The sequence below is a fragment of the Streptomyces sp. NPDC093801 genome (assembly GCF_040701585.1).
Lineage (GTDB): Bacteria > Actinomycetota > Actinomycetes > Streptomycetales > Streptomycetaceae > Streptomyces.
On the sequence record NZ_JBFBDP010000028.1, the window covers coordinates 1 to 112,519 of the forward strand.

The window sequence follows — 112,519 nt, forward strand, 5'->3', positions numbered from 1 at the left end:
ACGACACGAACCCGGGAAGACCGTGAAACGAGCCGAAACCCTCACCGAACACATCCGCCTGAAACAGCAGCGAGGATAAAGATCAAGCTGAGGACGGGCCCGGCTGCCGCTTCCGGGCCGAGCGGCGGTTTTCGGCCAGGGCGGGGGAGGTCAGAATCATTGAGTCCGTAAAATATTGCCTAACGGCAAATGATCACCCTAGGCTTGTCCGACGCAACCACGCGTCCGTCGGGCGTCCGCCGTCCGAGACGAGAAGGGACAGACCCGGCGCCATGGTGAGCACGTCCGGGCTCGGGGCCCCGCGCCCTGCCGCCCCCCCACACCAGCAGCCGGTGATCCGGCCGCGGCAGACGTCCCCGGCAGGGCCGGACGACTCGCTGGCCCTGTGGAACGGAGTACCGCCGCAGGTCCTCCTCATCGAGGACGACGAGGGCGACGCCGTGCTCGTCGAGGAGCTCGTGGAGGACAGTGGAACCGAGGTCCGTCTCGCCCGGGCCCGCTCCCTCGCCGACGCCCTCCACCTGCTGGAGACCGAGGCCCCCGAGTGCGTCCTGCTGGACCTGCACCTGCCCGACGCCCAGGGCCTCGACGGGTTGAAGAAGGTCCTCGCCGTGTCCGCCGAGACCGCGGTCGTCGTCCTGACGGGCCTGTCGGAGGAGCGGGCGGGACTGACGGCCGTCGCGGCCGGAGCCCAGGACTACCTGGTCAAGGGCCGCCTCGAAGCCGACGTCTTCATGCGGGCCATCCGCTACGCGATCCAGCGCAAGCGCACCGAGCTGGCCGCCGCGGCCCTCCAGGCGGGCAGGCTGCGCGCGGAGGAGAACGCCCGCCTCGAACGCGGCCTGCTCCCCACACCGCTGCTGCTCGACGACGCGGCCGACACCGTCACCGTCTGCGCCCGCTACCACCCCGGACGTGCCCAGACCCTGCTCGGCGGGGACTTCTACGACGTCGTCCAGACCCCCGACGGAGCCACGCACGCCGTGGTCGGCGACGTGTCGGGGCACGGCCCCAGCGAGGCGGCACTCGGCGTCTGCCTGCGCGTGGCCTGGCGGTCCTTCGTCATGGCCGGAGCCCGCGGCGCCGAACTGCTCGCCCTCCTGGAGCGGATCCTGGTGGCCGAACGATCGGGCCCGGAGATCTTCGCCACCCTCGTCTCCCTCACCCGCCCGGCCGGCACCCGCGCCGTATCCGTCCAGCGCGCCGGGCACCCCGGCCTCCTGGTCCGCTCCGCGGGCGCCGTGGAACTGCGCACCGTACCGGGAGGGCCCGCGCTCGGCATCCTGCCCGGCTGGGGCGTCGGCTGGCCCGTCAGCGAGGTCGCGGTGGAGGAGGGCGGCGCCCTGATGCTCTTCACGGACGGCCTCATCGAGGGGCGCACCGGCCCCGGCTCCGACCGCCTCGACGAGGCGGGTCTCCTGGAGATCGCCCGCAAGCACGCCGACCTGCCCGCGGAAGCGTTCGTCGACACCCTCATCCAGACGGCGCAGGGCCTCGCCGCGGACTGGGGCGGCCTGGCCGACGACGTCGCCGTCCTCCACCTCGAATGGAACCCGTCCTCGTGACCTCCCCCGCACAGCCCGCCGCACCGCCCCCCGGACGGGTCCCGGACCGTCAGGGGCCGAGCCTCCAGGCCTGGCTGACCACCGTGCTGGTCGTGCTCGCCCTGATGGTCGTCGGCACGGGGGCGGTCGGCGCCGCCCTCCTGTCCCGCACCACCACGGCCGGGAACCGGCTCGTCGACGAGATCCTGCCCGCCCAGCGGGACGCCCTGCGGCTGGAGACCGCGCTGCTGGACCAGGAGACCGGGGTCCGCGGCTACCTGCTGGCGGACGAGCCCGCGCTCCTGGAACCGTACGAACGCGGACTGGCCAACGAGACCGAGGCCGCCCGCCACCTGACGACGGTCCTCCACGGCGACGAGGGCGTGCGCCGGGACCTGGCGGCCGTTCAGGAGGCCGCCCGGACCTGGCGGGACGGGTTCGCGGCCCCCGCCATCGCCTCCGTGGAGAACGGCACCGCCCCGCCCTCCGCCCAGGCCGGCAAGGACCGCTTCGACGAGGTGCGCCGCCGGATCGCCGCGCAGCAGACACGCCTGGACCGCCTCCAGGACGACGCCCGCACCACCTTCGGCGAAGCCCGTTCGCAGCGCGACCGCGTCCTGCTGGCCATCGTGGTGGCCTTCCTGCTCGCCGGCTCGGCCGTCGCCGTACTGCTCCACGTGGGCGTGCTGCGGCCGCTCGCCCGGGTGCGGACCACCTCCCAGCGCGTCGCGGACGGCGCCTTCGAGGAGGAGATCCCGCTGTGCGGCCCCTCCGACCTGAAGGCGCTGGCCCGGGCGGTGGAGGCCATGCGGCACCGGACCGTGGCCGAACTGAACACCTCGCGGCGCAACGCCGAGCGGCTCGACCGCACGGCCGCCGAACTCGACGCGCAGGCGGTAGAGCTGCGCCGATCCAACGCCGAGCTGGAGCAGTTCGCGTACGTTGCCTCGCACGACCTCCAGGAACCGCTGCGCAAGGTGGCCTCCTTCTGCCAGCTGCTGGAGAAGCGGTACGGGGACCAGCTCGACGAGCGCGGCGTCCAGTACATCGCCTTCGCCGTCGACGGGGCCAAGCGGATGCAGGTCCTCATCAACGACCTGCTGACCTTCTCCCGGGTGGGCCGCGTCCAGGACACGCGCGAGACGGTCCCGATGGACGCCCCCCTGGACCGGGCACTGCGCAACCTGGCCGCCGCCGTGGAGGAGAGCGGGGCGGAGATCACCCGGCCCGAGCGGCTCCCGGACGTGGTGGGCGACCCGACGCTGCTGACGATGCTGTGGCAGAACCTGGTGGGCAACGCCGTCAAGTTCCGCTCGCCCGACCGGCCTCCGCGCGTGGAGGTGGCCGTGACCGACGATCCGGCCGCGGAGCCGGGCTTCCACACCTTCACCGTCACCGACAACGGCATCGGAGTGCCCGCCGAGTTCGCCGAGAAGGTCTTCGTCATCTTCCAGCGCCTGCACGGCCGGGAGACCTACGGCGGCACCGGCATCGGGCTCGCGCTCTGCAAGAAGATCGTCGAGCACGCGGGCGGACGCATCCGGATCGACACCGGCCACCGGGAGGGCACCCGGATCGTCTTCACCCTGCCCGTCGCCGCGGCCGCCGCCCCCGGCACCACCGAGACCCCGGCGGCCACCGCCGCATCCGGGTCGCCCGCCCCCGTATCCACCGAAGGAACGTCCTGATGAGCACGCCCACCGACCGGCCCCAGGCCACCCCCGCCGAAGTCCTGCTGGTCGAGGACGACGCGGGCGACGAGCTCATGACCCGGGAGGCATTCGAGGACAACAAGATCGGAAACGTGCTGCACGTCGTGCGGGACGGTCTGGAGGCCCTGGACTTCCTGTACCGCCGCGGCGAGCACGCCGACGCCCCGCGTCCCGACCTGATCCTGCTCGACCTCAACCTGCCCAAGTACGACGGACGGCAGGTCCTCGAACGGATCAAGACGGATCCGGAGCTGAAGCACATCCCCGTGGTCGTGCTCACCACCTCGGCGGCCGAGGAGGACATCCTGCGCAGCTACAAGCTGCACGCCAACGCCTACGTGACGAAGCCGGTGGACCTCGACCAGTTCATCCGGGCGATCCAGCAGATCGACGACTTCTTCGTCACCGTGGTCAAGCTGCCCCGCACGAGGTGAGGCCGGTGAGGGGCCGGAAGGGTTCGGGAATGCCAACGGAAATGTCGGGAGAGCGGACGTGAGCAGCAGGGACACGCACCACGACGGGGCACGCAGCCGCGTCGGGACCCGTAGCGACGGGGACGTGCGCATCGTCGTGATGGCGGGGGAGTTCGACATGGACAACGTGGCCGACCTGCGGACCGCGATGGATCCCGCGGCCCCCGGCGTCACCCGGTTCGTCCTGGACGTCGCCGAGGTGACCTTCGTCGACTCGACCGCGCTCAGCATCATGCTGCAGGCCGCCCTGGACCGCCCGGTGGTCCTGGCGGGCACCGTGCCGCGCCGGCTGGCCCGGCTCCTGGAGATCACCGGCGCCGAACTGGCCTTCGCCACCGCGCCCAGCGTGGCCGAGGGAACGGTCGTGACCGTGCCGCCCCGGCGGGGCTGAGCCGGGACCTCGGCCCCGACCGGTTCCGGTCGCGCGAGGAGCCGCAGGACACGCATGGACGGCCCGCCATGGGTTACAAGCCGTCAATGAGACCCGGACACAGCGCTCCTCCAGCACCTTGCCGCCTGCCCGTCCTGTTGCTGCTGCCCGTACAGGCCGTCCTGATGGTCGGCCTGGGGCTGGTGGTCACCGGCCCGCTGGCGGACCGGTGGCCGGTGGCGGCGGAAGACGGCGTCGACCGCGTCCTGGCCGCGCACCGGGGCGGGCCCGCGCTCCACCTGTCGCAGTGGCTGTCCCAGCTGGCCGGCACGCCGAGCATCACGGCCCTGACCGCCCTCGCCGCCGCCGCGGTGCTGGCGGTCTCGCGCGGGCGGTGGCTGCGGGAGGCCCTGTTCCTGGCCGGCGCCGTCGCCGCGCAGTCGGCGGTCTTCCTCCTGGTCACCCTCATCGTGGAGCGGCCGCGTCCCCAGGTGCTCCACCTGGACGCCGCGCCGCCGACGTCCAGCTTCCCCTCCGGCCACGTCGGCGCGGCGACGGCCCTGTTCGGAGGACTCGCCGTACTCGTGGCGCTCCGCCTGCGCCCCGGCCGGAGGTGGGTGCGGGCCGCCCTGGTCACCGTCCTGCTCGTGATCCCGGTGCTCGTGGCGTGCTCCCGGGTCTACCGGGGCATGCACCACCCTTCGGACGTCGTGGGCGGTCTGCTCAACGGCGCCTGCGCCCTGCTCGTCCTGGCACACGCGCTGCTGCCGCCCGCGCGGTCCCGTCCCCTCGCACCGACCGCGCGCGGCGCCGTCGCCGCGGACCGGGTGCCCGCCGGCCCGCCGGACGGCCCCGGTCCCCGCGGAGCCGAAGCAGGCCGACGGGCCGTGGTGGTGCGCCACCCGCACGGCTGCGCGCCCGAGTTGGCCGAGCGCGTTCGGGAGGTCCTGCGCCGGCACGGCTACGCCGACCAGGTGTGGACCCGGACGTCCGCCGAGCACCCGGCCGGCGCGCTCGCCGGGCGGATCGACGAGGACGACACCGCCCTGGTCGTCGCCTGCGGCGGAGACGGCACCGTCCGCGCCTGCGCCGACGTGCTGGCCCACACCGGGATCCCGCTCGCGGTGGTTCCCTGCGGCACCGGAAACCTGCTCGCGCACAACCTGCGGCTGCCCGCCGACCCGTGCGCGGCGCTGGAGGCGGCCCTCTCCGGCGAGACCACCCGCATCGACGTGGGCCGGGTCCGCGGCGCCGGGCCCCGCCCCGTGCGGTTCACGGTCATGGCGGGCGCCGGGTTCGACGCCGCCATGGTCGCCGACGCGTCCGAGCGCGTGAAGCGGCGCCTGGGCTGGGCGGCGTACGCGCTGTCCGCCGTCCGCCACCTCGCAGACCCCCGCATGCGCCTGTCCATCCGGCTCGACCTGGGCCCCGTACAGGAGCGCCGCGCCCGCATGGTCGTGATCGGTAACGTCGGCAGCCTCCAGGGCGGACTCCCGCTGCTGCCCGACGCCCGGCCCGACAACGGCCGGCTCCAGGTCGTGCTGCTCGACCCGCGCGGCGTCCGCGGCTGGCTCGCGGCGGCGGGACACCTCGGGGCGCGCATGCTGCCCGGACGGCCCGCGCCCGGCCGCGACGGCACCGTGGCCGGCGGCGCGCTGGAGTACTTCAGCGCCGAACGCGTCGACCTCCGCTTCGCCCGGCCCCAGCCCCGCGAGGTCGACGGCGACGTCATCGGCACCGGCACCCGGCTGAGCGCGGAGGTGGAACCCGGCGCACTGCGGATCTGGATCCCCCCGCGCACCCCGCACGCCCCGGGGGAGCGGGGACGTACGGCCGCGGCCGGTGAAGCGGAGAGGGCAGGACGGGCCGCGCACACCGTCGGCGGCTGACCGGGCCGCCGGGTACACGACTTCGACAGGGGGTGACGGACATGGGAACCGCGACACGCGTACCGCAGCGCCGGGAGGTGGCGTCACGGCGGGCCGAACGCACAGAGGAGGGTGAGGAGCTGTCCGCCGAGGAGGCGGTGGCCGCCCTGCGGCGCCACGGCGGCTGCAGCCTCGTACGGGACTCCTTCATCCGCTTCCGGTACGCCGACGGCTTCAGCCACTCGAGGGCGCTGGCCCTCCAGACGGTGCTGGCCATCGTCCCGCTGGCCATCGCCTTCGTCGGGCTGTCCGGTGCACTCCACACGGAGGACGCCGGCCGGATCGCGGAACTGACGATCCGGCAGCTGGCGAGCGGGCCGAGCCGGGAGGTGGTGGACGACGCCCTGGCACAGAGCCGGCACGGGTCCGGTGACGGCAGCCGGGCCGCGCTCTGGCTCGGCCTGCTGTTCTCCGTCGTGAACGTGACCACCGCCCTGTGCCAGGTGGAGCGGGGCGCCAACCGCATCTACGGAACGCAGCGCGACCGGCCGTTCCTGCCCAAGTACACCCGCGGGCTGGTCATGTCCGTGCTGGCCGGCCTGCCCCTCGGGCTCAGCTTCTCCATCACCGTCCTCGGCGCCCCTCTGAGCCGTGCCGTGGCCGAGGTGTACCACCTCGCACCGGGCACCGCCCGGGCCTGGGACCTGCTGCGCTGGCCCGTCGGCGTGCTGCTGGCCCTCCTCGCCACCAGTGCGGTCTTCCGCCTCTCACCGCGCCGCACCCAGCCCGGATACACCTGGCTGGCCTTCGGCGCGACGGTCTACCTGACGCTGTGGCTGCTGGCGACGTGGGGGCTGAGCCTCTACGTGGGTGCGGGCGGCTCTTTCACCACCGTGTACGGGCCCCTCAGCGCGTTCGTGTCCCTGCTGCTGTGGTCCTACCTGACCTCGATGGCCCTGTTCCTGGGCCTGGCCTTCGCCGCGCAGCTGGAAGCCGTACGGGCCGGGGTGGGCGAACCGGCCACTCCTGACCCCGGAGTCTGAGACCCGGCGGACGACCCCTGGAAGGAGATCCCCGACCATGCCCCGACCCTCCGCGCCGTGGCGTGTGCTCACCGGGCGCGCCATGGGCCGCTCCGGGCCCGACGCCCGTTTCGGCGCACGGTTGTTGACGACCGTGGCCGTCACCGCCCTGGTGTCCGTGCCGTTCGCGCTGGCCCTCGTCTTGGTCGAGTCGCAGTGGGAGCCGCTGCTCCGGTTGGACCGGGGCACGGCCGAGCGGCTGCACACCGCGGCGCTGGAGCATCCCGCGTGGGTGCGGCTGCTCGACTTCCTGACCCACGTGGTGTGGGATCCGGTGACGATGCGGCTGCTCGTGGCGGCCCTGGTGGTGTGGCTCCTCGTGCGGCGCGCCGTACGGCTGGCGCTGTGGGCGGCCGTCACCGCCACGGCCGGCGGCCTGCTCGGCCTGCTCGTGAAGGACGTCGTCGCCCGGGCCCGGCCGCACCTGCCCGACCCGGTCTCCCGGGCGCCCGGATTCTCCTTCCCCTCCGGGCACGCCATGACCGCCACCACCTCCTGCGCGGTGCTGCTGCTGGCCTTGCTGCCCCTCGTGCCCCGTCGGTGGCGTCCGCTGGCATGGACGGCGGCCCTGGTCCCGGTGGTGGGCGTCGGATACACGCGGGTGGCGCTCGGCGTGCACTGGGTGAGCGACGTGGTGGGCGGCTGGCTGCTGGGCCTGGTCGTGGTGACGGCGACGACCCTGGCGTTCGAGGCCTGGCGGGCGGATGTCGGACGTCCCCCCACCACGCCCGCGCAGGGGCTGGAGCCGGAGATCCGGGCCGAGCACCCCGAGCCGCCGGTGGGTGCGCCGGAGCGCTCCTGAACCCCGCCCCTGCCGTCCGCTCCCGCCTCGACGAGCGAACCCTCCCGATCTCGCCTAGTTTGTCCAGCGACCGACCATTTTTCGGAAAGGAAGTGTTTCCTCATGGCGGAAAAGGCCAAGGGAAAGATGGAGCAGGCCAAGGGCAAGGCCAAGGAGGTCGCGGGCAAGGCGACCGGCAGCGAGCGGATGCAGGCCGAGGGCAAGATGGACCAGCTCAAGGGCAAGGCCCGCGAAACCGCGGGCAAGGCGGAGGAACAGGCCCGCGGGATCAAGGACTCCCTGCGCGACCGCGACCGCCGCCAGGAACCCTGACCCGGTCGCGAACGGACGACGACAGGTCTGCGACAGGTGCCCGGCACGCGCTGCCGGGCACCTGTCGGCCGTAGGAGCACGGCGGCCGGGAACCGCTCCTCGTGCCGTCGAGGACCGTGTCGGTCCTCAAGGGATGGTGTGAGCGCCCACGCGGCGGGTAGCCGCCAGGTCCGACCCGGCCGTGTGCCGGCAGAAGAAGCGGAGAGCCGATGTTCGAGGCGAGTGACATCCGGGAGTGGCGCGGCCACGAGGTGCTCGACTCCGACGGCCACAGGATCGGCACGATGGAGTCGGTGTACGTCGACACGGCCACCGACCAGCCGGCCTTCGCCACCATCACCGTCGGCCTCCCGACCCGCCGCCGCCTGGTGTTCGTACCCCTGGCCGGAGCAACGGTCGGGCCCGGCTACCTGAAGGTCGCGTACCCCCGGAAGGCGGTCAAGTCCTCCCCCTCGATGGGCACCGACGACGTCCTGGCGGCCGAGGACGAACCACCGCTCTTCGCCCACTACGAGCTGACCCACCAGCCGGGACCGGGCGGCGAGCGGCGCCTCGCCCGCCGCTGACCACTCCCACGGGAGGAACCGATGGCACTGTTCCTGCTCCTGCTCCTCGTCGCCGTCGTACTCGGTTTCATCGGAGCACTCGCCGAAGGCCTGTTCTACCTCCTCCTCATCGGCGTGGCCGTGTTGATCATCGACATCGTCATCCTCGCCCTCCGGCTCCGCCGCAGCCGCAGCCGCCTGGTCCGCTAGGACTCGAAGCCCGGGGGACCAGCTCGCCCACCGGCTCGTCGCCGACCCGTCCGGGGCGGCTTCCCACGGCGCTCGTTCGACGCCTCACCTTCCTTTTCCTTCGCTCGCCAAGGGGTGGGGGTGCTCCTGGACGCGCCTACCCCGTGACCCGCCGGTCACCCGCCGGCGCGCAGAGCAGTGACCAGCGGGTCGGAAGGGGGATGTCGTACAGGCCGGAGCGGACGCTCCCCGGGCGGACGTGTCGAACGGCGCGTGGGGGGCAGGCGAAGCGGCGGGGCAGGGATGTCCTGGCCGTCGGCGGCTGCCGGCGGCGATCCGGAGCTGGAAGGAGTGTGTGCCATGTCGCAGGTCAAGGAGTCCATCGAGGTTGCCGTGCCGGTGACGACCGCCTACAACCAGTGGACGCAGTTCGAGTCGTTCCCGCAGTTCATGGACGGTGTGGAGCGGATCGAACAGCGGAGCGACACGCTCACGCACTGGGTGACCAAGGTCGCCGGTGTGCAGCGGGAGTTCGACGCGGAGATCATCGAGCAGATCCCGGACATGAAGGTCGCCTGGGTGACGGTGGGCGGACAGACGGAGCAGTCCGGACTGGTGACCTTCCGGCCCATCGATCCGGCGCACACGGAGGTCACACTGAGGATGGACTTCGACCCCGAGGGGATGGCGGAGAACATCGGCGACAAGCTCGGCTTCGTCGACCGGCAGGTCAAGGGCGACCTGAAGCGGTTCAAGCACTTCATCGAGGACCGCGGCACCCCGACCGGCGCCTGGCGCGGGGCCGTCTGACCGGGTCGGCAGGCGCCACGCCGCCGCCGGAACGCTTCGGCCGGGGCCCGGCGGGCCGTTTCGGCCCCCGGGCCCCGGTCAGGTCCGCACCCTGCCAGGAACGGGAGGACGCGGGCCGGGGTGGCGCGGGCGCGCCCAGGCCGCGCTCACGCCGCCGCGTTCCGGTGTACCCCCGCGCCCGGCGGCCACGGCCGCTTCCTCATCGACCACCCCACCCGAAGCCGGGGAGCCGTGCCCACCCGTCAGGGCGAAGCGGTCCGGGCCCCGGCCGAGGGGAGTCGGCCGGGGCCCGGCTGGTACGGCGGAGCGCGTACGGTGCGCTCTAGTGGCGGAAGGCGTCCTTGACGTCTTCCTTCGCGTGCCGTGCGTCGCCCTTGACCTGTTCGGCGCGGCCTTCGGCGGTCATCCGCTCGTTGTCCAGGGCGCGTCCGAGCGCCTCCTTCGCCTTGCCCTTGGCCTGTTCGGCGCGGGCCCTGCCCTTTTCCGTACCCGACATCGGGGACCTCCTCGTGACGTACCGGCTTGGTCGTGACCACTCATGTGCTCCCTTTCGCCGGTGGCAAACCTCCCGCCCCCGGACCGGTCCGCCACCGGGTCGGGGCCGCGGCTGTGGTGTCAGTGGCCCGGGCTATCCTTCCGGGCACCGCACACCGATCGTGAGGACCAGCACAAGTGACCGGCCCGTCCGCCTTCCCGCTCCCCTTCCAGACCTCCCGCCGCCCGGCGTTCGCCACGCCCCGGACGCTGCGGGAAATGCAGATGATGCAGTGCAGCTCGCACCTGCGCGCCAAGCCCGCCTGGTTCGACAAGATGAACGACGCCGGCCTGGTGGCCAAGTGGACGCGGGAAGCGGTGGAACAGGGCCTGACCGAAGCACAGGTGCGGTACGTCCTCGCCGAGCTGGAGCACTACGCGGCGCTGCGGGACGCGCGCACCGGGATCGAGGTGTCCGCGGTCGACGGGGTGTGGCAGTCGGACACGCTCGTCGACGAACAGCTCAGGACGCGGCTGCGCGAGGCGGTCCGGGTCCTGGAAGAGGTCCCCGAAGCGGAGCGCGACTGGCATCCCGGATCCGGCGGCCAGGTGCTGGATCTCGTACACCCCTCCCTGTTCTGCCTGGTGAGGGAGGCGAGCGGAGGACCGGAGCGGGCCTGGCAGAACCCGGCGAACCACTTCGCGAAGTACGAGTTCTCCGAGAGGTTCCAGTGGCTGCCCACGGACGTCGACGTCAGTGACGACGGCGCCGTCGCCTTCCGCTCCTACGTCAACAACGTCCACCCCGAGACGCACCGCGCCCTGGCCTCCGTCCTGCCCGAGGTGTTCGCGCGCCTGCGCCCGCTGTTCGAGAACGTCCTGACCGACCTGATGCACCCGCGGCCCCTGCGGATCGAGGCCGATCCCTACGGCTGGTACGAGTCGGAACCGGAGTACCCGCGCCCGGCGTCCTACAGCGACAACGCCGCCTACCTGGATGCCCGCGAAGCCTGGGACGAGGCCTATGAGGCCTGGCTGGAGAACCGCCACCCGATCGTGCCGGACGCCCCGGCCTTCACCGCGCCCGCCCTGCCCGACGCATCCGCCCGCGTCGACCTGCGCGGCCGCCGGCTCCAGGTCATCGTCAAGCTCGCCACCGTCCACCTCACGCCGGACAAGCCCGAGTATCCCGGCGGCTCCTGGCACGTCGAGGGCATGCTCAACGAACGGATCGTCTCGACCGGCATCCACTACTGGGACAGCGAGAACATCACCGAGAGCCGGCTGGGATTCCGGGCCGCGCTCGACGACCCGCACTACGAGCAGAACGACGACGCCGGCCTGCGCGAGGTCTACGGCCTGGAGGACGAGGACGCGCTGAACCAGATGCTGGGGCAGGTACCGACCCCTGCGGGCCGCTGTCTGGCGTTCCCCAACGCCCTGCAGCACCGCGTGGACGCGTTCCGCCTCGCGGACCCCTCCCGGCCGGGCCACCGCAAGATCCTCGCGTTCTTCCTGGTGGACCCGACCGAGCGGATCGTCTCGACCTCCGACATCCCGCCGCAGCAGCCCTGGTCCGACACCTCGACCATGACACTCGAGCAGGCCGAGGCGTACCGCGAAGAGCTCATGCGGGAAAGGAAGTTCTTCGTCGACGAACACAACGAGCAGCTGTACGAAAGGGAGTTCTCCCTCTGCGAGCACTGATCCCTGGCCGACTCGCCCTCCACCGGCCGGCTCCCTCACACAGGTCGGCCGCGCCCCAACCGGCCCCGGGCCCCGGCGCCTTCATTCCTCCGGCGCCGCGGGGTCCGCTTCGTTGGCGACGGCCGAGGCGGACAGGAGGGTGGCCGCGGCCAGGGTGCCCCACAAGGCGGCCGGGCCGTGGGGCGCGAGGGCGGTGATCACGGCCGGGGAGACGGCGAGACCGAAGCCGGAGGAGAGCTCGAAGCGGGCCAGGGTGCGTCCCAGGACCCGGGACGGGGCGAGAGCCGTCACCAGGGCGGTGGCGCTGCCGGCGTAGACGATCTCGCCGAGGGTGCAGACGACGGAGACGGCCGCGATGCCCGCGGCGGCCCAGCCCTGCCGGTGCCCGCCCCCCTCACCGAGCAGCGTCACCACGAGGAAGCCGAGGTACGAGACGGCGAGGACGACGCCGGCGATGACCAGCGCGGTACGCCGGGCGTAGCGGGCCATCAGGACGGTGACCGGGACCTGCAGCGTGACCACCAGCACCGTGTTGGCGACGAAGACCGCAGCGGACCACACCGGTGAGGCGTGCAGCTGCGTCAGCAGGACCAGCGGGAGCGCGATCTCGGGAACGTTGAGGCAGAAGACGTACACGACGTTGGCGGCCAGGAGGGCGCGCATGCGCGGTGGCGCGCCCTCGCGTCCCGCAACTCCGGGGGACCGGTCCACCACCGGATCCGGCCTCTCCGCGCGCACGCGCACCGACCACGCCAGGACGGCGGCCGCCAGGTACGCCGCTCCCGTGACCCCCGCCAGCGCCTGCAGGGCCGAGGTCCCGCCCGCCAGGCAGACCATGGCGAGCAGCGCCCCCGCCCCCAGACCGGCGTTGCGCAGGGCGCGTCCCGCCGCGAGGGCGGTGTCGCGCTCCCGTCCGTGGGCGAGCGTGGCGACGAGGGCCGCATGGGCGGCCGGCCAGGACTGGTTGCCGATGCCGAGGAGGAGGGCCGCGGCGGCGAACGGCCAGACGCGGCCCGGCGGGGTCGCCACCAGCACGGCCACGCCCAGTACGCGCACCAGCATGGCCGCGGCGACGACGGTGCTGCGTGCGCCCCGGTCCAGCCACCTGCCGACCGCGGGCACGCACAGCAGGCCCATGACGATGCCGGCCGTCATGGCGAGACCGGTGGCCGACGCCGACAGACCGAGCACCGTCACTCCGTAGAGGAGGAGGAACGGTCTCAGCAGGCCTGTACCGAGGGCGTCGACGGCCAGGGCGACGGCATAGCGGGGGCCGCCGGAGGCGCGCAGGAGGGCGCGGGGTCCGGCCTCGGGGCTGGGGGCAGGGGCTGTGCTCGTGACGGTCATGGGGTGAACAGTGGGTTCGCCGGCCCGGTCGGGCACATCGGTTGACGGAGATCGTCAACAGTCGTCGGTGCTCTCCGGCGGGGCGTGGATGATGTCCGGATGACGTTGAGGATCGACATCGCCGGCATGCCGTCCGAGGGGCTGCGGTTCGCCGCGTCCCCGCTGGCCGAACTGACCGCGATGCTGCACGTGCTCGCCGAACCGGAGCACCATCCGGAGTTCGGCGCGTGGGCCGCCGACGTGTGGGCCGGGCTGCGGCCGGGGCTGGCCGACCGGCTGCGGGAGGCCGAGTTCCTCTGGCGCACGTCCCAGGCCGACTTCATGTTCCCGGCCCGGCCCCGGCCGACCCTCGGGGAGGAACTGGACGACGTGGACCGGATCGACGACGAACGGTACGTCTCCGCCGCGCTGGTCACCACCTGCGGCAACCGCATCCACCTCACCTGCCCGTCGCCCCTCAGCAATGCCGCCGCCCGCGATCTGGCCCTCGACCTGGCCCAGGCCCGGGGCCCGCGCCAGGAAGCCTTCGCCGAGCGGCTGCTCGCGGACCCGGCGGCGGTACGGGCGCGCGTCCGCGAGACCCTGGAAGCCTGCGCCGAGGCCTTCTTCGACTCGGCCTGGGCCGACGCCGCCGTGCGGCTCGCCACCGACCTGCGGCTGAAGAACGACCTGCTGAAGCGGCAGGGGCCCGGGGCGGCCCTCGCCTCGGTCTCCGGCGCGGTCACCCTGGCGCCGGACGGCGACGGCATCCTCGTGGACAAGCTCCTGGACAAGGTGACGCACGCCCAGGGCACCGGCGTCACCTTCATCCCCAGCGTCTTCGGCCGCCCCCACCTCGCGGTGGTCCACGCCCCCGGATGGCAGCCGGTGGTCCAGTACCCGGTGACCGAGCCGGGCCCGTCGCAGCCCGTCTCCCTGGACACGGTCGCCCTCCGGCTGGAGGCCCTCTCCCACCCGGCGCGCCTGCGGCTGCTCCGCACCCTGGCCCGCGGCGCGCACACGAACGGCGAACTGGCCCACGCCTGGGACATGACACCGCCGGAGGTCTCCCGCCACCTGGCCCTCCTGCGGCGCGCGGGCCTGCTCGTGGGCCGGCGCGAGGGACGGTACGTCCGCTACAGCCTCAACCTCTCGGACCTGACGGCGCTGGGCACCGACCTGCTGGCGGCGGTGCTTCGGTAGGGCAACCCTCACCCTCCGCCCTCTCGCCGCGACCACGCCGCCGACCGGATGCGCCGGCGGAGGCGGCAGCGAGAAGGACGCCGGACCGTCCGAGGAGGTCGCGTCCCCGGGCGTCGCCCGGCGAGCGGAACGTGGCAGGCTGGGCCGGTGAACGACGCCCTCACCGCCGCCCGGCGGCGCGCGGCCGGCCATCAGCGCCGGTTCGACGCCCGCTTCGCGGCCTACTTCGATTCCCTGACCGACCCCGCGGGCAGCAGCCTGGAGATACCGCGCCGGGGCACCTTCCCCGCCCGCGCCCTCCAGCTGGTGCGCGAGCTGTCGCTGCGCGGAGGCAAGCGGCTGCGCGTGGTCCTGCTCCACGAAGCCGCGGCCCTGGTCACCGACGAGGACGTGCCCGGACTGGACGAGGCCGCCATCAGCATCGAGCTGCTGCAGACCCACGGCCTGATCCACGACGACATCATCGACGACGCACCCACACGGCGCGGCGGCCCCTCCACCTACTACGCGTACCGCCAGGACTTCCCGGACCGGCCCGACACCGCACTCGCCCTCGCCGTCCTCGCCGGCGACCTGGCCGCCTTCCTCGCCGGCCGCGTCCTGCTCACCGGCGCACTGCCTCCCGACCGCGCCCTGGCCATGGCCGCCGTCCACGCCGACACCGCGGCCGCCACCGTGGCAGGGCAACTCCTGGACCTCGAACGCGACTTCCACCCCGCGCCCGACACCGAGCTCCTGCACGAGGTCACCGAGTACAAGTCCACCCGCTACTCCGTCCTCGCCCCACTGCGTCTGGGCCTGCTCGCCGCCGGCGCCGACCCCGCCCCGTACGACGGCGAACTGCGCCGCTACGCCACCGCCCTGGGCATCGCCAACCAGATCCACGACGACTGGCTCGACCTGTTCGGCGACCCGGAGCGCCTCGGCAAACCGGTCGGCTCCGACATCCGCTCCGGCCGTCGCAGCTACGCCGTCCGCGCCCTCCTGGCCGTCTGCGACGCGGGCGAACGCGAGCTGCTGGACCAAGCCCTGGGAGACCCGGGCTGTGACGACGACATCCTCGACCGCCTCCGAGGCATCGCCCGGGCGCACGGCATCGACCGGCAGCTGCGGACCGAAGCCGACCGGCACGCACGCGAGGCCGCGGCCCAGGCCGCGACGTGGCGGGAGCGCTGGCGGCCCGACGCCGTGGCGTTCTTCGAGCACATGCCGGCCTGGAGCGTCACCCGCGACCGGTAGCCGGACGAGGCCCACCGGGTGCGCCGCCCCTCCCGCTCCTCCCGCTCTACGTCCGGCGGGCGAAGCGGTCGAGGGCGCCGCGCACGTGGGTGGTGGTCGTATCGCCGCCCAGGTGGCCGGCGTCGTCGACGATCACCAACTCGGCGCCGGGCCAGGCGCGGGCGAGTTCCCACGCGGTGTCGAGCGGGCCCGCCAGGTCCAGCCGGCCGTGCACGAGGACACCCGGGATGCCGGCCAGCCGTGGGGCGTCGCGGATCAGCGCTCCCTCCTCCAGCCAGGCGCCGTGGGAGAAGTAGTGGGCGCAGATGCGGACCAGGGCCAGCCGTGCGGCCGGCGGGCGGTCGCCGTAGGGCCGGGAGGCGCCGTCCGTCTCCCCGGACAGGACGGCGTCCTCCCAGGCGCACCAGTCGGCGGTGGCCTTGTTCCGGACGGCGGGGTCCGGGTGTTCCGTGAGCCGCGCGTACGCGGCGACGACGTCCCCGTCGCGCGCAGTGCCGGGGGCGCCCGCCAGGAAGCGATCCCACTGCTCGGGGTAGAAGCGGCCCGCGCCCCGGTAGAGCCAGTCGATCTCCGAGCGCCGGGTGGTGGTCACCGACGAGATGACGATCTCCGACACCCGCCGCGGGTACGCCTCGGCGTACGCCAGGATCAGCGTGGAGCCCCAGGAGCCGCCGTGCAGCAGCCAGCGGTCGATGCCCAGGTGCTCGCGCAGCCGCTCCATGTCGGAGATCAGGTGCCGGGTGGTGTTGTGCCGCATGTCGGTCGCGGGGTCGCTCGCGTGCGGGGTGCTGCGGCCGCAGCCGCGCTGGTCGAACAGGACGAGCCGGTACCGCTCCGGGTCGAAGTACCGGCGCACGCCGGTACCACACCCGGAACCGGGGCCGCCGTGCACCACGAGGGCGGGCTTGCCGTCCGGGTTGCCGCAGACCTCCCAGTACAGGAGGTTGCCGTCGCCGACGTCGAGCACGCCCGTCTCGTACGGCTCGATCGCGGGGTACAGCTCGCTCATTCCCAGCTCCTTCGCGCGAAAAGCCCTGCCGGTGTGGTCGGTTCCCCGGGCAGGCTGCCCGCGGAAGGGAGCGCGGACTCAACCCTTGGGGGTGCGGATGACGACGGTGCCGCACACCTTGTCGGCGAAGGTCTGATTCTTCTCGTCCCACAGCGGCCACAGCCAGCCAATGTGGCAGGGGAGGCTGTCGAGGATGTGGGCCAGCTTGCGGACGAAGGACCTCCCGAAGCCGAGGGTGCTGCCGTCGGCCTCGCGGAGCAGGCTGATGCCGACCACCTTCTTGCCGGTGCTCTGGCCGGTCGAGCCCTCCTTGAAGAGCTGGAAGAAGCCCATGGCGATCGCGTACAGGACGCCGACGGCGAAGAAGACGCCGGGCTCGGCCGTCTCCGGATCGGCTGCGGTGGCCAGGTCGACGAAGCCCAGGGCGTACATCGGGCCGATGATGATCAGCGTGTCGAGCAGGTCCGCGCCCACGCGAAGGCCCCAGTGCGCCAGCTCGGGCGCTCCGATCGGCATCCCGTGAGCGGGATGGGAGCCGTACGGGGCGCCCTGCGGGGGCTGTTGGGGGTAGCCGTACTGCGGGGGCACGCCCTGCGGCGCCTGCTGCGGGTATCCGGACGGGTCCTGCGGGGGCTGCTGTGCGTAAGGGTTGTTCGGGTCACCGAAGCTCATGGGGAGGTCTCTCCGAGGTCGCGAACGGGGACGTCGCGGACCGAGCGGAGGAACAGCACCACGCGCCCGGTTCGCCCCCCCGGGCTTTCGTGATGTGGATGCGTCATGGTGGTCGCCGATTCGACCATTTGTCCAATCATGAGCGGCGAGGCATCACGGTCCAGTGGCCGGATCCGGTGCCCCGCGATCGTCCACGACGCGAGCGAGCAGGTCCTGGTCGTGAACACCGCGAAGCGCCGGCCGGCGGCGACGCCCCTCGACGTCCCGTCCCCGCACGCCTTCTCCACCACCCGCGGCACGCCCCTCCGAGCCGCCCTCACCGTCACCGCCGGCGCCTCCTACGTCCACGAGGCCCCGGCGACAATGACCTGGAATCCCCGGACGAGATCCGCCCCCACCTGCGCACCTGGGCCGACTCCGAACGCCGGATCCTCCCCTGGTCCGCCGGAAGCCGTCGCGACGACCGCCTGCGGGAGGCCGCCCGGGCCCACCTCCGGCTCGGCGGGGAGGTCTGGGGCAGGGCGGCCTCACGTCCCGGGCCCCGAGGCGCGGCTAACGCAGCCGGGCCGTGGCGATGTGGATCCTGAAGGAGCAGGGGACGGTGCCCTCCGGCGTCGTCAGATCGCGCACATCGGCGAAGAAGGCGTCCCGCAGGCCTTCCACGGCCGCCGCATCGAGCGGCCCGAGATCGTAGAGGCCGGAGACCGACGCCCACACCCGTTCCACCGTCCCGCTCAGGTCGATGGCGACCGTCTCCCATTCCACCGGGGCGAAGCCCGCCGGAGCGAGAACCTCATCGAGCCCCTCGCGGCTGCGCGTCCTCCTGTCGCCCAGAGCCGGGATCCGCTGCGCGGCGGGCGCCCGCGCGATCGTGTCCCGCAAGAGCCCGAGGAACCGTTCGTAGGCCTCGCCGCCGACGGCCCCGCCGCCCAGCACGCACGCCAGGACCCCTCCCGGAGCCAGGACCCGGGCGATCTCCGCGGCGACGTGATCGATCTCGCCCATCAGCATGAGCGCCATGTGGGAAACGCAGGCGTCGAAACTGCCGTCGGCGAAGGGGAGCGCCTGGGCCCGCCCCTCCTCCAGCCCGGCCCCCGCGAGCGCCGGTCGACGGCGTGCCAGTTCCAGGGATTCCGGAGAGAGGTCCAGGCCCGCGAGCCGTGTCTTCTCTTCGCGCCGGGCCAGGAACTCGAGCAGCAGACCGTCGCCGCAGCCGAGGTCCAGGACGCGTTCGCATCCGGCCACCCGATCGCACAACAGCTCGTAGCTGGACCGGCCGTCGGGAGCGCGTCCGCGGGCGAACGCCTCTGCGGTAGCCGCCGGACGCTCGGCGTGGAAGGCCTGCAGGAACGCTTCTTGTGTGGCCGTGGCCGTGGTCGTCGTTGTCACCGGACCAACCTACGGCGCACCCGGCCCACGACGGTCCAAAGGGCCACGGAAACCGGGGACATGAACGACGCCACCGTGATCAGGACGGAGTCCGGCACGAGGCCGGCGCATGCCCCGACCGTCACCCGGGCTCGGCGAAGCGGGCCGGCCGCCCGCCGCTGCGGAGCACCCATACCCTGGGACCGGGCCGGCCGCTCGGCGGCCGAGGGGAGGGGACCCATGATCACCGACGTCCAGCGCGGGGGCACCGAGGAGCCGTCGACGCGCCGCTCCGGTTTCCGGCGCGCCGCCCGTCTGGCCACCTTCGGGACGGTGGCGACGCGTCTGTCGCTGCTGAGCGACCGGCGGCTCGGTGACCTGGTGGCGTCCGCCCGTCCGACCGGATCCGGCATCGGAGGCAGGTCCGTGGAGCTGGACGTCGACGGGACACGGGTCTTCGCCAAGAGGGTGCCGCTGACGGACCTCGAGGTCCTGCCGGAGAACGTCCGCTCCACGGCGAACCTCTTCGGCCTGCCGACGTTCTACCAGTACGGTGTGGGCTCGGCCGGCTTCGGTGCCTGGCGGGAGCTCGCGGTCCACACCATGGCCGGCAACTGGGTCCTGACGGGGGAGTACGAGGGCTTCCCCCTCATGTACCACTGGCGCGTCCTGCCCGATTCGCCGCCCGAGGACTTCATGGACGAGTTCGGGGGAGTGGAAGGAGCGGTCGCCCACTGGGACGGATCCCGGGCCGTTCGCGAGCGGTTGGAGGCCATCGGCCGGGCCTCCCACAGCCTGGTGCTCTTCCTCGAGCACGTGCCGTACACGCTCGGAGCGTGGCTGCACGAGCAGCGGAAGAACGCTGCGCCGACCGGCCCGGGCTCCCCGTACCTCTGGGCGGAGGACGCCTTGGCGCGCGGAGCGGCGTTCATGAGCTCCCGCGGGCTCGTGCACTTCGACGCCCACTTCCGCAACGTCCTGACCGACGGCCGGCTGATCTGCTTCGCCGACTTCGGACTGGCCCTGAGCACGGGCTTCGAGCTCTCGACGGCCGAGCGGCGGTTCCTCTCGGACCACCTCGCCTACGACCGCCACTACACCGCGAGCCACCTGCTCCGCCACCACCTCGTCGACCGCTTCCGCGGCGATACGGAGGCGGACGTCTTCCTGGAGGAGTGGATCGCGGGGCGAAGGCCCGACGGGGTCCCGCCGCAGCTCGCGGCGATCATCGAACGGCACGCCCGGACCGCCGTGGTCCTGGACGGTTTCCACCGCCGGCTGCTCAGGGAGAGCAAGCGGACGCCCTTTCCGGCGTCCGAGCTCGACCGCGCCGCGGCCGCCGGATGACCACGCGCCCGGCCGAGGACCGGGGCGGTGGCGTCATGTTTCGTTCACCGCGTCCGGGCGTCCGTTCCCGGCCGCCCGCTCGCAGTGGGCGGTGATGGTGACGGTCCCGACCACTTCGGTGACCGCCGAGTGCACCTGTGGAGCCCAGGCGGTCAGCGCGGCGGAGGACACCGCCGCCGCCAGGCCGGCGGCCCGGGGACGGTCCCGGCCGTACACGGCTGCGTACTGCTCGTCGGACATCACCGTGAGACCGCCGTCAGGTGGCGGGGCCGCGGCGAGGAGGGCCGGCAGCAGGGTTGCTGCCATAGCGATGGCAGCCGCGGGGCGGGACCGAACACGCAAACGGATCTCCTGGGGCGAGCCGATGGGGCGCATGGCGCCGGCGTCAAGAATGGCGCCGCGGCGCGGATGAGGCGTGGTCGGAACGGTGAAGTTCACCTGAGTCGCGCAACAGGACTCCGTGGGGTCGCCAGCGGCCGTGTTCCGTCCGCAGCAGGAACCGGCTCCGAGCTCCCGGGCACCCTCCGGGGCCCTCCCGAGCGCAACAGGGGGCGGCGCGGCGGGGCAGCGGTGTCGCCCGGCCGGTACTACCGTGCGGGGAGTGACGGGAACCCAGGCCGACCACACCTGGTCGGAATCGATGCCGGCGGCGTACGAGCAGTACCTCGTGCCGGTGGTCTTCCGGCCCTTCGCCGAGGACCTGGCCGCGCGGGCGGCGGCCCTCCACCCCCGGCGCGTCCTCGAGCTGGCGGCCGGGACGGGGGTGCTGACGTCGATGCTCCTCGCGACGACACCCCCGCCGGCCGAGGTGACGGCCACCGACCTCAACGATGCGATGGTCGCCCTCGGGTCGGCGCGTGCCCCGGGGGCGCTCTGGCGGCAGGCGGACGCACAGCGGCTGCCCTTCCCGGACGGGGCCTTCGACCTGGTCGTCTGTCAGTTCGGCGTCATGTTCTTTCCCGACCGGGTCGCGGCCTTCGGCGAGGTCCGGCGGGTCCTGGCCCCGGGTGGCCGGTTCCTGTTCAACACCTGGGGTCCGATCGGGGAGCACGCCTTCGAAGCCGCCCTGCAGGCAGGCCTGGAGCGGGCCTTCCCGACCGATCCGCCGCTGTTCTTCCCGACGGTTCCGCACGGCTACGCCGACTCGGCCGCTGCGGTGGCGGACCTGACGGCCGCGGGGTTCGTCGTCGAGGAGCAGCGGGAACTCACGCTGCAGGGCCGGGCCGAGTCCATCGCCGACCTCGTCACCGGGTATCTCACGGGTACGCCGGTGCGTGCGGCCGTGGAGGGGCGCGGTGGTGGGCCTGCCGTCCGGGAGACCGTCCTCGCCGAGATGACGGCCCGCCTCGGCCCGGGGCCGGTCACCGCGCCGATGGCGGCCCACGTCTTCCGCGCCACGTTCTGACCCCGCGCCGCGGCCGAGGTGTTGCGGGTCACGGCGTGGTTGACGTCGACGCTCATCGCCGCCGAGGAAGTGGTCGAGGCCGGCGGCCGGGGTGGACGATCTTGCGCAACGGACTCTGCGCCGAGCTCTTCGGAGCGTTGCCGACGTGGACGCCCGATGGGCTGGAGTCGGCTTTACTGATCGTTTCAGAATGAATGGCTTTGACGACTGACGGCGTATCCGGGCAGTGTCTGCAGGATGTCTGTCGATCTTGTTCCTGACGACCTCTGGAAACGGGTGGCTACGCTGCTGCCGACGCGGCCTGCACGGCGTCATCGCCATCCTGGACGACTGCCAGTGCCTGACCGGGTCGCGCTGGGCGCCATCCTGTACGTCTTGTGCACGGGCGTGGCCTGGCGCGGCGTGCCTATCCAGATTGTGGGTTGCTCCGGCGTGACCGCCTGGCGCCGTCTGCGGGACTGGACAGAGGCCGGCCTCTGGCCCCGCCTGCACGCAGCACTTCTCGCGGAGCTGCGGGCTACTGGTCTGCTCGAACTCGCCTGCAGCATCATCTGCCTCCGGCGGCTCCGGCAGGCAGTCACAGCCCAGCAGTAAGCTCCCGATGCATGACGTACCTCCCATACGACAGGCCCGCGACACGTTGCCGTGAGCCCCTCCCTGAGCCCAGCACTGGGGAGAGGGACGACAACATGCTGATCGAGAGGCTGCGGGCTCGTGCGTGGGACCCGGGCCGGCGCTTCGACGCAGCGGACGTTCCTGTTGCGTGGATAACCGAGCGTTACGGCAGCGAGCGGTTGGACCAGGACCGAGACGACATCGTGTCGTATGGCAGCAACGGAACAGTCCAGCTCAAGGCGGGGGCCGAGGAGGTAGCCGTCTACTACGCCGATGCTTCCCGTGGGCCGCTGTTCCCACCGATCGCTCTGGCCGAGGTGGAGAAGGCGGAACGACGAATCGGACGCCCTCTCCCCGAACTGCTGCGGCGCGTTTACACCGAGGTCGCCAACGGTGGCTTTGGCCCTGACAGTGGACTCGCCTCCCTGACCGAGGGCAACCGTCCACTGGGGCACCTCTACGACTGGCCGTGTGCGGTCAGCGTCTACGAACGGAACCGGACTCAGGGTGTGCCGGCATCGTGGCTCCACCTCGCGTACGGCGGCTGCACGATGGAGTGGCACCTCTCTTTGACTGCGGTCGACAACCCGGTGCTCCTTTACGACGCTGACGGTTGGGAGCCCACATGGGGCGAAGACCCGCATGACGGCCTGCGGCATGCGTCGTCATCGTTGCGACGTTGGCTCTGGAGCTGGGCTGATGGCGGCGACGTATGGGACGAGGTCCTCAACCGCCGCTCCGCCTATGAGTGACGTCTTGCCGTAAGCCCATCTGATTCTGAAACGATCGGTGCGGCGAGGGCGCCCTCTCCGCGGTGGCTCGGGCGGACCCGGCCGCAGCCGCACCCGCAGCCGTCGTCGCCGCCCACCCGAGCGTGCACGTCGACCGCACGTACGACCCCGTCGGCGCACCGATCACCGCCGCCGGCGTCGCCGAACGCCTCGGCGTGCCCCACCGGACGATCGGGCTCGGCGAGTACCGCGCCCGGCTCCTCCCGGACGACGCGCCGCTGCCGTTCCAGCCGTCGATGCTCGCCTCGATCGCCACCGGCATCCGCCACGGGTTCCTCGGCAACTCCAGCCCCGGCCTCGTGGGACTGCTCGACCGGCTGCCCACCGGCGCGTCGGCCGTTGCGGCGGACACCGCGGCCGCGACGCGTCCCGGCGCACGCTGACACGGACGGATCGTCGCAACGCGCCGCTGTCCCTCCTGTGTCCACGATCCGCAGCGGATCTACCCATCCCCCCGGCAGAAGTACGCCGGGCCGTACTTCTGCCGGGTGAAGTGCCTGGTCGGCCCCGTCCCGGCGCGGTTGGCTGGTGCCGACCCGGCCGGAGCCGACCAGTCCCGGCCGGGCCGGTCCGTCGCTCACCGCCACGCCCCCTCGTGCGCGGCTGCGCGACGGACCGGGGAGAACCCACAGGCTCCAGATCGCCGGCGTACCGCACCCGGGGACGCCGGCGGTCGCCTTCCACCGGGGAAAACCACCGTGAGAACCAGCCGGCGGACACCGGCGAGCAGGGCTACGCGCGCTACGACCAGTGGTCCTGGGTGACCTCGTACAACGCGTTCGCCGACGACCAGCGCCTGGTGATCTTCCAGGACGGCCGGGACGACGTGGCCGTCGGGTCCGGAACCCTGATGAACACCTGGTCGCACGCGGCGGAGAACAAGTACGGCTACGGCACGGGCAACGCCCCGTCGCCCTGCGCGGTCCGGGACCCCAGCCGGCCGCTGACGACATCCACCGCGAAGGCCGGCAAGGTCACCAGGCCTCCTGCCCGTCGCACTGACGGCCGGCAACGGCGCGACGGGTGAGAACACGATCAACGGACCCGGTCCGGCGCCGCACGCAGCGGTGCCGGACCGGGTCCTCGCGTTCCCGCGACAGGTGCTCGACGGTGCGCGCCCGCCGCGCCGCGGTGGCGAGGGAGGAGGGGACCGCGGCGGACCGGGTACCGGGATCCCCTCGCCGCCGGCGGCGTTTCGCCTGCAAAAGTAGAGTCGTGCATACTTTTGCAGGCGAGGTACGGCGTTCCGGCTGGGCCGACTGACCAGGGGAAATCCAGACATGGACACCGGCACACCGGCCACCGGCGGCTTCGCCGCGCTCCTGCACGGTCTGCGGACGAGGGCCGGGCTGAGCCAGGAGGAGCTGGCGCACGCGGCGGGCGTGAGCGTGCGGGCACTGTCGTACATGGAGCGCGGACGCTCCCGGGGACCGCAGCGCCGCACCGTGCAGGCCTTGGCCGCGGCCCTGGGTCTGGACGCGGCCGCTGCCCGGGAGCTGGAGCACACCGCGAGCCTGGGGCGTCCCCGCCGGGCCCCCGCGACGGACGCTCCGGCCCCTGCCGCCGTACCGGACGCCGCGGCGCGGACCGGCGCGCCCGATCTGCTGCCGCGCGCGCCGCGCGGCTTCCACGGACGGGCGGCCGAGCTCGCCGCTCTGTCCCGGGCCGCCGGGGGCGAGGCGCCCGTCTGCCTGGTCATCGGGCCCGCCGGGGTCGGGAAGACGGCCCTCGTGCTGCACTGGGCCCACCACGGCCGTGCCGGATTTCCCGACGGGCGGCTCTACGCCGACCTGCGTGGCTTCGGCGACACGGGCGAGCCCGCCCCCATGGAGGTGCTGCGCGAGTTCCTCCTGGCGCTCGGTGTGCCGCACGACCGGATACCGGAGTCGGTGACCGGAGCCGCCGCGCTGTTCCGGTCGCTCGCCGCCGAGCGCCGGATCCTCGTGGTACTCGACAACGCACGGGACTCCGAGCAGGTCAGGCCGCTCCTGCCGGGCGGGCGCCACTGCGTCACCGTCGTCACCAGCCGGCACCGGCTGCCGGGGCTCATCGTCACCGACACCGCCACGCCCGTCGCCGTCGACGTGCTCGGGCCGGAGGACGGCACGATGCTCCTCGCCGGGGTACTGGGGACGGAACGCGTACGCGCGGAGCCGGCGGCCGCGCGGCGGCTCGCCGAGCTGTGCGACGGGCTGCCCCTGGCCCTGCGCGTGGCGGCCGCCCGCCTGGCGCAGCGGCCCTCCTGGTCGCTGGCCGCGATGGCCGCCGAGCTGTCCGACGAGACCCGCCGGCTGAGCCTGCTGGACGTGGAGGACACCGGCGTGCGGGCGGCGTTGCGGCTGACGCTGCACCAGCTCCCGCGGGAGGTCTCCGGTCTGTTCGCCCATCTCGGCCGCCACCCCGGCACGCACGTCGACCGGTACGCGGCGGCGTCCCTCGCGGATACGGACCCGGCGGCCGCCGAGACCTCCCTGGAGCGGCTGGCCGTCGCGCACCTCGTCACGGAGTCGGCGCCCGGCCGGTGGACGATGCACGATCTCGTGCGCCTCTACGCACGCAGCCTGGCCGCCGGGCCCGATGCTCTGCGGCGCGTGCTCGACCACTACATCGCCACGGCCCTCGCGGCCGTGGCGGTGGCCGAGCCCGGCAACGAGGACTGCTTCCCGCTGCCGGCGGATCACCGGCCGCCCGCCGCCGTGCGGGAGTTCGCCGACCGGTCCGCCGCCGTGGCCTGGTACGCCGCCGAGAGGGACGACCTCACGCAGGCGGTGGCCGCGGCGCACGCCGCCGGACTGCACGACCGGACCTGGCGGATCGTCATGACGCTGTGGCCGCTGATGGTGTGGCGGGTACGGGACGGCTGGGTCCCCCTGCTGGAGACCGGCCTCGAAGCGGCCCGCGCCGACGCCGACGCGTACGGCGAGTCGCGGGTGCTGAACGTGCTCGGCTGGGTCCTGACCGAGGAGGGACGCATCCCGGAAGCGCTCGCCCACCTGCGGGCCGCCTCCGCACTCGCCTCCCGGGCCGGTGACGCGGTGGCCGAGGCGAACGCCCTGGTCGTCCTGGCCCTGGCGCAGGCCGCGCTCGGCGGCCTGGACGAGGCCGCGGAAGGCTGCGGGCGGGCGGTCGAACTGGCGCGCAAGGCCGGCGACCGGACCATCGAGCGGCTGGCCATGCAGCACCTCGCCCGGCATTGGGCCGACGCGGGGAAATGGCGTCAGGCCCTCGACACGGCGACGGATGCCCTGGCCTTCGAGGACCGGACGGGCACGGCCGACGTGCCCCGGATCCTGCTCCTCATGGTGCGGGGAGAGGCGCTGCTGGGGCTCGGAGAGGAGGCCGAGGGCATCGCGCAACTCGACCGGGCGGCCCGGGAAGCGGAGTCCTCCGGCAACGAGGACGGCGCGGTACGGGCGCTCGGCGCACTGCTGCGGGTGTCGCCGGACGCGGGGCTGCGGGCACGCTACGACGCGGCGGTCGCACGACTCACGCAGCGGACGTGAACCCGCCGCGCACATGGCCGGCCCGGCGTGTGCCACGCGTCCCGGGCCCCGGTCCCCGGGCCCCGGTCCCCGGGACGGCGACGGGCCGTCGCGGGGACCGGGGCCGAGCCGTCCGGCCTACAGCGGGCGTCTGCTGCCGGACAGGGAGAGCGAGAGGACCCAGGGCTGGTCGGAGAGCGTCTCGACGTCCTGACGCGACAGGGTGCCCGTCAGGACCGTGCGCCCGGTGCCGGCGGCGTTCACGCCCGCCCGGCGCAGCTGCTCCAGCTGCCCCTCCGACGGCGGCTCCGTGAGGCGGACGAGGACCAGCAGGTCCCGGGCCGCGGGGTCGACGTCCCCGGCGCCGAGGGCCCGCCCGAGGGCGGCGTCGAGCTTGCGGTAGTCCACGTCCACGTCCGTCCTCAGAGTCCGGTGGCGTCCAGGAGTCCATGACCCCACCGGTGGTCCACGGCGCCCTGGGGGCTGCCGGGAATGGCCGCGTTGGCGTTGAGCAGGGATTTGAACGCGGCCGGGTCGCAGTGCGGATCGCGCTGGAGCACGAGCGCGGCGATCCCCGCGATGAACGGCGAGGCCATGCTGGTCCCCGCCATGGCCACCTCGCGCTGACTGATGACGAGCGCCCGCGGCTGGTCGACGGCCTCCCGGGACAGCGAGGAGACGATCATGGCGCCGGGGGCGGTGATGTCCGGCTTCTGGGAGCCGTCCCGGAGGGGGCCCTCGCTGCTGAAACCGGCGATCTTCCCCAGTTCCAGCGACGGCGCCTGCTCGGCGACGCCGTCGATGTCCTTCCAGTCCGTACGCGTGGTGAAGGCGGCCACCGTGATCGCCGACGCCGCGGCCCCGGGCGAGCCGATCTTCATCGCGTCGTCGACCCCGGGACCGCTGAACTGCGGCTGGGGCCGAGCTTCGGAGTCCCCGAGGATCCACACGTCGACCCGGCCGTCGCCGTTCACCGCGTCGCCCCGCACCAGCAGGCGCCACTTCCCCGGAGCAGCGTGGGGGGTGTGCGGGCCGGCGGACTTCGGATCCACCTGTACGAAGAAGTTGACGTCCCCGTTGTCCGGACCGGGGCCCGGAGTGGTGATCTGGACCGTGCCCTCCGGCAGGTCGAACTCCACCGTCTCCTCCCCGGGCCCGCGTACGGGCTGGAAGGGGGTCGAGGCGCCCGACGGCGTGCCGATCGCGACCTCGAACCGTTCCGTGCCGGCGTACCACCCGTTGAGCCAGAACGTGTCGGGCCCACCCCGCAGGACGCCCGGGTGGCAGGGGACGGAGGCGGTGGCGTCCTCGGTGACCGTGAGCTGCGCGTGGATGTCGTCCTCGCCCTCGTTGCCCGCGGCGCAGCAGACGATCCTGCCCGGTCCGGACTCCTCCGCGATCGCCTGGGACATGGCGTCGGTGCCGTCGTGCGCGTCGTGGTGCCCGCCGAGACTGAGGTTCACCACCGCCGGCAGGCCCAGATCGCGTGCCACCCGGAAGACGTACTGGATGCCGTCGGTGATGTGGGCGTCCCGGAAGTCGGTCTTGACCATCACCAGACGGGCCCCGGGAGCCACTCCGTCCTTGCCGGCGGCGATGCCCGCGACGTGGGTCCCGTGCCCTTCCGTGTCCCGGGACGGGGTGGCCGCTCCGATGCCGGTGAACTCGACGCCGTAGCCGCCCTCCGGGACTCCCTCGCCGCCCTGGACCGTCTGGTCCCAGATGCGGTCGATCCGGCCGGTGAAGGCCGGATGCCTCGGGTCGATACCGGTGTCGACGATGCCGACGACGACTCCCTTGCCGGTGAGTTCGGTACGCGTGCGGAAGTCGGGCACGTGCACCTTGGCCTGCGCCCGGTCGAGGAGCGGACGCAGCTGCGTGGCGGGGACGATGCGCCGGACGCCCGGGTGTGCGGCGAGGTCCGCCAGGGAGTCCATCGGGACGATGGCGGTACGGATCCGCTTGCCGCCCGCGTTGAGCTCGACGCCCTCCCCGAGGTCGCCGTCCAGGGGTACGTCCGGATCGCACACGAGCGACACCACCACCCGCAGCGGTTTGGCCCGCTCCCGGAGCGAGACGAGCCCGAGCATCCGGCCCGTCGCCGCCAGCGGGGAGCGTCTGCGGCCCTCCTGCTGGTATTTCGTGTAGGTGGCTGCCAGTTGGGGTGCGAGCTTGCTGTAGTCCATGGCCGCTTCTCCCTCGGAGTCGCCAGGAACCGGACGTACCGGCTTCCTTTCCACACTCGGCCCGGGACGGCCGTGGCGGACGGCCGACAGGCCTGCCGCGGGGGGGACGTCACTCCATCGATGGGCGAAAAAACCATTCCCTGGACGGCCGCCCGGCCCATTCCGTCTCCTCCGGCTCCGGCCGGGCCCCGCACCGGCTCGGCCCGTGCATCCGGCACCATGATCCGATGGCCTCCGCACCCCCGCACCCCGACCGCGAGCTCCCCGGCCCCGCCGCACCGGACCGCGCTCCCGCCCGTCCGGACCGCACCCGCGCCGCGGCGGTGGCGGCCGCCGTGCTGACCGTCGGCGCGGGGCTGGGGCTCAGGGCGGTGACGGCGGGGGACGTGGCCAAGTACGGCGGCGACGCGCTGTACACCGTCCTGCTCCTGGCGCTCGTCGTCGTGGTCGCCCCGCGGCTGTCGCCCGCGCGAGCCGCGGCGATCGCGCTCGTCGTCAGCTGGGCGGTCGAGTTCCTCCAGCTCGGTCCGGTGCCCGCGGAGCTCTCCCGGCGCAGTACCCTCGCCCGTCTCGTGCTCGGCTCCACCTTCAACGCCCCCGACCTGGCCTGGTACGCGGTCGGCGCCGCCGCGGGCTGGCTGGTCCACTCGGCGCTGCGACGGGCCCGGCGCGGCGATCCGGAGCCCGCGCGCGCCGGGTGGCGCAGGCGGTGACTTCTTCCTCTCCTATGATCTGATCAACTCCCGGTGTTCCGCCCCCTGGTGGGTGCGGGCCGGGAGCTTTCACAAGGAGAGGCAACGGGGATTTGGCATTCATAGGCAAGCGCCGGAAGGCAGCGATGGCGGCCTGCGCCGTGGCGGCGGCCGTGGGCGGAGGGCTCCTCGCCCCCACCGCGTTCGGTACCGAGGACTCCGGAGGCGGAGCGGAAGCCGCCGAGACGGTCACGATCCCGCCCGTCGAGGACGCGCCGGACGCCCACGCGCCGGACTCCGCCACCTACACCAGCGACAACACGGCCTTCAAGGGCGGGGTGCTGACGCTCGGCGACCCGGCGGGGCCCGCACCGCGCCCGGGCATCACCACGACCGCCGGGGCCGGCACCGCCAACCCGCCCTCGGGCGAAGGGTGGAAGCTGAGCGGCGCCACCCAGTGGCTGACCACCGGCTACACGATCAGGTTCTACGACCAGAAGTCCGCGGACTGGCTGGCCCCGTACGCGAAGGCCACCGCCGCCGACCTCCAGCGGATCACCACGCTGCCGGTCACCGTCGACACCAGCCCCGTGGGCTGGGACCACGTCCGCGCCAAGGGCGAGGTGATCGTCGGGGTGCTGCACCGCCCGTGCGTACCGCCCGCCGACGAGGGCAGCATGGGAAGCACCGGCTGGAAGGTGGTCCGCGACGGCTCCGGGACCGCCAACCTCAGCTGCGGCTTCACCAATTCCTCCGTACCGCAGACCGTGACCAGCGGACACGCCTACATCGACGACTCGTTCTTCACGCCGCAGGGCAAGCCCACGGCGGCGATGGGGGAGACGTACATGAGGAACCACGTCAGCCACGAGATAGGCCACACGCTCGGCCTCACCCACGCCAACCGCAGCCTGACCAAGGGCGACTGCGTCAAGGGGACCGACTCCGGGGAGTTCCCGGTCATGTGCTCGCCCACGTACGCCTACCAGGACAAGCGGGCGGGTACCTACGTCCAGCAGTTCGACGTGCAGGGGCTGCGGCTCCTCGCCGCCGGGGCGGGTGCCGCGCTGCCCCCGCAGGGCAGGGTGACGGGCCTGGGCGGCAAGTGCCTGGACGTCAAGGGCGGCAAGGCGGCCAACGGCACGCAGATCCAGCTGTACACCTGCAACGGCTCGGTCGCCCAGTCGTGGATCCTCGGCAAGGACGGCACGTTCCGCGCGCTGGGCAAGTGCCTGGACGACTCGCGCAATCTGGCCGCCAACGGCAACAAGATCCAGCTCTACGACTGCAACGGCTCGCCCGCGCAGCGCTGGACGGTCAACGCCAAGGGCCAGATCGTGCACGTGGCCTCCGGCAGGGTACTGGACGTGACCGGCGGCAAGACCGTCAACGGCACCGCGGTACAGCTGTACGCGGCGGGCGGCGACAAGCGCCAGGTCTGGGTCGCACCCAAGTAGGCGGAATCCGGGCTCCGGGCGGCGCGGGGAGCCGAAGCGAGGGATGCTGGGGGCGTGCGGTGGCCACGCTCGGTGCTGCTCGGGCTCAGGACCCGGGCAGGGGAGGAACTGCTGCTCCGGGTCGCCGGCCCGGCGGCGCGGCAGCGGCGTGCCCGTATCCACGGCGCTCCCGGGCCGCGCTGGTTCGAACCCGGCCGTCCGATCCGGACCGTGCATGCGGATGCCTCGATGTACGTCGGCGGGCTCGCCGCCCTGCTGCTGCAGTCGCTGCACCCGGTCGCCATGGCCGCCGTCTGGGCGCACTCCGGGTTCCGCGGCGACCCTTGGGGCCGGCTCCAGCGCACCAGCACCTTCCTGGCCGTCACGACCTTCGGCACGGCCCAGGACGCGGAGCGGGCCGTGCTCCGGCTACGGGGAGTGCACGAGCGGATAGCGGGGGTGACCGCCGAGGGCGTGGCCTACCGGGCCTGCGACCCGCACCTGCTCGCCTGGGTCCACAGCGCCGAGACGGAGTGCTTCCTGCGGGCCCACCAGCGCTACGGCCGCCGGCCCCTGGACGGTCCGGGACAGGACGGGTACGTGGCCGACATGGCGTACGTCGCGCGCCGGCTGGGGGCGGAAGGGCCGCCGGAATCCCGCGAGGAGCTGACCGCCCGTCTCGGCGCGTACCGCGGGGAGCTCCGCCCCACCGCCGAGTCACGGGCGACCACCGGCTACCTGCTGTCACATCCTCCACTGCCGGGCGCCGTACGTGTCCCGTACGCCCTGCTGGCAGCGGCGGCGGCAGGTCTGCTGCCCCGATGGGCCAGGTCCCGGCTCGGGCTCCCTCTCAGCGTCCGGCTGCTGTTGCCCGTGGCGGGGCCCGGCGGCCGCGTGGTCACCGCCGCCATCCGGTGGGTGACGCCGCCGCTGCCCTCCCGTGCGACGTAGCCCTTGCTCCTCGGGCCTCAGGGGGCCGTCGCACGGCCGACGGCAGCGGCGACGTCGTCGGCGAGCCGGTCGACCTCCTTGCGCAGGAACGGAGCCGCGAGCCGGGCGACGCCCTTGAAGCGGAAGGCCGCACTGTAGGTCAGCCGTGTCGAGTCCGCGGACGCCGGTGCGAACCGGAGGTCGTCCGTGACGAGGACCGTGGCGTTCTCTCCGCTGAACACGAGACGGTCGGCCTCGTGGGTGTCGAGCCGGTAGACCAGTGCGCTCGTGCGTCCCCGGAAGCGCGAGACGTTGCGCCATCGCGAGCCCGGACTCACGGGTCCCCGGTCCAGCCGGACGCATGAGACCGTCGCGGGGTCCCAGTCCTCAGCGTGCGCGAAGTCGGCGAAGTACCTCACGGCGTCCTGCATCGGGCGGGGAATGAGCATCGTGCGGACCACGTGGATCATTGTCGGCCTCCTCGGCGGACGGCTGCCTCCCTGTACGTGTCTTCCGGATTCCCCCGCGCCCCGGATGCACCACTCGGCGATGCGGACCGCCCACCCGCTGTGGCGCAAGCCGGCTCTCAGGCCGGCTTGCGCCACACGGAGACGTGCTTCGTGGAGTCCTGGGTGAACGGAGACCCGTCCCAGTCCGCGACGCGGCGTTCCGGCTCGAGCCCGGCGATCCGTGCCATCAGATCGAGCTCCGCCGGCCAGGCGTACCGGTGCCGGGAGTTTTCGCGGCGGTAGCGGCCGTCGTCGCCGTCGCGGGTGAAGTGGTGCGAGACGAGCATCTGCTCGACCAGGTCGAAGGTGTCGAAGCCGAGGTGCTGCCCGGAGACGTCGAACGGCACCGCGACCTGGCCGGGCGGCAGGAGCCGCAGCGGCGGCACACCCAGTTCGATGACGAACCGGCCGCCGGGCTCCAGATGACGTGCGGCGTTGCGGAAGCACGCGACCTGCTCGTCCTGCGTGAGCAGGTTCGTGATCGTGTTGTAGACGAGGTAGACGAGGGTGAACCCGCCGGGGACGACGGTGGTGGCCATGTCCCCGATGGCGACCGGGAGGGCGTCCTCCGCGATCTTGCGCCGCAGCACCGCTGCCATGTGCTCGGACAGTTCGATGCCCACCACCGGCACGCCGCGCTCCCGGAGCGGGACTCCCACCCGTCCTGTCCCGATGGCGAACTCCAGGGCCCGGCCGTCTCCGGCGAGCTCGGCGAGGAAGTCGAGGGCGGGTCCGAGAACGGCGGCCGAGGAGGCTTCGGCTTCCTCGGCGTCGTAGCGGTCGGCGGTCGCGCGGGTCCACGGTTCACTGCTCGTCACGGGTGGCCACTCTGCCGGGTGCCGAGGGGAGCCGTCGACGCATTTTCGCGCCGGTACGACCGGCCGCGGCCTGCCCGGGGCGGTCTTCGACGGCGGGGGGCCTGACCTGCATCCTCGCGGCAGGTTCAGCTCCAGTCGATGTCCGCCAGGCTCTCCAGCGGCTGCCGTTCCTCCAGGGACTCGGGCACCACGAAGGTGTCCGCATCGGTCATCACGGTGGGGAAGCGGATGTGGGCCTGCTTCTGGATCTCGGCGACCTTGACCTGGAACACGCGGAACTCGTCCAGCTCGAGGGATTCGGGCAGGACCAGGTTCTGCGCCAGCAGGAACGCCTTGGCCTTGAACGTGCCCTGTTCGGAGAAGACGATGACCTTCCAGAACGCGCGGGGGATCCGCACCCCGCGGAACTCCCGGTCGTCGTCCTGGAAGACGGGCCCGCCGAAGACGCTCACCTTGAGGTCCTCGACGTCGACGTCCGCGAACACCGCGTCCTCCAGCCTCCCCCAGAGGCCGTTGCGCCTGCTCTGGTTGAAGTCGTCCATCTGCGGAGTGATGTTGGTGTAGAAGAACGAGTCGTGGTTGGCCTTCTGTGCCTCGGGCAGCGGGCCCCAGCAGAGGTCGGCGCGGCGGGCGATGTGGCCGCGGTCGAGCCGGTTGCCGGCGCCCTTGTACAGCGCGTTGTCGACCTGGTCCCCGGCCGGTACGCGCGGGTCCTTGACGAAGTCGATCCCCTTGCGGTTGAGGGCCTTGAGGGCGCCGCCGTCGATGTTCCAGGCCACCCAGATCGCGAAGCGCCGCGGCTTGCTCAGCGCCAGCGAGAAGTGGGTGTACGGGATCACCTCGGAGCCGTCGATCCGTACGGCGGTGTCCTTGATCGAGGGGTTGAGCGACGGGACGGGCACCGGCACGGAGAGGAACCCGGGGGCGTACCCGGCGGCCAGGGATTCCAGGGAGGCCACGGCCGGCGGGTCCAGGGTGACCTTCAGCTGCTCGAAGACGGCGCGCGGGAAACAGGCCAGCGCCCGGTCCACGGGGTCGGATGCGTCCTCCCCGCCGAAGTGCAGGCCGGCCAGTACGTCCGAGGGCCTGCCGGCCCGCGTCTTGAACATCCAGGCCGAGCCGGAGTCGCCGTGCGTGCTGATCTCCCCGCCGGGTGCGGGGTGGCGGGGGTCCGGGCCGATCTCGAAGCACTCGATCTCCTTGGTCCCGACCGGCGGTCCGTAGGGCACCCGGACTTTGGCGAAGGGGCGGGTGACGATGCCGTGCGTGACGCCGGTGGTGCGGCCGGACTTGACGACCTTGTCGTCGATGTGGGGCTCGCCGAGCTGCTTCGGTGTGACGCCGAGGCCGAGGATGTCCGTGTCGACGCCGCGTTCGGTGATGGTCGACACGGCGCAGTCTCCGGCCGTGCCGAGGTGGGCGCGCCGCAGGACGCCGAGGCGGTTGGCGGCGAGCCGGCTGTCGTCGTCCGTTCCCGGTTGGACGATCTCGTCGCCGTTCCTGCCGCTGTGTCCGCTCAGCACGTGCCAGTTGCTGAGCATGCAGGTGGCGCCGTCGTTCTTGTCGAAGACGATGCAGCCGAGGGTGCCGGCGTGCAGGTGGACGCTGCCGACGCTCACTCCGGGGCGGACCGGGTCGACACGCGTCTGCCGCTCCGGGGTCTGTGCCTCGGGGACGACGAGGAAGTGCGGCTGGTAGCTGCGTTCGATCACGTCGGTGCGCAGGGTCCGGCCGCCGCCGAGGTCGATGACCGGGGGGATCTGCGTGGTGTTCAGCGGGGCCAGGCCCTCCGGGGTGACCTTGGTGTCGACGGTGAACTGGAGGGTGAGTTCCCTGGTCCGCCGCCCCTTCGTCTCCCGGTATCCGATGCCGATCGAGGAGATGTTGGGGTCCTTGAGGTATCCGGACCCGTGGGTCCGGATGTACTGCTTGGCCGAGGCGATGAGCTGTTCCTGCCCGTCCGCCGTGGCGGCGGCCCCTGAGGTGGCGGACGTACGCTTCTTGGCGGTCATCGGGGTCTCCTTCCGAAAGGAGTCGGGTTCCCCGAGTTGGTTGAAACGGAAGCGAACTGACGCGCTGCGAGCACGCGTGGGCCCTCGCCGTGCGCGTGTACGTCCAGCCTACGGCGGGCCCGCGGCGAGAGCGCGCCGAGTGGCGGGGGCGCATGGCCACGGGGCGCCCGGTGCCGGAGGTGCGCGGGCGCCCGGGGCGGTCCGGGCCCCCGACGCCGAGGGCCGGGCAGCGGCCCGCGGTCGGGCACGGCGGTCAGGTCAGGCGGAAGACCGGGCCCCGCGGGGTGAAGGGCAGACCTGCACCCTGGGGGATGAGGTAGGCGTGCTCGCGGCGGATGCGCAGGCTGTCGCACCAGCCGTCGGTGATCACCAGGAGCGGCGCCGCGGGCGGGAAGTCCTCGGCGCGCTGGAGCAGGTCGATGCCCGGCTGGAGCACCGTGCCGCCCCGGCCGCGGACCCGGACCCGGCCCGCGATCTCGGACGGCGGGACGTAGCCCGCGTCGTACGGCGCCGCGTCGCAGAAGACGACCCGCGCCGCCGGCACGTCGCGCGCCTCGGCGTACGAGGCGATCGCGCCCAGCGCCTTTCCGAGCAGCGCGGCGTTCATCGACCCGGAGGTGTCGAGCACCACGCCGAAGGTGCAGCGGGCGGTCTCCTCGGGCGGGAAGTACCGCCCCGCGCGCGGGATGTCCGGGGTCGAGGCCTGGCGGCGCGCCGGGCGGGCGTAGGACCGTACGGCCTGCGGCCCGGGGACGTACTCGTCGAACCAGCGGGCGAGCCGGGCGTCCCAGGGCACCGGCGGGTGGGCCAGGGCCCGGATCGCCTGGACGAGTCCGGCGGGCAGCAGGCCGCGCCCGTCGCGCAGGTGCAGGTCGAAGCCCTGGACGAGGCCGCGCCGGTAGAACTCGTCGAGATCCGCGAACGGACGCCCCGTGCCGTGCGCGAGGGGCTCGCCCAGGACGTCCCCGGCGCCCTTGCCGCGCAGGGTGGCCAGGCGCCGCATCCGGCGCGGGTCGCCGGCGATCCGGTCGTACACCTCCTCGACGGAGAGCCCGCGCAGCGCCGGGTCGTGCAACAGGCCTTCGGGCATGCTGCCGATCCGCATCTCCACCAGCCAGTCGTTGACGACGTAGTCCGCGGCGACGTTGTGCAGGTACGGGTCGCGGCCGCCGCGGCGCTCACCGTGGCGCAGGGCGGCGTGCAGCATCTCGTGGGCCAGGATGAACCGCCATTCGTCGTCCTCGAAGGTGCGCAGCGGGTTGATGTAGATCTCGCCGGCGGTGGCGCTGACGGCGGCGACGGCGATGTCCTGGGCGCGGGCCAGTTCGGCGTCGGCGACGACGGTCAGGCCGGCGGCGAGCCCGCCGAGCAGCGGGTACGAGGAGACGAACCAGTTCAGGGCCCGGTCCCAGGGGCGCTGGGCGACGCGTTCGCCGGTGGTCCGGTCGCGGCGGCCGCCGGCCACGTCCATGGCGGCCGAGACGCTGCGGGTCAGGGCGGCGGCGAAGCCGGTCTGCCAGTCGGGCACGGTGGTGTTCCAGGCCCGCCAGGTGGTCAGCACCTGGTCGGGGCCGCGTCCGGCGGTGCCGCAGTGTTCGTAGGCGGGCGGGATGCCGTCGCGGCGCCAGCGGGCGGCGAGCTCGTCCTCGTCGCCGCCGGGGTATGCGGCGGGCAGGTGGTCGGGGGCGCGGCCGACGGGGAAGGTCAGCAGGAAGCGGTTGACGACCGCGCAGCGGGCGGCGAGGTCGAAGGGGTCCGGCTGGGTGCGGTTCTCGTCCGCGGCGGCCGGGACGTGCCCGAAACCGAGGTGGAGCAGGGCGTGGGCGAGGGCCCACGCCCACTCGCGGGGTTCGGCCCGTCGGGTGGGGTGGACGTGGACGACGCCGTTGGAGGTGACGGCGGCCAGGCCCCCGTCCGGGGACTCCGGGCAGGCGGCCTCACGGCAGATCGTGCCGTCGAGGGCGCCGAGGGCCGGGTTCCGCTTGACCAGGGCCAGGCCCTCGGCGAAGGCCTGGGCGGCGGGGTCGGGCTTGGCGGCGGCCTTCGCCCGGGCCTTGCGGCTGCGGCTCACCGGCGGGCCTCGACCAGGCGGGGCATGTCGCGGGCGGCCTCGATCAGGAACCATCCCGGCAGTACGGGCAGGCCGTTGGCGTCGTCGGCGATGACCGTCTGGGCGACCTCGACGGAGATCTCGGCGAGCTGGACGAGGAGCGACTTGAAGCGGTGGATGTGCTGGCGCAGGGCCGGCGAGACGTGCTCCTTCTGCGCCGGGAGCTCTTTGAGCAGGCGGCCCCGGAAGGCCTCCGCGAGGTAGTAGAGCAGGTCGCGGTCCTGGAGCCGGGTGGGCCAGGAGGCGTCGCCCTTCAGGATGGCGTCGATGCCGAAGGTGTGACGGACGATCTTGGCGTAGCCGCAGAAGGAGACGGCGTGGGCGGGCGTGAGGGTGCCGTGGGCGACCACCTTGAGGGTCTGCTCGTCCAGCTCCGCGCCGAAGGAGTGCAGGGCGTCGGAGAGCATGTGCCAGGAGCGCGGGGTGGAGAAGGGCTCCTCGGTCTTGGGCGGCTGTGACCAGAGGTGGTCGGGGCGGTCGGTGAGGTAGTCCGTGACCCACGGGTGGATGCCGTGCTCTCCGGCCCACACCAGCCAGTCCTGCGCCGACGCCTGGAGGTGGACGTGGGTGAGGCGGTTGACCAGGGCGGAGGCGATGGGGCGGGCCAGCGCGTTGTCCGTGGCGCGGTTGCCGGCGCCGATGACGACGGAGCCGGCGGGCAGTTCGTAGGAGCCGATCCGGCGGTCGAGGATCAGCGAGTAGAAGGCCTTCTGGACGTCCGGGCTAGCGGCGTTGAGCTCGTCGAGGAAGAGGCAGTACGGCTCGTCGCGGGCGATGGCCTCGGGCGGGCAGAAGACCGAGCGGCCGTCACGGATCCGGGGTACGCCGATCAGGTCCTCCGGGGCGAGCTGCGTGCCGAGGAGGCTGACGCATTCCAGGCCCAGGGAATCGGCGAACTTCCTGACGAGCGAGGACTTCCCGATGCCGGGCGCCCCCCAGAGGAAAACGGGCCGCACGGTGGCGAGGCCGAGCAGCAGTTCGGGGATCTGGGCGGGGGTGACGGTGACGGCGGCCTGCACGGGCGGTGACGTCCTTCGGGGTGGGGCGGTGTGTGGTGCGGCCAGTGTGGTCACACCGGACACAGCCCGGCATCCGGTTTTCCCGCCCGCGCGCGCGACCAACACCCCGCTCCTTACGAGAAGTCGCTGTCCCGGATGGTGTTCCGGGAAGCTCCGGAACGGGAGGACGCTGCGATTCCCCGACGTACGACGACGCCGCGGGCGGAGTCGGACTCGCCGGTGATCGCCTTCAGGGGAGGAGCGGTGCGCCTTCGGCCGTACCGCGATCCCGCTGCGGTTCCGCGGCCTCGAGCAGGCACTGGCGGTCGTCCGCGCTGAGCAGCCCGTCCGGAAGGGTCTCGTCGTCCAGCAGCGCGCGCAGCTCGGGAGCGTGTGCGGCGAAGGCGGCCCGGCACTGTTCGCGTTCCGGGTGGTCGCGGTCGTTTCCGAACAGCCCGGCCCGGCCTTCGCCGTCCGCTTCGACGGGTCGGGACAGCTCGGCCACGACGGCCAGCAGGACGACCACGTCGGGGCGCACCGCGAGGTCGGGGAGGGCCGCCAGGCGGATCAGGAAGGGCAAGGCGGTCGGCATCGCCGCGCTCGGGTGGAAGATGTCCTTCATCAAGAGGTTATCCAGTACGCGCAGGGCCTCGGGGCCGGCGGCCCGGTCGAGGAGCGCGCGGAGGAGGACCGGGATCCCGGCGGGGCAACCGGGAGCCTGCGACCAGTCGGCATCGGCGCAGCCCGCCAGGGCGGGGTGGTCGTGTTCGGCCCGCCCTGCCTGCGGGTGTTCGCGGACGAACCGGGCGACGGCAGCCTCTTTGGCCGCCGCATCCATGACGCACATCCCTCTGCCCCCAGCTCCTGCCCGCACGGAATCGCCCCGGTGGGCGTCTGCCGGACGGGACTCTGCCCGGAGCGGCCCTCGCACGCAAGTGCCGATCCGCTGTGCGAGCCACTCGCGCCGCATCTGCTCCCGACGCATTCGAAAACGGCGGATCCGGTGGCGACGCCGAAAGCGAAATGTTCACCGACTTTATGGATGCCCTCCCTCTGGGTTTCTTCTGCGGCGCACTCCCGGAATCCTTCGACGGATTCGAGAGGGGCTGCCGTCAGGCGGGCCGGACGGTGATGGTGCACAGGCGTTTGGTGGCCCGGGTCAGGGCCACGTACAAGTCCCTTTCCCCACCGGGGCGGGCCGTGACGATCTCCTCGGGGTTCATGACGACGACCCCGTCGAATTCCAGGCCGCGGGCTTCGGACGCCGGCACGACGCGTGCGTGGTGGGCGATTCCCCGGGCCGTCAGCTCGCTCACCCTGGTGTCCGCGCAGATCACCCCCAGAAGCTCGCCCGGGTGCGCGGTGCTCTGGGCGCGCAGCTCCTGGACGACGGCGGCGGCCGACCCGTCCGCAGGCGCGGTCACGGTGCGAGGGCTCTCACCGCTCCGCAGCGACCTCGTGGGCTTCTGGTCCGGAGCGATCCGCGCGAGCAGGTCCCGTACGCTCTCCAGGATCTCCTGCGTGGTGCGGTAGCTGACGGTCAGGTGGTGCAGTCTGAACCGCGGTCCGACGTGGGGCCCCAACGCCTCCTTCCAGTCGCGTGCCGTCGCGACCGGGCCCGCCTGGGCGAAGTCGCCCACCAGCGTCATCGCCCTGCCCGGGCAGCGGCGGACGATCATCCGCCACTGCATGGAGGTCAGTTCCTGCGCCTCGTCGACGACGACGTGCCCGAAGGTCCGCTCGGGGGGACCGTCGACCAGGCTCGCCGCCTCGTCCAGCAACGCCACGTCCGCATCGGTCCACGGGGCGTCCGGACCGCGCAGGAGAAGGGACCGCTCCCGTACGGTCAGGCCGGGCAGGCGTTCGGCGAGCGCGTCGGCGTCCGTCAGGAGCGCCTTCACGAGGTCACCGGGTACCAGCCGCGGCCACAGCGCCTCGACCGCCCGGTCGACGCCGGCGTCGTCGAGGAGATCGGCTCGGATGGCGTCCAGGTCCAGCTCGTGGGCCGGACCCGGGTCGGCCGCACCTTCGGCCCGGCGCCGGGCGGCTCCCGTGAACCGGTCGAGGTCGATGCCCGTCATCCTCTCGGCGTCGGCGTCGATCTGCTCCAGGAGGTCGCCCATGTCCCGCCGCATCGCGTCGGTGACGGCGTCCACCAAGAGCTCCTTGAACGCCCGGCGGGCGGGGTTGTGCCCCGCTGCGGCCGTCACGGCCGCGTCGCGTGCCGCGGCGACCTCCCCGGCGGACAGGTGGACGACCTCCTGTCCGACCCGCACGGTGAAGTCACCGGCGGGGGCCTGGCGGACGCGCAGCAGGCCGGCCAGGGCCTCGGCGAGCGCGGAGCTGCCCTTGAGGCGCGCCGTATCGAACGGGTCCACCGCCTCGGCGGCCACTCCGGCCAGTTCCCGGCAGGTCGCCAGAACGACGTCGTTCTCCCCGAGTGAGGGAAGGACCTGGGAGATGTAGTCGAGGAACCGGGCGTTCGGGCCCACCACCAGGACCCCCTCCTGTGCGGCGCGCGGGAACGCGTACAGGACGTAGGCCGCCCGGTGCAGGGCGACCACCGTCTTGCCGGTGCCGGGCCCGCCCTGCACCACGGTCACCCCGCGGTGGGCGGAGCGGACGATCTCGTCCTGCTCGGCCTGCAGGGTGGCGACGGCCGCGTGCATCCTGCCCGTACGCCGCGCCGACAGGGCCTCGGTCAACGGGCCGTCCCCCACGACGTCCTCGTCGGTCGGGGCCGTCCCGTCCAGCAGTTCGTCGCTCACCGAGACGACCGTGCGCTCCTCCAGTCGCAGGTGCCGGCGCCGCCGCAGGCCCATCGGGTGGACCGGTGTCGCCTCGTAGAAGGGCCGCGCCGCGTTCGCGCGCCAGTCCACGAGCAGAGGCAGGTCGTCCTCATCCGTGTGGAGTCCGATCCGCCCGATGCGCAGGGCCGTTCCATCGGTCCGGTCGATGCGCCCGAACACCAGCCCCTTTTCGGCACCCTCCAGCCGGCCGATTTCCTTGGCCAGACGCTCGGCGGCGATTTCCCTCTCGTATGCCTCACCGGCGCTTTCCGCCGGGGACCCGAGCACAATCGCCCGATCTGCTCGTGCCTCGGAAATCCGCTCGGTGAGTAACGCGTACACGGAGGACACGTAATCCCGCTCCGATGCGACTGCGCGCACAGCGGGACCATTCGTTTTCGACAACAGGGGCTCCTTCGATCCGGCCCACACCATACGGTCGAAGATCCCTGAAAGTAAGTCTTGACTTACTTGGTGGAAGATGGCCCTGTGACTGGATTCATGACGGCTGACCGGTGCGGCCGTCGCGAATTCCGCTGTTCCGTATATCGCTCGTCGTGCTCACCGCGCCCGCCCGGACGCCGCTGCGCGGCGCAGCCCCTGCGCCGGGTCCACCCCGGCTCCCCGCCCGGCGCACCCGCAGGTGCGCCCCCGCCAGGAGCACCAGCACCCCGACCGTGAGCGCGGTGTTCACGGCGTACTTCACGGGGAGCGAGACCTCCCCCAGGGGATCGACCGCGAACGAGAGGGCCGCGTTGACCACCAGCGCCGCGCCGGCGACCGCCAGCACATGATGGCCGCCCCACCCCGCACCACGCGAGCACCACAGCAGCAGGACCCCACCGAGCGCCAGAGCCGCGATGTCCACCGCGGTCCCGGTCCAGGTCGACGGCGCCAACTGGTGCACGGCCAGCAGCACCACCGCGGCGCCCCCGGCCACCCACGGGGACACGGCCCGCCGGGAAGTGACCCGCCCGGACACGAGCCGGCGCGGCAGGAGGGAGGCCGCAGCGGCGAGCGCGAGCACGGCCACCGCCGTCACCCCGAGCTGGACGGGACTCGCCAGGAACGTCCGGGTGTGCTCGTGGGTGAACACGACCACCGCCAGGACGTACAGGACCACCACCACCGCCGTCCCCGCACGGCCGAGCCACGGCCGGCCGGCAAGCCGCGGAACGCACGCCTCCACCACGGCGATCGGCGCGGCGAAGCTCCAGATCACATGCCCCGCGACGAACCCCAGCAGCTGCTTGACGCTCACCCCGGGAACGGGGAGGAACGTCGGCATCCGCTCCTGGTCCCAGGACGGCTCGGCCACGAAGTCGGGGTTGAAGAGGCTCTGGTCGACCAGCCCCGCCTCGACCAGGCCGAACGCCGCGCCCAGCAGCAGGATCGTCGGCCACCCGCGCCCCGTCCGGCGGGCGGTCTCGCGGATGAGCACGGCGACGGTGCCGTAGAGCGGGGCCAGGACGAGCAGGCCGGACAGCAACTCCAGCGGGCGACCGATGATCTGGTCGTACCCGATCAGGTACTCGGCGCAGACCGGAGCGAGGACGAGGAGTCCCAGGACCGGTAACAGCCTCCGGGGCATGGCCGGCTCGGGCGCGGGTGCGGCAGCGCTGTCCACGAAGAGTTCCCTTCACTTGCCGGGCGGGGGGCGAGGGGACCAACATAAACCGAGTGCTCGGTCTATTAATCATCCGTGAGGATGAGACGGGAGCGGACGGGGCGCCGACCCGCCCGTCCCGCACCGCACCGCACACCCCGAGGGAAGGACGACAACCGTGAGGACCGTCGATCCGGTCAAGCACCAGGCCCAGCGACAGCGCATCGTGAACGCCGCGGCCGCCCTCTTCGCGGCCAAGGGCTTCGAGCGCACGACGACCGCCGACATCTGCAAGGCGGTCGCGATGAGCGCCGGGAACCTCTTCCACTACTTCCCGAACAAGCGGGCGATCTTCCTCGCCGTCTTCGACGGAGACCGGGAGGAGAAGGCCGAACGCCTCGCCCGGGCACGGTCGGCCGAGGACCCGTGGGAAGCGCTGCTGGAGACGGTCGACCTGCTCGCCGAGGCCGCCGTGCAGCCGCTCGTCCCGCAGCTGGTCATGGAGGCCATGGTCCAGGCGTACCGCGACGCGGAGCTCGAGGCGCTGCTGAGCCGAGACAACGCCGCCGAACACGCGGCGGTGAGCGCCCTCCTGACGCGGGCCGCAGCCACCGGGCGGATCGACCCGGGACTGGATCCGGACGACACGGCCACCTGGGTCCTCGCGCTCATCGCCTCGCTCTACACCAGCGCCGCCACGGACCCCTCCTTCCACCCGGCCGAGCAACTCCCCACCCTCCACCTCATCCTGCACCGCTTCCTCCGGGCCCGGGCCGACCGGCCGGCCGACTGACCGGGCCGACTGACCGGGCAGGCCCTGAGCACGGGCCGGGGCCGGGCTCCACCCCCCCCGGCTGACGCGGAGGGCCCCGTGCATCGGGGGAGCGCCAGGCCATCCCTTCCGCTGATGCCGTCCGCGGCGGTGTTTCGCCGGGCCGGGGGCCCGCCGGGTTCCTATCCTCGGAGGAGGGCGGAGCCATCGCCGCCGTACGGACGAGGGAGGCAGACGGCATGACCGATGCGGCGGACGCGGGCGAGGCCGACCGTGCACTGAAGGCGAAGCACCGGACGATGTGGGCGCTGGGCGACTACCCGGCGGTCGCCACACAGGTCGTGGCGGCGCTCGGACCGGCGCTGGTCGAGGCCTGCGGGGTCAAGGACGGGGACCGGGTACTGGACGTCGCCGCCGGGTCGGGGAACGCCTCGATCCCGGCCGCGCTGGCCGGCGGTGACGTGGTGGCCTCCGATCTCACCCCCGAGCTGCTCGCCCTGGGGCAGAAGGAGGCCGAGGCGCGCGGCGCCGTGCTGAGCTGGCAGGAGGCGGACGCCGAGGCACTGCCGTACGAGGACGGCTCCTTCGGCACGGTGATGTCCTGCGTCGGGGTCATGTTCGCCCCGCACCACCAGGCGGCCGCCGACGAACTGGTACGGGTCTGCCGGCCCGGCGGCACGATCGGGCTGCTGAACTGGACCCCCGAGGGGTTCATCGGGCAGATGTTCGCCACCATGAAGCCCTACGCGCCGCCGCCTCCCCCGGGGGCCCAGCCGCCGCCCCTGTGGGGGCGGGAGGAGCACGTACGGGCCCTGCTCGGCGACCGCGTCACCGACGTCGAGGCACGCCGGCGGACGATCCGCGTGGACGCGTTCCGCGAGCCGGAGGACTTCCGCGAGTTCTTCAAGGCCGCCTACGGGCCGACGATCGCGGTCTACCGGAACCTCGCCGACGACCCCGAGCGGACCGCCGCCCTGGACGGGGCCCTTGCCGCCCTGGCGGCCGGCGCACTGAAGGACGGGGTCATGGAGTGGGAGTACCTGCTCGTCACCGCCCGCCGCAGCGGAACGGAGACCGGCTGACGCCGCCGGCGGGGCCGGACCGGCGATCCGGCGATCCCTGACCGAGTTCGACAGTTCGTTGTGGGACGTCAGGGCGGTCGACGAGCGGGTACTGAGCGAACTCCGCCACCACTACCCGGATGCCAAGGACCTCTGAGCGCGGGGGCGGCCGCCGCCGACCGGCTCGCCGACACCCTGGCGGAACCCCGCCGCCGAGGCAGGCCCTCACCGCCTCCGCGGGCCACGGCATCACGGCACCCGCGACGCCGGTGGCGGCCAAGGCGCCCGCATGGACAGGGGAGGCAGCTTGCCGAGCCGGACCAGCTGATGCCTGACGGCCATCACCACGACGGAGGCGGACAGGATCACGAAGCCGCCGAACCGGAGGATCGCGTCGTACGCCGCCGCGGCGGGCACCTCGGGTGTCATGGCCGTGATCGCGGAGGCCGCAGCGGCCAGTGCGATGGCGCCCAGGGTGACGAGGAAGGTCAGCAGCACCCCCGACGCTTCCCCCGCTCTGGCCGCCGGTACGACCTGCTGGGTGGCGACGCTGGAGAACGTCCAGCCCAGCCCGAGGCCCAGGCCGCACCAGGCGAACACGGGAACGTAGAGCCACCAGGCGGTGACCAGGGTCAGACCGATCATGCCGGTGCCGGCGACCGCCCCCGCGAGCGCCATGACGGCAGTGGCCCGCATCCGGGGCGCGAGCCCGGCCCCCAGCGGGCCGGAGAGCGCCACCACCACAGCCGGAGCGAGGAACACGACACCCGCCATCAGGGGCGAGAGACCTCTGACACCTTGCAGGTAGAGCGTCGCGACGAAGACGGTCACGGCATACCCCATGTTGGCGACCGAGCCCATTGCGGTCACCAGCACGTAGGGAATGTTGCGGAAGAGCTTCGGATCGACGAGCGGATGGCGGATCCGGTTCTCCCGCCGCACGAACAGGAAGCCGGCCAGGACCGCGACGCCGAAGAGGGTGAGCGTCCGGGTGTGGTCCCAGCCCCAGGCGCTGCCCCGCTCGACGGCCAGGGTGAGGGCCGCGAGCGCGCACACCACGGTGAGGCAGCCGATCAGGTCGAGCTGCCGGGGCGCGGTGGGGTCACGGGAGTCCGGTACGAAGAACACGGCGATGACCAGTGAGAGGGCGCTCAGCGGTGCGAGCAGCCAGAAGATCCACCGCCAGCCGGGCCCCTGGGTGAACCCGCCGCCGACGAACGGTCCCCACGCGGTCCCGATGTTCGCCACGCCGAACACCGCGCCCAGTGCACGGGCGCGGTGTTCTTCCGTGAAGGTGTTGCTGATGACGGAAACCGACACGGGGAAGACGAAGCCGGCTCCCACGCCCTGGACGACGCGGGCGGCGACGAGCACCACGAGCCCGGGTGCGAGCGCGCAGCCGACGGAACCGATCACGAAGAGCGCGAGCCCGCCCAGAAGGGCCTTTCTGCGCCCGAAGACGTCGCCCACCCTGCCGCCGATGATGAAGAAGCAGCCGATGGCGAGCATGTAGGCGGACAGGGTCCACTGGGCAGCGGAGTCCGACACGTCGACATCACGGGCGATGCCGGGAAGGGCGAGGTTCAGTGCGAAGAAGTCGACCTGCACGCAGAACAGGGCCACGGCGACGGCGACGAACGCCCCCCTCCGGGCGGCCGTCCCAGGCTCTGTTCCCATGCTCGTCCTCTCCGCTCACGAGCACCCGCCTCGAAGAGCGCACCCAGACCCATGGTCGTGCGCCGGAGGTCTCCCCGCAGCGCGACCGGGGCCGTCGACCGGTCGCACGGCTGAGAACCGGGCCCGCTCGTGATCGTCGGCTTCACCAGAGACCGGTTCCCGCCCCGCCCTTGAACGGGCCCTGAATCTCGTCCGTGATCCAGCCGCCGTAGAAGTCACCGGGCTGGGCCCGTACGCGCCGGCCGTCGACCGTACACAGATCGACTCGGCCCGGATAGAACGCCAGGTGTTGGGCGATCCTCCAGTAGCCGGTCGCGGGATCCTCATAGCTCCAGGCCGCATCGGTGACGGTGTCCCCGCCCATGACGAGCGTCCAGTAGGTGGCCGAGCCCTTCCACTCGCAGAAGGTCTCCGTCCGTGACCGGGACAGCAGGTCGGTGCGCACGTCGTCGCGCGGCACGTAGAAGACGGGGGGATGGCTCGTTTCCAGGACGCGCCGGCAAGCCCGGGAGTCGGCGAGCGTCACTCCCCGGTGTCGGATCACCACATGCCGGTCGTCCGGCTCCACGCTCGGTGGACGGGGGTACTCCCAGACCGACTCCGGCGGCCGCAGCCCGTGCGTGTCGCTCATCGCGTACACCTCCCTCGGCACTTCCCTGTTCGCGGCGCAGACGGATGCACCGGCCCGGGGCGGCCGGATCTCCACCCTCTTCTCCACCCCCGGGTCCAGGCGCGGCGGGCGGCATCACAGCAGGCTGGAGGGCATGACAGCAACCGAGTGGATCACCGACATCGCCCTCGTCCTGATCGTCTTCCGGCAGCTGCGGGAGGGCCGTCTCGACCACAGGACCTTCCTGCTTCCGCTGGCGATCGTGGCCTTCGTGGGGTACTCGTACCTGGACTCCGTCCCCACCGCCGGGAACGACCTCGTCCTGATCGGGGCCCTGACGGCAGTGGGCGCCGCGCTCGGCATCGCCGGGGGGATCCACACCCGCATCCGCGCTCTCGACGGAGACCTCCTGATCAAGGCCGGCGCCGTGTCGGCGGTCCTCTGGATCGCCGGCATGGGGGCCCGCATGGGGTTCCAGACCTGGGTGGAGCACGGCGGCGGCGCCGACGACGTCGCCCGGTTCAGCCTCGCGCACCACATCACCAGCCAGCAGGCGTGGGTCACGGCCTTCGTCCTGATGGCACTCACCGAGGTCGTCACCCGGGTGGCCACGATCTACGTACGCAGTCGGGCGGTCCGGACGGCCCGTCCCCTGCCCGCGCCCGCCCCGACGGTCTGACCGTGCCGTATCTTCGGCCTGTGCCCGCAGACCCGAGCGCCCCGCACCCCGGCGACGACACCGGCCGGGGTGCGGGCGCGCGCCCCGTACCGGGGCACGACCCGCGCGTGCAGTGGGTGGTCTCCGTCGCGGTCGTCGTCGTGGGGCTCCTGACGATCCGGCCCATGGGAGCGAGCGGCCGGGGCCTGGCCGTCGCCGCCCTGTTCGCGGTCAACTCCGCCGCGCTGCTGGCCCGTCGGCTGCCCGAGCACCGGGTCCCGCCGCGCCTCGCCCTGGTCTGGCTCTCGCTCGGGGTCGTCGCGGCGGCCGCCCTGATCGGCCTGAGCAGCAGCGGGACGGGGTACCTCTTCGCCTTCTTCCTCGCCGGCCACATCGGATACCGGCTGGACACCAGGCCCGCCCTCGTCCTGGCCGCGGTCTGCAGCCTGCTCTGCGGCGCCGTGCTGTACCTGCGCCTCGGACCGGGGCACGAGGCGCTGCCGTGGGTCCTCGGCCTCACCACCGGCGTCCCGGTCGTGATCGGCATCGTCAACCGCAGCCAGCGGCAGGCCGTCCGGGCGGCGATCGACGCGGCGGAGTCGGCCGAACGAGCCGCCCGCGCCGAGGCGCGCACCGCCGTGCTGAGTGAACGGGGCCGGATCGCCCGGGACGTCCACGACGTCCTGGCGCACTCCCTCGCCGGGATCAACATGCAGCTGGAGCTGGCGGACGCGCTGATCGACACGGGGGACCTGGAGAAGGTCCGGGAGGCCCACGCCAAGGCCCACGGCCTCGTCAAGGAGAGCCTGAAGCAGGCGCAGTGGACCGTGCACGCCCTGCGCGAGGACGTACTGCCGCTGCGGGAGACCCTCGCCTCGATGCTCGCGTCCTCGGGCCACCGGGACGTCCTCACCGTCACCGGGACCGTGCGCGAGCTGCCCGCCCGGGTGGTGCAGAACCTGCTGAGGATCGCCCAGGAGGCGCTGACCAACGCGGCCCGGCACGCTCCCGGGGGAGCCGTCGCCGTGGAGCTGGGGTTCGCCCCGGCATCGACCGTACTCAGGATCCGCAACCGCCCCGCCACCCGCCCCGCGGTCCCGGGCGCGGGCAGCGGGATGGGACTGATCGGCATGCGCGAACGCGTCGCCCTGCTGGGGGGAACGCTCACGGCGGGCCCGGTCACCGAAGGCCCGCACCAGGGCGACTGGCAAGTGGAGGCAGTGATCCCGCAATGACCGGACCCGACGCACAGCAGCAGCCGTTGAAGGTGGTCGTCGCGGACGACCAGGCCGCCGTCCGCGAGCCCCTCGCCGCGGTCCTCGCCCTGGCCGAGGGCATCGAGGTCGTCGCGGCCGCGGCGAACGGCACCGAGGTGCTGGCGGCCGTCGCCGCCGGCCCGGTGGACGTGGTCCTGATGGACCTGAGGATGCCCGTCATGGACGGCATCGAGACGACCCGCCGGCTGGCCGGGGAGCACCCCGAGGTCGCGGTGGTCGTCCTGACCACCTTCGCCGACGACGACTCGATCCTCGGAGCGTTGGGAGCGGGAGCCCGCGGCTACCTGACCAAGAACGCCGGACGCCGGGACATCACCCGCGCGATCCGGGCCGCGGCCGCCGGCCAGTCCGTACTCGACCGCGAGGTCCAGGACCGCCTCCTCGCCACCGCCAGGGCCAAGGAGCCCTCGCCCGGGCGGCCCCTGCCCGAAGACCTCACCCCCCGCGAACGCGAGGTCCTCGCGCTGATCGGCCAGGGCCTGCCCAACCGGGGCATCGCCGAGCGGCTCTTCATCAGCGAGGCCACCGTCAAGACGCACATCAACAACCTGTTCGCCAAGGCCGGGATCCGCGACCGGGCGGACGCCGTCCGCCGCGCCATCGCCTCGGGCCTGGCCTGACCCGTCACTGGGGAGTGGAGTCGCCGATGTCCGTCCGCCGCGTCGTACCCAATGTCCGCTCGGAGGCGGTCCAGGAGAGCCGGGAGTTCTACGGCCTGCTCGGCTTCGAGGAGGTCATGAACCACGGCTGGATCATGACGCTCGCCTCCCCGTCCAGTCCGACGGCGCAGATCAGCTTCATGGCCGCGGACAGGACCGCACCCGTCACTCCCGACATGAGCGTCGAAGTGGACGACGTGGACGCGGCCTACGCGGCCGTGCGGGAGAGCGGCGCGGAGATCGTCCACCCCCTGCAGGACGAGGAATGGGGGGTGCGGCGGTTCTTCGTCCGCGACCCCAACGGCCGGGTGGTCAACGTACTGGGCCACCGCTGAAGGCCGCGAGCAGCGCGTCCCGAGGGGGAGCCGCCCCGCCGCCCGGGAAGGCGGCACCTGCCGGAACAGGCCCCACCTCCACCTGATTCCGGTCATGTGCGGCCGCGGGTGCCGGAGGCGTCTTGCGGCCTCCGGCGCCGCGTGAGGGAATGCCGCGACGTTGTCGCCTCCAGGACGAGGAGTGGTGAACGTGTCTTCCCGATCACGCGTGGCGCGGCACGGAACGGGCGAACTGATCCGGCGGGGCGCGGTGGCGGCGGCCGCCGCCGTCCTCGCCCTGACGGGGCAGGTGATCGGTGCGGCCGGTTCCGCACGGGCCGCCGCACCGGTCTGCGACGGGACCAAGGTCGACACCCTGGAGTTCGCGACCGGGTACACCTACCTCTACTACAACGCCGCCACCGGCCAGAACTGCGCCTACACCGTGCCCAAGAGCGGCATCGGCACCCCGCAGCTCATCGCCGTGGGGCTGTTCCGGGCCAGCGACAACAAGGGCGACTGGGACAGCAGGCCGGACTACAAGTACTACGCCGGCCCGGTCCGCCTCGACGCCCGCGGCACCTGCGTCCAGTTCAACGGACAGGTCGCCTCCACGTCCGCCACCTCGGGCTGGGGCCACTGCGGCACCCTGACGGCCCCTGCCCACGGAACGCGGCGCGGCGGCGAAGGCGGGTCCTAGCGGCGCTTCGCGCACAGGGCCGCGTCCACCGCCCCCTGGAGGTGACGCAGGCTCTCGCCCTCCGCCGCCCACGTCGTGGTGTACACGGTCACGGTCCCGCGGCCTGCCGTGGCGCGGCCTCCGCCGACCGAGTTGCCGGGCAGATCGCCGCCGTGGCCCCAGTACGCGCCGCCGCAGCTGAGCGGGATCGAGGCGATGCCGTAGCCGTAGCGGCTGCCGGCCGGGTAGACGTCGCGCCCGCCGATCTCGGTCGTGTCCCGGGTCATCTGGCGCAGCGCCCAGTCGGGCAGGAGGCGGCCGCCGAACAGCCCGTCCCAGAACGCGTTGAGGTTCTCGGGCGTGGAGACGAGGCCGCCGGATGCGCCGAACTCGTAACCGGGGAGATCGGTCACGTCAACCCGGCCGGCCTCCGGCGCGGCCGGGTTGACGCCGTAGTTGCGGGCGTGGGGCCCGCGCAGCGACAGTTCGCCGGGGGCGGGCCAGTAGGTGTCGTCCAGGTGCAGCGGGCGCAGGACCGTTCGTTCGATGTACGTCCGGAAGCCGACTCCCGACGCCTTGTCGATCACCATGCCGAGTGCCAGGTAGTTGGTGTTGGAGTATCCCCAGTCGGTACCGGCGTCGAAGACCGGCTTCTCCTTGAGCGCGAGGGCCAGATACTCCTCCGGTGTGCCGGCCCGGGTCCAGTCGACCAGCGTGGTGTACTCGGGCAGCCCGCTGGTCTGCTTGAGCAACTGCCGGACGGTGATGGGGCGTTCGGCGAGCTGCGGCACGTAGCGGCCGGCGCGGTCGTCGAGTCGGACCCGGCCGTCCACCACCAGGCGCATCACGGCTGCCGCGGTGAACGCCTTGGTATCGCTGGCCAGCCGGATCCGCCCCCTCGCATCGACCATGGGCCGCCCCGACGCGCTGTCCGCGACACCGGAGGTGCGGGTGGTCCTGCCGTCGTACGCCAGGGCGCCCGGAACACCGTCGCTGTTGACGAGCAGGTCGAGCTGCCGCTGCACCGGGTCTGCCGACCGGGCCGACGCCGCGGGCACGGCCGCTCCGACGATCGCTGAGGCGAGCAGGACTGCGGCGGCGACGCGCTTGCGGTACATGAGTCTTCCCCCTGGTCACCGGCCCTGACGGGCCGGTCGGTTGCTTGACACCGACTCTTCCAGGACACCGCTGCGAGATCATTGCCCCTGGCCCCCGAACGGGAGGGCGGCCACCCCCCTTGACACATCACGGCTCGGAGGCCGAATGCGTCGACAGCTTCGGGGCCGGACGCCGACGGGCCACGGGGAGGGCGCGCGCCGGCGCTTCGCCCTCCCCGCCCGCGACTCAGCCGATCAGCGCCGCCTCCGCACGGGCCGGCCGGACGACGACGCGCCCCTGGCTCCACTCCCGGGACGCCCGGTCCTCCCGGTCGGCCGAAGGCGTCTCCGCCTCCCTCAGGAGCGCTGTGAGCGAGGTACGGGCACGGGCCACCCGGGAGCGGACCGTGCCGATCGGGCAGCCGATGGCGGTGGCCGCCTCGTCGTAGGGCAGGCCCAGAAGCTGGGTCAGGACGAAGGCATCGCGACGCTCGGCGGGGATGGCCCTCAGGAGTTCCGCGAGGGCGATGCCGTCCTCGAATCCGGGGACGCCGCAGGACTGGGCCCGTTCGGCGGCGGCCTGCCAGTCCTGGTGGTCCGACAGCCGGGGACGGGCGGCGGCGTGGCGGATGCTGTCGACCACGGTGCGGCGGGCGATGGACAACAGCCAGGTGCGTGCGGAGGAGCGCCCCTCGAAACGCCGGAGGGCGGGGAGGGCGCGCAGGAAGACCTCCTGGGTGAGGTCGTCGGCCGCCTGGGCGTCGGCGCTGAGGAAGGCGACGTACCGCCAGACGTCGCGCTGGAGGGCGCGCACGAAGCGGTCGGTGTGGTCGGGGTCGCCGTCGCGTGCGGCGAGCGCGAGCCGCGTGACGGCTTCGTCGCTGCCGGGGGTGTGCCGGGCCGTTTTCGGCGCGGCGGAATCCTGGCGGGTGCTCAGGGCAGGGGTCATCGCCACAAGGTCCTTACGCGTGTGGTGTCCGGCGCCGCGGTCGGCGGGCCGGTGAGGTGTACGGCCTGCCGGAGGGCATGGCCGATGCCCGAGGCGCGACCGGGGATCACCTGCGCGCGCTCGGGGAGCCGGCTGTCAGATGACAGCGGTTCCCGGTGGCGGACCCCGTGAGGTGATGACGTCGATCAGGAACAGCTGCCGCAGCGGGCTGTGGTCCCGCCTGCGGCGAGCGCGCGGTGGCGGCCGGTGCGGTACCGGCGACGGGGCGAGGAGCAGCCGCAGCGGCGTCCAGAGCCATGCCGTGAAGGTGCGCAGCAGCCGGAAGGCGGCCTGCTCGCCGTAGGCGAGCCAGAGTCCCGCGACGACGGCGGCCAGCAGGTGCGCCGCCAGCATTCCGGACGCAGACGTCGACATGCCGGCCATGGCGTGCGCATCCGGCACGGCTGCACCCGGTATCCCGGGCGCACCCTGCATGGCGTCCGGCATGCCGTGGAGGGCGTGGTGGGCGTGGGCGCCCGCGTCCGCCAACGAGGCTGTCCCGGGCGGCGGTTGGTGCACCATGCCGCCGAGGCCGGCGTCGTCGACGAGGCGTGCGGCCTCGGAGGGGGACATCCGCGTATCCCCGCAGGTCAGGTACTGCGCCCACTGCTCGGCGAAGGACCGGCCCGCCGGAAGCGGTCGCGTGAGGGACTGGACCAGGGAGAACCCGGCGTGCAGCGCGGCCTGGACGGCGACCGCGACCGTGGTGACGGCGCGGAGCCCGCGCTCGGTGCCGGCCAGGGACCAGGCGAGGGCGGATGCGCCGGCGAACGCGCCGGCCAAGGCCCACCCGGGCAGGGGAGTTCCCGACATGAGCACGTGACCGGTGGCCGCGAGCACCACGCACAGGGCTGCGAACATCGCAGCCCGTACGGCTCGGGAACAGTGGCCTGGTGTCATGGCGGGCTCATCCTCGCACCCTCGTCGTGCGCCGTGCACCGGGGTGCGCACGAGGTGAGTGGGGCCCGTCCGGTTCTTGCTCCGGACCCGGGACGTGTGGTGCAGGCCACTGGGAGACGCGGGAACCGGCAGGGGGGCGCGACCGACTGACTGCGCATCCGGGAGTTGTGGCGACCTCAGAAGGAGACGGTTGTGCCAGCGGAGGAAGCAGCGACTGCCGTGCCCGAAGGGACGGAATCCCGGGCAGACGGCCGGATTGTGGACCGGTTCGGGCCCCGGCGCTCGCTGGTGGCGCTGCTCCTGGTCTCCTCGGTGGCGCTCGCGCTGATCGGGGCGGCTCCCGGCGCCGGACTGCTGCTGGGCGCGGTCGCGTTGGGCGGGGCGCCGCAGGCGCCGGCGAACCCGGCGGCCGACAGGGCGATCCTCGCGGCGGTGCCGCCCGCCCGCAGGGGTGCGGTCACCGGCATGAAGCAGTCCGGTGTCCAGCTGGGGGCGTTCGCGGCCGGGCTGCCGCTCGCGGCCCTGGCCTCGGGGCTGGGGTGGAGGGGCGCGGTGTGGGCGGCGGCCGGTGCGGCTCTCGCCACCGGGCTGCGGGCGGCGCGAACCCTGCCCGTCGACCCGCCGGTCTCCGTCGGCGGGCCGCGCACCTCACTCGTCCCGCGGGGCACGGTCGCCTGGCTCGCGGTGTTCTCGCTGTTCCCGGGCTGCGGCATCGCCTCGGTGAACACCTGTCTCGCGCTGTTCGGCCCGCGGGAACTGGGGCTGGGGCCGACTGCGGCCGCTGCCTTGGTCGCGGTGTTGGGCGCGACGGGCAATCGCGGGCCGGGTCGGATGGTCGAGGGGCAGCGCGTCCCGGCCGGGCCGAGTGGCTTCCCGGGTGGCTCGCCTGCGGAGCGCTCGGCGCGGCCGTGCTCCTCGCGGCGGCGGTGGCCGTGGGGCCCTTGGTGTGGGCCGGGGCCGTCGCCGTGGGGGTGTTCGCCGTCTCCGGCAATGCCGTGACGAGGGTGCTGGTGATGCAGCGGGCCGCACCGGGACGGGCCGGGCATCGGCGCCCACCTCCTGCCGGGTGCGTGCTCGCGGCCTCCGGGCTGGCTTCCGGCCATGGGTACTCCAGGTACTGGGTCCTTGTGCGGCTGAGCTCCCGGCGTCCGCGGCCGGGGCGGCCGTCCTCCGGGGAACTGCCGGAGGCGTAGTCGTAACCGGCGCCCGGGGAGTTCCCGCACGAACCATCGGACGGCTTCTTGCACATATATTGCAGGTGCAGATGGGTGGCAAGAGAAATGAGGAGCTGTGGGCGGACCGGTGGTGCTGGGGATCGAGTCGTCGTGCGACGAGACCGGCGCGGGCATCGTGCAGGACGGGAAGCTGCTCGCGCACGTGGTGGCGTCGAGCATGGACGAGCACGCCCGGTTCGGCGGGGTGGTGCCGGAGATCGCCGCCCGTGCCCACCTGCATGCCTTCAACCCCGTGGTCCGGCAGGCCCTCGACCAGGCCGGACTGCGGCTCGGCCGGATCGACGCCGTCGCGGTCACCACGGGCCCCGGCCTCTCCGGGGCCCTCCAGGTCGGCCTGGCCGGCGCGAAGACCCTGGCCTACGCGGCCGGGGTGCCGCTGTACGGTGTCCACCACCTCGCCGGGCACGTCGCCGCCGACACCCTGGAGCACGGGCCGCTGCCCGAGCCGTGCGTGGTGCTGATCGTCTCCGGCGGGCACACCTCGCTCCTGCTCGTCCGCGACCTGGTGCGCGAGCCGATCCTGCACCTGGGCGACACCCTCGACGACGCGGCCGGCGAGTGCTTCGACAAGGCCGCCCGGATCCTCGGCCTGCCGTACCCGGGCGGGCCCGCCGTCGACAGGGCCGCCCGGGACGGGAACCCCGAGGCCGTGGCCTTCCCGCGCCCGCTCACCCGGCCCGGCGACGACCCGTACGCCTTCTCCTTCTCCGGCCTCAAGACCGCCGCTGCCCGCTGGGTCGAGCAGCACCGCCTGCGCGGCGAGCAGGTGCCGGTGGCCGACGGGGCGGCCGCCCTCCAGGAAGCCGTGGCCGACGTCCTGACCCGCAAGGCCATGGCGGCCTGCACCGCGTACGACGTGAAGACCCTGGTCGTGGTCGGCGGCGTGGCCGCCAACTCCCGCGTCCGGGCCCTCGCGGAGGAGCGGTGCGCTTCCGCGGGCATCGAGCTGCGCGTGCCGCCGATGACCCTGTGCACCGACAACGGTGCGATGATCGCGGCCGTGGGCGACCTCCTGGTCCGTTCCGGCGCCGAACCGGCCCCGCTGGACGTGTCGGTCGACCCGTCCGCCCCCCTGCACTACGCGTCCCTGACCCCGCGGGCCCGACCCGCCGTCCGGGCGGCCTGAAGGGCCCTGGTGCGGCCCCCGGGCCGGCCGGCCGGCCGCTCGCGCGGTCGGCTGACGCGGTCGGCCCGGGGCATCGGGTCACTGCGCCGGCAGGCGCGGCGTGCGCGGGGGCTCGGTGCGGCGGCTGCCGGTCTTCTCGAAGGCGGCGGCGAGGGTCAGCAGGGCGTTGTCGTCGTAGGCGCGGCCCGCGAAGGTGAGGCCGACGGGCATGCCGGTGTCCGCCATGGTGCCCATGGGCACGGTCACGGTCGGGATGCCGAGGTGGCGCGGGACGAGGTTGCCGTTGGCGACCCAGACGCCGTTGCGCCAGCCGAGGTCGGCGGAGGCCGTGTCGACGTCCATGTCGGCGGGGCCGACGTCGGCGACCGCGGGGAAGACCACCGCGTCCAGGCCCAGCCCGTCCATCCACAGCTCCAGGTCGACCCGGCGGGTCTCCTCGAGTCCGCGCAGGCCCTGTTCGAGGTGCGGCATGTCGGCGAGCGAGGCGTACGGGCGCTCGCGCACGAAGCGGGGGTAGTCGCCGATCGTGTCGTCGAAGCCGTCGTAGCGGTCGGGCAGCTCGCCCTCCTGCTTGGGCCAGATGGCGGCGCCGTCGACCTCGGCCAGGGTGGAGAGCGCGGGGTCGCCGTTGGCGCGCAGGAAGTCGTCCCAGGCCCAGGCGGACAGGTCCTCGATCTCGAAGGTGAGGTAGGCGCGGCTGACCAGTCCGCGGGTGAGCAGCGAGGGCGCTCCGGGACGGTCGGACTCGTAGTTGGTCACCACGGGGAAGTCGACCTCGACGACCTCGGCGCCGGCGGCCTCCAGGTCGCGGCGCGCGGCCTCCCACAGGGCGATCACCGAGGGGCGCGTGTCGATGCGCTGTCCGGTCTGGCCGCCGATGCCCCCGTCGGGGTTGGTTCCGGCGTCGGGGTCCGCGTTGACGTACATCCGGGGCACACCGACCCGCTTGCCGGCGAGCGCCGCGGACGCGGCCGGCGCGTCGGCGGGCGCGAGGGCCGGGTAGGAGACGGGGCGCACCTGGGAGGGGGAGGGAAGCGGCACCCAGGGCTGGGCGCGCCACAGGTCGCCGCGCGTCTGCGGGTCGTCGGCGACGATCACGTCGAGCAGCTCGAACAGGTCGGCCATGGTGCGCGTGTGCGGGACCACGACGTCCATGGTCGGGACGAGCGGCCAGTTCCCGCGGACCGAGATCACGCCGCGGCTGGGGGTGTAGGCGCAGAGCGCGTTGTTCGAGGCGGGGGCGCGGCCCGAGGACCAGGTCTCCTCACCGAGCCCGAACGCGCCGAAGGAGGCCGCCGTCGCCGTGCCCGAGCCGTTGGAGGAGCCCGAGCCGTAGGCGCTGGTCAGCCAGTCCGCGCTGTACGGGCTCTCCGCCCGGCCGTACACGCCGCGCTGCATGCCGCCGTTCGCCATCGGGGGCATGTTGGTCAGGCCGATGAGGACGGCCCCGCCCGCGCGCAGCCGCTCGATCGCGAAGGCGTCGCACTGGGCGACCAGTCGCTCGAACGCCGGGGAGCCGGACGCGGCCGTGAGCCCCTTCGCGAGGTAGCTGTCCTTCGCGGTGTAGGGGATGCCGTCCAGCGGGCCGAGCGCCTCGCCGCGCGCACGGCGGGCGTCGGAGGCCTCCGCCTCCGCGCGGGCGTCCGGGTTCATCACGACCATCGCGTTGAGGGCGGTGGCCGTGCCGGGCCGGTCGTACGCGTCGATCCGGGCGAGGTAGGCGTCGAGCAGCCCGACCGCGGTGGTCTCGCCCTTCTCCAGCGCCGTGCGCAGGTCGGCGATACGGGTCTCCACGACATCGAATCCGCGCGTCATGAGGGTGTCTCCTGGGTGGTGGGTAGGACAGGGGGCCACCGGCCGGCGGGGCGGCCGCCGCACACGGCCGCCCCGCTCTCCTCATCCTGACTAGATTTTCAGTCTAGACCAAAAATCTAGATGTGGAGTACCTAGACTTGTGACCTGGATTCCCGGAACCGAAAGTGAGCTCATGCCGACGTCAGAGACCGGGCCCGGGCTGCCCGCCCCGATCGACAGGAAGCGCCAGCCCAGCGGGGACGAGGCGCGGGGACGGGCGATGAGGGCGGCCATCGGCCTCATCGCCGAGAAGGGGACGGCGGGCCTGCGGATGTCGGACATCGCCGCGCGGGCGGGCATGAGCACCGGGCACATCCTCTACCACTTCGGGAAGAAGGACCGGCTCCTGCTGGAGGTCCTCGTGTGGAGCCAGACGGACCTCTGGGCCCGGTTCCAGCAGGCCGCCGACCGGGCGGCCTCGCCCGCCGAGAAGCTGGACCTGTTCGTCCGCTTCTACCTGCCCCGCCACCAGGGCGACGAGCGCTACGCGCTGTGGACGCAGGTACTGGCCCAGCGCCACGACGAAACGGGACGGCGCATCCTCACCGAGCTGCTCGACGGCTGGGACGAGCGCCTGGACGCCATCCTCCGTGAGGGACGGGACCTGGGACACTTCGCCGACGTCGACCTCCCGGAGTTCACCGTCCGGGCCGTGGCCATGCTGAGCGGCCTCGCCGAGGACGTGATGTTCGGACGCTCCCGCTGGCAGCAAGCCTCCGCGCACGCGTTCGCCCTGTCCGCCCTCGAACGCGAACTGCGCCCCGCCCCTCCGGGCCCGTGCCCGAAGGCCGGGTAGCGGCGGAAGCCGCCACCAGCCGATGTCCCGGCAGCCGGGGAGGTCCTCACACCTCGCGCAGATACGCGTCCACGCTGTTGCCGGAACTCGACCATATGAAGTCCAGCCTCTGGCCGTTGCCGCATGCGAGGGCGGTGGACTTGTCGAGGCCGCTGTAGGGGAAGTGCGCGTACACCTGCGCACACTGGCCGTCTTCGGAACCGTTGGTGTCCTTCACCCAGCCGTTGATCGACACCTTGTTGCCCGAGCTGCAGGTGACGGTCCAATGTGCCTCGGCGCCGTTGAGGTGCACGTCCTTCCTGGCGCCGCATCCGCCCAGGGGCCCGAAGCCCGCTGACCCGGTCTGGGCGTGAGCACTGGCGGCCGGGGCCGCGAGGCCCGCGCACGCGAGGACCAGGGTGGCCGTACCGACGGCGAATCCACGCTTCATCTTCTTCTCCTCTGAAGGATGACCGAATGGGCGGGGGAGGGGGCGACGCCAGAGCGGCGCCCCGCACAACAGCACGCGCACGGGGCGTCACGAGCGGCCCACCTTGCCGGCGGGCCAAGCCTCCGCCCGGACGACCGCCATGGCCAAGCCCAATCCCGGACATCTCCCGGCTGGGCCGGCGCCGGAGTCGGTGGGGGCGACGGGTGCGGGGCGCCGACTCCCACGGCTCCGGTGGCGTCGCCCCGCCGAGTCGCAGCCGACGGGTAGGGAGCCGTGAGGCCTGAGGCCCCGTGTCAGAACGGCGGATCGCCGGTGCCGCCGCCTGCCCCGTCGTCCGCCCACCGGTAGTCGAAATCGTCCAGGCGCGCCTGCAGTTCACGGGACGCGACGTCGTTCGCGTTCTCCAGGTCACTGGCGTCGTGACCCCAGGCGTCGAGCGCATGCAGGGCGCGGTCGCGGTGGTAGCGGTGGGTGCTGGTGGTCAGCAGGCTACGGGCGTGTTCGACCAGCTCGGCCCGGTGTGGGGTGAGCCCGGGGTCCTCTGTGAGGGGGATGGCTGCGACGAGGGCCTCGTCGCGCACTTTCGCATGGTCATGGCCGAGGAACGGCTGAACCGCGGAGTAGACAGCCGGGCGCAGGCTCCGAAAGGCGCGCGTGTCCGGGCATGCCTGGAGAAAACCTTCGCCGAAAAGGTATTCGGCGTCGTAGGCGGTGGCGCCGAGCCTGTTCAGCAGCGACGCGCGGGTGGGATGGCGTGACGGCACGCCCGCGTCGTGGTCGAGGTCGCCCGTTTCGGTGGCCGGATGGTTGAGGATGGCTGCGAAGTACAGAGCCACCGGCACGGTGGCTTCGTAGATGGTGTTCTGGTGGTCCACCTCATTGCTCACCTCGTTGACGGCGGCCGCCCTGACGGCCGGGTCGGGGTCGAGGAGACGCGCCGGGGCGGCCGGCAGGGATTCGCCCGTCCCGTAGGGGGTGGCGAGCGATCTCCAGTCCGTACCTTCGAGGAGCTCCTGATGGTGGGGCAGCCCGTCGGGGTGAGGGCACTTCCTCCAGCTGACGCGGTCGGTCACAGGCCGAGGCTATGGCGTCGCCACGGGCGGTCGGCGGGCCGGCTGCAGGTGTGGTGCGATCCTGGCCGTGGGCCTCGGACGATCGTGGCCCCGGTCGACCGCGACGCGGCCGCCTCCGGCGCCGCTGCGGCCGGTGACAGCGAGCCGCCCCGGGACGTGTCGAAAGGCCGACCGCACGCGGAGTGCATCAGCGAAAGGGGGAATCGTGACGCCTGACCTCGCCGCGGAGGACCTGGCCCGCCTCTATCCCGAACTCGGCCGGAGCGAAACACTCCAGAGCATCCTGCAGACAGCCGTCCACCAAGCTGGACATGGGCTGGACGTGCTCCCGGAGCGCGCTCCGGGCTGGTGGCGCTGCGGAGCCCGAGTGGATGGTGACAGCCGGACGACCAACGTCCTCCTCGGTACCGCAGAGCGCGCGTTCATCGTGAACTTCCGGGAACGCGGCGTCATGATGGCCAGAGGCACGACGACCAGCCTGGACGCCGTCGTGTCGGCGATCGGCGCTTGGCAGTCCGGCACCACCTTGGCACGCCTGAAGTCTGCATGCCCGTTCGTCGGCCACGGTCCGCTCGCCGAGGCCCACGAGCGCGGTGACGCCGTCGAGGCCCAGTGGACGAGGTACCGGCACACCGCAGCACGGCACGTCGACCACGAACTCATCGAGGCTGCATACGCCCGGCCACGGCTGCGGGCTCTGTTTCCCTTCCACAGCCACCTCACGCTGAACTTCAGCCGCTGCACCGGATTCCCCTACACCCACGACATCCCGGTGATCACCCCCGCGAACGGGAGCTACCGGGTGACCTGGTGGCACACCCGGTCCCCCGACGGACCGGCGGACATCGGAGAAGTCGGCACCCCTGACGACGCCGTCGCCTTGGTCGTCGGCCTTCTGCCCGACAACTGCGGGCCGGCGGTTGCGGGCACCGCCGAAGACCTTGACGACTCGCCCTCCACCCGATGATCCGGCTGACGTGGCCTTCGACGACGCCGGCGTCGAGCGGGGCGGGGCCGGGGCCGGTCCACGTTCCCCTCCTGCTCCGTGCGTTCGACGGCAACGGCTCTGCACCGCAGCGGAGTCGCGGCGCGCAGTTCCGGCGCGGGCTCCCTACGCGGTCGGTGGTGTGGTGCGCAGGCCTTCGAGCAGCGTGGTGAGGTAGCGGTGCGCGGTGTCGACCCGTGCGGCGGGGGTGGCGTCGCCGTGGACGTGTACGGCGTGGGCGATGCCGCACATGAGCGGGACCAGGTCGGCCGGGGTCAGCTCGGGGCGGACCGCCCCGGCGGCGCGGGCGCGGTCGAGGAGCGCGGTGCCGGTGGACCACAAGGACCGAGTGAGTTCCGCGGTCCGGGGCAGTGCGTTCGCGGGTGCGGCGGTGACGGGTGCCAGGGAGGCGTCGGTGACCTGGGCTTCGACGGTGCGGGTCAGGAACTCCTCCAGGGCGCGCCAACCGTCCGCGTCGGCCAGTGCCCGCTCGCCGTGGGCGATCAGGGCTTCCAGGCCGGGGGTCGCCACGGTCTCCAGGAGTGCTTCGGGGGTGGCGAAGTGCCGGTAGACGGTGCCGACGCCCAGTCCGGAGCGGCGGGCGACGTCGTTGAGCTGCAGCGGCGTCCCCTCGTCGACCAGGGCGCGGGCGACGGCGACGATCCGCTCCCAGTTGCGGGCCGCGTCCTTGCGCAGTGGCGTCGTCATGGGCACATGGTATCCGGATGACTCATCCGGATGGTCCGACTCCGTGGGCGGGGCCTGCGCGGCGGGTCGGGGTGCCTTCCGTCACGTCTGTCGGCTGCGGCACGGCGCCGGGCGGCGCGAAGGCCGAGGGGGTGCGGTCGAAGGTGAAGCGGCTGGTGGAGCGGGGCCGGCCGGCCGAGGAGCGTCCCGGGGTGTTCACGCCGAGGCGGGCTGCCGGGTCTCGTAGTCCCGGGCAAGGCGCCGCGAGGGCAGCAGCCGACTCGGCGTCCTCTCCACCACCCGCCTGCGCGGAAGCACCACGCATCCGCTCATGCCGTTGGTGCGCAGTTGGACGTCGGGGTCGTTCAGACGAGGTGGATCGTGAAGCGCCTCACGACCTTGGGGGTCGTGGCGATCGTGTCGGAGTGGACCGAGCCGCGAGCCTTCTCGTACTCCCCGGTGCCGCCCGTGACCGCGTTGTCGAAGGGACCCTGGTCGAGGTAGTTGAAGTACATTCCCTGCACGGTGAGCTGACCGCCCGGGAGGGTGTAGGTCACGACGCACTGCTCCGCTTCATCGGCGCCGCCCCGGGTGGTGGTGCAGGTGCCGTGGGACTCGCCGACCTTGTGGTGCGCCTTGTCGAAGAGGTCCGAGCGGACGACGACTTGATCGCCCTGCGAGACGCTGCCGGGGGTGACGGGGAAGCGGGTCAGCTGCTGCACCTCGGCCTGGACTGTGATGATCCGGGCTTTGCCGCTGGCCTGGGCGGAACCGGTGTCCGTCGCGGCGGCCGCGACGGGGGTGCAGGCGAGCAGGGTGACCAGCGAGGCCGTGCCGAGGCAGGCCGCTCTGATGGGGCGCATCATGCGACTCCTGAGGTCGATGTTCGGGAAGGACCGGATGGCGAACTTCCATCCGATTCCGCTCGATTTCCTTCATAACCTCGACTCCGCCGCCGCACGGAGCACCCGGGCGCGAACCACCGGCACATCCAGCCGGTCGGACCAAAGTCAGGCGCAGGAGGCCCTGCCTTCATGCGCGTGCCACCGGAAGACCACCCGACCGGGAACCCTCGTTCGACCACGAAGCGCACCCCTCGGTACGACAACGGCTACCTGAGGGGTGCGTACCGTTCGCTCAGCAGGCGTACGGCTTCGGCCGTGCGGCGGTCGGACGCGTGGCGGAACGGGGGCACCGGAAGGGCCCGGGAACCGATGACGACGCCGGTCCGGCCGGTCAGCGCCTCGTCGGTGGCGGCGGCGATCGACGGCCTGGCCGCCACGGACGCCGGACCCGAGGTGGAACGTGCGAACTTTCGGCGCACCAGCGGCCACAGCAGTCGCAGGGCGGGCGAGACGATCTTCGGGTCGGTCAGGGTGCCGGCGGTCATGTCGGTCGCGGCGCCCCCCGGGTCAGCGGCGAATACCGAGACACCCGTGCCGCCGAGCCGTGCGGCCAGGTCCAGCGTGTAGACGAGGTTGGCGAGTTTGGCGCGCCCGTACCAGTGGAAGCCGTAGTAGCCGCCGGGCGGCTCGACGGCGTCGAACGCCCGCCTGGCGACCCCTACCGCACCCGAGGTCACGTTCACGATCCTGCTCGGCGCACCGGCGGTCAGTGTGGGCAGCAGGAGTTCGGTCAGCAGGTACGGGGAGAGGTGGTTGACGACGAACGACGCCTCGACGCCGCCCAGGTCGCGCCGCTCCGGGAACATCGCCCCGACGTTGTTGACCAGGACGCCGAGCGGTTCGCCCGAGGCGGCGTGGTCGGAGGCGATCCGGCCCGCGAGGGCGCGGACGGCGTCGAGCGAGGCCAGGTCGGCGGACAGGAAGCGGGCGGGGTGGGACGGGCCCGTCGCGGCGATCCGCTCGACCGCCCGGGCGCCCCGGCCGGCATCGCGTCCGACCACCGTGACCGCGAACCCGGCGGCGGCCAGCCCCAGGGCCGTCTCCAGGCCGATTCCGGCGGTTCCGGCCGTGACCACGGCTGCCCTCTTCATGAGACGTCCACCCCCGATGATGATGCGGATTATCTATCCGCTTCGTTCGGCGACGGTATCACGTGTCCGGATGACCTATCCGCTTCGCCTGGTGCCGCACGGGGATCGTGAGGGGTGGTGGGTGCACAGGGAGCGCGCGGATCGCAGGACGGCCGCGAACCGGGCTTCCGTGCCGGTCGGCGTGCGCCGGGCGATCTCGGTGGGGTGGTGTCCCCGGCAGCCGGCGAACCAGGCCGCCCGCTCGGGTGACTCCTGCCAGGCGCGGCGGGCCTCCGCGTCGCGGAACCGGTGGACGAGGAACCAGGGGGCATCCCCGCCGGAGGGGCGGGCGGAAGAGCCCGTATCGCGGGTGGCCGGTGAAGGCCGCGGCGCTCTCCGGGATGCCCTTCGCCCACGCCTCGAAGTCGGCCTCGTGGCCGGGGTCGCCCCGGCGGGCTGTCGGCAGGGTCGCCTCGCCGGTGTGGGCGGGGACGGTGGAGTGCTCAGGGCTGACCGCGGTCACGCGTACTCCTCATGATCACGCCGCGCCCCGCGCAACCGTACGGGCTCTCCCGCCAGGGAGTCAGCGCCCCAGTCGGGCGTCGAGCCAGGTGAGGACCTCGGGGGTGACGGGGTCGGTGATGTCCGCGAACTCCTGGTGCCTGGTGAGGAACTTGGCCACGTACGGGCAGACGGGCACGATCCGCATCCCGCAGGCGCGGACGTCGGTCAGGGCCTGCGCGACGAGGATCGCGGCGAGTCCCTGGCCGGAGTGGGCGTCGTCGATCTCGGTGTGGAAGAAGACCCGCTGGTCCTCGCGGTCGCGGTAGGCGGTGAGGCCGGCGTGTTCGCCGTCGACGAGGATCTCGTAGCGGTGGCGGGCGTCGACGCGGCGGACGACGGGGGTGGCGGCGGTCTGGTCGCTCATGGCGGGGCGGCCTTTCGGTGCGGTGTTCAGCGGTGGGAGGGGTTCTTGCGGGGGGTGATCACGGCGTTGGGCAGGGCGGGGGCCGGGAGCCGGCCGCCGGGGTGGCCGTCGACGCTGCCGAAGCGGTCGGAGGCCCGTTCCCACTCCTCCCGCGCCTCGGCGATGTCCTGGTGGCTGCGGCCGATGAAGTTCCACCACATCACGATCTCCTCCTCGAAGGGCGGGCCGCCCAGCAGGACCGTGCGGGCCGGGCGGTCGGAGTCGTTGACGAGGGTGAGGGCGGAACGCCCGGGCGCGGCGTAGCCGAGTTCCGCGGGGCGCAGGGGGGTGCCCTCGAAGCGGACGGCGCCGGTGTCGACGAGCAGCCCGTGTTCGAAGTCCGGGTCGACGTCCAGGGTGAGGGAGGCGCCGGCGTCGATCAGGACCTCGGAGCCGAGGAGCGGGGTGAAGGTGCGGACGGGGGAGGTGTCGCCGGCGAGGGTGCCGAGGAAGACCCGCAGTTCCGCGCCGTCGACGCGGACCGGAACGGGTGCGTGGTGCTGGAACGCGCGGGGCGCGTGGCGGTGTTCGCCGGGGAGGGCCACCCAGAGCTGGACGCCGTGGAGCACGGTGGTGGCGGGGGTGGAGACCTCGGTGTGGCTGATGCCGTGGCCCCCGGTCATGAGGTTGATCTCGCCGGGTCGCACGAAGGCGTGGGTGCCCAGGCTGTCGCGGTGCTCGATCTCCCCGCTGAACAGCCAGCTGACGGTCTGGAGTCCGGTGTGCGGGTGGGGTGCCACGTCCATGCCGCCGGAGTCGGCGACCCGGTCGGGGCCGTAGTGGTCGGCGAAGCACCAGGCCCCGATGAGCGTCCGGGCCCGCTGTGGCAGGGTGCGTCGTACGGTCATCGCCCGTGGGCCGCCCAGCGGGACGTCGCGGGCGGTGAGGACCTCGACCCCGACCCCGACCCCGGCCTCCGTGTGATCCATCTCCCGGCCCCTCTCGCAGCAAAATAGTTTCGTTTTCAACAACTATCGATGATCATAGTCGCGAAGACGACCCGGGACAACAGGCGAAGGAGCCCACCATGACCGAGACGGCGCAGACCACGGAAGCCCACCGGACCAGCGGCCGGATCTACCTCGACAAGCAGAACCCCGCCGCGTACCAGGCGCTGGTCAAGACCGCTGACACCGTCCGCGCGACGGCCGCCGAGGCCGGCCTCGACCGGATCCTGGTCGAGCTGGTCAACCTGCGGGTCTCCCAGCTCAACGGCTGCGCCTTCTGCCTCGACGTCCACACCCGCGCCGCCCTGCGCGCCGGGGAGACCACCCGGCGCCTGGGCGTGCTCGCGGCCTGGCGGGACACCGACCTCTTCTCGGCCCCCGAGCGCGCGGCCCTCGCTCTCGCCGAGGCCACCACGCACCCCGCCGACGCCCTCGCCCAGGAGCGGGCGTACGCACGGGCGCGCGAGGTGCTGGACGACGACCGGATCTCGGCCGTGATCTGGGTGGCGATCACGATCAACGCCTTCAACCGGGTCTCGATCCTCAGCAAGCACCCGGTACGGGACACGCCCGCCCGCTGACCCCGCTACGGGCTCTCCCCGAGCCCGCGGTGAGGGGCGTCAGCGCCACGCCCGGGACGAGCGAAAGCCCGACGGCGAGGCGGGCGGCTCCGCGGAGGGCGCCGAGGAGCCCGGTCGGCACGGACGGCATCCGTCGGCCGAGCGCGTCGACGACCCGGGTCGCCCGTGGGGACCTTCGCATTCCGGACGACGAGACCCGCCGCGTTCTCGGTGGTGCGGGGGACCGGCCCCTCGTCCGGCATCGTGCACACCTTCCGGAAACCTCCTGCGTGGTGGACGGACGGCCTTCGGGCCGTTCCGCCGTCACACTAGGCCGACGGACGGGCACCGGATTTCCCGACGGTGCACCGGCACCGTTCCGAGAGCGCATGCGTCCGTCCGGAGCAGCACCGTGCGCTCCGGGGCGGGTGGCGGTGCACGCGCAGGCAACTCCGCACGGCCGCCGGGGCCTATGGTCGGGCCGACGTCCCGTCAGCGCACCCGAGAGGGAGATCCCCGTGTCCGAGACCACCCAGCCCGACCTCCCCGTCCTGGAACCGGCGGCCGCCGCCTTCGCCGAGGCCACCGCCAAGCCCCCTACCTCTTCCAGCTCCCGCCCGCCGAAGGCCGCAAGGCCGTCGACGAAGTCCAGGACGGGCCCGTCGACAAGCCTGCCGTGGACGAGGAGTGGGTGACCGTCGAAGGAGGGCCGACCGGGTCCGTGTGCGCCCGCATCGTACGGCCCGAGGGCGCGACCGGACCGCTCCCCGTCATCGTCTACATCCACGGCGCGGGCTGGGTCTTCGGCAACGCCCACACCCACGACCGCCTCGTGCGCGAACTCGCCGTCGGGGCCGGGGCGGCCGTCGTCTTCCCCGAGTACGACCGCTCGCCCGAGCACCGCTACCCCGTCGCCCTGGAGCAGTGCTGGACGGTCGCCCGCTGGGCCGTCGAGGAGGGAGCCGCGCACGACCTCGACGCCTCCCGCATCGCGGTCGCGGGCGACTCGGTGGGCGGGAACATGAGCGCCGCCCTGACCCTGCTCGCCAAGGAGCGCGGCGGGCTGCCGCTCGTCCAGCAGGTGCTCTTCTACCCCGTCACCGACGCGCACTTCGACACCGGCTCCTACCACCGGTTCGCCGAGGGCTACTTCCTGCGCCGCGACGCCATGCAGTGGTTCTGGGACCAGTACACGACCGACGAGGCCGAACGCGCCGAGATCACCGCCTCACCGCTGCGCGCCACCACCGAACAGCTCACCGGCCTGCCGCCCGCCCTGGTGATCACCGCCGAGGCCGACGTCCTGCGCGACGAGGGCGAGGCCTACGCGAACAAGCTGCGCCGGGCCGGCGTGCCCGTCACCGCCGTCCGCTTCCAGGGCGCCATCCACGACTTCGTCATGCTCAACGCCCTGCGCGGGACCCAGGCCGCCCGAGCCGCGATCACCCTGGCGGCCGACTCGCTGCGCACCGCGCTGCACGGGCGCTGAGCGGCGGTCCCACCGACACCGGCACGAACGTCGGGACCGCGGCGGTCGGCGCGACGCCGGCGCGGGCGAAGGGCGCCGGTGCGGCGGCGCGGCGGTCCCTGTCCCGGCGGGCGGACGGAGCCGCGCGAGCCGATTCGTCCGCCCGCGGAGGATGCGGCCGGTCAGGGGGTGACGACGGCGAAGTCGGGGTCCGGGCCGTCGAGGGCGTCCAGGAGCCGGGTCAGCTTGGCGGGATCGCCGCTGACACGGGCGTGCCGGGCGATGTCGGCCCCCGGAACCGCTCCGAGGAGCACCGCCCGCAGGTCGGCCTCGCTGAGCGCGATCTCCAGGTCCGGCCGGCCGGCGGCCGTACTCGCGCCGGAGGTGTGGCTGAGTACGCCGTTGCGCAGGCGCTGGGTGATCCGCCGGCCGTCGTCGAGGCTCCAGCGGATGGTGATGGTCTCGTCCCAGCAGGCAGGCGCGTCGACGCGGATGGCCAGGGAGTCGAAGAGCTGGTCGAGGGTGAGTGCCGCGATCAGGTCCGGGGAGGCGCTGGAGGCCGGCGTGCCGACGCTGCCGTGGCGCAGTTCGTGGGCTCCCATCAGGAAGAAGTTCCTCCAGGTGCCGTTCTCGCTGCCGTAGCCGAGCTGCTCCAGGGCGTCCGCCTGCAGGGTACGGGCCTCGGCGTTGCCGGGGTCCGCGAAGACCAGGTGGTTGACCACCTGGGCCACCCACCGGTAGTCGCCCTCGGCGAAGGAGGACCGCGCCTGCTCCAGGACCCTCTGCGGGCCGCCCATGAACGCGACGTAGCGCCGGGCGGCCTCGGCCGGGGGATGCTCCCACAGGTGGGCGGGGTTTCCGTCGAACCAGCCCAGGTACCGCTGGTAGACGGCCTTGGTGTTGTGGCTCAGTGAGCCGTAGTAGCCGTGGGTGTGCCAGGTGCGTTCCAGCGCAGGGGGCATCCGGATGCGTTCGGCGATCTCCAGCGGGGTGAGGCCCTGGTTGAGCAGACGCAGGGTCTGGTCGTGGATGTAGGCGTAGAGGTCGTGCTGCTCGGCCAGGTACCGGCCGATGCGCTCACGACCCCAGGTGGGCCAGTGGTGGGAGGCGAACGAGACCTCCGTGCCCTCCAGGAACAGGTCGGCGGCCTCGGCCAGGTAGCGCGCCCAGATCCGCGGGTCCCGGACCTGGGCCCCGCGCAGGGTCAGCAGGTTGTGCAGGTTGTGGGTGGCGTTCTCGGCCAGGCACAGTGCGGACCGGTCGGGGAAGTGGACGTTCAGCTCCGCCGGGGCCTCGGTGCCCGGGGTCAGCTGGAAGACCATGCGGATGCCGTCCACGGTCTCCGTCCGCCCCGTCTCCGTCACCGTCAGGGTGGGTGGGACCAGGCCCACGGAACCGGTCGAGGTCGTCTGGCCGAGGCCGGCGCCGACTTGCCCCCGGGGCCCCTTGGGCAGTGCGGCGCCGTACATGTAGGCCGCGCGGCGGCTCATGGCCGTTCCGGCGTGGACGTTCTCGCTCGCCGCGTGGTGCATGAAGCCCTCGGGGGCGATCACCGGCACACCCGCGGCGACGGCGGTGTCGCTGAGGACGCCGCGTACTCCGCCGAAGTGGTCGGCGTGGCTGTGGGTGTAGAGCACCCCGGTCACCGGCCGGTCGCCCCGGTGGGCGCGGTAGAGGGCGAGGGCCGCGGCCGCGGTCTCGGCGGAGATGAGGGGGTCGATCACCAGCACCCCGCGCTCGCCCTCGACGACCGTCATGTTGGACAGGTCGAGGCCGCGGATCTGGTAGATGCCGTCGGTGACCTCGAACAGGCCGTGCCTGGACACCAGCCGGGACTGCCGCCACAGGCTCGGGTTGACCGTGTCCGGGCAGTCCGCGTCGAGGAAGGCGTAGGCGCCCGCGTCCCACACCACGGTTCCGCCGGCGTCGCGGACACATCCGTCCTCCATGGCGCCGACGAAACCCCGGGCGGCGTCCTCGAAGTCCTGCCGGTCGTCGAACGGGAACCGCTCCGCGATCGCCGCGTTGATCCGGGCGATGGCAGGCTCCGCACCCCGCTGCTGATCGTCGTGCATCGGTCCGCGCGTTCCTTCCGCCGTCCCCGCCCCGTGCCGTGGCCGTACCCGACCACTCTCCCCAGCCGCGTCCGCGTCCACCATCCGGACAGCCCGATCGGATGACGGCACCCGGCGGCCGGGGCCGATGCCGGCACACCGGCGACGGACCCCGGGGCGGGCACGAACGCGAGGCTCCCGGTGGTGATCGCCATCGGTTCACCACGGGGACGGCACCGGCCCCGGGTGGTCGCTGCCCGGGCGTGGCTGATGGCCTCGGATCAGCCGGCCCGGCCGACGCCGTCCCAGAACGGGCAGTGATGTGCGGAGTCCGCGTCGACGGGGCGGATCCCGCCCGGTCCGGCGGCCAGTGACTGCACCGGCTGGTCGCGGGGCCCCGCGGAGCGCAGCGCGGGCCAGGGCGGGGCGCCGGGGACGTCCGGGCTTCCGGTGCGCGCGAAGGCCGTCCAGTAGTCCACCATCCGGTCGGACAGGACGCGCTCGGCCTCGTCCAGGGGCCGCTCCGTCGCCACGGAGGAGAACAGGAACGGCAGCTCGAAGCCGTGCGCCGCACCGTAGGGGAAGCCCGGGTCCTGCGGCAGGCCGGCGGGTACGGGCGGCTGCGGCGCGCCGAACTCGTAGCCGTGGAGGGGCAGGCCCGGCGCGTGGGCGGCGATGGTCCGGCCGGCCGCCAGCGTGGTGCACGTCAGCGACCGGTCCGTGAGCAGCGCGGCCCAGGCCAGCGCGGGCGTCGGGTGGCCCGCCGCGGGGTACTGCGCCTCGACGGCCGCGGCCGTGCTCCCGAAGGCGTCCGTCAGACGGGCGCGGTACTCGTCCTCGGTGCGGATCGGGAAGGCGGCCAGGGACAGGCCGACGAACAGGCGCATCTCGTCCCGGTTGGTTCCCTGGAGCAGCGGAACCCGGTGGAAGCGCCCCGCCTCCAGCGCCTCCTGCGGCGCCATGGGCAGCAGCGCGTTCCCGTACGCGGGCCGGTTGAAGGACTGCATCAGCTCGGCGGTGGCGAGGCGGTCCGTGCCCTGTCCGCGCAGACAGGCCACCACCTCCTCGTCACGCTCCGCCGTGCAGCCCAGCCGGCGGGCCGCCTGCACACCGGCCGACTGGACGTCGCGCTGCGCGGCGAAGGGCTCGTACGCCGGTGAACCGGGCCCGAGGGCGCCGCGGGGGAAGGACATGGAGCAGGAACCGCTCTGGAGCACGGCCCGCTGGAAGAGCCCCGCCGCGGTCGGCGAGGTGAGGTGCGCACAGATGCCGAGGGCCCCTGCGGACTCGCCGACCAGCGTGACCCGGTCCGGGGCGCCGCCGAAGCGCTCGGCGTTGGCGCGCACCCAGCGCAGGGCGGCCTGCTGGTCCGCCAGGCCGAACGGCGGGGCCGCGCCCAGGCCGGGGTGTCCGAAGTAGCCGAAGACGCCCAGCCGGTAGTTGACGGTGACGACGACGGCTCCGCCCCGGACCGCGAGCCGCTGGGCGTCGTAGTCACTGCCGGAACCGCCCAGGAAGGCACCGCCGTGCAGCCACACCAGCACGGGCCGTCCGGCCGCGGGCCGCGCGGGCGTCGGCATCGTGACGTTGAGGTAGAGGCAGTCCTCCGACCCGGACACCGCGCCCGCGGCCGTACCCGGTGCCGGCATCTGCACGCAGCGCGGGGCCGTCGTCGTCGCGTCGCGTACGCCCTGCCACGCGGCGGCGGGTGCGGGGGGCCGCCAGCGCAGCCGGCCGACGGGCGGAGCGGCGTAGGGCACGCCGTCGAAGGTGGCGTACGAGCCGTGGGCCGCGCCGCGCACCGGCCCGTGATCGGTCCGGACGACGGGACCGCTCCGGTCCGCCGCCGCAAGGGCGGCGGCCGGGGCGGCCGTCGTGGTGACGGGGCTCGCGAGGGCGCAGAGCAGGGCGGCGAGTGCCGTGAGCAGTCCGCCTCCGCGGCGTCGGCTCCCTGGTGGCGTTGTCGCAGTGGTCGCAGACATGGGTATCCGCCGTTCGTGGTCGCAGGAGGAGCGGCATGTGCCGCAGGGGCCCGGTCCGGCGGCCAACGGGCGGACGGCCGGGCTCGGTTGCGGCTTACGCTAGGACCTCCCGCGCGCTGGAGGTTCAAGGGGCTGTGACGCAGACCACGTGGAGCATCGGTGAACTCGCCGAGGGTACGGGCGTCCCCGTGAAGACCCTCCGCTACTACTCCGACAGCGGTCTGCTGCCCGTCGCCGGCCGGAGCACGGGCGGACACCGCCGCTACGGACCCGAGGCGTGGGAGCGGATCCGGCTCATACGCAGGCTGCGGGCGCTGGACACGCCGATCGCGACCGTCACACGGGTCGTGACGGGAGAGTGCTCCCTGCACGAGCTGGTGGAGACCGAGCTGGAGGCGGTGCAGGAACGACTCGTCGGGCTGCGCTGGCGGCAGGCCACGCTCAAGGCCCTGGACGACTGCCCGAGCGCGGAGCGGCTGCACCGCCTGGAGATCCTCTCCCGGGTGCAGCGGCTCCCGCAGGCGCACCGCGCCCTCACCGACCACTGGTTCCGCGAACTGTCCGGGACCATGCCCCGGCACCGCCTGGAGAGCATGGTCCACATGCTCTCCCCGGAGCCGCCGCACGACCCCGGACCGGACACCGCGCTGGCCTACGCCGAACTCCACCTGCTCGTCTCCACGCCCGGCTTCACCCGCTGGACGCAGGACCACGAGGAGGAGATGCGCAGCGCCCCGGCGCTCTACGCCGAGCTGGACGAAGCCGCCGCCCTGACGGCCGCCGCGGTGTTCCAGGGGCGGCCGCCCCACGCCGGGGCGGCGGTCGACGCGTTCGTGTCCGCGCACGCACGGGCCCGACGTGAGCTCGACACGCCCGCCTTCCGCGTCTTCCTGCACGGCCTGGCGTCGCGCTCCTCGGGGTTCGATCCCCGCCTGGAACGCTACTGGTCCCTCGTCGACACGGTCACCGGCGGCCGGGGGCTGAACATGACGGTGGCGCACCAGTGGCTGACCGAAGGGCTGTCGAAGTCGCTGGCCGACTCGGCCCGGTAGTGCTGCGTCACCCCGGTCCCCGGGTCGAACACCACGGCGGCGATGCCGACGGCCGGCGGGATCGGCGGACCACGCCGGCTCCGGCGTGGTGGAGCAGGGGTCACCGGTCGCGGACGGAATTCACGGCTTCGACCAGCGCCGCGCGTGCGGCGGTCAGGTCGCGGCCGGTTGCCGTCTGCGCCTCGTCCGCCACGTGGTCGAGGGCATCGAACAGCTCCTCGCGTTCCACGGTCTCGATGAAACATGAGCGGCTGTCCAGCATGTTGAACGCGGCCCCGAAGGCGTGCCCGATCACCTGCGAGGCGGTCCAGGCATCGACTGCCTCGGAGTACACGGCGACGACGTCGCCGACGGCGACCGGCCTGGGTGGTTGGTCCCGTCTCATGCCCGGATGCCAGCCGGCCCGGATCTGCCCGCCTCCTCGGGGTGGAGCGCGCAGGATGGGACCCGCACCCAGTGATCGCCCAAGCCGTCGAAGAACGCCGGTCCGGCAGACGGGCGCCGTGCCTGCGCGCCTGCGGCCGACCCGGCGTCGGTCAGGGGGTGGTGACGCCGGACGCCCTGGGCTCCCGAGCCTTGATCAGCAGGCCGGCGGCCAGTGCCGCCAGCAGCAGGGAGCCGCACGCCCACCAGAGGGTGTCGCTGTAGCCGTGCATCAGCTGCTCGGACCGGGTCTCCTCCGACGAAGCGGCCAGCCGGGCGCTGATGTGGGCCACGAGCAGTGCCGCACCGAGCGCCTCGCCCACCTGCTGGGCCATCACGACGACCGCCGCGGCCGCGCCGGAGCGCTGCGGGGCGACGCCCGAGGTGGCGGTGGCGAAGAGCGGCCCGAAGGCCAGACCGCCGCCGAATCCGGCGAGGAGCATGCCGGGCACCACACGGGGCCCGTACGCGCTGCCGGAGTCGACGCCGGCCAGGACCAGCATCCCGGCGGCGGCGGTGACCAGGCCCGACACGATCAGCACGCGGGGCGCGACGCGGTCCTGGAGGCGGGCCGAGACCTGCGTGGCGGCGACGACGGCTGCGGCGGCCAGCGGCAGGATCATCACCCCGGTCGTGCCCGGGGCGGTGCCGAGGACGTACTGCATGTAGACGCCGAGCGTGGGGAGCAGCACCAGGAACCCGGCGCCGGTCAGGACCATCGCAAGGGCGCAGCCGAGGCGGTCGTGCCGCCCGCCGGGGTGCCCGGCCGGCGGGGCGCCCGCCGTCGTGGTCCGCCGCCACAGGAAGGCCGCGAGCAGGAGGACGCCCACCGCGACGAGACCCGGAGCCAGGGGAGTGGTCCAGCCGGACCGCCCCGCCTCGTCCGTGCCGTAGACCAGGGCGGCGAGTCCGGCGGAGCCGAGCAGCACGCCGAGCCGGTCGGGGCGGGCGCCGTCGCCGGGGGCACGGCCCGGCAGCAGGGTGGCCGCGCCGGTCAGCGCGAGCGCCGCGAGGGGGACGGAGGCGTACTGCGACATGCGCCAGGACGCCAGCTCCGCGAGCCAGCCGCCGGTGAGCAGGCCGACCGCCCCGCCGCCGGCCGCGACCGCCCCGTAGATCCCGAAGGCCCGGGCGCGTTCCCTCGGGTCGGTGAAACCGGTCGACACCAGGGACAGTGCGGAGGGCGTCAGCAGGGCGGCGAACGCGCCCTGGAGGGCTCGCGCCGCGATGAGCAGGCCGGGGTCGCCGGCCGACCCGCAGAGCGCGGAGGCCAGCGCGAAGCCGGCCAGGCCGGTGATCAGGGCCCGCTTGGCGCCCACGAGGTCGCAGAGGTACCCGCCGGGGAGCAGCAGCACGGCGAAGGCGACCGTGTAGGCGGTGACCGGGGTCGATCCGCCGTCGGCGAGGCCGAGATCGGCCTGGACGGTCGGCAGGGCGAAGCCGAATCCCATCACGTCGAGCAGGACCAGCAGCTGCGCCAGGGCGATCACCCCCAGGCCCCACCAGCGCCGGGGGTGCGGGGCCGACGGGTCGGGGAGGGCGGCCGGGGGCGGCCCGAAGCCCTGCGCGGGCGCGGACCGCTCGCCGGCCACGGGCGTGGCCGGGGCGGTCGGCGCGTACGGGGGCGGCGGAGCGGCTGCCGGCTGGTGCTGGCGCGGCACGGACGGGATGCGGGGGTCCGGCCGCGCGGAGGGTTCCGCGGCGGGTGTCTCGGGGGCCCAGTCCAGCAACCTGGCGGCCCGGCGGCCGAGTTGTGCCAGCACCGTGCCCGGCAGCCACTCCCCGGCGTGTTCGACCGCCGTGCGGTCGGCGACCTCCCGGGGGGTCGGCCGGGCGGCCGGGTCCTTCTCCAGGCAGGCCCGTACGAGGCCGGTCAGCGGCTCCGGAACGCCGGTGAGGTCGGGTTCCTCCTCGGCGACCCGGAAGAGGTGGGCGTTCAGTCCGGAGTCGGCGGCGCCGAACAGGAGCCGACCGGTGGAGGCGTACACGAGGACGGCACCGAGGCAGAAGACATCGCTGGCGGGAGTGAGTTCGCGGCCGCGGACCTGCTCCGGGGACATGAAGCCGGGGGATCCGATGAGCATGCCGGTGCGGGTGTGCAGGCTGTCCGCGGTGAGGGTGTCCATCGCCCGAGCGATCCCGAAGTCGATGACGCGGGGGCCGTCGATGGTGATGAGCACGTTGGACGGCTTCAGGTCACGGTGGATCAGGCCCGCCTCGTGCACGGCCCGCAGGGCGACGGCGAGCCGGTTGGCGAGGGTGTGCACCGAGTACCCGGGCAGCGGCCCGAAGTCCTCGGCGACGACGGTGCGCAGGTCCGGCCCGGGGATGTACTGCGTCGCCACCCACGGCACGGCGGCCTCGGGGTCGGCGTCGAGCACCGCTGCCGTCCAGTCCCCGCCCACCCGCCGGGCGGCGGCCACCTCGCGGGCGAAGCGCCTGCGGAACTCGGGGTGCCCGGCGTGCTCGGCCTGCACGACCTTCACCGCGACGGTGCGCCCGCCCTCGGAGCGGCCCAGATAGACCAGGCCCATGCCGCCCTCACCCAGCCGGGCGATCAGACGGTACGGGCCGATGTGGGTCGGGTCTGCTGCGATCAACTGGTCCACGGGCACGAAGTATGCCAACAGTCCGGGTGGACGACTCCTAGTTGATGATTTCGGCGCGCTCGTCGAGACGGATCGCGGCCAGCCGCTCTCGCCACGTCCGGAGGGCCTCGGGGGTCTGCCGCGCCCAGTCGGTGACCTCGCCGACGATCAGCAGCGGATCCCTGCTGCGATAGGAGCGGGTGGGATTGCCGGGGAACTTCCTGTCGGTGACGTTGGGATCGTTCTCGAAGGTCCCGGTCGGTTCGACGACGTACACGCGCGGTGCCCCTTCACCGGAGGCGAGTTCGGCGGCGAGTCCCGCGCCGTCGCGCAATGCGGTGAAGTAGATGTGGTTCATCACCACGTCGGGCCGGTAGTTGGAACGGAATCCCGCCGTGAGGTGATCTCCGACCTGCAACTCGGCCTTCGTGCCGTGGAAGAACGGTCCGTCGTCCAACACCTCGTCCATCATCGCAGGCTAGCAAACCCGGCTGCCGTGACCCCGGGCCGTCCCGCCCGCGCCGCACCACCCCCGGCCGGCCCGCACTGTCTTGCGACGCAAGACAGTCAACCTCTATCTTGTGCCGCATGACAGTCGATCCGCTCCCGGGCGACCCGCGGCGCAGCCAGCTCCTGCGCGGTGTGCTCGACCTCTGCCTCCTGGCGCTGATCGCCGAACGGCCCCGCTACGGCTTCGAGTTCGGGCAGGGACTGGCCGAGAGCGGACTGGAGCCGGTCAGCGACGGCAGCATCTACCCGCTGCTCGCGCGCATGGAGCGGGCCGGGCTGGTCACGAGCTTCCGCGCGCCGTCCCCGGCCGGGGGCGCCCCGCGTAAGTACTACCGCCTGACCGAAGCCGGCCGCGCCGAGCTGACCGCCGGTCGCACGGGCTGGCAGGCCTTCGCCGGACAGGTCGGCCGGATCCTCACCGCCACCGAACCCACGGAGAACGACGCACCATGACCACTGAAGAGGTACTGGCGGCCTGCCGCAGCAACTGGGCCTACCGGGGCGTGGACGAGGCCTCGATGCACGACATGCTCGACGAGCTCGCCGCACACCTGGAGGACGCCGCACACGCCGGACGCACCCCCCAGGACGTCGTCGGCGACGACGTCAAAGCCTTCGCCGCCGCCTGGGCGCAGGCCCGGACCCCGCTTCCCCGCCGGGCGCTGCGCATGGTGGCGATGGCCTCGTTCGCCACCGGAGCCCTCGTCCTGCTCACCCTCCTCCTGCACCGCACCACCGAAATGGCCGTGACCGCCGACCGCATCACCTACTTCGCCGCCATAGCGACGGCCACGGTCGTGTGGGAGCTGCGCCGGGGCAGCCTGGGCATGCGTCGCAGCTGGGCCGTCGCACTCCTGGTCGGCCTGCCCGTCCTCCTCCTCACCCGGCACTTCGCAGGCGACGACCCCCTGCTCACCGTGCCGCTCTGGGCCGGCGCGGCACTCCTCGCCCCCGGCGTCCCGTTCGTCCTCGCGGATGCCCGGGCCAAGAGGGCGGCCCGGTAACGGCTCCACGGCAACCCGGCCACCGGCCGCCCCGTACACCATCCCGGCGCAGCCGTTGCCTTACGGGGCAGTGCCCGAGGCGCCCGCACCCGGTCCTCGGGGCGGCCAGTCGGGGGCGGGGTCGTGAGGGAGCAGGGGGCGGAGGGCGCCGAGAACCGCGCCGATGCAGACGTCGCGCAGCTGGACGCGGGTGCACGTCTCGTGGGCGAGCCAGTCGACGCAGAGGACCTGGACGAAGACCAGCCAGCTCTTCAGGACCCCGGACACGGCCTCGCGCGTGTTCTCGTCCGCGAGGGGCAGGACGGCCAGCAGCCGCGCACGGAGTGCGTCCAGCTCGTTCGTCATGATCGTCTGGATCACCGGGTCGCCCGCGAGGACCCGGTTCGCCGCGAGGACGGCGTTGCGGTTCGCCACGAAGTAGTCGAGGTGGACGTCCATGCCCTGGATCAGCTGTTCCACCAGGGAGTCGGCGGGGTCGAGCCGTGTCTCGACGAGCAGCTGGTCCGCCGCCTGCTGGTAGACGGCCGCGAAGAGGGCCTGCTTGCTGGGGAAGTGGCGGTAGAGCAAGGCCCTGGAGACACCGGCCTCTTCGGCGACCTCCTCCATGAGCACGTCGGCGTAGGGGTGGGCGGCGAAGAGCCGTGCGCCGACGGTGAGGAGGTGGGCGCGGCGGTCGGCGGGGGTGAGTCGCTGGCGGGGAGGCACGGACGCAGCTTAGTTGACACGGGTCTACCAGTGCCCCGATGCTAGTAGACGTCTGTCAACTAAGCTCCGCCGAGGCGGCTTGGAGGGACCATGGCCAGGGTTCTGCGCACACTCACGGAGCTGATGGGTTGGAGCTGTGTGCTGATCGGCCTGTCCCATGTGGCACTCGGCAACGCGGCGATCCCCGGCGCCGGTTCCGCCGGCGCGACGGTCGACAGCTGGGGCCGGTTCATGGGCGCCGCCTTCGCCGGCTACGGGCTGGCCTGGCTCTGGGCCGCACGGCAGCGCCCGGTGCCGGCCCGGGCGGTGCGATGGCTGGCCGGCGTCTTCCTGCTGGGCGGCCTGGGCCGGCTGCTCTCGCTCGCCGTGCACGGCTGGCCGCACTGGTTCCAGATCGCGCTGGCCGTGATCGAGCTCGGCCTGCCACCCGTCTTCTTCTGGCTCGCCGACGCCGAGGAGCGCGCCCTGCGCAGCGACGCGGAGGCCGTGTCCCCGGGGCGGTGAACGCGTGCGCACCCGCCCGGGCCGTCGGCCCGGGCGCTCTCGAACCGAGTCGTAGGAGCACTGACCGGCGAGACCAGGGCCCGCGCTGCGCTGTGCAGCACAGCGCGGGCCCTGGTCGACACTTGCGTCCTCCTCGGCGGCGCGGCCGGCGCGCGCAGGGGGCCTACGGCGCCTCGGGGGCCACGCCGGGGCGTTCGCGCCAGAAAACCCCGGACGCGGCACGGCGCAGCAGCATCAGCACCACTCCCGCGCCGGCCAGGAAGAGCGCGATGACCAGCGGCGCGCCCAACCCGAACCAGGCCGTCGAACTGGAGGCGTTGCCCGGATCGGCCATGTCGGCGACCGATTCGACCAGCAGCCAGATCAGCAGGGCCGAACCGAGCAGCGGGCCCGCGCCGAGCAGCAGGAAGGGGCCCGGGCCCCGCATCAGCCGGCGGCGGTACCAGACGGCGCAGGCGATTCCGGTGAGGGCGTAGTAGAAGGCGATGAGCAGCGACAGGGCGGTCAGGGAGTCCGCGAGGGCGTTCTCGCTGATCCGGTGGAGGACGACGTACCAGACGACCGCCGTGCCGGTGACCCACCAGGTGCTGGTGGTCGGTGTGCCACGGCGGGCGTCTATGTGGGCGAATGCGTCGGGCAGCGCCCTGCGGCGGGCCATGGACAGCGCGGTGCGGGAGGCCGGGATGATGGTCGTCTGGGTCGAGGCGAGCGCGGAGGTGGCGACGGCGAGGAGCAGGATCCAGTCCCAGCCGCCGAGCACCTCACGGGCCAGCGCTGCGAAGACGGCCTCCTCCGTGTCGGCCCGTCCGGCGAGGTACGCGGTACCGGCGTAGGCGACGACCGCGAAGGCCACGGCCAGGTAGGTCGCCAGCAGCACCACCGTCGACCAGATGCCGGCCCGGCCGGGGGCGTTGGCGGAGTCCTTGGTCTCCTCGGTCAGGTTGACGGCGGATTCCCAGCCCCAGTACGCGAAGACGCCGAGCAGCAGGCCGCCGGTGAGCGCGGAGCCGCCGGCCCCGAAGGGGTTGAGCCAGCCGGCGGCCGGGCGGACGGCGTCCAGGGATCCCGTACCGGCGTACACGCGGTACACGGCGACGCCCGCGAACACGACGAGGCAGAGGACCTGGAGCAGCACGAGCACGTTCTGGAAGCGGGCCGACACCTCGGTACCGCGTACGCAGAGCCAGGACATGAGGAGGATCAGCAGGACGGTGAGGACCTCGCGGACCAGGGCGTTCGCGGCCAGGCCGTCGGCCCCGACGGCGAGCAGGCCGAAGCCGACGGCGACGTCCGCGAGCGAGCCGACGACGAGCACTCCGGTCATGGCGATGGCCCAGCCGCCCAGCCATCCGGTGGTGGGGCCCAGGGCGCGGGTGACCCAGGAGAAGGTCGTACCGCAGTCGGGATCGGCCCGGTTGAGGAAGTGGAAGGCGGAGGCGATCAGCAGCATGGGAACGAAGGACGCGAGCATCACTCCGGGGGCGTGTACGCCGACCAGGGCGACGACGGGTCCGATGACGGCGGCCAGCGAGTAGGCGGGCGAGGTGGCGTTGAGGCCGATGGCGAGGGCGTCGAGGAAGCCGATCGCGTCCGGCTTGAGGCCGCCGGCCGGGATCTGTGCCGTCGGTGTGCCGCTCCCGCGCGGGCCCGCCGTGCCGGTCGGCGCTGCTACGACGGTCGTGCCGCCCGGTACTACGGGCGCGGCGGTGGCCGTGGCGGTTCGGGGAGTGGTTTCCGGCGGGGTGTCTGCGGCCATCGTCCCTCGCTGTACGGAGTGCGGTGTGCGGGCCGCGCCGTGGTGGGCGCGGTGTGAACAGGGCGTGAACTGCGAAGAGGAAACCCGCGCGGACGGGGAAGGGTCAATGGTGTTGGCATAAGCGACCCGCGCAGGTTCCCGGCGGTCGGCCCGGTCGGCCCGGTCGGCCCGGTCGGCCCGGTCAGCCGGCCCGCAGGCCCTGGAGCCGTGACTCCGCACTGGCGAGCAGCATGTCCAGGGCGACCGGGTAGGCGCTGTGGTTCATGCGGGCGGCGAGCAGCCGCCTGGTCGCGTTGATGTGCGGGTACTCGTCGGCCGGCAGCCGGGCGTAGGTGGACTCCCACTGCCCCTCGTCGGAGGTCCGGGAGGGCTCGGACAGGGCGAGGGCGCCGGCGTCGAGGGCTGCGAAGGCCAGGCTCTGGTCGATGAAGGCGTGGTAGATCAGGACCGCCTCGGGGTCGGGGAAGCCCGCGGTGCGCAGGATGCCGAGGACGGCCTCGTCGGCGGCGATCTCGCGGGGCCGGCCGGTCACGCGGCCGGCGGTCAGTACGGCGGCCTGCGGGTGCGACAGGTAGGCACCGTGGATGCGCAGCCCGAGTTCGCGCAGGTCGTGGCGCCACTGGCCGGTGACCGCCCAGCCGTCTAGGGCCCGGCCGATGAGCTCCTCGCCGATGGCGAGGGTGAGGCCGTCCATGCCGTCGAAGTACCGGTAGAGGGTGCTGGGATCCGCGCCGAGGGCCGCGCCGAGCCGGCGGGCGGACAGGCCGGCGCTGCCGTGCTCGCGCAGCATGCGCAGGGCGGTCTCGACGATCAGCCGCTCGGACAGGACGACACCCTGCCGGGTGGGGCGCCGCCGCCGGCGGGCTTCCTCGGGGACCACGGGCTTCGCCATCGGGAACCTTCCTCCTTATGCCAACACCATTGACCTTATCTTGCGGCCCCGGCTTTCATCCCTCCCATGAGGCGCGGATCTCCGCCGGCCTCACCGAGAGAGGGTTTCGTCATGCGTGTTCTGCTAGTGGGCGCCGGCGGCGTCGGTACCGCGATCACCCGGATCGCGGCCCGCCGGGACTTCTTCGACCGCTTCGTGGTCGCCGACTACGACCTGGCCCGCGCCGAGGCCGCCGTGGCCGCGCTCGGCGAGGCCGGCGGCCGCTTCCACGCGCGCCGCGTCGACGCCTCGGACCAGGCGGCGGTGGCCGCGCTCCTCACCGAGGAGCGGTGCGACGTACTGCTGAACGCCACGGACCCGCGGTTCGTGATGCCGCTGTTCGAGGCGGCGCTGGCTGCGGACAGCCACTACGTGGACATGGCGATGTCCCTGTCCCGGCCGCACTCCGGCGAGCCCTACGCGCACTGCGGGGTCAAGCTCGGCGACGAGCAGTTCGCCCGGGCCGACGCCTGGGAGAAGTCGGGGCGGCTGGCCCTGGTCGGCATGGGCGTGGAGCCCGGCCTGTCGGACGTCTTCGCCCGGTACGCGGCCGACGAGCTCTTCGACGAGATCGAGGAGATCGGCATCCGCGACGGGGCGAACCTGACGGTCGAGGGCCACGAGTTCGCCCCGTCCTTCAACATCTGGACGACGATCGAGGAGTGCCTGAACCCTCCGGTGGTCTACGAGCGGGACCGCGGATGGTTCACCACCGAGCCGTTCAGCGAGCCGGAGGTGTTCGACTTCCCGGAGGGCATCGGCCCGGTCGAGTGCGTCAACGTCGAGCACGAGGAGGTGCTGCTGGTCCCGCGCTGGGTGGACGCCGGGAGGGTCACCTTCAAGTACGGCCTCGGCGAGGACTTCATCGGCAAGCTGAAGACCCTGCACGCGCTGGGCCTGGACTCGACCGAACCGGTCACGGTCCGCGCCGCGGACGGCACCCCGGTACGGGTCTCGCCGCGCGACGTGGTGGCGGCGTGCCTGCCCGACCCGGCCACGCTGGGCGAGCGGATGTCGGGCAAGACCTGCGCGGGAACCTGGGTGAAGGGCGTCAAGGACGGCCGGCCGCGCGAGGCGTACCTGTACCACGTGGTGGACAACCAGTGGTCGATGCGCGAGTACGGTTCACAGGCCGTGGTGTGGCAGACCGCGGTCAACCCGGTCGTGGCGCTCGAACTCATGGCCGGCGGGGTCTGGGCGGAGTCGGGCGTACTCGGCCCGGAGGCCCTCCCGCCCCGCCCGTTCCTGGACCTGCTGACCGCCTACGGCTCCCCGTGGGGCATCCGGGAACAGGGCTGACCGAAGCCTGCCACCGCCGCCCGAGCCGGCCCGTGTGAACGCCGGCACCGGTGGCCGAGCCGACCCCGCGTCCGCGGGAGCGTGGGGACGCGGCCTCATCGGGCTCGGCGCTCCCAGCGCCATGGCCGGGGTGGTGCTTGATCCGGCCGCCGGCATTGGCTGAATCCATGGCCTGGCGCAGACCGCCGTGCCTCAGGAGGATTCTCTCCGGCCACACGGGCCGCTCTGGAGAACGGGGAACCGATGAGAACACTCCGAAGAGGTTTACGGGACGGGTGGGCCGGGGCGTGTGCGCGCGGCGCGGTCTCGCTGGCGCTGATGTGCACCGGGGTCGCGATGGCCCCCACTGCGGTGGCGCAGACCGCGTCGGCCGCGTGCTCGACGGACACCGGGGCCAAGGGCCTGGCGAGTTCACCGGTGGCGGGCACCTTGGTGTCCGTGGGGCGTGCGGATGGCCGGATCGCGCAGTTCCAGCTCTTCTACGACGCCACCGCGACCGGAGGCCTGCCCTTCGTCTGGCACCGTGAGCAGAACGGACCCGGCGGCGCGTACGGGGGCTGGCAGCGGGTGAGCGCGGCGACCGTGGGCCCGAAGAGCTACGCCATGACGGCGATCGAGAACTCGGCAGGCAAAATGGAGCTGCTGTTCTCCACCTACGGTTCCTTCTGCCACACGGTGGAGGACGCCAGTGGTGCGGGCGGCTGGAGCGCACCGGACGGCTTCGGCCTCGCGCCGACGCCGTACCACGGCGGAGTCGTGCTGTTCAAGGAGCGGGACGGCAGCATCGACGCCTTCGCCTCCGGGGCGTACGGCGCGGGCTCGATGGAACTGCGCCATCAGCAGAACGCGGCCGCCGGCTGGGGCCCGACCCAGTCCATGGGCCAGGTGCCGGACGCCGGCGTGGGCCTGAGCCAGCCCGGCACCGTGGAACAACTGCCCGACGGCAGGCTGCACGTGGCGGCACGCGAGTGGAACAGGGACCGCACGTGGGAGATCTGGCAATCGGCGCCGGGCGGCGGCTGGGGGCCCTGGCAGCTGGCGGCCCCAGCCGCCACACCCACCGCCGAGGCCTCCGCGCTGGGCAGCGCCACCGCCGGCCCACGGCCGAAGGCGGACACATCATCGGCCTCCACGACGGCGGCATAGCCGAGTCCACGACGGCAGGCCGCCCGGTCAAGGCCCCGCCCGGGCAAAGCGGCGCGGGACCTTGACCGCCTTCCGGTCCTGGCCCGACGGCCGAGGCATCGTCGCGCGTCGGGAGCGCATTCCGTAACGGGCGTGCTGCCCGGCGCTGCTGCGCGCGAGGCAGGCGAATTCTCGCGCGACTGCCTCGCGGGGCCGCAGGCCTGGCCGGTCCCGGACGGATGAGGAAGCAGCTGTCCGCCGGGGTACTTGGTCTGGAGCAGCTCCAGACGGTGCTCTGTGCCAGACGCCAGACGCCAGACGCCAGACGCCAGAGGCCAGACGGCAGCGGGCCAGGCCGGGCCCTGGCTGCGGCCTGCTGCGGTGGACACTGGCTGCGGTCCGCCGGACGATGGAAGGACCCGTACGGGTGCGTGCGCCCCGGCCTGTCGCCGCGCCGTCTCTCCGATGGGAGCCCCCCCCATGTACCGACTCAAACCACACGCCCTGCTCCGCGCCGTCCTCGCATCCTCCGTCGTCCTCGGTGGCGTCCTGGCCATGCCGGCTTCGGCAGCCCCGGCCGCCAGCTGCACGGTCACCCCCGACCCGGCGGGGCACTTCGTCGTCATCACCGGCGAGGGGTTCACCGCTCCGCGCAACCTCAACGACGGCCAGAGCACCGAGCCGCTGAACATCGACGCCAACGGCAACTTCCGGGTTCAGCGCTTCCAGAAGAACGTCGACTACACCGTCCTCGCGGTGAATGAGGACCAGAACTTCGCATTTGTGAACTGCAAGGTCGTGCAGCCCAAATCTCCTCCCTCCACATCCACCCCTCAGGGGATGCGGCAGGACTACCGCAGGGGTTACCTGGACGGCGTCGTGTCCGCGCGACAGGCGGCCCAGCAGGGCTGCCAGGGCAAGCCCTCGCCCGACAAGAGCCAGACCCGCTCCGACTCCTACTGGAACGGCTGGACGGCGGGCGCCACCAGGGCCTACGACCGGATCTGCGGAACCTCCTGAGGCTCTTCCACCGGATGACGTGCGGCAGGGAAACGGGCGGATGCGTCGGTGACCGGTCCCGCCAACTCGCGGATGGCGACACCCACCGCCGCCTCCTCCTCGACCACCTACGCGTGACCGTCTACTGCCGCGGTGCGGCTCCTCGGCCGGCCTGTCCCCGGCCACCGTCACCCGGCTGACCACCCAGTGGCAGGCCGACCCCCAGGCGTTCAGCGAGCGCGACCCGTCGGCCACGGACCACGTCTACGTCTACGTGCAGACAACCAACCCCAGCGAGTCGACCTTCGCGACGGTGCGGCTGCGGACGAGGGTCACCAAGGGCGCCGGATCCCGGGCCGTCGCCCTGGCGATGGTGTCAAGCTCGTCGAGTCCGCCCAGGCCCGCCGGCGAGCCGTGAACGCACCCCACCTCGTCGCCCTCGTCCGGGCAGGCGCCGGCTTCGAACGAGGCCACCTCGTTGAACGGCCGCAGCCGACCGCGGCATGAATGGGTTGGTGTACCTGCCTCGAAGTTCGAGATCATCCGGTCATGTTGAATGGCACGGCAGGACAGGACCTTCCGGTCGGCTTCGGGTTCCGGCCGTATCGCGGCGACGAAGACCACAGCGCCATGGCCGCGGTGCGGCAGGGGTGTGTTGAACGGGACCGGGTCGATGTCCGTTCGGTAGTGGAAGGACTCCCGACAGCGGCCGAGATCGCCGAAGCTTCTGCCAAGTTGGAGGAGCCGTCCAAGAACCAGGTCCTGGTGGTGCTCGACGGGAGCGCCGTCGGCTACTCGACGATCCGGTGGTGGCAAGAGCGGGACGATACGTGGCTCTACCTGCACCGCGGCTACCTCTTGCCCGAGCACCGCCGCCAGGGCATCGGCTCAGCCATGCTGAGCTGGGCCGAAGAGCGGATCCGCCGACTCATCGAACAGCATGGAACGGCGCGGACAGCAGTGATCGGAGCGAACGCCATGGCCTCCGAGCAGGACGCCACGGCGCTTCTGCTCGCCGCCGGCTACCGACGTGTCTTCAGCCTGGTCGAGCTGGAGCTGGACGATCTGCAGCAGTTGCCCGAGCGGGGCAGCGAACTGCCGGCCGGGATGCGGACAGGGCCGATCGGGGCAAGCCACTACCGTGCAGCCTGGAGGACGGTCGTCGATTCGTATGCGGACACCGGTTTCACTCAGGAACGGACCTTCCAGGACTTCGTCGACACCGCCGACCCGGCATGCTGGAGGGCTGCCTGGAACGGGCAGGACGTGGTGGGCGTCGCCCTCTGCTCCATCCGCCGCCACGACCACACCGTGGGCGAGGTCGAAGAGCTGAGCATCCGGACGGACCAGCGACGCCTCGGAATCGGCCGGGCCCTGCTGCTGGACGGGCTGCGGAGCCTTCGCGAGCAGGGTGCAACGACCGCCCGGCTCTTCACGGGCACGGCAAACCCGCACCGGTCCTACGACCTTTACGAGAGCGTGGGGTTCCGGCGGCAGAACGAGTACGTCCGATACCGCAAGCCGCTTGCTTGATCGACCGGCCATCGGGCTGTCCGGTCAGTGCACAGGATTCGGCCATAGCTCGGTCGGCGTCGCCGCTGCACCATGTGGAAGTGGCCGGCAGAGGTGCGTGAGGACCGCCTGGAGCCTGTGGCGCGGCCCCCGCCTGCACAGCAGTTCTTCCGTCAAGCAGGGACGCCGGCTGGAGGACGAGGACTCCGGGGTCGGCCGCGCCGGCCTCCTGCGTCAACCCCATTCCCGCGGACGAAGCCCACGCCCTAGACTGCGACCGCTTCAGAACCTGGCGATCATCGGGAGGGCGTGCGGGATGAAACGAGTACTGATCAGCGGATTCGCGGCTGTGGCGTTAGTCGTGTCCGGGGGGAGTGTCGCCACCGCTTCCGACGGTGCTCCGCCGCGCACCACGCACGGCCCGTGCCAGTACACGCAGACCCCGGACGAGCCGCCGGCGCGCTCTGTTCCGCTGCCGCCGGACCCGCGGCACACCCCCAGTCGTGGCACGGTCGACATGGCGGTTCCGACCAGCCAGGGCTCGCTTCCGCTGCGCCTGGACCGGTCCAAGGCGCCGTGCACGGTCCAGAGTTTCCTGCACCTGGCACGGCACGGGTTCTACGACCGCACGGTGTGCCACCGCCTGACGGCGTATCCGACGCTGAAGGTCCTGCAGTGCGGCGACCCGACCGGCACCGGTGAGGGCGGCCCCGGGTACAAGTACAAGGACGAGCTGCCGGTGGACCTGCCACCGGCACCGACCGATCCGACCGGCGCGCGCCGCCTGTACGGGCGAGGCCTGCTGGCGATGGCCAACGCCGGTCCGGACACGAACGGCTCACAGTTCTTCGTCGTCTACGGCGACTCCGCACTCCGACCGAACTACACCGTGTTCGGCACGGTCGGCCCCGACGGCCTGACCACACTCGACAAGGTCGCTGCCGGAGGCATCGAGCCGACCGCGGAGAACCCCGCGCCGGTCGACGGCACACCTGCGCTGCGGACTGAGCTGCTCCGCGTCCGGCCCTCCTGGCAGCATTGACGCACCGTGACGTGGCCACCTCCTCGTCGAGCGTGCCCGACGTCCGTGGCCGCCACACGCGGACGTCGCGGGCCGGGTGAAGCGTCTGGGTGCGGCTCGTCCCCCTGGAACAGGCCCGCGCCCGGCTCCACAACCGCATGGTGCACGAGCCGGGCCCGCAGGTGACTTTGGCCGGCGAGGAGCTGGTGTGTCGGCGCCCGGCCGTGGCCGGCCACCCCTTCTGGCATGAGCACACGCCGTCCCCGCGGGCCCGGTCGGCCCTGCGGCGGGCCGCAGCCGCCGCCCCGGGCGCCGAGGCGAAGACCCACCCGTGGTACGCCGACGGCGGATTCGCCGCAGGTGACCACGGATCCCTACGCGCTGCGGCCGGCGCGGTTCACCGCGGCACGCAACGCCTACGTCACCCAGGCCCGCCAGGAGAAGAACCTAGTGACCTGAGTCAGAGGTTCGTCAGGAGATCGGCGTCATCCCCGCCTGGCGGGGCATAGGCGTCTCCCGCCGCATGCACGGCGCCCTCCCGGCCGGCCGAGCGGAGGTCCACGCCACGGCTGATGCCCAACCCCGCCTCCGGCGACGGGAAGGCCATGCGACGCTGCGAGGGCTGGGGCTACCACGAGGAGGCGTGACTGAGGGGGAGCTGACCGACCAGACCTTGTGGCAGGCCGCCGAAAGCCTTGCCCCGGGCGCGGGAGGGCGGACCGCCGAGCTCGCTGTGCGGGCAGTCTTCGTCGGCTACGTCGCCGACTGGTGGGCCGCCGAACGCGTCGAAACCCCGAGAAGCGATGGAAGGGGGGCGAACTCCGCCTGGATATGGGACAGTTCGCGATGCCGCGTCACGGGTTGCCGGGAGAAGGGCACGATATGGCTGGGGAGTCGGAGGGCGGCTGGCTGACGGCGCGCCAGGTGAGCACTTTGTGGCCGGGCGTCGGTGCTCGCTCGGTGTATGTGAATGCGCTGGCCCATGGAGTGCGGGTCCGTACGGACAGCTGGATGACCACCACCGGGTCCGCCAGTAAGACGTGGTATTACGCCGACGACGTGCGCCGAGTGGCCCCGCAGATAGCAGCCCAGCCACCGCTCAAGGGGCCGTCCCCGCTGCCGTGCTGTCTCCTGCTGATCGTTCTGGCAGCGGTACCAGTCGTCTGGCTGGCGCTGGCCATACGAGACACAGTTTCTCCCTAGCGACCTGAGTCGGAGATCCGTCGGCAGTAGGCAGCGACCTTGTCGAGGGTCTCGTCGGCGGTCTTCGTCCAGACGAACGGTCTGGGGTGCTCGTTCCCGTCGACGAGCCAGGTCCGGATGTCGCGTTCGAGGGCCTGGACGGATCGGTGGACGCCCCGTTCGAGCTTCTTCCGGGTCGGCTCGGCGAACCACCGCTCCACCAGGTTCAGCCAGGACGCGCTGGTCGGCGTGAAGTGCAGCGGACTGTGTCCGGAGTGACCTGCGGCCTGCGGGACACCTCCGTGATCGAGTGGCCTTCGGCGCACTCCAGCACGATCCGCGACCGCTGGGCCAGAGCCTGGGCCGTCCACCGGCGACGCACCCAGCCCTCCGACACCGCCCGTTGGGCATCGGTCACCGACAACGGCGGAATCTTCTGACCCGGACGACTCGTGCCCAACCAACGACGAACCTCTGACTCAGGTCACTGGCGGCGGTGCGCCGGATCGCCGCCCTGCGCAAGCCCACCCTCGCGGTCCGGGCGGCAGGACTGTTCGCCCGCGCCCACGCCCGACCCGACGACGCGCAGGCGCTCCCGCACCTGGGCGGCCGGCTCCGGACAGCCCACCGGGAGCTGGACGGAGCCCAGCTGCGCTCTCTCTCCCACGAGCAGCACCGGATGATCAGCGCGCTCGCGCGCGAGACCGTACACCTGGCTGACGAGGCGGGGGAGCGGATCAGCGAGAGCATCCTGCGGGAGATCGAGCGGACCTTGGCGGGTCTGTCCTGCTTCTGATCCGGGGAATTCGATGCGTGAATCCGGCACCGAGGGCGGCGTCGACCGTCGGCGCGGCGCTGTGCCCTCTACCGTGCTGGTTGGCGCGGGCCCGCGCCGACGGCCGACGGGGTGAGGAGGCGTATGCCGGACCGCTCCCCGGGCGGTGCGCCCGACCAGTCCCCGCATCCGCCCGACCAGTCCCCGGACGCTGCTCCCGACCGGTCTCCCGACGGAGGCCACCGCGCCGGGCTGTGGTCCTTGCTCGGCCTGTTCGCGGCCTGCGTGCCGTGCGCGCTGCTCGTCGTGGAGAAGCTCGGCTCCTCCCTGCCACCCGTGCCACTCGTTCTCGCCGTGCTTGCCGCGCTGGCCGGGTACGTGCTGGCGGTGCGCGCCGTGGTGGGGGAGCGGTTCGGGCAGTACCCCCGCCGGTCCCGGATCCTGGTGTGGCTGGCCGCCGCGGTGCTCTTCCTCGGCAGCGTCGCGGTGCTCCTGGTCTTCCGTCCCCCGCCGCCCCCGCTCACCCGGATGAGCGGCGCTCGCGACGTGGCCGTGGTCGGCTTCGCGGCCGAGGGCGGCCGGCAGGACAAACAGGTCCTGGACGACGTGGCCGCGACCTTCGCCCACGACATGGCCGCACGCGTCCCCACCGCGACCGCCGTCCGCAGTTACGCCGGCGAGGCAAAGCTGCCCCTCGCCCAGCTCGCCGACACCCACCGCGGCGCACTGGAACGGAAGACCGCCAGGTTCGCCGACGAGACCAATGCCGAGGTCATCGTGGGCGGTCTCGTCAGCGAGGACCAGGCGGGCCAGACCACGCTGCGGCCCGCCGTCTACGTCCGGGCCGACCAGATCCCCGATTCGCCCGAGATCACCGGCTGGGTCCTCGGCGCGCCCGTCCTCGTCGCCGGCGGCTGGCAGTCGGCGCGCGCCCGCGCTCAGCTGACCGGGGAACTGACCCGCCGGATCGGCGCCCTCGCGCAGTTCGTCGACGCGCTGGACACCTGGCGCAACGGCAGCCCGAAGGAGGCTGCCCGGACCCTCGCCGGCCTCTTCGACGCGGAGCGCAAGGACGGCACCAGTGGCTTCGTGCCGCCCGATCTGGTCCGCCTCTTCCACGGCCACGCTCTTGAGGCCCAGGCGCTCGACGAGACCGGTCCCGGCAGAGAGAAGCTGCTTGCCGCGGCCCGCGCCGACTACCTCGCCATCGGCCCGGACTCGCCGGCCAGCCGCCGCGCCGCCCTCAGCCTCCAGCTCAACACCTACCGACAGGCCCTCGGCCCCGCCTCCGGCTGCAAGCCGGGAACCGTCCGCGCCACGGACCTCGCCCAGGCCTCCAAGGCCCTGCGCGACCTCGCAGCGGACCCGGGCATCACCGAACTCGGACGGATCAAGGCCACCGTGAACCTCGCCCAGGTCGAGCAGTGCCGCATCACGGCCGGCCTGGTGAAGGACGACGGCACGGTGGAACGTGCGGCAGCCACCGTCCGCGCCGCCCAGGGCCTCACCGGCTCCGCGGACCTGCGCGCCCTGGCTGAGTCCATCGCTGCCACCAACGCGGCCGGCCGCGGCGACCTGGCAGGAGCCGTCGACCACATCCGGGACGCCATCGCACACGGCCGGGATCCCGTCCAACGCAGCGTCTGGCACGGCCTGCTGGCCTCCTGGAGCCTCGAGCGCTGCGACCTGGCGACCGGGCGCAAGGCGTGGCAGGACGCCCTGGCCCAGCTGGCCGCGGCGGAACACGCCGGCAGGGCGGACAGCGCGCGCCTCCGCCAGTACGAACAGATCTCCGCCACAGAACTGCGGCGCGCCGAGGAGCGGTGCGCAACCAGCCGATGACACGAACGACGAGAGGTGACGAGTGGCCGCACGACGCCCGACCCGGTGGCGACCGCCCGTGCTGTGGATGCTCGGCCTGTTCCTCGGCGCCGGCTGCACGACGCTGGCTGAGACGCCGACGGCAGCCCCCGCCGGCCGGGCCGCCACACGGTCGGCAACCCCCAGCAGCCCGGACGCCCTGGACATCCTGCTGGCCCAGCAGTTCGAGCTGGGCGGGGAAGGCGCCGGCCCCGTCAGCTGCCGCGACGACCCGGGCAGGGGTGCGCCGAGCCGTCCGGCCAACCGCCCCCGGGTCTGGGTGACCTCGGGCCAGGACGCGACGGGGGCGAGTGACGCGGTGGCGGCAGGCATCGGCGAGGAGTCGCTCCTGTGCCTCCAGGGCTTCCCGCCCGGCCCGATCACCATCACCATCAAGGCCGGAGGGCGCACCTACACGACGACCGTGAAACCCGTGGCCGAGCTGAGCGCCACGCCGTCGGCGAGCGACGACCTGTTCAACGGCCGTCCGATGGAGGTCGAGGACGGCGGCGGCGGCCTGCTCCAGAGCGGCTTCTGGAACTTCCTCCCGTCCGAGCCGGCCCTGACGGACCTCGCCCGGTCCAGACGGTTCACCGTCGCGGCGCGCTCGGGAACCGTCCGCGCGGAGAGCGAGGTACCGCTGCGCCTGCCCCGGGGAGCGGCGACGATGCAGGGCTGGGAGCGCAACCACCGGATCGCGGTCTACGGATACCCCGCCGGCGCCCGCGTCCCGATCGGCCTCTACCACCCGAAGGACCGGGAGGCCGGCGAAACGATGGTGCTGCAGCGTCAAGTGGGCCGCGTGGTCATGCCCCGCCACCAGGTCGCCGTCTTCACGGTCCCACCTGACGTCTTCCGCACCGTCAGCACGGACCCCGCGGCCGACGGGAACCGCGCCTGCCTCTCCGTCGCCGACCTCGCAACCTGCATCACCTGAGCAGCTCGGCCACCCGACCTCCGACGGGAGGCCGGCACGGGGCGGACGACCTCCACCAACCGGCCTCTCCGAGGGTGCTCCGGTAGACACCCCGTGGGCACACCTGCGTGCCGCAGCGTGTCCCGGGTCCGCTTCCACCGGAACCCGTCCCGGTGGAGCAACTCGGTCAGCCAGGCCGCCGAGAACCCGCACCTGCCGGGCCCGGGGCGTGGCGGCGTCAGCTGCTCGCGGAGGTGACCTGCGGGGCGGGCTCGTGCTTGAAGCTGGCCTGGCCGAAGTTCTTCTTCACGGCCGCGTCCCAGGAGCCGTCCTGGACCATCTTCTTGAGGGCGGCATTGATCTTGGCTTGCAGATCCCGGTTGCCCTTCTTGATGCCGATGCCGTAGCTCTCTTTGCTCAGGCTCAGCCCGACGAGGCGGAACTTGCCCGTGTTGCCCTTCTGGGCGGCGTAACCGGCCAGGATCGCGTTGTCCGTGGTCATGGCGTCGACCAGGCCCTCCTGGAGGGCGATCACACACTCCGAGTATCCGTTGAGCTCGAGCAGGCTGGCCTTCGGCGCCAGGTTCTGCTTGACGTTCTGCGCCGAGGTGGACCCGGCGGTGGAGCAGAGCTTCTTGTTGTTGAGGTCCTCGGCCTTGGTGATGGTGGCGTCGTCGGCGCGGACGAGCAGGTCCTGGTGGGCCGTGAAGTACGGGCCCGCGAAGTCGACCTTCTCCCGGCGCTTGTCGTTGATCGAGTAGGTCGCGGCGACGAACTTGACCTCGTTGTACTGGAGCAGCAGCTCGCGTTCGGAGCTGTCGACCCGCTTGAACTCGATCTGCTCCGGCTTGTAACCGAGCTCCTTGGCGATGTACCTGGAGACGTCCACGTCGAAGCCGGAGAAGGTGCCCCCCGCCTCGCGGAGGCCGACACCGGGCTGGTCAAAGGAGATGCCGATGGAGAGGGTCCCCTTGGGTCCTTCGTCGCCGCCGCAGCCGGTGGCGGTCAGGGCGAGGCCGATCACAGCGGCCATCGCACCAGCCTTGGGGACCTTCATGTTGCAACTCTTTCCTCGGGGACGCGGGACGCGGAGCGGGATCGCCGGTGCGCGTGGAACCGCGGGGTACGTAGAAGCGTCAAGACGCGTGTAAGAGGAAGCTAAGAATGCTGCCGCCGCGGTGTCACTGGATCTGGGCGAAACTTGAGGTAACGATCCGGCTCGACCGGCATTTCTGCGGCGATTACGGCTTCGAACGGGATGAAGGGGGACGTCCGAGGCGACCGGTTCGGTACGGGTCCCTGCCCCCGGGCCTGGGGGAGTTCCCGCTGCGCCGGGTCGTGTGCGGAAGTCGGTCGCCACCCCCTGCCGACCAACGAGGGGCTCATGGAACTCGCGACCGTCGTCGACATCATCATGCAGATCGGTCTTGGGCACGCTAGCGCCACAGTGCTGGCAGCGATCCTGATGAAGCGCGGGCTTGGTGCCCTTCCACGATGTCGCGGTGCTTGTGGATCTGGCGGTCGAGGGCCGGTCGGCGGGAGGCTGCCCCGCCGGGCCCGGTTGGTGATCTGGTCGGCCCGTTCGGGAACGGTGTGGGCGATGCCGCGGCGCCGGACCCAGGTGCGGATGGCTTTCGAGCTGTAGCCCTTGTCGCCGATGACGTGGTCGGGCCTGGTCCGGGGTCGGCCGGGTCCGGACCGGGGAACTCGTATCGCGTCCCTCACGGCGGTGAACTGGGTGCAGTCGTCGGTTTTCCCGCCGGGCAGGGTGAAGGCGAGCGGGCGGCCCGCTCCGTCGCAGGCCAGGTGGAGCTTGCTGGTCAGACCGCCGCGGGACCGTGCGAGGGCCGGGCTGCGGAGCCCCCTTTTCGTGCCCCGGCGGCGTGCTGGTGGGCACGGGCGATGCTGGAGTCGACCCGCGTCCGCGTTGGCCTGGGCGGCCTGGCGCATCCGCGCGAACGTGCCGTCCGCCGCCCAGCGGCGGAGGCGGGTGTGGAGGGGGTTGACGCTGACCAGCGAAAGCGGCCTCCGGTGATTGATCGCGAGGCGTCGCGCCTGACTGCTCTTGACCGCTGGGATCCGCTCTTTCCGGCACGGATTCGGCACGGGCTTCCATCCGCTCTGACGGGTCGCGTCACCGACCCCGCACCCGACAACACTGTCACCCGAATGGCCCAACATGGCGTGCCACCCACATGGGTGAAGATCAAGCTGGCTAGTGCCCCAACCGAGGCAATCTGTGAAAGGCGAACCACATGCGCATTCGACGAATCCTCGCCGCGGTCTTCGCCGCGGCAGCCCTCGCCGGAATCGGCCTCACAGGCGCCACCGCCGCCACCGCGGCCGCCAGCGTCACCCCGGCCAGCGTCACCCCGGGTGAGTGCACGGATGGCGGCGGAACGATCGATCGGTCGACGCCCGTGCTCCCGACCTGCAGGGGCGGTACGTACGACGGGCAGTCGGTCGACTAAACCCCACTAGGGCCCGTTGCGAAAGTGGATCGGCGCCCCGCAGCCACGCGTTGCGGGGCGTCTCCCTCGTGAGCGTTCTCCCCCGGCTGACGGCTCAACGTACCCGGGAGGCGTGACGATCGCACACGAAGCTGGGCATCGACTGGGCGTGACCGCGAGGGCGGCGTGCTGGTCGGCGGTGAGCTTGGCGCGTCGGTTTTTGGTGTTGGAGACCCGCACACCCAGCTTCACGACCACCGGCTCCGCCTCGCCCTCGACCGCGATCTTCTTCTCCGGACCTCGGGAACGTCCGGTGGGCGCCTTCCCGCTCCACCCACTGGGTGAGGGCGGCCAGGCCCCGCTGGAACGCCTGCCGCGCCTTGCTCGGCCCCTTCGTCCCGCGGCTCGCCGCGGGGGCGGGGGCGGGGGAGGGCGCCTCGTCGGGCTGCACGCCCAGCGCGGTCAGCCGCGCCTGTTGCACGGGCAGCAGGCGCGTCCAGGTGGCCGGCTGCTTCTGCTGCTGGAGCCACCGTCCGATGCCGTCGGCGTCCATCAGCACGCCCGGGGCGATGTCGGGCAGTGTCCGTCGGCGTCGACCAGACGCCTCCTCTCCCGGCTCCCACACCATCCCGGCCCCGGGTGCGTCCAGGAGGACCTTGCGCCGGTCCTCGAACTCCCGGCGCGCAGGGCCGCGTTCCTGCGCTCCAGGGTCTACTGACCAGAGTCGTTGGTGTGGCTCGAGAGCTACCACGGCAGCGCCGTGACGTACATGATCGCGCCGATGGAGAACCCGGACGTGCACATCGGCGTCGGCAAGACCGTCGACAACGGCGTGCACCAGGTCATCCTCGACACCCCCGGGTACTTCGCCTTCTGCGACCTCTGCAACGGCGGGAAGTACAAGCACCACGCCCCGTTCATTGCCGCCGCACCGACGGCATGGTGATCCGCACCGCGGACTTCATCCGCTCGTGCGGCTTCGACCCGGACGAGGAGCTGTGGGCCAAGGACGGCGCGACCTGCTGTCCGTGCGACTCCAAGGTCCCCGACCTGAACGTGGGCGGCGCGGTCGCGGGGCTCGCAGGCGGCATCTTCTACGGCTGCGTGGTGGGCGGCATCGGTGCCGTCGTGCTCGGCATCGTCCTGGGGACGGCCGGCGTCGCCGGCGGGGACGCGCTGGGCATCACGAACAGGGCCTTCGCACTGGCCTCCGTCGTGGCCTGCATGGCCATCGGGGAGGTCCAGGGCGGACGCAAGCCCGCCCCGCCGCACCGGACGGGGCGGCCGACGTCGCGCCGCTGACCGTCAGAGGGTCGGCGTCGGTGTCGACGCCGACGGTCAGGCGGTCGGGCCCTCCTTGTCCTCGACGCGCTGCCAGGCGGCGGCGAAGAGTTCCGGCAGGGTGTGCGGGGGCAGCGGCACCCCGGCGAGTTCGGTGCCTTCGCCCCGCAGCACGAGGCCGTGCAGGTCCGCCTTCCACCGCTCCACGGGCAGCAGCGGCTTGGCCGCGTGGACCCAGGGGCCGGGCAGGAAGACCCCGCGGCCGGCGCGGGGCCGCTTGTCCTCGACGACCAGACCGAGTTCGAGCAGGGCGGCGACGGCCTTCTTGTGGCGGGCCGGCGTCCAGCCGTTCCAGCGGCGTACGTTGCGGTCGGTGGGGGCGAGGAGGGCCAGCAGCTGCAGGTAGAGCGCCGCGGGGTCCGGCGCCACCCGGAGCCGGTCCTCCACCTGTGCCACCAGCTCCGGCACGCAGGCGCCCGGGTCGGACTCGTAGCGGCCCTCGGGCAGGGCGCCGTCCGCTATCCGGGCCATCATGCGCTTGCAGGCCGCGCCGTTCAGCCAGTCGCCCCTGATGACACCGGCGTGGGCCCGCCCGAGCTCCGCGGAGAGCATCCGCGACGGGGAGTCCCTGGGCACCGACACCTCCCGCAGCACCCGGACCAGTCCGGGCGCGCCGTCGCGGACCGGGTCCCCGGCGGGGAGGTCGGCGTACGCCCACGGGAGGGCGGTGAAGACGGTGTCGAGCAGCCGGTCGGTGTCGTGGCGGGTCATCACGTCCCAGGCGGTGAACAACCGGGTGTCGCGTGCGGGGCGGGGCCACATGAGGAGGTCGGCGCCGCCCGGCAGCGGCGCGGAGGCGGGCTGCAGGAAGAGGCTGCAGACGTCGGCCGAGGGGTAGCGGGCGGTCTCCAGTGCCATGGCGGCCTCCCTGGTCCGGCGGGGCGCCGGGATGCGGCCGCCGCGCTGTGCGAGCCAGGCCTGCGCGGTGCGCGCGGCGACGCGGCGCAGGCCGCCGGGCTCCCACAGGTCGGCCGGGTCCTCGGGCAGGACGTCGGCGAGGAGGGTGAGCCGGTCCTGGTCGTGCAGCGGGATGAGTTCGCAGCGGGCGTCCTCGGCCTCGGCCGTCTTGAGGTCGAGGACGGCGCGTTCCTCGTTCTCCAGGAACGGTATGTAGTAGCTGCCCGAGCCGGGGTTGCCGGACAGGGTGAGGGCGGCGGCTCCCCGGCTCATGCCGGTGGCCCGGCTCAGGTCCTCCACCGCCCCGGAGTCCCACGGGATCGGGCCGCGCTCGCGCACCAGCGCCACGAGGCGGCGCAGCTGGCCCGCCGTGCCCCAGTGGCCGCGCGGGGTTTCGGCCTGCGAGTGCACCTCGCCCTCGCCCAGCCGGGGCGGGGCGGTCTCGCCCGTCCAGGCCTGGAGGAACCTGCGGGTGCCGTCGATCGGCCAGTACGTGGCCACGGCCGCGCCGCCGTGCGCGTCGCGGACGCCCCAGGGTACGTCGGCCTCCGCGAGGACGCCGGTGCGGAAGCGGAACGCGGGGTCCGTGAACGGGCTTTCCGCCCACATCTCCAGCAGGTTGAGCAGCACTTCGCGCCGGGGCGGGCGGGTCGAGGGGGCGGCCGCGCGCAGGGCCAGGAGGCCGGTCTGCCCGATGAACCCGGTCCACGAGCCCTCGCCCGCCGGCCGCGGCCCGTCCTCACCGTCGGCCGGCTCCCAGGTGCCGGCGACGTAGCGGCCGGTGCGCTCGATGGCCCGCAACGCGTCCTGGTACCAGACACCGCTGCCGCCGATCAGCCCCTGCAGTGCGGCGGTGACGGCGAATCCATGGGTGCCCCAGCCGGGCGTGCCCCAGTCGGCGGCGATCCAGTCACCCGTGTCCTCGTTCTCGATCATGACGCCATCCTGGCGCACGGCACTGACAACGCGCACGGCACCGGGACCGGACCGGCGGTGCGCAGAGCACGGACGGCGTGGACGGGACCGCCGGCACGACCGGACCGGCGTTGCGGACGGCACGGACGCCCGCTCGCGCCACCATGAAGCGGAGGTGGCGGCCAGGAGGGCCGGTCAGGCAGCCGAGTCCGCGACCCGGCGCCTCCGAGACGCTCAGAAGAGCGCAGAGTAGCCGCGCGTCTGCCAGCCCGATCTGTCCGCCGGCCGGGGCTTCGGATTCAGGGGCCGGTGAGGTTCGAGTGGGTGCCGATGGGGCGCCAGACACGTTGGGGGTGCCGGGGCGCAGCTCGGGTCCGTATCCCCAGGTTGCCCGTCCTGCGGGGCCGGTGCGCTGGTTGCCGCCTTGCGGGGTGTCAGTACCGCCGGCCCTGTTCGCGTAGTCGGCGGTTGCGGGCCGCTCGTCGTCGGGCTTTTTCTTTGCGCTCCCGCTCGGATTTCGCACGGGCGCGCTCAGCCTCTGCGTGCTTCCGTTCGGCCTTCGCGTGTTCGCGCTCGGCGTCCTCATGGGCTCGTCGCCGGGCCTCGACGTCCGGGTCGTCGGTGGCGGGCGGGGTCTGGGTTTGCGTCTCCTCGTCGGGCCGAGGAGGAGGTGACGCGTCCGCCGGCCGCGTGTGTCCACCGGATCGTGGCGTGTCGTGCCGGGCTTGCGAGTACGGCCCGGGAGGAAGCCGTTGCCCCGGGTTCCCGGTTCGGCTGCCGGCGATCCACCGGCGCAACGCGGCGCAGGCGATCAGCGGCCCGAGGAGCAGCGCGAGCAGCCACAGCGCGAAGACCGTGGACCAGACGGTGCCGTGGGGCCGAGGGCCCGGCAGAAGCGGTACCAGCAGCATGATCAGAACGAACAGCGCCAGCCAGGTGGCGACGATGACAGCCGCCGCCCGGGCGGCAGCCACCACACGCCCCATAGCTCCCCCTCCCGGCGGTGCCGGCACCGGAGAGTCGGCGCTCGCTACCGAGCGCCTGCCGTGGGTCATTACCCTGGCGCGGCGGCACGCACACCGTGGCTGCCTTCGTGGCCCAGCGCGGCGGCGGCGCACCGGCCGCCGGAGACGCGGCCACGGCCGGAGCAGAGGTCGCACGGTCCTGGAACGGTGCGACCTCTGGCGGGCTGCGGGGGTGTGGCGGTGGGTGCCCCGGGGGCCAGATGGTGATGGTCACGGTGGCGCGGCCGAGGCCGTCGGGTGTCTAAGGTCGCATTCCATGACGAGGACCACGCCCCCGCGCCCGCACGATGTCGAGCTGCTCTTCCCGGAACTGGCTGCCTACCGGGGTACGACGACGCGCCTGCATCCGCGGCCGGGCAGCCCGCAGGTATCGGCTGGCTCGGTGGGCGGTCCGATGCTGTGGCCGGCGGGCGAGCCGTGGCCGGTGTGCGGTGAGGCCCACAGCCGGGGGCGGGGTCGGCGTCGCCGGCCGACATCCACCAGTACCGCCAGGTGCTGGCCACCGCGTGGACCCGCGACCAGCCCCTCGGTCCGACAGAGGAGGAACGGCAGCTGCTGAAGGAGCTGCACCGAGAGCACCGGATTCCCGGGGCGTCGGAGGCGGATCCGCTGCCGATGATCGGCCTGGCGCAGCTGTACCGGCGGGATGTCCCCGACCTTCCGGACGGGCCGGACGGCTGCGACCTGCTCCAGGTGTTCTGGTGCCCCTTCAACGCCCACGGCCCGGGCCGGTACGACCTGGCGCTGGAGCTGCGCTGGCGACGGTCGTCGGAGGTCGGCGAGGTGCTGGCGCCGCAGCCGCAGCCTCTGGTCGTCGGTTCGGACGGGTTTGTTCCCGAGCCCTGCGTCCTGCACCCGGAGCAGGTGGTCACCTACCCGTTCGCCGGCCTTCTGCCCGAGGACCTGTGCGCCCGGCTCGACGCCTGGGACGAAGCCCAGGAGGCCGAGCAGTCGACGGACGAGAACGCCGGCGGGCCGATCGGCTACCAGTACGACCTGTCCATCCCGCCCGGCTGGCGCGTCGGCGGCTTCGCCTCCTGGCACGCCACCGACCCGTATCCCATGGACTGCAAGACCTGCGGGACGCCGATGCGCCTGCTGCTGACCATCGACAGCTCGGAGTGGGACGGCGGCAGCGGCAGCTGGAAGCCGCTGGAGGACCGAGACCTGCCCACCCATCGGTACGCTACTCCCACCAGGGTCACCGTGGGCCGTTACGGCGAGCTCAACGTTTTCACCTGCCCCGACGATCCCGACCATCCACACCGCTGGAGCATCCAGTAGCTCGCAGGACCACCCGGTGCGGCAACATTCTCATCGGCGAGCGCAGGTGCGCTTCTCGTGAACATCGAACACGCCGCCGGTCCGGGTGCCTCCCGAAGTACGGCTCTGGCCCGACTTCCGTGATGATGCAGCGCAGGCTGATTCGAGGCTGGGTGCCGCCCCCCGCACCGCCGTGACTTCGGTGCGCACCCGACCGGGTGGAGCCCATGAACTCGACCGGCAGTTCGGCCATCCGCAGCTCGGTGCCGGCGAACTCGAGGACGGCTTCGACGTCACAGGCCTGGACGGCCTGGGGCCAGCCGAACGCGCTGATCGCCGCTCCGGAGTCGTCGGGGCGAGCGGCGGGGTGGTGGCGTCGGGCGTGACGGCTCCTCCTGTACGGGCCACCGCGCGGATCGCGGCGGCCACGAACCGATGCCCGAACGAGGGCCCTGTGGACGGAGTCCGGAGCCGAGAGGGGGAGAGCTCCCCCTCCAGGTTGATCACGACGTCGGTCACGGCATCGTCGAAGCACTCACCGAGGCCGGCCTCAAGTGCTGGGCCGACAAGTCGTATCCAGGTGTCAACAGCTCCATCCAGGTGCCCTTTCGGGGCCGTCGCCTCAAGCGGTGGCAGCGTCGGCACAACAGCACGCCCGCCAAGATCTGCTGCATCGGCGAACAGGCCGTGGCCACCCTGAAGGGCTGGCGCCTCCTGCGAAAGCTCCGCTGCAGCACCCCTCGCGTCACAGCGATCGTCCAGGCCGTCCTCGTCCTGCATCACGCGTCAGCGTGAGGTTGGAAAGGCTCAAGGTCAGTGGCGGAAGCCTTTTCAGAGGACGACACCGGCTTTGACCACGTGCCGAAGGTGGCGCTCGGGACGGGTGAGGACGGCCAGGTCCGCCAGGGGGTCGCCGTCCACGACGAGCAGGTCGGCGTGCGCGCCCGGCGCGAGGGTGCCGATCTCGCCCTCCATCCGCAGCAGGCGGGCCGCCGTGCTGGTGGCGGAGCGGATCACGTCCGCGGCGGGCTGGACCTCGGCGCGCAGCGTGAACTCCTCCAGCTGGGCCGAGTGCAGCGGGCCGAGCAGGTCACTGCCGTAGACCAGATTGACCCCCGCCCGGTGGGCCTTTTCCAGGGCGGCCAGCCCGTGGTCGCGGACTTCGGTGAGCTTGCGATGGGAGGACTCCGGCAGACCGGACTGGCGTCCGAGCTCCGCCGTCCGCTCGTACGCGACCAGGGTGGGCACCAGGAAGGCGTCCTGCTCCAGCAGCAGGGCGACGGTCGCGTCGTCGATCAGGTTGCCGTGCTCGACGCAGCGCACGCCGGCCCGCAAGGCCCGGTCTATGGCGCGCGGGTGGTAAGCGTGCACGGTGACGTACCGGTTGTGGTTCTCCGCCTCCTCCACGGCGGCGCGGATCTCCGCCTCGCTGTACTGGACGGCGGCGATCTCGTCGTGCGGCGAGGCCACCCCGCCGGAGAGCAGCACCTTCAGGTGGGCGGCGCCTTTGCGGAACTCGTCACGGGCCGCCGCGCGGACGGCGTCGACGCCGTCCGCGATCCGGGCGAAGTTCGGACGGCTCTCGCAGCAGGGAACCGAGTCGTCCCCCAGCGGGCGCAGGTCGCCGTGTCCGCCGGTCTGGGAGAGCGCCTTTCCACCATGGACCAGCCGGGGGCCGAGCACCAGCCCTTCGGCCAGGGCGCGGGCCATGCCGTGGTCGGCGCCGCCCACGTCGCGGACGGTCGTGAAGCCGCGGCGCAGCATCCGTTCCGCCTCCGCCAGGGCCCGGACGGTCAGGTAGCCGGGGGTCCAGGACGCGATGGCAGGCAGGTCGAGGGAGGTGACCAGCAGATGGACGTGGGCGTCGATCAGGCCGGGCAGCACGGTGGCACCGGCGGCGTCGAGTACCCGCACGTCGTTCTGCCCGAGGCCGGGCGGGCGGCCCGTGCCGGTGGCGGCGATCCGGCCGTCGGCGACCTCGAGCCAGGCCAGGTCGGTACGGGTGCCGGCCTCGGGGTGGAGCAGATGCGCGTCGGTGATCAGCAGTCGGCTCATGGTGGCGGTCCTCTCACGTTGTTTCAATACGACCTGTATTGAATACACCATGTATTGTGCTGCTGTGAATCCCACTCCGGTCGAACCTGCGGCGCCCCGGCCTCCGCGGCGCCGCGTCCACACCAGAGCCCGCATCCTGTCTGCGGCGAGCGAGCTGTTCCTGTCCGCGGGGTACGCGCGGACGAGCATCGAGGACATCTGCACCGCCGCCGGCTACACCCGTGGGGCCTTCTACTCGAACTTCGCCACCAAGGAGGACCTGCTGCTGGCACTCTTCGACGAGCAGGCTGCCGGGCGAATGGCCGAGCTGGAGCGAATGGCCACGGCGGCCGAACAACTGGAGCCCGGGGAACGGGCGCGGCAGCTGGTCGAGGCGCTGCTGCGGGTCGAGGATGCCGAACGCGGGTGGATCCTGCTCTTCCTGGAGTTCCGCCTGTTGGCCGCCCGTACGCCCGGGCTCGCCGAGCGGGTAGCCGCGCACGACCGCACGGTGACAGCGGCGGTGGCGGTCCTGCTGGAGCGGGTCCTGCCGGAGTTGGTACCGGCCGGGGCCGCTGCCGGGCAGGCCGCCGAGGTGGTCCTGGCCGCACGCGAGGGTCTGCTCGTCCGCACGGCTGCGGGCGGCCCGGCCGCGGAGCAGTTGCTGAACGCGACTACGGCAGTGCTGACCGGGCTCCTGGGCTGACGCGGCGGAAAGGGCGGCACCCCGTCACGTACGGGTGCCGCCCGTGAGCCCCTCGCGCAGCCGGCGGTCCTGGTCTGCGCCCGGTGCCCGGCTTCAGCCGCGCCGGGCCGGCGTACATGCCCGGCTGGATGCCGAGTTCACCGCCCGTGGGCGGCCAACCCGGATGGCGCCCGTCCTGCGGCGGGCCGACCCCGCCTGCGAGGCGTTGCCGCGGACGTCGACCGTACACCGGCGACGCTGCGGGCCTGAGAAGGGGAGCGTCGGGGTCAGTTCGAGGGCGTGATCTGGCGCTTCCGCTCCGGCGCCCAGTGGCGGGAGATGCCCTCCGAGTTCGGTCCCTGGCCGACGGTCTACGGTCGCTTCCGGGTCTGGAGGGACGCCGGCGTCTTCGAAACCCTGCTGGAGGGACTGATCGCGGAAGCCGCGAAGCGGGGTGAGGTGGACTTGTCGCTGGTCAGCGTGGACTCCACCACCGTGCGGGCCCACCACGACGCCGCCGGGATGCACCTCGACTCCGACACTCTGGCCGCCCTGGAGAAGGCCGCCGACGAGGCGGACAAGGCCCGGCAAAAGGGGGCGACCCAAAGGAACAAGACGGGCGGGCCGGCGCAGACGACCCGGAACGGGAAGAACGACGACGAATCCGGCGTCGGCGCAAGCTCCGGCTGAAAGCCGCCCTGCTCGGACGCTCCAGAGGCGGACAGACCAGCAAGATCCATTGCGCCGGCGACCGCAAGTGCCGCCCGCTGGCGTTGCTCCTGACCGAGGGGCAGGCCGCCGACAGCCCGCAGTTCACCCGGGTTTCCCTTGGCCGCCCCGTCACAGGCGGCGATGATTCGGTCGTTCATACAGCGATCATGCCAGGACGACGGCCCCGCCCCCGACCACGGCCTGCGCGGCCGGCCCCCGGACAGGCCGGGCGGCCGGCCGCGGCCGGAGGTCAGCCGGTCCGGAACTTCGCGCCGCCCAGGGTGTACCAGGAACTGAACGGCTTGCCGTCGGCGCTGTAGGCGTGGGAGAGGACGCCGTCGGTGCCGATGGCGAAGACTTCGGCGGCGTTGAGGCCGGACTCGTAGACGGCGGACGGGGTGCCGGTGAACTTCCAGGCGGTGTTCAGGGACTCCCAGCCCTGCCAGGGGCCGGCGTTGAGGTTGTAGGTGTGGTTGAGGACGCCGTCGGTGCCGATGCCGAACAGCTCGACGGCGTTGGTGGTCGCGTTGTACACGGCCGCGGGGCTGCCCTTGAACCGGAACGAGGGCCCCAGAGTGCTCCAGCCGTTCCACTTGGCGTCGTTGAAGAGGTAGTTGTGGGAGAGGACGCCGTCGGTGCCGGTGGCGAAGACCTCGGTGACCTTGTTCACCGGGTTGTAGACCGCGCTCGGGTCGGAGGCGAAGCGGAAGCTGCCGTCGAGGACGTCCCAGGTGGTCCAGGGCTTGCCGTCGGTGGAGTAGCTGTGGGAGACGACGCCGTTGGTGCCGGTGGCGAAGACCTCGGCCGTCCGGGTGTCCGGGTTGTAGACGGCGGACGGGGTGCCGGTGAACTTCCAGGCGGTGTTCAGGGACTCCCAGTCCTGCCAGGGGCCGGCGTTGAGGTTGTAGGTGTGGTTGAGGACGCCGTCGGTGCCGATGCCGAACAGCTCGATGGCGTTGGTGGTCGCGTTGTACACGGCCTTCGGGCTGCTGTTGAAGCGGTAGTCGGAGCCGAGGACGTCCCACCCGCTCCAGGAGGCGGCACCGTTGAAGTGGTAGTTGTGGGAGACGATGCCGTCGGTGCCGGTGGCGAAGACCTCGGTGACCTTGTTGACCGGGTTGTAGACCGCGGTGGGGCTGCCGGTGAAGCGGAAGGAGTTGTCCAGCGACTCCCAGGGCGTCCAGCCCGGGCCCCCCTTGGTGTTGTAGGAGTGGACCATGATCCCGTCGGTGTTGACCGCGAAGGCCTCGGCGGTCGCCGTGTCGGGGTTGTACAGCGTTGCGGCCGTCGGTCCCGAAGCGGCGGCGGCCGGGGTCGGTGCCGGGACGCCGAGCGCGGCGACGATGCGCTGGCCGTCGGCCGCCTGCTGTCCGTAGCGGTCGGGGTACGCCGACCGCTGGACGTTCTGGCACACGGTGCCGATGTCCTGGGACTGCCAGGACCCGCCCGGGTAGGTGCGCTGCATCGCGTTGATGAACGCCGTGGTGGACCAGGCGGGGTCCAGTCGCTGCTGGGTCGAGCCCCAGAAGTCCTGCTGCTGGAAGAGGCCGACGCTGGTGTGGTCCAGCACGTTGGGGTTGTTCTCCAGGGTGCTCTCGACGATGGCTGTGGTGACCGCGATGACGGCGGCCCGCTCCGGCAGGCCGAGGCCGCGGACGGTGGTGACGACGGCCCGGGCACAGGAGACGCGGTAGGCCGTCATGGCGTGCGCCAGGGAGCCGGTGAGCTGCTGGTTCAATTGCGCCGCGACGGCCGCGTCGGCGTCGGTGATCGTCCCGCAGGAACGATTCGGCAGCAGTGCGTAGGCCGGCCCGGTGGTGGCGGTGACCGTGCCGGTGGCTGCGACGGCGGTCAGGGCGAGCGTGGACAGGCTCAGACGAAGGCGACGGTTCACGGGATTCTGACTCCTGGTTGGACGTGGAAGGGTGGAACGGTCGGGCGTGGACGGGCCACGGAACAGGCGTGGCCGGAGGCGGGCGCGGCCGGAGGGAGGGACGAGCGGCGGCCCGGGCCCGGTCGGCGAGCCGACTCGAGCCGGGACCGCGGGTCGGTGGCGTGGTGCTCAGCCGGTCCGGAACTTCGCGCCGCCCAGGGTGTACCAGGGGCTGAAGGGATTGCCGTCGGCGCTGTAGGCGTGGGAGAGGACGCCGTCGGTGCCGATGGCGAAGACTTCGGCGGCGTTGAGGCCGGACTCGTAGACGGCGGACGGGGTGCCGGTGAACTTCCAGGCGGTGTTCAGGGACTCCCAGCCCTGCCAGGGACCGGCGTTGAGGTTGTAGTTGTGGTTGAGGACGCCGTCGGTGCCGATGCCGAACAGCTCGACGGCGTTGGTGGTGGCGTTGTACGCGGCGGTGGGGCTGCCGTTGAACCGGAACGAGGGGCCGAGGGTGCTCCAGCCGTTCCACTTGGCGTCGTTGAACAGGTAGTTGTGGGAGACGACGCCGTCGGTGCCGGTGGCGAAGACCTCGGTGACCTTGTTCACCGGGTTGTAGACCGCGGCGGGGTTCGACGCGAAGCGGAAGGTGTCGTCGAGGACGCTCCATCCGGTCCAGGGCTTGCCGTCGGTGGAGTAGTTGTGGGAGACGACGCCGTTGGTGCCGGTGGCGAAGACCTCGGCCGTCCGGGTGTCCGGGTTGTAGACGGCGGACGGGGTGCCGGTGAACTTCCAGGCGGTGTTCAGGGACTCCCAGTCCTGCCAGGGGCCGGCGTTGAGGTTGTAGGTGTGGTTGAGGACGCCGTCGGTGCCGATGCCGAACAGCTCGATGGCGTTGGTGGTCGCGTTGTACACGGCCGTCGGGCTGCCGCCGAACTTGAACGTGGGACCCAGGGTCTGCCACCCGCTCCAGGAGGCGGCACCGTTGAAGTGGTAGTTGTGGGAGACGATGCCGTCGGTGCCGGTGGCGAAGACCTCGGTGACCTTGTTGACCGGGTTGTAGACCGCGGTGGGGCTGCCGGTGAAGCGGAAGGAGTTGTCCAGCGACTCCCAGGGCGTCCAGCCCGGGCCGCCCTTGGTGTTGTAGGAGTGGATCATGATCCCGTCGGCGTTGATGCCGAACGCCTCCGCCGTCGCGGTGTCGGGGTTGTAGAGGGTGGCGGCCGAGGGCGCGGACGTCGACGGCGCCGGGGTCGGCTCGACCGGTACGGTCGCGTCGTCGACGACGCTGGTGTTGCGGACGGGGGTGTAGCCGTTGCCCTTGATGTAGTCCGGGAAGTACGGGTACGGGATCGTCCGGTGGTGCACGCCGGTGCCGCTGAACTCGTACCCGACGTAGGAGGTGTGGGCGGCGTCGGCCCAGCGGTCGAACAGCACGATGTGGCCGTCCCTGCCCGCCGCGTCGTTCAGCAGCGCGTCCCCTGCCCGGAGTTCGTTCTTGTCGATCCGCTGCGCCACCCCGGCCGGGATGAAGCGGGTGGTGTCCAGACCGGGCGTGCCCAGCTTCCAGGCCATCGAGGCGTAGCCGGAGCAGTCCCGCCGGTACCCGTTGTAGTAGCCGCTGCCGCTGTACACCAGGCCGAGCGACACCCAGGACTGGGCCCTCGCCAGCACCTCGGAGCGGCTGATCGCGGGCCCGGTCTGGGCCACCAGCGGAGCGGACGTGCCCTGCCCCGGGTTGACGGCGCGGACGCCGTCGCCCGACAGGGCGTGCACCGGCGCGGTGCCGAGGGCGAGCGAGACGAGCCCGGCCGCGAGCAGGGCCGAGGCGGCTCGGACGGTGGGTGTGGCGATGCGCATCAGCGTCTCCTGAGGAGGGTTCGTGGGCCGCCCCGGCGGTGCCCGCGGACACGGCGACGTGTCCCGTACGGGCCGCCCGGTGGCGGGTGAGGTCTACCGGGAGCGGCAGTCGGGTGCCGAACGGCTCGGCCCGGCCCCGTTCGCCGCCGGCTCAGCCTGGCCGGGCGACGGCACGGGCCGCCTCCGTGCCGACCACGGAAAGCCGGCGGGCGCGGCGGCCACGGATCAGTACGGATCACCACTGACCGTCAGGGATCCGTCCTGGTCAGCCCGGATCACCACGGATCACCACGGAGGAGAAACACGGACCACCGCGGAGCTGTGCCACCGATAATGAGTCCGTGTCCACACCATTGATATCGACGCGGGAAACCGACGTACTCGTCCTGCTCGGACAGCACCTCAGCAACGCGGAGATCGCCGTACGCCTGTCCATCTCGGTCCGCACGGTGGAGTCCCACGTCTCCTCCCTGTTGCGCAAGTTGGCCCAGCCCGACCGGCGGGCGCTCTCGCGCCACGCGCTGGGCCGGGAACCGGGCGCGTCCGACCGGCCTGCGCCAGAACGGCTCCCGTCAGTCCTACGCCCGGATGGCCGGCCCGCGCCCGGGCGTCCGGTGGCCGAACGCCCGGGACCCTTACTGCCGGTGCCGTTGACGGCGTTTGTCGGGCGCGCGCGGGAACGCGCGGACCTGGCCGCCGCGATGACGGCGCATCGGCAGCTGACCGTCCTCGGCCCCGGCGGGGTGGGGAAGACCCGGCTGGCGCTGGAAGTGGCGGCGGACGTCGCCGGTGAGTTCCCCGACGGGGTGTGGTTCGTCGACCTGGTCCCGGTGACCGAGCCGGACCGGGTGGCGGCCGAGGTCGCGGCGACCCTCGGCGTCGCCGAGGAACCCGGCCGAGACGTCGACCTGGCACTGCTGGAGTCGCTGGCGGACCGGCGGGTCCTGCTGGTGCTGGACAACTGCGAACAGGTCCGGGACGGCGTGGCGCCCTTCCTCGAGCGGCTGCTGACGGCCTGTCCCGGGCTTCGGGTGCTGGCGACGAGCCGGTCCCGGCTGCTGGTTCCGTTCGAGCGGGTCTTCCCGGTGGCCCCGTTGTCCCGGGAGGGTGGCTGGGGATCCGACGCCGTCGCCCTCTTCACCGCCCGGGCGGGTGGGCTCGGGCTGCCGCCCGGTCCGGCCGAGCTCGACGGCGTCGTGGACATCTGCGAGCGGCTGGACGGCATGGCGCTGGCGATCGAGCTGGCGGCGGCGCGCTGGCCGACGCTGGGCCTGGACGGTCTCGGGGCGGGGCTGTCCGACCAGTTGCGGTTCCTGGCCGGCGGCCCGCGCGCGGACGACCGCCACCGGTCGGTACGGGCGGTGCTGGACTGGAGTCACGAACTGCTGGAGCCCGTCGACCGGGCGCTGCTGCGGCGGGTGTCGGTGTTCGTCCTGCCGTTCACAGCCGGGGCGGCGGTCGAGGTGGCGGGCTTCGCCCCGCTGGACCCGGTCGCCGTCGCCGACGGACTGGGCCGGCTCGCCGAGCAGAGCCTGCTCACCGCCGTCCCGTCCGCGCACGGCACCCGGTACCGGGCGCTGGAGACGATCCGCCAGTACGGTGCCGAACGGCTCGACGAGGCCGGTGAGTCGGCCGACGTGCGCTCCCGCCACCTGGGGTGGTGCCTGGACGGCGCGCACGAGCTGGTGCGGACGGCGGACGAGGACGGGCGGGCCGGGTTCGACGTGCTGGCGGACGAGCTGCGGTCCGCGCTGGCCTGGGCCGCCGGGCGGCCGGAGCGGCGCGCGGACGCCCGACGGCTCGCCCTGGCGCTCGCGGGGGCGGCCTTCGAACGCAACCTGCTCGGCGAGTCCCAGCAGCGGTACGAGCAGGCCGCCGTCCTCGCCGCCGACGGGACCGACGCGGCCGAGGCCCTGCGCCGGGCGGCAGCCGTGGCCGGCTGCCGACGACTCGGCGACGAGATGTACCGCCTGCATCGCGCCGCCGCGGCCGCCGCGCTCGACGCGGGACACAGGGCCGCCGCCGGCCGCGACCTGGCCACTGCCGCCACGGTGGCGGTCCGCTTCGCCGGCGAGTTCGAACAGGCACCCCCCGCCGAGGTGGTGGACGCCCTGCTCGCCGAGGCCCGTTCGCTCTCCGACGACTCCCCGGCCGGAGGCGCGGCCCTCGCGCTGGCCGAGGTGGCCGTGCACGGTGACGCCTTCGGTACGGCCCCCGTCGGCCCGGCCGATTCCGGCGCGAGCGTCCCCCTGGCGGCTGCCTCCGTGACGAGCGCGTCAACGGCTGCCGTTCCCGCGCCGGACGTCGTCGCGCGCGCCGAACGCGCCGTCGCCCTCGCCCGGCGCGCGGGCGACCCGGTGGCGGAGTCCGCCGCGCTGGACGCCCTCGCCGGAGCCTGGAGCCGTGGCGGTGACGCCTTCGCCGCGGCGGCCGCGACCCGACGCCGGATCGACCTGCTGCGGACGCTGCCGCAGGCCCCGGCCGTCACGCACGAGCTGCTCGACGCCCTCGCCACGGGCATCGGGAACGGCTTCGGTGTGGGCGACCTGGAATGGGCCGGCCGGTGTGCCGGACAGCTCGCCGAGCATCGGCTGCTGGTCGAGGCAGGAGCGTGCGCGCGGTCCTGGCTGCTGGTCGCCGACGTGCTGGCCGGCCGGGTCGAGAAGGCGCTGGAGACCGGTGACCACCTGCTGGAGACCTGGGAACGGATCGGGTTCCAGCGGTCGTTCTCGCTCGGCCCGGCCGCCGCCGCGGTCGCCATGGTGCACGGTCTGCGAGGCGACCACGAGGCCCGGGCGACCTGGCTGGCCCTCGCCGGCCGGGCCGGCACACCGAAGCACAGTCACGGTTACGAGGCGGTGTTCGACGCCGTGGTGCTGCTCCACCACGGCCGGCCCGACGCGGCGCTGGGGCGTCTGGCGGCGCGGCCGGGCGAGGCCGGCACGCCGGTCTCATCGTTCTGGCTGCACTGGTCCGTGGTGCTCCGGGCGGAGGCCTCGGTGCTCGCGGGGCGTCCGGGGGCCCGCGAGCAGCTGGACGCCGCACGGGTGGCTGTCGCCGGCAACGCGGCCGCCACCGCCCACGTGGACCGCGCCGAGGCCCTGGCGGACGGCGACCGGGAGCGGCTGCTCGCCGTCGTGGCCGCCTTCGAGGCGGCGGACTGCCCGTACCAGGCGGCGCTCACCCTGGTGCTGGCCGGGGGCGACCACACGGCCGCCGGCGAGCGGGCGCTCGCCGGACTGGGCTTCGCGCCGCCCGGCACGGATGGGCTTCGGCTCCCGTGATGTCACACGGTCGGGCGCGGGTGGGGCGCTCCGGTGGGCCCCCGGTCACCGACCACGGTCGGGGCCGCGTGCTGCGGCGGACCTGACCGGACCTGGTCGATCGGACCCTCGCTGCGGCGGCTGCCGCGTGCGCGCCTGCGGCAGCCGCCGGGTCGGCACGTGCGGCGGGCTCGCGGCGGTGCAACGGCCCGGGTGTCGGCCCGCCCCCCGTGAACTGGGCCGGCCGCGGCCGGTCAGGGCACCAGGACGAGGCGGCCGCGCAGGCCGCCGGCCGCCAGGCGGTGGTGGGCGGCCGCCGCCCGGTCCAGCGGGAGGGTGTCCGCGACCCGGAGGGTCAGCTCCCCGCGCCCCGCCAGCGCCGACAGTCCGGCGAGCGCGGCGCCGTCGGCCGCCACCCAGACGTGGTCGACCCGGACGCCGCGCAGCCCGAGCGGCGCCGCGCCCGCCGAGACCGCGACGAAGCAGCCCCGGTTGCGCACCGCGCCGAGCGCCGCGACCCCGAGCAGTGCGGCGTCCAGCGCCCCGTCCACGCCGCCCGGCACCAGCGACCGCACCTCGGCGGCCAGGTCGGCGGCGCCGCGCGGCACGACCAGGTCCGCGCCCGCCGCGCGGACCGCCGCCGTGTCGCCCTCGCCCGCCACCGCGACCACCCGCAGGCCGCGCCGCGCCGCCAACTGGCCGGCGAACCCCCCGACGCCGCCGGCCGCACCGGTGACCAGCAGGGTCGCCCCGGCCGGCAGGGCGAGCAGGTCCAGGGCCTGGAGGGCGGTCAGCCCGTTCAGCGGCAGGGTCGCCGCGGCCTCCGCGGACACCCCCGCCGGGGCCGGGGCGAGCGCCGAGGCGTCGAGCACCAGGGCGTCGGCGTAGGCGCCGAGCGGGACGTCCAGCCGGTCGCGGAGCCCGATCACCCGGTCGCCGGGCGCGAACCCGGACACCCCGGGGCCGAGGCGGTCGACGGTTCCGGCGGCGTCCCAGCCGATGCCGACCGTCTCGCGCGGCCCCATCAGCCCGGCCGCCGCGAGCGCTCCGGACCGGGTCACCGCGTCCACCGGGTTGACCCCGGCCGCCTCCACCCGCAGCCGCACCTGGCCCGGGCCGGGTTCCGGGTCGGGCACCTCGATCAGTTCCAGGACCTCCGGGCCACCGAACCGGCGGACGACCACGGCACGCATCATGCTCTCCTCCCTGGGGCCGGCCCCGTCCGGTTTCCGGCGGGGCTTGCGAACACCCGCCAACCTAGGGAGAGTTGCTCTCCAACAGGAAGTACGCACCTCGGAGTGCGTACCGCACGGTGAGGAGAGCCGATGGCGACCACGACCGCCGCCCAGCGCCGCGCGGCCGAGCGGGCCGGCTTCGACGCGTACCTCGCGGAGTGCCCGGCCCGGCAATTGCTGGACCGGATCGGCGACAAGTGGGTCAGCCTGATCGTCAACGCGCTGGCCGACGGCCCGCAGCGGTACAGCGACCTGCGCCGCCGCCTCGCCGGGGTGAGCGAGAAGATGCTCACCCAGACCCTGCGGGCGCTGGAGCGGGACGGTCTGCTCACCCGGACGGTCACCGCGTCCGTCCCGGCCCGGGTGGACTACGCGCTCACGCCGCTGGGCGCCGGACTGCTCCCGCTGCTGCGGGCGATCAAGGACTGGGCCGAGGAGAACATGCCCGAGGTGCTCGCCCACCGGGCGGCCCACGACGGCGCCGCGGCCGCTCGCTGAAGGCGCCGCAGGGCGGCCCGGTGGGGGAGCCGGTGCCGGTGCCTGTGCCGGGACGGGAACGGGTCCGGCGGCGGTTCCGCGGTCCTGCGCCTACTGCGGCGACGTCGGGTCGATCTTCCGCAGCGGCTGCACGCCGGTCCGGCCCTCGGGGCCGCCGGAGGGCGAGCCGTCGAGTGCGCGGCCGGGTGCGTGGGCGTGGGCGAGGGCGAGGGCCTGGTCGACGCGGTCGGCGAGCGTGGGCCACGGGCGGCAGTCGACCACGGGGAGCGCGTGCCTACGGGCCTCGGCGGCGAGCCAGCGCGAGTACCGCGCGCTGACCTCGGCGCGGTCCGTCTGCGCACCGCTCCCCGGTTCGCGCGACGCGTAGTTGGCGGCGATGCGGACGGCGTCGCCCTCGTGCAGGAAGACGGCGCGGACGTCCCGGCCGGCGGCCCGGCCCAATGCGACCGCCCGGGCGCAGGCGGCCGGGGTGAGGTAGTCGCCCTCGAACACGGCCGGGACGGGAACGGTCAGCCGGTTGCGCACCACCCCGATCACGGCGGGCTCCAGCGCCTCGGCGGTGGCGATCTGCAGCGCCAGCACCCGCTCGGGCGGCGGGGTCCCCTCCGGTCGCTCCGGGGCGGCGGGCTCGTCGAAGTGGTGCAGGGCCGGGTGCTGTTCGGCCGTGGTGAGCTCCTGGACGGCGCCGACCACGTCGTCGAACTCCACGACGAACGCGCCGGTCGCGGCGGCGATCCGGGCGGCGGCCAGGCTCTTCCCGACACCCGAGGCGCCGCCGAGCAGTACGAGGTCCCAGCGTGGTTCCGGCATCCGGTGACACTATCGCGCGGGAACCGGCCGGATCACCCCGATTCCGCCCCGTCGTCGTCGTCACCCCGGATCGGTCCGATGTGGTCGAGGCGTTGCTGCCAGGTCGTCAGCAGGCGCTCCAGCGCCGACGCCTCCTCGGCGGTGAGCACGCCCAGCAGGCGGTGCTCGTTGCGCATGTGGGCGCTGACCGCCACCCGCCCCGCTCGGGCCCATCTGCTCGGCGCGCTGGTCGGCC

At 73.0% G+C, this 112,519-nt stretch carries 99 protein-coding genes and 11 pseudogenes (1 of these 110 cut by a window edge); 60 read left to right on the forward strand and 50 right to left on the reverse strand.

What is annotated here, in order from left to right:
* The first annotated feature begins 377 nt into the window (after positions 1 to 377).
* The 11 genes from AB0469_RS28990 (at position 378) to AB0469_RS29040 (ending at position 9,707) form a co-directional block, all read left to right on the forward strand.
* A complete protein-coding gene (locus AB0469_RS28990) occupies positions 378 to 1,565 on the forward strand; it encodes a fused response regulator/phosphatase (protein WP_366454494.1) in 1,188 nt (395 codons plus the stop codon).
* The gene (locus AB0469_RS28995; RefSeq protein ID WP_366454398.1) at positions 1,562 to 3,232 is read left to right on the forward strand and encodes an ATP-binding protein; all 1,671 of its coding nucleotides are present in this window, start codon (positions 1,562 to 1,564) and stop codon (positions 3,230 to 3,232) included. The genes AB0469_RS28990 and AB0469_RS28995 overlap by 4 nt, the downstream gene beginning before the upstream one ends.
* Entirely contained in the window at positions 3,232 to 3,690 is a 459-nt protein-coding gene (locus AB0469_RS29000; RefSeq protein ID WP_366454399.1) for a response regulator, read from the forward strand. The genes AB0469_RS28995 and AB0469_RS29000 overlap by 1 nt, the downstream gene beginning before the upstream one ends.
* Positions 3,691 to 3,748: 58 nt before the next feature.
* Positions 3,749 to 4,120: an STAS domain-containing protein gene (locus tag AB0469_RS29005; protein ID WP_366454400.1), complete on the forward strand. Its 372-nt coding sequence runs from the start codon at positions 3,749 to 3,751 to the stop codon at positions 4,118 to 4,120.
* A gap of 86 nt (positions 4,121 to 4,206) precedes the next feature.
* Positions 4,207 to 5,988, forward strand: a complete 1,782-nt coding sequence (locus AB0469_RS29010) for a diacylglycerol kinase family protein (protein ID WP_366454401.1) — start codon at positions 4,207 to 4,209, stop codon at positions 5,986 to 5,988.
* A 41-nt stretch (positions 5,989 to 6,029) separates the two neighbouring features.
* A complete protein-coding gene (locus AB0469_RS29015) occupies positions 6,030 to 7,010 on the forward strand; it encodes a YihY/virulence factor BrkB family protein (RefSeq protein ID WP_366454402.1) in 981 nt (326 codons plus the stop codon).
* A gap of 82 nt (positions 7,011 to 7,092) precedes the next feature.
* Entirely contained in the window at positions 7,093 to 7,851 is a 759-nt protein-coding gene (locus AB0469_RS29020; protein ID WP_366454495.1) for a phosphatase PAP2 family protein, read from the forward strand.
* A gap of 102 nt (positions 7,852 to 7,953) precedes the next feature.
* A complete protein-coding gene (locus AB0469_RS29025) occupies positions 7,954 to 8,163 on the forward strand; it encodes a CsbD family protein (protein WP_366454403.1) in 210 nt (69 codons plus the stop codon).
* Between the two features lie 209 nt (positions 8,164 to 8,372).
* Positions 8,373 to 8,729, forward strand: a complete 357-nt coding sequence (locus tag AB0469_RS29030) for a PRC-barrel domain-containing protein (RefSeq protein ID WP_366454404.1) — start codon at positions 8,373 to 8,375, stop codon at positions 8,727 to 8,729.
* 21 nt (positions 8,730 to 8,750) lie between these two features.
* Positions 8,751 to 8,918, forward strand: a complete 168-nt coding sequence (locus AB0469_RS29035; protein ID WP_366454405.1) for a hypothetical protein — start codon at positions 8,751 to 8,753, stop codon at positions 8,916 to 8,918.
* Between the two features lie 339 nt (positions 8,919 to 9,257).
* Entirely contained in the window at positions 9,258 to 9,707 is a 450-nt protein-coding gene (locus AB0469_RS29040; protein WP_366454406.1) for an SRPBCC family protein, read from the forward strand.
* A 322-nt stretch (positions 9,708 to 10,029) separates the two neighbouring features.
* Here AB0469_RS29040 and AB0469_RS29045 read toward each other — a convergent pair whose 3' ends face one another.
* Positions 10,030 to 10,203 carry a CsbD family protein gene (locus AB0469_RS29045; protein WP_366454407.1) on the reverse strand — a complete coding sequence of 58 codons (174 nt, stop codon included), beginning with the start codon at positions 10,201 to 10,203 and terminating at the stop codon, positions 10,030 to 10,032.
* A gap of 176 nt (positions 10,204 to 10,379) precedes the next feature.
* On the opposite strand from AB0469_RS29045, the gene AB0469_RS29050 reads away from it, so the two are divergent.
* Positions 10,380 to 11,888 (forward strand): DUF4246 domain-containing protein, encoded by a 1,509-nt coding sequence (locus tag AB0469_RS29050; protein WP_366454408.1) that lies wholly within the window; start codon positions 10,380 to 10,382, stop codon positions 11,886 to 11,888.
* 81 nt (positions 11,889 to 11,969) lie between these two features.
* Here AB0469_RS29050 and AB0469_RS29055 read toward each other — a convergent pair whose 3' ends face one another.
* On the reverse strand, positions 11,970 to 13,235 hold the full coding sequence (locus AB0469_RS29055; RefSeq protein WP_366454409.1) for an MFS transporter: 1,266 nt from the start codon (positions 13,233 to 13,235) through the stop codon (positions 11,970 to 11,972).
* Positions 13,236 to 13,334: 99 nt separating this feature from the next.
* Between AB0469_RS29055 and AB0469_RS29060 the strand changes: the two genes are divergently transcribed.
* Both AB0469_RS29060 and AB0469_RS29065 read left to right on the forward strand, forming a co-directional pair.
* Entirely contained in the window at positions 13,335 to 14,417 is a 1,083-nt protein-coding gene (locus tag AB0469_RS29060; protein WP_366454410.1) for a DUF5937 family protein, read from the forward strand.
* A gap of 147 nt (positions 14,418 to 14,564) precedes the next feature.
* Complete coding sequence (locus tag AB0469_RS29065) at positions 14,565 to 15,656, forward strand: polyprenyl synthetase family protein (protein WP_366454411.1); 1,092 nt, start codon at positions 14,565 to 14,567, stop codon at positions 15,654 to 15,656.
* A 46-nt stretch (positions 15,657 to 15,702) separates the two neighbouring features.
* On the opposite strand, the gene pip is transcribed toward AB0469_RS29065, so the two are convergent.
* The 3 genes from pip to AB0469_RS29080 form a co-directional block, all read right to left on the reverse strand.
* Positions 15,703 to 16,665, reverse strand: coding sequence for a prolyl aminopeptidase (pip, locus tag AB0469_RS29070; RefSeq protein ID WP_366454412.1), 963 nt, complete (start codon positions 16,663 to 16,665; stop codon positions 15,703 to 15,705).
* A 78-nt stretch (positions 16,666 to 16,743) separates the two neighbouring features.
* Entirely contained in the window at positions 16,744 to 17,337 is a 594-nt protein-coding gene (locus AB0469_RS29075) for an RDD family protein (protein WP_366454413.1), read from the reverse strand.
* 552 nt (positions 17,338 to 17,889) lie between these two features.
* Entirely contained in the window at positions 17,890 to 18,726 is an 837-nt protein-coding gene (locus AB0469_RS29080) for a methyltransferase domain-containing protein (protein ID WP_366454414.1), read from the reverse strand.
* 219 nt (positions 18,727 to 18,945) lie between these two features.
* Between AB0469_RS29080 and AB0469_RS29085 the strand changes: the two genes are divergently transcribed.
* A complete protein-coding gene (locus AB0469_RS29085) occupies positions 18,946 to 20,052 on the forward strand; it encodes a protein kinase family protein (RefSeq protein WP_366454415.1) in 1,107 nt (368 codons plus the stop codon).
* A 33-nt stretch (positions 20,053 to 20,085) separates the two neighbouring features.
* Here AB0469_RS29085 and AB0469_RS29090 read toward each other — a convergent pair whose 3' ends face one another.
* On the reverse strand, positions 20,086 to 20,358 hold the full coding sequence (locus AB0469_RS29090; protein WP_366454416.1) for a hypothetical protein: 273 nt from the start codon (positions 20,356 to 20,358) through the stop codon (positions 20,086 to 20,088).
* A 334-nt stretch (positions 20,359 to 20,692) separates the two neighbouring features.
* On the opposite strand from AB0469_RS29090, the gene AB0469_RS29095 reads away from it, so the two are divergent.
* The 6 genes and pseudogenes from AB0469_RS29095 to AB0469_RS29120 all read left to right on the forward strand — a co-directional run bounded on the left by AB0469_RS29095 (position 20,693) and on the right by AB0469_RS29120 (position 26,366).
* Positions 20,693 to 21,457: a class I SAM-dependent methyltransferase gene (locus AB0469_RS29095; protein WP_366454496.1), complete on the forward strand. Its 765-nt coding sequence runs from the start codon at positions 20,693 to 20,695 to the stop codon at positions 21,455 to 21,457.
* Positions 21,458 to 21,694: 237 nt separating this feature from the next.
* Positions 21,695 to 21,994: pseudogene (locus AB0469_RS29100) on the forward strand (transposase); the annotation flags it as partial.
* 152 nt (positions 21,995 to 22,146) lie between these two features.
* A complete protein-coding gene (locus AB0469_RS29105) occupies positions 22,147 to 22,824 on the forward strand; it encodes a hypothetical protein (protein ID WP_366454417.1) in 678 nt (225 codons plus the stop codon).
* Between the two features lie 62 nt (positions 22,825 to 22,886).
* Complete coding sequence (locus AB0469_RS29110) at positions 22,887 to 23,246, forward strand: hypothetical protein (protein WP_366454418.1); 360 nt, start codon at positions 22,887 to 22,889, stop codon at positions 23,244 to 23,246.
* A gap of 377 nt (positions 23,247 to 23,623) precedes the next feature.
* Positions 23,624 to 23,890, forward strand: a complete 267-nt coding sequence (locus AB0469_RS29115; RefSeq protein ID WP_366454419.1) for a hypothetical protein — start codon at positions 23,624 to 23,626, stop codon at positions 23,888 to 23,890.
* 253 nt (positions 23,891 to 24,143) lie between these two features.
* Positions 24,144 to 26,366 carry a helix-turn-helix domain-containing protein gene (locus AB0469_RS29120; protein WP_366454420.1) on the forward strand — a complete coding sequence of 741 codons (2,223 nt, stop codon included), beginning with the start codon at positions 24,144 to 24,146 and terminating at the stop codon, positions 26,364 to 26,366.
* A gap of 117 nt (positions 26,367 to 26,483) precedes the next feature.
* Here AB0469_RS29120 and AB0469_RS29125 read toward each other — a convergent pair whose 3' ends face one another.
* A complete protein-coding gene (locus AB0469_RS29125; RefSeq protein ID WP_366454421.1) occupies positions 26,484 to 26,753 on the reverse strand; it encodes a hypothetical protein in 270 nt (89 codons plus the stop codon).
* Between the two features lie 14 nt (positions 26,754 to 26,767).
* On the reverse strand, positions 26,768 to 28,531 hold the full coding sequence (locus AB0469_RS29130) for a S8 family serine peptidase (RefSeq protein ID WP_366454422.1): 1,764 nt from the start codon (positions 28,529 to 28,531) through the stop codon (positions 26,768 to 26,770).
* A 227-nt stretch (positions 28,532 to 28,758) separates the two neighbouring features.
* Here AB0469_RS29130 and AB0469_RS29135 point away from each other — a divergent pair, with 227 nt between their 5' ends.
* The 3 genes from AB0469_RS29135 to AB0469_RS29145 all read left to right on the forward strand — a co-directional run bounded on the left by AB0469_RS29135 (position 28,759) and on the right by AB0469_RS29145 (position 31,610).
* Entirely contained in the window at positions 28,759 to 29,244 is a 486-nt protein-coding gene (locus tag AB0469_RS29135; protein ID WP_366454423.1) for a DUF2809 domain-containing protein, read from the forward strand.
* A 92-nt stretch (positions 29,245 to 29,336) separates the two neighbouring features.
* Positions 29,337 to 30,680, forward strand: a complete 1,344-nt coding sequence (locus AB0469_RS29140) for a ricin-type beta-trefoil lectin domain protein (protein WP_366454424.1) — start codon at positions 29,337 to 29,339, stop codon at positions 30,678 to 30,680.
* 72 nt (positions 30,681 to 30,752) lie between these two features.
* The gene (locus tag AB0469_RS29145; protein ID WP_366454497.1) at positions 30,753 to 31,610 is read left to right on the forward strand and encodes an oxygenase MpaB family protein; all 858 of its coding nucleotides are present in this window, start codon (positions 30,753 to 30,755) and stop codon (positions 31,608 to 31,610) included.
* Positions 31,611 to 31,627: 17 nt separating this feature from the next.
* Here the strand turns inward: AB0469_RS29145 and AB0469_RS29150 are convergent, their stop codons facing one another.
* From AB0469_RS29150 to AB0469_RS29185, 8 genes are all read right to left on the reverse strand, one after another.
* Positions 31,628 to 32,059: an SRPBCC family protein gene (locus AB0469_RS29150; protein WP_366454425.1), complete on the reverse strand. Its 432-nt coding sequence runs from the start codon at positions 32,057 to 32,059 to the stop codon at positions 31,628 to 31,630.
* A 116-nt stretch (positions 32,060 to 32,175) separates the two neighbouring features.
* Complete coding sequence (locus tag AB0469_RS29155) at positions 32,176 to 32,916, reverse strand: class I SAM-dependent methyltransferase (protein ID WP_366454426.1); 741 nt, start codon at positions 32,914 to 32,916, stop codon at positions 32,176 to 32,178.
* Between the two features lie 125 nt (positions 32,917 to 33,041).
* Entirely contained in the window at positions 33,042 to 34,928 is a 1,887-nt protein-coding gene (locus AB0469_RS29160; RefSeq protein ID WP_366454427.1) for a DNA/RNA non-specific endonuclease, read from the reverse strand.
* Positions 34,929 to 35,181: 253 nt separating this feature from the next.
* Complete coding sequence (locus AB0469_RS29165) at positions 35,182 to 36,999, reverse strand: hypothetical protein (RefSeq protein WP_366454428.1); 1,818 nt, start codon at positions 36,997 to 36,999, stop codon at positions 35,182 to 35,184.
* Positions 36,996 to 38,057, reverse strand: coding sequence for a MoxR family ATPase (locus AB0469_RS29170; RefSeq protein ID WP_366454429.1), 1,062 nt, complete (start codon positions 38,055 to 38,057; stop codon positions 36,996 to 36,998). Before AB0469_RS29170 ends, AB0469_RS29165 begins: the two co-directional genes overlap by 4 nt.
* A gap of 229 nt (positions 38,058 to 38,286) precedes the next feature.
* Positions 38,287 to 38,874 carry a hypothetical protein gene (locus AB0469_RS29175; RefSeq protein ID WP_366454430.1) on the reverse strand — a complete coding sequence of 196 codons (588 nt, stop codon included), beginning with the start codon at positions 38,872 to 38,874 and terminating at the stop codon, positions 38,287 to 38,289.
* Between the two features lie 274 nt (positions 38,875 to 39,148).
* The gene (locus AB0469_RS29180; protein WP_366454498.1) at positions 39,149 to 41,176 is read right to left on the reverse strand and encodes an ATP-dependent DNA helicase; all 2,028 of its coding nucleotides are present in this window, start codon (positions 41,174 to 41,176) and stop codon (positions 39,149 to 39,151) included.
* Positions 41,177 to 41,324: 148 nt separating this feature from the next.
* Entirely contained in the window at positions 41,325 to 42,452 is a 1,128-nt protein-coding gene (locus AB0469_RS29185) for a hypothetical protein (protein WP_366454431.1), read from the reverse strand.
* A gap of 157 nt (positions 42,453 to 42,609) precedes the next feature.
* Between AB0469_RS29185 and AB0469_RS29190 the strand changes: the two genes are divergently transcribed.
* A complete protein-coding gene (locus AB0469_RS29190) occupies positions 42,610 to 43,224 on the forward strand; it encodes a TetR/AcrR family transcriptional regulator (protein ID WP_366454432.1) in 615 nt (204 codons plus the stop codon).
* Positions 43,225 to 43,442: 218 nt separating this feature from the next.
* Complete coding sequence (locus AB0469_RS29195) at positions 43,443 to 44,285, forward strand: methyltransferase domain-containing protein (protein ID WP_366454433.1); 843 nt, start codon at positions 43,443 to 43,445, stop codon at positions 44,283 to 44,285.
* Positions 44,286 to 44,513: 228 nt separating this feature from the next.
* Here the strand turns inward: AB0469_RS29195 and AB0469_RS29200 are convergent, their stop codons facing one another.
* Complete coding sequence (locus AB0469_RS29200) at positions 44,514 to 45,941, reverse strand: MFS transporter (protein ID WP_366454434.1); 1,428 nt, start codon at positions 45,939 to 45,941, stop codon at positions 44,514 to 44,516.
* Positions 45,942 to 46,083: 142 nt separating this feature from the next.
* The gene (locus AB0469_RS29205) at positions 46,084 to 46,572 is read right to left on the reverse strand and encodes a DUF427 domain-containing protein (RefSeq protein WP_366454435.1); all 489 of its coding nucleotides are present in this window, start codon (positions 46,570 to 46,572) and stop codon (positions 46,084 to 46,086) included.
* 133 nt (positions 46,573 to 46,705) lie between these two features.
* On the opposite strand from AB0469_RS29205, the gene AB0469_RS29210 reads away from it, so the two are divergent.
* From AB0469_RS29210 to AB0469_RS29230, 5 genes are all read left to right on the forward strand, one after another.
* Positions 46,706 to 47,230 (forward strand): hypothetical protein, encoded by a 525-nt coding sequence (locus tag AB0469_RS29210; RefSeq protein WP_366454436.1) that lies wholly within the window; start codon positions 46,706 to 46,708, stop codon positions 47,228 to 47,230.
* 107 nt (positions 47,231 to 47,337) lie between these two features.
* Positions 47,338 to 48,444, forward strand: a complete 1,107-nt coding sequence (locus tag AB0469_RS29215) for a histidine kinase (RefSeq protein WP_366454499.1) — start codon at positions 47,338 to 47,340, stop codon at positions 48,442 to 48,444.
* Positions 48,441 to 49,106, forward strand: a complete 666-nt coding sequence (locus AB0469_RS29220; RefSeq protein ID WP_366454437.1) for a response regulator transcription factor — start codon at positions 48,441 to 48,443, stop codon at positions 49,104 to 49,106. Before AB0469_RS29215 ends, AB0469_RS29220 begins: the two co-directional genes overlap by 4 nt.
* Before the next feature lie 26 nt (positions 49,107 to 49,132).
* On the forward strand, positions 49,133 to 49,480 hold the full coding sequence (locus AB0469_RS29225; protein ID WP_366454438.1) for a VOC family protein: 348 nt from the start codon (positions 49,133 to 49,135) through the stop codon (positions 49,478 to 49,480).
* A 190-nt stretch (positions 49,481 to 49,670) separates the two neighbouring features.
* Positions 49,671 to 50,159, forward strand: coding sequence for a hypothetical protein (locus AB0469_RS29230; RefSeq protein WP_366454439.1), 489 nt, complete (start codon positions 49,671 to 49,673; stop codon positions 50,157 to 50,159).
* Here AB0469_RS29230 and AB0469_RS29235 read toward each other — a convergent pair.
* From AB0469_RS29235 to AB0469_RS29245, 3 genes are all read right to left on the reverse strand, one after another.
* Complete coding sequence (locus tag AB0469_RS29235) at positions 50,156 to 51,256, reverse strand: serine hydrolase domain-containing protein (RefSeq protein WP_366454440.1); 1,101 nt, start codon at positions 51,254 to 51,256, stop codon at positions 50,156 to 50,158. The two genes, AB0469_RS29230 and AB0469_RS29235, sit on opposite strands and share 4 nt — an antisense overlap.
* A 226-nt stretch (positions 51,257 to 51,482) precedes the next feature.
* Positions 51,483 to 52,184, reverse strand: coding sequence for a sigma-70 family RNA polymerase sigma factor (locus tag AB0469_RS29240; RefSeq protein ID WP_366454441.1), 702 nt, complete (start codon positions 52,182 to 52,184; stop codon positions 51,483 to 51,485).
* A 135-nt stretch (positions 52,185 to 52,319) separates the two neighbouring features.
* The gene (locus AB0469_RS29245) at positions 52,320 to 53,123 is read right to left on the reverse strand and encodes a hypothetical protein (RefSeq protein WP_366454442.1); all 804 of its coding nucleotides are present in this window, start codon (positions 53,121 to 53,123) and stop codon (positions 52,320 to 52,322) included.
* 258 nt (positions 53,124 to 53,381) lie between these two features.
* On the opposite strand from AB0469_RS29245, the gene AB0469_RS29250 reads away from it, so the two are divergent.
* Both AB0469_RS29250 and tsaD read left to right on the forward strand, forming a co-directional pair.
* Entirely contained in the window at positions 53,382 to 54,122 is a 741-nt protein-coding gene (locus AB0469_RS29250) for an MFS transporter (protein ID WP_366454443.1), read from the forward strand.
* Positions 54,123 to 54,425: 303 nt separating this feature from the next.
* Entirely contained in the window at positions 54,426 to 55,484 is a 1,059-nt protein-coding gene (gene tsaD, locus AB0469_RS29255) for a tRNA (adenosine(37)-N6)-threonylcarbamoyltransferase complex transferase subunit TsaD (RefSeq protein WP_366454500.1), read from the forward strand.
* Positions 55,485 to 55,562: 78 nt separating this feature from the next.
* On the opposite strand, the gene AB0469_RS29260 is transcribed toward tsaD, so the two are convergent.
* Complete coding sequence (locus AB0469_RS29260) at positions 55,563 to 57,299, reverse strand: amidase (RefSeq protein WP_366454444.1); 1,737 nt, start codon at positions 57,297 to 57,299, stop codon at positions 55,563 to 55,565.
* Between the two features lie 172 nt (positions 57,300 to 57,471).
* Between AB0469_RS29260 and AB0469_RS29265 the strand changes: the two genes are divergently transcribed.
* The gene (locus AB0469_RS29265; RefSeq protein ID WP_366454445.1) at positions 57,472 to 58,134 is read left to right on the forward strand and encodes a TetR/AcrR family transcriptional regulator; all 663 of its coding nucleotides are present in this window, start codon (positions 57,472 to 57,474) and stop codon (positions 58,132 to 58,134) included.
* Between the two features lie 46 nt (positions 58,135 to 58,180).
* Here AB0469_RS29265 and AB0469_RS29270 read toward each other — a convergent pair whose 3' ends face one another.
* Together AB0469_RS29270 and AB0469_RS29275 are read right to left on the reverse strand one after the other, a co-directional pair.
* Positions 58,181 to 58,564, reverse strand: coding sequence for a hypothetical protein (locus AB0469_RS29270; protein ID WP_366454446.1), 384 nt, complete (start codon positions 58,562 to 58,564; stop codon positions 58,181 to 58,183).
* A gap of 293 nt (positions 58,565 to 58,857) precedes the next feature.
* The gene (locus tag AB0469_RS29275; protein ID WP_366454447.1) at positions 58,858 to 59,637 is read right to left on the reverse strand and encodes a hypothetical protein; all 780 of its coding nucleotides are present in this window, start codon (positions 59,635 to 59,637) and stop codon (positions 58,858 to 58,860) included.
* A 205-nt stretch (positions 59,638 to 59,842) separates the two neighbouring features.
* Between AB0469_RS29275 and AB0469_RS29280 the strand changes: the two genes are divergently transcribed.
* Positions 59,843 to 60,604 carry a DUF6193 family natural product biosynthesis protein gene (locus AB0469_RS29280; RefSeq protein ID WP_366454448.1) on the forward strand — a complete coding sequence of 254 codons (762 nt, stop codon included), beginning with the start codon at positions 59,843 to 59,845 and terminating at the stop codon, positions 60,602 to 60,604.
* Between the two features lie 144 nt (positions 60,605 to 60,748).
* Here AB0469_RS29280 and AB0469_RS29285 read toward each other — a convergent pair whose 3' ends face one another.
* The 6 genes and pseudogenes from AB0469_RS29285 to AB0469_RS29310 form a co-directional block, all read right to left on the reverse strand.
* Positions 60,749 to 61,330: a TetR/AcrR family transcriptional regulator gene (locus AB0469_RS29285; RefSeq protein ID WP_366454449.1), complete on the reverse strand. Its 582-nt coding sequence runs from the start codon at positions 61,328 to 61,330 to the stop codon at positions 60,749 to 60,751.
* A gap of 198 nt (positions 61,331 to 61,528) precedes the next feature.
* A pseudogene (locus AB0469_RS29290) lies at positions 61,529 to 61,624 on the reverse strand (IS5/IS1182 family transposase); the annotation flags it as partial.
* Between the two features lie 50 nt (positions 61,625 to 61,674).
* Positions 61,675 to 62,172: a hypothetical protein gene (locus tag AB0469_RS29295; protein ID WP_366454450.1), complete on the reverse strand. Its 498-nt coding sequence runs from the start codon at positions 62,170 to 62,172 to the stop codon at positions 61,675 to 61,677.
* Positions 62,173 to 62,420: 248 nt separating this feature from the next.
* The gene (locus tag AB0469_RS29300; protein ID WP_366454451.1) at positions 62,421 to 63,305 is read right to left on the reverse strand and encodes an SDR family NAD(P)-dependent oxidoreductase; all 885 of its coding nucleotides are present in this window, start codon (positions 63,303 to 63,305) and stop codon (positions 62,421 to 62,423) included.
* 562 nt (positions 63,306 to 63,867) lie between these two features.
* Positions 63,868 to 64,212 carry a GNAT family N-acetyltransferase gene (locus tag AB0469_RS29305; protein WP_366454452.1) on the reverse strand — a complete coding sequence of 115 codons (345 nt, stop codon included), beginning with the start codon at positions 64,210 to 64,212 and terminating at the stop codon, positions 63,868 to 63,870.
* A gap of 26 nt (positions 64,213 to 64,238) precedes the next feature.
* Complete coding sequence (locus AB0469_RS29310; protein ID WP_366454453.1) at positions 64,239 to 65,180, reverse strand: pirin family protein; 942 nt, start codon at positions 65,178 to 65,180, stop codon at positions 64,239 to 64,241.
* Between the two features lie 98 nt (positions 65,181 to 65,278).
* Between AB0469_RS29310 and AB0469_RS29315 the strand changes: the two genes are divergently transcribed.
* Together AB0469_RS29315 and AB0469_RS29320 are read left to right on the forward strand one after the other, a co-directional pair.
* On the forward strand, positions 65,279 to 65,779 hold the full coding sequence (locus AB0469_RS29315; RefSeq protein WP_366454454.1) for a carboxymuconolactone decarboxylase family protein: 501 nt from the start codon (positions 65,279 to 65,281) through the stop codon (positions 65,777 to 65,779).
* A gap of 497 nt (positions 65,780 to 66,276) precedes the next feature.
* Positions 66,277 to 67,247: pseudogene (locus AB0469_RS29320) on the forward strand (alpha/beta hydrolase).
* Between the two features lie 161 nt (positions 67,248 to 67,408).
* Here the strand turns inward: AB0469_RS29320 and AB0469_RS29325 are convergent.
* Together AB0469_RS29325 and AB0469_RS29330 are read right to left on the reverse strand one after the other, a co-directional pair.
* A complete protein-coding gene (locus AB0469_RS29325; RefSeq protein WP_366454455.1) occupies positions 67,409 to 69,301 on the reverse strand; it encodes an alkyl sulfatase dimerization domain-containing protein in 1,893 nt (630 codons plus the stop codon).
* Positions 69,302 to 69,561: 260 nt separating this feature from the next.
* Positions 69,562 to 71,262 (reverse strand): carboxylesterase family protein, encoded by a 1,701-nt coding sequence (locus AB0469_RS29330; protein ID WP_366454456.1) that lies wholly within the window; start codon positions 71,260 to 71,262, stop codon positions 69,562 to 69,564.
* 134 nt (positions 71,263 to 71,396) lie between these two features.
* Here AB0469_RS29330 and AB0469_RS29335 point away from each other — a divergent pair, with 134 nt between their 5' ends.
* Complete coding sequence (locus tag AB0469_RS29335; RefSeq protein WP_366454457.1) at positions 71,397 to 72,314, forward strand: MerR family transcriptional regulator; 918 nt, start codon at positions 71,397 to 71,399, stop codon at positions 72,312 to 72,314.
* Between the two features lie 100 nt (positions 72,315 to 72,414).
* On the opposite strand, the gene AB0469_RS29340 is transcribed toward AB0469_RS29335, so the two are convergent.
* The 3 genes from AB0469_RS29340 to arr all read right to left on the reverse strand — a co-directional run bounded on the left by AB0469_RS29340 (position 72,415) and on the right by arr (position 75,794).
* Complete coding sequence (locus AB0469_RS29340) at positions 72,415 to 72,699, reverse strand: hypothetical protein (protein WP_366454458.1); 285 nt, start codon at positions 72,697 to 72,699, stop codon at positions 72,415 to 72,417.
* Positions 72,700 to 72,850: 151 nt separating this feature from the next.
* Positions 72,851 to 75,346 carry an MFS transporter gene (locus AB0469_RS29345; RefSeq protein WP_366454459.1) on the reverse strand — a complete coding sequence of 832 codons (2,496 nt, stop codon included), beginning with the start codon at positions 75,344 to 75,346 and terminating at the stop codon, positions 72,851 to 72,853.
* A gap of 37 nt (positions 75,347 to 75,383) precedes the next feature.
* Positions 75,384 to 75,794 (reverse strand): NAD(+)--rifampin ADP-ribosyltransferase, encoded by a 411-nt coding sequence (gene arr / locus AB0469_RS29350; RefSeq protein ID WP_366454460.1) that lies wholly within the window; start codon positions 75,792 to 75,794, stop codon positions 75,384 to 75,386.
* Positions 75,795 to 75,913: 119 nt separating this feature from the next.
* Here arr and AB0469_RS29355 point away from each other — a divergent pair, with 119 nt between their 5' ends.
* Both AB0469_RS29355 and AB0469_RS29360 read left to right on the forward strand, forming a co-directional pair.
* The gene (locus tag AB0469_RS29355) at positions 75,914 to 76,288 is read left to right on the forward strand and encodes a PadR family transcriptional regulator (protein ID WP_366454461.1); all 375 of its coding nucleotides are present in this window, start codon (positions 75,914 to 75,916) and stop codon (positions 76,286 to 76,288) included.
* Entirely contained in the window at positions 76,285 to 76,839 is a 555-nt protein-coding gene (locus AB0469_RS29360) for a hypothetical protein (RefSeq protein WP_366454462.1), read from the forward strand. Before AB0469_RS29355 ends, AB0469_RS29360 begins: the two co-directional genes overlap by 4 nt.
* 60 nt (positions 76,840 to 76,899) lie before the next feature.
* On the opposite strand, the gene AB0469_RS29365 is transcribed toward AB0469_RS29360, so the two are convergent.
* On the reverse strand, positions 76,900 to 77,544 hold the full coding sequence (locus tag AB0469_RS29365) for a TetR/AcrR family transcriptional regulator (RefSeq protein ID WP_366454463.1): 645 nt from the start codon (positions 77,542 to 77,544) through the stop codon (positions 76,900 to 76,902).
* A 90-nt stretch (positions 77,545 to 77,634) separates the two neighbouring features.
* On the opposite strand from AB0469_RS29365, the gene AB0469_RS29370 reads away from it, so the two are divergent.
* Complete coding sequence (locus AB0469_RS29370) at positions 77,635 to 78,048, forward strand: DUF4345 domain-containing protein (protein ID WP_366454464.1); 414 nt, start codon at positions 77,635 to 77,637, stop codon at positions 78,046 to 78,048.
* A gap of 163 nt (positions 78,049 to 78,211) precedes the next feature.
* Here the strand turns inward: AB0469_RS29370 and AB0469_RS29375 are convergent, their stop codons facing one another.
* Together AB0469_RS29375 and AB0469_RS29380 are read right to left on the reverse strand one after the other, a co-directional pair.
* A complete protein-coding gene (locus tag AB0469_RS29375) occupies positions 78,212 to 79,804 on the reverse strand; it encodes an APC family permease (protein WP_366454465.1) in 1,593 nt (530 codons plus the stop codon).
* A gap of 181 nt (positions 79,805 to 79,985) precedes the next feature.
* Entirely contained in the window at positions 79,986 to 80,696 is a 711-nt protein-coding gene (locus AB0469_RS29380) for a TetR/AcrR family transcriptional regulator (protein WP_366454466.1), read from the reverse strand.
* A gap of 111 nt (positions 80,697 to 80,807) precedes the next feature.
* Between AB0469_RS29380 and AB0469_RS29385 the strand changes: the two genes are divergently transcribed.
* The 7 genes and pseudogenes from AB0469_RS29385 (at position 80,808) to AB0469_RS29415 (ending at position 87,604) form a co-directional block, all read left to right on the forward strand.
* Positions 80,808 to 82,034: a saccharopine dehydrogenase C-terminal domain-containing protein gene (locus AB0469_RS29385; protein WP_366454467.1), complete on the forward strand. Its 1,227-nt coding sequence runs from the start codon at positions 80,808 to 80,810 to the stop codon at positions 82,032 to 82,034.
* Between the two features lie 438 nt (positions 82,035 to 82,472).
* Positions 82,473 to 83,180 carry a hypothetical protein gene (locus tag AB0469_RS29390; RefSeq protein WP_366454468.1) on the forward strand — a complete coding sequence of 236 codons (708 nt, stop codon included), beginning with the start codon at positions 82,473 to 82,475 and terminating at the stop codon, positions 83,178 to 83,180.
* Between the two features lie 459 nt (positions 83,181 to 83,639).
* The gene (locus tag AB0469_RS29395) at positions 83,640 to 84,179 is read left to right on the forward strand and encodes a hypothetical protein (protein WP_366454469.1); all 540 of its coding nucleotides are present in this window, start codon (positions 83,640 to 83,642) and stop codon (positions 84,177 to 84,179) included.
* 235 nt (positions 84,180 to 84,414) lie between these two features.
* Positions 84,415 to 84,665: pseudogene (locus AB0469_RS29400) on the forward strand (IS256 family transposase); the annotation flags it as partial.
* Between the two features lie 42 nt (positions 84,666 to 84,707).
* The gene (locus tag AB0469_RS29405) at positions 84,708 to 85,691 is read left to right on the forward strand and encodes a GNAT family N-acetyltransferase (protein ID WP_366454470.1); all 984 of its coding nucleotides are present in this window, start codon (positions 84,708 to 84,710) and stop codon (positions 85,689 to 85,691) included.
* 496 nt (positions 85,692 to 86,187) lie between these two features.
* On the forward strand, positions 86,188 to 86,712 hold the full coding sequence (locus AB0469_RS29410; protein ID WP_366454471.1) for a peptidylprolyl isomerase: 525 nt from the start codon (positions 86,188 to 86,190) through the stop codon (positions 86,710 to 86,712).
* Between the two features lie 622 nt (positions 86,713 to 87,334).
* Complete coding sequence (locus AB0469_RS29415) at positions 87,335 to 87,604, forward strand: hypothetical protein (protein ID WP_366454472.1); 270 nt, start codon at positions 87,335 to 87,337, stop codon at positions 87,602 to 87,604.
* 286 nt (positions 87,605 to 87,890) lie between these two features.
* Here AB0469_RS29415 and AB0469_RS29420 read toward each other — a convergent pair.
* Positions 87,891 to 88,133 (reverse strand): annotated as a pseudogene (locus AB0469_RS29420) (IS630 family transposase); the annotation flags it as partial.
* Between the two features lie 236 nt (positions 88,134 to 88,369).
* Between AB0469_RS29420 and AB0469_RS29425 the strand changes: the two are divergent.
* From AB0469_RS29425 to AB0469_RS29435, 3 genes are all read left to right on the forward strand, one after another.
* On the forward strand, positions 88,370 to 88,669 hold the full coding sequence (locus AB0469_RS29425) for a hypothetical protein (protein WP_366454473.1): 300 nt from the start codon (positions 88,370 to 88,372) through the stop codon (positions 88,667 to 88,669).
* A 123-nt stretch (positions 88,670 to 88,792) separates the two neighbouring features.
* The gene (locus tag AB0469_RS29430; protein ID WP_366454474.1) at positions 88,793 to 90,490 is read left to right on the forward strand and encodes a hypothetical protein; all 1,698 of its coding nucleotides are present in this window, start codon (positions 88,793 to 88,795) and stop codon (positions 90,488 to 90,490) included.
* A 22-nt stretch (positions 90,491 to 90,512) separates the two neighbouring features.
* Positions 90,513 to 91,445 carry a hypothetical protein gene (locus AB0469_RS29435; RefSeq protein WP_366454475.1) on the forward strand — a complete coding sequence of 311 codons (933 nt, stop codon included), beginning with the start codon at positions 90,513 to 90,515 and terminating at the stop codon, positions 91,443 to 91,445.
* Positions 91,446 to 91,662: 217 nt separating this feature from the next.
* On the opposite strand, the gene AB0469_RS29440 is transcribed toward AB0469_RS29435, so the two are convergent.
* Together AB0469_RS29440 and AB0469_RS29445 are read right to left on the reverse strand one after the other, a co-directional pair.
* Complete coding sequence (locus tag AB0469_RS29440; protein ID WP_366454476.1) at positions 91,663 to 92,481, reverse strand: glutamate ABC transporter substrate-binding protein; 819 nt, start codon at positions 92,479 to 92,481, stop codon at positions 91,663 to 91,665.
* 430 nt (positions 92,482 to 92,911) lie between these two features.
* Positions 92,912 to 93,340, reverse strand: a pseudogene (locus AB0469_RS29445) (transposase); the annotation flags it as partial.
* Between the two features lie 339 nt (positions 93,341 to 93,679).
* On the opposite strand from AB0469_RS29445, the gene AB0469_RS29450 reads away from it, so the two are divergent.
* The gene (locus AB0469_RS29450) at positions 93,680 to 93,895 is read left to right on the forward strand and encodes a hypothetical protein (protein ID WP_366454477.1); all 216 of its coding nucleotides are present in this window, start codon (positions 93,680 to 93,682) and stop codon (positions 93,893 to 93,895) included.
* A 6-nt stretch (positions 93,896 to 93,901) separates the two neighbouring features.
* Here the strand turns inward: AB0469_RS29450 and AB0469_RS29455 are convergent.
* A pseudogene (locus tag AB0469_RS29455) lies at positions 93,902 to 94,550 on the reverse strand (hypothetical protein); the annotation flags it as partial.
* Positions 94,551 to 94,625: 75 nt separating this feature from the next.
* On the opposite strand from AB0469_RS29455, the pseudogene AB0469_RS29460 reads away from it, so the two are divergent.
* Positions 94,626 to 94,930, forward strand: a pseudogene (locus tag AB0469_RS29460) (hypothetical protein); the annotation flags it as partial.
* A gap of 282 nt (positions 94,931 to 95,212) precedes the next feature.
* On the opposite strand, the gene AB0469_RS29465 reads toward AB0469_RS29460, so the two are convergent.
* The gene (locus AB0469_RS29465; RefSeq protein ID WP_366454478.1) at positions 95,213 to 97,048 is read right to left on the reverse strand and encodes a hypothetical protein; all 1,836 of its coding nucleotides are present in this window, start codon (positions 97,046 to 97,048) and stop codon (positions 95,213 to 95,215) included.
* A gap of 413 nt (positions 97,049 to 97,461) precedes the next feature.
* Positions 97,462 to 98,013: a hypothetical protein gene (locus tag AB0469_RS29470; protein WP_366454479.1), complete on the reverse strand. Its 552-nt coding sequence runs from the start codon at positions 98,011 to 98,013 to the stop codon at positions 97,462 to 97,464.
* A 295-nt stretch (positions 98,014 to 98,308) separates the two neighbouring features.
* On the opposite strand from AB0469_RS29470, the pseudogene AB0469_RS29475 reads away from it, so the two are divergent.
* Positions 98,309 to 99,336: pseudogene (locus tag AB0469_RS29475) on the forward strand (hypothetical protein).
* A 495-nt stretch (positions 99,337 to 99,831) separates the two neighbouring features.
* A pseudogene (locus AB0469_RS29480) lies at positions 99,832 to 100,110 on the forward strand (transposase family protein); the annotation flags it as partial.
* Between the two features lie 36 nt (positions 100,111 to 100,146).
* On the opposite strand, the gene AB0469_RS29485 reads toward AB0469_RS29480, so the two are convergent.
* Positions 100,147 to 101,370, reverse strand: coding sequence for an amidohydrolase family protein (locus AB0469_RS29485; protein ID WP_366454480.1), 1,224 nt, complete (start codon positions 101,368 to 101,370; stop codon positions 100,147 to 100,149).
* A 64-nt stretch (positions 101,371 to 101,434) separates the two neighbouring features.
* On the opposite strand from AB0469_RS29485, the gene AB0469_RS29490 reads away from it, so the two are divergent.
* Together AB0469_RS29490 and AB0469_RS29495 are read left to right on the forward strand one after the other, a co-directional pair.
* Positions 101,435 to 102,055 (forward strand): TetR/AcrR family transcriptional regulator, encoded by a 621-nt coding sequence (locus AB0469_RS29490; protein ID WP_366454481.1) that lies wholly within the window; start codon positions 101,435 to 101,437, stop codon positions 102,053 to 102,055.
* Positions 102,056 to 102,310: 255 nt separating this feature from the next.
* Positions 102,311 to 102,837: pseudogene (locus tag AB0469_RS29495) on the forward strand (transposase); the annotation flags it as partial.
* Between the two features lie 158 nt (positions 102,838 to 102,995).
* Here AB0469_RS29495 and AB0469_RS29500 read toward each other — a convergent pair.
* Together AB0469_RS29500 and AB0469_RS29505 are read right to left on the reverse strand one after the other, a co-directional pair.
* Positions 102,996 to 104,639: a hypothetical protein gene (locus tag AB0469_RS29500; protein ID WP_366454482.1), complete on the reverse strand. Its 1,644-nt coding sequence runs from the start codon at positions 104,637 to 104,639 to the stop codon at positions 102,996 to 102,998.
* A 168-nt stretch (positions 104,640 to 104,807) separates the two neighbouring features.
* Complete coding sequence (locus AB0469_RS29505; protein WP_366454483.1) at positions 104,808 to 106,478, reverse strand: hypothetical protein; 1,671 nt, start codon at positions 106,476 to 106,478, stop codon at positions 104,808 to 104,810.
* A gap of 341 nt (positions 106,479 to 106,819) precedes the next feature.
* On the opposite strand from AB0469_RS29505, the gene AB0469_RS29510 reads away from it, so the two are divergent.
* Entirely contained in the window at positions 106,820 to 109,762 is a 2,943-nt protein-coding gene (locus AB0469_RS29510; protein WP_366454484.1) for a LuxR C-terminal-related transcriptional regulator, read from the forward strand.
* 233 nt (positions 109,763 to 109,995) lie between these two features.
* On the opposite strand, the gene AB0469_RS29515 is transcribed toward AB0469_RS29510, so the two are convergent.
* Positions 109,996 to 110,934, reverse strand: a complete 939-nt coding sequence (locus AB0469_RS29515; RefSeq protein ID WP_366454501.1) for an NADP-dependent oxidoreductase — start codon at positions 110,932 to 110,934, stop codon at positions 109,996 to 109,998.
* A gap of 132 nt (positions 110,935 to 111,066) precedes the next feature.
* On the opposite strand from AB0469_RS29515, the gene AB0469_RS29520 reads away from it, so the two are divergent.
* Positions 111,067 to 111,474, forward strand: coding sequence for a helix-turn-helix domain-containing protein (locus AB0469_RS29520; RefSeq protein WP_366454485.1), 408 nt, complete (start codon positions 111,067 to 111,069; stop codon positions 111,472 to 111,474).
* A 90-nt stretch (positions 111,475 to 111,564) separates the two neighbouring features.
* On the opposite strand, the gene AB0469_RS29525 is transcribed toward AB0469_RS29520, so the two are convergent.
* Positions 111,565 to 112,284 carry an AAA family ATPase gene (locus tag AB0469_RS29525; protein WP_366454486.1) on the reverse strand — a complete coding sequence of 240 codons (720 nt, stop codon included), beginning with the start codon at positions 112,282 to 112,284 and terminating at the stop codon, positions 111,565 to 111,567.
* Between the two features lie 32 nt (positions 112,285 to 112,316).
* The gene (locus tag AB0469_RS29530) at positions 112,317 to 112,460 is read right to left on the reverse strand and encodes a hypothetical protein (RefSeq protein ID WP_366454487.1); all 144 of its coding nucleotides are present in this window, start codon (positions 112,458 to 112,460) and stop codon (positions 112,317 to 112,319) included.
* Here AB0469_RS29530 and AB0469_RS29535 point away from each other — a divergent pair.
* Positions 112,459 to 112,519: the 5' portion of an EamA family transporter gene (locus AB0469_RS29535; protein ID WP_366454488.1), read on the forward strand. Its footprint extends 533 nt past the window's final position; only the first 61 of its 594 coding nucleotides appear in the window; its start codon is at positions 112,459 to 112,461; its stop codon lies off the right edge, out of view. The two genes, AB0469_RS29530 and AB0469_RS29535, sit on opposite strands and share 2 nt — an antisense overlap.

Bases quoted from the DNA above. Each gene is read 5' to 3' on its own strand.
- AB0469_RS29120 (WP_366454420.1), top strand. From the start codon at position 24,144: ATGGACACCGGCACACCGGCCACCGGCGGCTTCGCCGCGCTCCTGCAC.
- AB0469_RS29060 (WP_366454410.1), top strand. From the start codon at position 13,335: ATGACGTTGAGGATCGACATCGCCGGCATGCCGTCCGAGGGGCTGCGG.
- AB0469_RS29205 (WP_366454435.1), bottom strand. From the start codon at position 46,572: ATGAGCGACACGCACGGGCTGCGGCCGCCGGAGTCGGTCTGGGAGTAC.
- AB0469_RS29325 (WP_366454455.1), bottom strand. From the start codon at position 69,301: ATGCACGACGATCAGCAGCGGGGTGCGGAGCCTGCCATCGCCCGGATC.
- AB0469_RS29195 (WP_366454433.1), top strand. From the start codon at position 43,443: ATGACCGATGCGGCGGACGCGGGCGAGGCCGACCGTGCACTGAAGGCG.
- AB0469_RS29440 (WP_366454476.1), bottom strand. From the start codon at position 92,481: ATGAAGGTCCCCAAGGCTGGTGCGATGGCCGCTGTGATCGGCCTCGCC.
- AB0469_RS29105 (WP_366454417.1), top strand. From the start codon at position 22,147: ATGCTGATCGAGAGGCTGCGGGCTCGTGCGTGGGACCCGGGCCGGCGC.
- AB0469_RS29200 (WP_366454434.1), bottom strand. From the start codon at position 45,941: ATGGGAACAGAGCCTGGGACGGCCGCCCGGAGGGGGGCGTTCGTCGCC.
- AB0469_RS29405 (WP_366454470.1), top strand. From the start codon at position 84,708: ATGTTGAATGGCACGGCAGGACAGGACCTTCCGGTCGGCTTCGGGTTC.
- AB0469_RS29295 (WP_366454450.1), bottom strand. From the start codon at position 62,172: ATGCGCCCCATCAGAGCGGCCTGCCTCGGCACGGCCTCGCTGGTCACC.
- AB0469_RS29055 (WP_366454409.1), bottom strand. From the start codon at position 13,235: ATGACCGTCACGAGCACAGCCCCTGCCCCCAGCCCCGAGGCCGGACCC.
- AB0469_RS29430 (WP_366454474.1), top strand. From the start codon at position 88,793: ATGCCGGACCGCTCCCCGGGCGGTGCGCCCGACCAGTCCCCGCATCCG.
- AB0469_RS29340 (WP_366454458.1), bottom strand. From the start codon at position 72,699: ATGAGACGGGACCAACCACCCAGGCCGGTCGCCGTCGGCGACGTCGTC.
- AB0469_RS29085 (WP_366454415.1), top strand. From the start codon at position 18,946: ATGATCACCGACGTCCAGCGCGGGGGCACCGAGGAGCCGTCGACGCGC.
- AB0469_RS29300 (WP_366454451.1), bottom strand. From the start codon at position 63,305: ATGAAGAGGGCAGCCGTGGTCACGGCCGGAACCGCCGGAATCGGCCTG.
- AB0469_RS29260 (WP_366454444.1), bottom strand. From the start codon at position 57,299: ATGACGCGCGGATTCGATGTCGTGGAGACCCGTATCGCCGACCTGCGC.
- AB0469_RS29210 (WP_366454436.1), top strand. From the start codon at position 46,706: ATGACAGCAACCGAGTGGATCACCGACATCGCCCTCGTCCTGATCGTC.
- AB0469_RS29385 (WP_366454467.1), top strand. From the start codon at position 80,808: ATGCGTGTTCTGCTAGTGGGCGCCGGCGGCGTCGGTACCGCGATCACC.
- pip (WP_366454412.1), bottom strand. From the start codon at position 16,665: ATGAGCGAGCTGTACCCCGCGATCGAGCCGTACGAGACGGGCGTGCTC.
- AB0469_RS29520 (WP_366454485.1), top strand. From the start codon at position 111,067: ATGGCGACCACGACCGCCGCCCAGCGCCGCGCGGCCGAGCGGGCCGGC.
- AB0469_RS29015 (WP_366454402.1), top strand. From the start codon at position 6,030: ATGGGAACCGCGACACGCGTACCGCAGCGCCGGGAGGTGGCGTCACGG.
- AB0469_RS29225 (WP_366454438.1), top strand. From the start codon at position 49,133: ATGTCCGTCCGCCGCGTCGTACCCAATGTCCGCTCGGAGGCGGTCCAG.
- AB0469_RS29265 (WP_366454445.1), top strand. From the start codon at position 57,472: ATGCCGACGTCAGAGACCGGGCCCGGGCTGCCCGCCCCGATCGACAGG.
- AB0469_RS29235 (WP_366454440.1), bottom strand. From the start codon at position 51,256: ATGTACCGCAAGCGCGTCGCCGCCGCAGTCCTGCTCGCCTCAGCGATC.
- AB0469_RS29220 (WP_366454437.1), top strand. From the start codon at position 48,441: ATGACCGGACCCGACGCACAGCAGCAGCCGTTGAAGGTGGTCGTCGCG.
- AB0469_RS29160 (WP_366454427.1), bottom strand. From the start codon at position 34,928: ATGACCGCCAAGAAGCGTACGTCCGCCACCTCAGGGGCCGCCGCCACG.
- AB0469_RS29530 (WP_366454487.1), bottom strand. From the start codon at position 112,460: ATGCGCAACGAGCACCGCCTGCTGGGCGTGCTCACCGCCGAGGAGGCG.
- AB0469_RS29035 (WP_366454405.1), top strand. From the start codon at position 8,751: ATGGCACTGTTCCTGCTCCTGCTCCTCGTCGCCGTCGTACTCGGTTTC.
- AB0469_RS29410 (WP_366454471.1), top strand. From the start codon at position 86,188: ATGGCGGTTCCGACCAGCCAGGGCTCGCTTCCGCTGCGCCTGGACCGG.
- AB0469_RS29010 (WP_366454401.1), top strand. From the start codon at position 4,207: ATGAGACCCGGACACAGCGCTCCTCCAGCACCTTGCCGCCTGCCCGTC.
- AB0469_RS29045 (WP_366454407.1), bottom strand. From the start codon at position 10,203: ATGTCGGGTACGGAAAAGGGCAGGGCCCGCGCCGAACAGGCCAAGGGC.
- AB0469_RS29000 (WP_366454399.1), top strand. From the start codon at position 3,232: ATGAGCACGCCCACCGACCGGCCCCAGGCCACCCCCGCCGAAGTCCTG.
- AB0469_RS29525 (WP_366454486.1), bottom strand. From the start codon at position 112,284: ATGCCGGAACCACGCTGGGACCTCGTACTGCTCGGCGGCGCCTCGGGT.
- AB0469_RS29355 (WP_366454461.1), top strand. From the start codon at position 75,914: ATGACAGTCGATCCGCTCCCGGGCGACCCGCGGCGCAGCCAGCTCCTG.
- AB0469_RS29285 (WP_366454449.1), bottom strand. From the start codon at position 61,330: ATGACGACGCCACTGCGCAAGGACGCGGCCCGCAACTGGGAGCGGATC.
- AB0469_RS29245 (WP_366454442.1), bottom strand. From the start codon at position 53,123: ATGACACCAGGCCACTGTTCCCGAGCCGTACGGGCTGCGATGTTCGCA.
- AB0469_RS29135 (WP_366454423.1), top strand. From the start codon at position 28,759: ATGGCCTCCGCACCCCCGCACCCCGACCGCGAGCTCCCCGGCCCCGCC.
- AB0469_RS29270 (WP_366454446.1), bottom strand. From the start codon at position 58,564: ATGAAGCGTGGATTCGCCGTCGGTACGGCCACCCTGGTCCTCGCGTGC.
- AB0469_RS29465 (WP_366454478.1), bottom strand. From the start codon at position 97,048: ATGATCGAGAACGAGGACACGGGTGACTGGATCGCCGCCGACTGGGGC.
- AB0469_RS29095 (WP_366454496.1), top strand. From the start codon at position 20,693: ATGCCGGCGGCGTACGAGCAGTACCTCGTGCCGGTGGTCTTCCGGCCC.
- AB0469_RS29375 (WP_366454465.1), bottom strand. From the start codon at position 79,804: ATGGCCGCAGACACCCCGCCGGAAACCACTCCCCGAACCGCCACGGCC.
- AB0469_RS29470 (WP_366454479.1), bottom strand. From the start codon at position 98,013: ATGGGGCGTGTGGTGGCTGCCGCCCGGGCGGCGGCTGTCATCGTCGCC.
- AB0469_RS29485 (WP_366454480.1), bottom strand. From the start codon at position 101,370: ATGAGCCGACTGCTGATCACCGACGCGCATCTGCTCCACCCCGAGGCC.
- AB0469_RS29315 (WP_366454454.1), top strand. From the start codon at position 65,279: ATGACCGAGACGGCGCAGACCACGGAAGCCCACCGGACCAGCGGCCGG.
- AB0469_RS29360 (WP_366454462.1), top strand. From the start codon at position 76,285: ATGACCACTGAAGAGGTACTGGCGGCCTGCCGCAGCAACTGGGCCTAC.
- AB0469_RS29450 (WP_366454477.1), top strand. From the start codon at position 93,680: ATGCGCATTCGACGAATCCTCGCCGCGGTCTTCGCCGCGGCAGCCCTC.
- AB0469_RS29305 (WP_366454452.1), bottom strand. From the start codon at position 64,212: ATGAGCGACCAGACCGCCGCCACCCCCGTCGTCCGCCGCGTCGACGCC.
- AB0469_RS29310 (WP_366454453.1), bottom strand. From the start codon at position 65,180: ATGGATCACACGGAGGCCGGGGTCGGGGTCGGGGTCGAGGTCCTCACC.
- AB0469_RS29505 (WP_366454483.1), bottom strand. From the start codon at position 106,478: ATGCGCATCGCCACACCCACCGTCCGAGCCGCCTCGGCCCTGCTCGCG.
- AB0469_RS29370 (WP_366454464.1), top strand. From the start codon at position 77,635: ATGGCCAGGGTTCTGCGCACACTCACGGAGCTGATGGGTTGGAGCTGT.
- AB0469_RS29030 (WP_366454404.1), top strand. From the start codon at position 8,373: ATGTTCGAGGCGAGTGACATCCGGGAGTGGCGCGGCCACGAGGTGCTC.
- arr (WP_366454460.1), bottom strand. From the start codon at position 75,794: ATGGACGAGGTGTTGGACGACGGACCGTTCTTCCACGGCACGAAGGCC.
- AB0469_RS29515 (WP_366454501.1), bottom strand. From the start codon at position 110,934: ATGCGTGCCGTGGTCGTCCGCCGGTTCGGTGGCCCGGAGGTCCTGGAA.
- AB0469_RS29020 (WP_366454495.1), top strand. From the start codon at position 7,093: ATGGGCCGCTCCGGGCCCGACGCCCGTTTCGGCGCACGGTTGTTGACG.
- AB0469_RS29150 (WP_366454425.1), bottom strand. From the start codon at position 32,059: ATGATCCACGTGGTCCGCACGATGCTCATTCCCCGCCCGATGCAGGAC.
- AB0469_RS29130 (WP_366454422.1), bottom strand. From the start codon at position 28,531: ATGGACTACAGCAAGCTCGCACCCCAACTGGCAGCCACCTACACGAAA.
- AB0469_RS29075 (WP_366454413.1), bottom strand. From the start codon at position 17,337: ATGAGCTTCGGTGACCCGAACAACCCTTACGCACAGCAGCCCCCGCAG.
- AB0469_RS29175 (WP_366454430.1), bottom strand. From the start codon at position 38,874: ATGGATGCGGCGGCCAAAGAGGCTGCCGTCGCCCGGTTCGTCCGCGAA.
- AB0469_RS29395 (WP_366454469.1), top strand. From the start codon at position 83,640: ATGTACCGACTCAAACCACACGCCCTGCTCCGCGCCGTCCTCGCATCC.
- AB0469_RS29040 (WP_366454406.1), top strand. From the start codon at position 9,258: ATGTCGCAGGTCAAGGAGTCCATCGAGGTTGCCGTGCCGGTGACGACC.
- AB0469_RS29380 (WP_366454466.1), bottom strand. From the start codon at position 80,696: ATGGCGAAGCCCGTGGTCCCCGAGGAAGCCCGCCGGCGGCGGCGCCCC.
- AB0469_RS29090 (WP_366454416.1), bottom strand. From the start codon at position 20,358: ATGGCAGCAACCCTGCTGCCGGCCCTCCTCGCCGCGGCCCCGCCACCT.
- AB0469_RS29330 (WP_366454456.1), bottom strand. From the start codon at position 71,262: ATGTCTGCGACCACTGCGACAACGCCACCAGGGAGCCGACGCCGCGGA.
- AB0469_RS29240 (WP_366454441.1), bottom strand. From the start codon at position 52,184: ATGACCCCTGCCCTGAGCACCCGCCAGGATTCCGCCGCGCCGAAAACG.
- AB0469_RS29025 (WP_366454403.1), top strand. From the start codon at position 7,954: ATGGCGGAAAAGGCCAAGGGAAAGATGGAGCAGGCCAAGGGCAAGGCC.